We start from the raw sequence: 114,411 nt of genomic DNA, 5'->3' as shown, positions 1-114,411 counted from the left end.
CGCCGGTGGCCGTCGGCATGGCGTTCAACCAGTCCAAGAAGCCGTACGACAACGTGCACGTGCGCCGCGGCCTGGCCTACCTCATCGACCGCCAGCAGGTCACCAAGGTAGCCTCGCCCGACGGCGGCACCCCGGCCGTGACGACCTCCGGCATCCACCAGAAGCCCGCGCAGGAGTGGATCGGCGACGAGCTGAACAAGCTCGAGCCGTACAACCACGACGTCGCCAAGGCCGAGGCGGAGTTCAAGGAGGCCGGTCTGCAGAAGAAGGACGGCAAGTGGACGCTGGCCGACGGCACCCCGTGGAAGGTCAGGATGACCGCGCCGTCCGGCTTCTCCGACTGGATCTCCGCCCAGGAGAACATCAAGAGCCAGCTCGTCGAGAACGGCGTGGACGCCGAGGTCGTCACCGTCGCCGACTACCCCGTCTACCTGGAGGAGCTGGCGGCCGGCAAGTACGACGTCGGCTTCTGGCTGATGGCGCTCGGCCCCGCGCCGTACGACATCTTCCAGCGCCTCTACGGCGCCTCCAACGGGTGGACCAACGTCGCGGGCAAGGTCAAGCACAGCGCCCCCGGCAAGGGCGGCAACTGGATGGGCGGCCCTGAGGAGATCGAGGTCGAGGGCGTCGGGAAGGTCAACCCCGGCGAGCTCACCGCGAAGCTGAACTCCGCCACCGCGGAGGAGGCCAAGCCGATCATGGTGGAACTCGCCAAGACGGCCAACCAGGACCTACCGGTCATCCAGCTCTGGGACTACGTCAACACGCAGTTCGTCAACACCTCTCGCTTCACCGGGTGGCCCGAGCAGGACAGCGACCTGCTCCGCCTGCCGGCCGGTGTCTGGATCCAGCTCGGTCTGATCAAGGCCAAGCAGTAGAAGAGAACTTATGACGGTCATCGCACGGCGACTCGCGGGCCACCTGGCCCGCGGGGTCGTCATGATCCTCGTGGTCGCCACGATCAGTTTCTTCATCGTCAGGAGCATCCCGGGCGATCCCGTGGCGGCGAACGTGCAGAAACTGGTCGAGCAGGGCATGTCTCCCGAGGCAGCCGAGCAGGCCACCCGCGTCCTCTACGGCTTCCAGCCGAAGGGCTCGCTCTGGGAGCAGTACACCGGCTACCTCGGCGGGCTGTTCACCTTCGACCTCGGCCAGTCGGTCACGCACGCCGGCGCCCCGGTGACGGACGTGCTGGCCGAGGCGGCCAAGTGGACCGTTCTACCGGTGCTGGCGGGCACGCTGCTGAGCTTCCTCGTCGGCGTCATCATGGGCGTCTACGCGGCCATCAAGCGGTCCGGCAAGCTCGGCGACGTGCTGGCGATCTCCGGGTCGCTGCTGCACGGCGTGCCGCAGTACGTGCTGGGCCTGCTGCTCAGCGCGATCTTCGCCACGCTGATCCCGATCCTGCCGGCCGACGGCCCGGTGGACATCCTGTACGAGCCCGGGTTCAACGCCGGCTACATCGGCTCCCTCATCGAGCACGCGATCCTGCCGGTGGCGACGTACGCGCTGGCCGCCTACGGCGGATGGATCCTGGCGATGAAGTCGAGCGTCGTGACCGTCCTCGGTGACGACTTCATCCTGGCCGCCGAGCTGCGCGGCATGAAGCGCTCGATCATCTTCCGGTACATCGCGCGCAACGCGATCCTGCCGCTGTTCACGATCCTCGCGCTCTCGCTCGGCCTGCTGCTGGGCGGCGCGGTGTTCATCGAGCGCATCTTCAACTACCCGGGTCTCGGGCTGCTGCTCATCGAGAGCATCACCATGCGCGACTACGCGCTGATGGGCGGCGCGTTCCTGCTGATCACGGTGTCGATCATCGTGGCGAACATCCTCGCGGACCTGTTCTACAGCGTCATCGACCCGCGGGTCCGCAGCGGGGAGGAGGTGTCGGCATGAGTGTCCTGCTGGAGAGCTCGTCCACCAGCGCGGCGATGCGCCGCAACTTCTGGTCGGGCGTGTGGCGGGTGATGCGGCGCAAGCCGAGCCGCCTGGTGGGCGTGGTGCTCATGGCGGGGTTCGTGTTCATGGGCGCGTTCGGCCCGATGTTCTACCCCGACCCGCTGCCCCGTGACCCGAACCAGATCACCAGGCCGCCGAGCTGGGAGCACTGGCTGGGCACCGACGACCAGGGCCGCGACGTGATCGCGCTGGTCGTCACCGGCTCCCGCTACGTGCTGCTGGCCGCACTGGTGACGGCCGTCATCACGGTCGTGCTGGGCACCGCGATCGGCCTGTTCTCCGGCTTCAAGCGGGGCCGCTGGGACACCGTGCTGATGCGGCTGACCGACATGAAGCTGACCATCCCCGGCCTGCCGCTGCTGCTGGTGCTGTCCACCGTGTGGAAGTTCAGCAGCGCGGTGCAGATGGGCCTGGTGCTGGGGCTGCTGAGCTGGGGCGGCGTGGCCAGGGCCGTGCGGTCGCAGACGCTGTCGCTGCGCGAGCGCGGCTTCATCGAGGCGGCGCGCGGGCTGGGCCTGTCCACCACGCACATCGTGGGCAAGGAGCTGCTGCCGAGCATGGCGCCGTACATCGCGATGAACATGCTGATCGCGATCACCGGCGGCGTGTACTCGCAGGTGGGCCTGTTCTTCCTGGGCGTGCTGCCGTACGAGTCGAACAACTGGGGCCAGATGCTCAACACGGCCGTGTTCCGCTCGGGTGCGCTGACCGTGCCGAGCGCGCTCGGCTTCCTGCTGGGCCCGCTGCTGGCGATCCTGCTGCTGACGCTGGCCATCGTGCTCGTGGTCGACGCCATGGACGAGATCTTCAACCCCCGGCTGCGCGAGGAGTAGAGGGTGAGCAACAAGGCGCCAGGAGTGCGCATCGGCGGCCTGACGGTCGTCTACAAGACCCCCGCGGGCGAGCTGCCCGCCGTCAGGGACGTCAGCCTGACCCTGGAGCCGGGTTCGATCACCGGCATCGTCGGCGAGTCCGGCTCGGGCAAGTCCACGCTCGCGCTGTCGCTGCTCAACGCCGTGCAGCCGCCCGGCAGGATCGCGGCGGGCACCGTCGAGATCGACGGGCTGGGCGATGTGGCCGCGCTGTCGGGCGAGCAGCTGCGCAAGGCGCGCGGCAAGCACATCGGCTACGTCTTCCAGGCGGCCCAGAACTCTCTCAACCCGCTCAAGACGGTCGGCAAGCAGCTGCTCGACCTGGGCCGCTCGCACGGCGTGGACGACCTGCGCGGGCTGGTGCGCGAGGCCAAGGAGCTGCTGGCCAGGATGGGCCTGGACGGCGCCCGCGTGCTCGACTCGCACCAGCACGAGCTGTCCGGCGGCATGCGCCAGCGGGTCGGCATCATGCTGGCGCTGGTGCTCAACGCCCACCTGGTGGTCCTGGACGAGCCGACGACCGCGCTCGACATGATCACCCAGGCGAACATCCTGAAGATCGTCCGCGAGGTGCACGCCGAGCGCGGCCTGACCACGCTGGTCATCACGCACGACATCGGCGTGGTCGCCGAGGTGGCCGACCGGCTCGCCGTCATGTACGGCGGCCGCATCGTCGAGCAGGGCCCCACCACGGAGGTGCTGGGCGCGCCCCGCCACCCGTACACGCGCGGCCTGATCAAGGCGATCCCGCGGCTCGTCGGCGACATCTCCGAGGCCCAGGCGCTGCCCGGCCGGCCGCCCACGCTGGCGACCGTGCCCCAGCAGGGCTGCGTCTTCAGGGAGCGCTGCGCGCTGCGCATGGACGTGTGCGAGACCGAGGACCCGCAGGCCGTCGCGGACGGCTCGCGCACCGTGGCCTGCCACGCCGTGACCGTGAAGGAGCACGCATGATCACCGGAACCGGCGTCGTCAAGACGTTCAAGCAGCGGGGCAAGGTGCTCGGCGCCCGCGAGGTGCAGGCGCTGCGGGGCGTGGACTTCGCGATCCCCAAGGGCGGCGCGGCCTCGTTCATCGGCGAGTCCGGGTGCGGCAAGACCACGCTGGGGCGGATCATCGCCGGGCTGGAGTCGTACGACGCGGGCGAGATCGAGATCGACGGCGTGCCGATGTCGAGCCTGAAGCCCAAGCAGCGCCAGCCGCACTTCCGCAAGATCCAGATGATCCATCAGGACCCGTACTCGGCCCTGAACCCGACCAGGACCATCCACCAGACGCTGCATGCGCCGCTCAGCCTGCGGGCCAAGCAGACCGGCAGGTCGCGGGCGTGGATCGAGGAGCGGGCGGCCGAGGTGCTGTCGCTGGTCGGCCTCGACCCCGGCACGGTGCTGGCGCGTTACCCGCACCAGCTCTCCGGCGGCATGCGCCAGCGCGTGGTCATCGCCCGCGCGCTGACCGTGGACCCGGAGATGCTGGTCGCCGACGAGGCCGTCTCGATGATCGACGTCTCGCTGCGGCTGGGCATCCTGGCGCTGCTGAAGGACCTGCGCGAGCGGCTCGGCGTGAGCGTGCTGTTCATCACGCACGACGTGGCCACCGCCCGCTACATCGGCGACGACGGCGAGCTGTACGTCATCTACCGGGGCCAGGTCGTCGAGCGCGGCGCGGTGGACACGGTCATCGCCGACCCCGTGCACCCGTACACGCAGTCGCTGCTGTCGGCCATCCCGGTGCTGCACGGGCTCGAGCAGCCGGGCGAGCAGCCCGTGGTGCCGCTGGAGTCGCTGGACGAGAGCCGGCCCGACGAGGGCTGCCTGTTCGCCCGGCGCTGCCCGTTCCGCACCGACCGCTGCATGTCCGAGCGGCCGGTGCTGGGGCGCACCGAGGGCGTCCCGCAGGAGCACGCCTGCTTCTACCCCGAGCGCCGCAGCGTGATCGCGCGCCCGATGAGCGAGGTGTGATGGCGCACTCGGTGCGGGAATTCGACCCGGGCGAGGCCGCGCGGGTGGCGCAGGCCGCGCTGACGCTCGACGCCGGCGAGGCCGCCGCCCTGGTGGGCAGCCTGTCGCGGCCCCCTGCGGAGCGGCGCTGGACGGCGCTGGCCGTGGACGGCGGCGTGGTGATGGCCTCGGTCAACACCGTGGACCCCGCGGTCGGGCACGTCGATCTGCTGGCCGTGCACCCCTCGGCGCAGGGCGCGGGGCGCGGGCGCGCGCTGGTGCGCGCGGCCGAGGAGTGGCTGCGCGGGCAGGGGGCCCGCGAGGCCCGCTTCGCCGGGAACCCGCCGTGCTACGCCTGGCCGGGCATCGACGTGCGCTACACCGCCGCCGCGTGCCTGGCCGAGAGCCTCGGCTACGAGCGCTACCAGGTGGCCTGGAACATGACCGCCGACCTGCGCCACGCCGACCTGGGCGTCGAGGACGACCTCGCGCGGCTCAAGCGCGCGGGCGTCTCGGTGCACGGGCTCGGCGGTCCCGGTGACGCGCCGGCCGGCCGGGAGCGGGTGGCGGCCTTCGTCGAGGAGCAGTGGAACGATCGATGGGCCTGGGAGGCGGTCAACGCGGCCGGGCTGCACTACGCCGAGCGCGATGGCCGGGTGCTCGGCTTCGCCGCGTGGGGTGCGCGGCCGGCCTGGTTCGGCCCCATGGGCACCGCGCCCGACGCCCGGGGCCTCGGCCTCGGGCGGGTGCTGCTGCGCAGGTGCCTGGCGGAGCAGCGGGCCGCCGGGCAGGACCACGCCCAGATCGGCTGGGTGGGGCCGTTGCGGTTCTACTCGCGCGCCGTGGGCGCGCGAGCCGAACGCGTCTTCTGGCTCTACCGGCGCGATCTGGCGTGATGAGCCGGTCAGTACAGAAGTCCTCCCTCGGGGCGGGCCGGCGGCGGGCACAGCGCCCGCGGGTCCTCCCCGGCCTCCAGGCACTTCTTGAGGGAGTCGGACCCCCACAGGTGGTCCAGGAACAGCTCGGGCCCCGCCCACTTCAGCTCGTCCGGGTAGAGGGTGCGGGCCACGTGCAGCATCGACAGGCCGGTCAGCACGGGGCGGAAGGCGGCGGGGTCGTGCACGTGGAGCTGAACCCCCCGTACGGGGACGCCGGCGTGCTTGTGGAACGTCGGCGTGAACCACGCCTCCCTGAACCGCACCCCCGGCAGGCCCAGCTCGTTGAGCGCCGGCGCGAAGCGCGCGTCGGCGTAGGGCGCGCCGATCAGCTCGAACGGCCGGGTGGTGCCGCGCCCCTCGGAGAAGTTCGTGCCCTCGAAGAGCCCGGTGCCCGGGTAGACCAGCGCGGTGTCGGGGGTCGGCATGTTGACCGAGGGCATGACCCAGGGCAGGCCGGTGTCGGCGTAGCTCATCTCCCGCCGCCAGCCCTCCATCGTGACGACGGTCAGGTCCAGGTCGAAGCCGAACATCCCGGCCAGCTCCCCCGCCGTCCTGCCGTGCCGCAGCGGCAGCGGGAAGCGGCCGACGAAGCTCGCGAACGCCGGGTCGAGCAGCGGTCCCTCCTCCACGGCGCCGCCGAGCGGGTTCGGGCGGTCGAGCACCACGAAGCGCAGGCCGAGCCGGGCGGCGGAGGCCATGAGGTCGTACATGGTCCACACGTAGGTGTAGAAGCGGGCGCCCACGTCGGCGATGTCGAAGACGAGCGTGTCCACCCCGGAGGCGGCCACCACCTCGTCCAGGGGCGCGCCGGAGCGCTTGTGCGTGTCGTAGACCGGCAGGCCGGTCCGCTCGTCCACGCCGTCGGCCTCGCTGCCGGCGGCCTGCGCGGTGCCGCGCATGCCGTGCTCGGGACCGAAGAGCGCGGTGAGCTTGAGCCCTGCGGCCAGCAGGGCGTCGGGGGTGGGGGTCAGATCGGGCAGGACGCCGGTCGGGTTGGTGATCAGGCCGAGGCGCGTACCGCCCGCCAGGGCGGGATCCGCGGCCAGCCGTTCGGCTCCTGTTCTCACGTGTGGCATGAACCCATTGTCTGAAAGATATTTACAAGAGAGAAGTAGAGGGTGGAAATTAGCGACATGATTGATCCGCTATCAGAGGCGTCCACCGAGCAGAGCGACCCCCGTTACGCCCAGATCGACCGGCTGCCGACCCTGCAGATCGCCCGGCTGATGAACCAGGCGGACGCCGCCGTGCCCGCCGCGGTGGCGCTGGCGCTGCCGGCGATCTCGGAGGCGATCGACGCCATCGCCGCGAGGATGAACGAGGGTGGCCGGCTGCTCTACGTGGGCGCGGGCACGTCGGGGCGGCTGGCCGTGCTCGACGCCAGCGAGTGCCCGCCGACGTTCGGCACCGACCCGTCGATGGTGCAGGGCATCATCGCGGGCGGGCCGGAGGCGCTGACCCGTTCCGTTGAAGGTGCCGAGGACGACGCCGAGGCCGGCGCCGCCGCGCTGAAGGACCTGGAGGTGGGACCGCTCGACTCGGTGGTGGGCGTGTCCGCCAGCGGGCGGGCTCCCTTCGTGCTGGGCGCGCTGGCGGAGGCGCGAGATCGCGGCGCGCTGACCGTGGCGCTGTCGTGCAACGACGACGCCCCGCTGTCGGCGGCCGCCGAGCACGCCATCGAAGTGGTGGTGGGCCCCGAGGTGGTGACCGGTTCGACCCGGCTGAAGGCGGGCACGGCCCAGAAGCTCGTGCTCAACATGATCTCCACGATCACGATGGTCAAGCTGGGCCGGACGTACGGGAACAAGATGATCGAGATGTCGGCGATGAACAGCAAGCTCGCCGGGCGGGCGCTGCGCATCGTCAGCGACATCACCGGGGCCGACCACGCGACGGCGGAGGCGGCCCTGGACGCGGCCGGCGGCCAGGCGAAGATCGCGGTGCTGATGATCCGGCACGGGCTCGACGCCGAGGCGGCCAGGGAGCTGCTGCGCTCGCACGGCGAGCGGCTCAGCGACGCGCTCAGCGGCTGAACCGGGCGGTCCGGCCGGGGTGCCGCGCGAACACCGGACGCGCGGGAGGGCTTGCGCACGGCGGGCCGCGTGGTTTACGGCGTGTGGTGGACGTCTTGGTGCCGGATGAAGAGGAGGAGTACGGGGATGTCGGACCGGCTGGAGGAGATCCTGGCGGCCGCGGTGCCCGAGGTGTGCCCCGCCGCGGTGGCGCTGATCGCCGTGGACGGCTCCGTGGCGGCCGCGGCGGCGGCCGGCGAGCTGGTCAGGTACGCCGGCGCGGACGGCACGCTCGCCGCGGACCGCCCGCGGGCACGGCGCGACTCGATCTTCGACCTTGCCTCCGTCAGCAAGCTGTTCACCACCGTCGTGCTGCTCTCGCTGGCCGAGGAGGGCAGACTGGACCTCGACGAGCCGGTGACCGGGCGCCTGCCCGCCGCCGACCCGCGCATCACGCCGCGCCACCTGCTCACCCACACGGCGGGCCTGCCCGCGAGCCGGCGCATCGACAGGGAGCTGCCGGAGGCCGGTCCCGCCGAGCGCCTGGCCGCCATGGTCGCCACGCCGCCCGCCCACCCGGTGGGCGGCCCCTATCTCTACAGCGACGTCGGCATGGTGATGGCGGGCCATCTGGCGGAGCTGGCCGGAGGGGCGCCGCTGGAGGTGCTCGTACGCGAGCGCGTCACCGGCCCGCTGAAGCTGTCCTGCACCGGTTACCGGCCGGGCCCCGAGCTGCTCGATCGGGTGGCCGCGACCGAGTGGAAGGCCGAGCGCCCCGGGCCGGGGTGCGTGCGGGGCGAGGTGCACGACGAGACCGCGTACGCGCTGGGCGGCGTGGCCGGGCACGCGGGCCTGTTCGCCCCCGCCGACGACCTGCTGGCCTTCGGCGAGGCGCTGCGGCTCGGCGGCGGGCCCGTGCTGAGCGCGGCGACCGTGGCCGAGATGACCCGGGACCAGGGCGTCGAAGACGCGCCGTTCCGCCACGGGCTGGGCGTGCGCATCGGCGATCCCGGCATCGTCGGCCCGCTGAAGGACGCCTACGGCCACTCGGGCTTCACCGGCACGTCGCTGGTGGTCGATCCGGACCGCCGTCTCACCGTGGTGCTGCTGACGAACTTCGTGCACCCGGTACGCGGGCGTGAAGGCATCCGCACCCTGCGTCACAAAGTGGCGGAAGAAGCGTTAAGGCTGGCTGACCTCGTTTCTTGACGGGAAGTAATTACCAGACCACAAACCGCTTATTGCCCGGTGCCAAACTGTGTGTGATGGTACAAGTGAGACGGCCGAGGACAAATTGGCCTCTCACAGGTTCCTTTCACCAGAAGGGCCTCGGGCAGCATGGGTCAACCTCCCTCGTCCCTCCAAAACCGATTTCTCCAGCGATTCTCTGGAATGGGCCGTTTCGGCCTGGTGTGGTGTGGCCAGGTCGTCACCCTCATCGGTAATTCCGTTCTCCGTTTCTCCCTGGTGATCCAGGCGTGGACGGTCGATCACCAGGCCACGCAGGTGGTGGCGCTTTCGCTGTGCGCGCTGCTGCCGCAGATGCTGCTCAGCCCGACCGCCGGGGCCCTCGTGGACCGCTGCCGCAAGCGCACCGCGCTGCAACTCGCCGACCTCGGCGGCCTCGTCGCGGTCGGCGCCATGGCGGCCGTGTACTTCCTCGGTGACCTGCACCTCTGGCAGGTCTACGTGACCGTCGCGCTGCTCGGGGCGTGCGCCGCCTTCCAGTTCCCCGCGCTGTCGTCGGCCGTGCCGATGCTGGTCGGCAAGGAGCAGCTCCAGCGCGCCAACGGGCTGCTCGCCACCGCCAAGAGCGTCGCCGACGTCGGCGGCCCCGCCCTGGCGGGGCTGCTCGTGGTGACCGGCGGGCTCGGCGCCGTGCTCGTGATCGACCTGATCAGCTTCGCGGTCGCGCTGGCCACCATCCGCCTGGTCCGCCTGGACGGCGACCGGGCGGGCGAGAGCGGGGCCCGCAAGCGGCTCGGCGCCGACTCGCTGGAGGGGCTGCGCTACCTGTTCGCCCAGCCCAGCCTGCGCGGCCTGATCCTCGTGTTCTTCACCGTCAACCTGGTCATGGTGTTCGGCTTCGCCGTCGTGCAGCCGATGATCCTGGCCAGGACCGGCAGCGACGTGTCCGTCCTCGCCAGCGTGAACGCGGGGATCGGCGCCGGCGGCATCGCCGGCGGCCTGCTGCTGGCCGCCTGGGGCGGGCCGAAGAACCGGGTGCGCGGCATGATGCTCGGCGTCGTCGGCATGTGCCTGAGCGCGCAGATCGTCATGTCCGTCGTCCAGGGCGTCGTCGCGTGGACGGCGGCCATCCTCGTGGGCGCGATGATCATGCCCATCGTGAACGGCTCCATGCAGTCGATCATCCAGACCAAGGTGCCGGAGGAACGGCAGGGACGGGTGTTCGGGGCCGTCATGTTCGTCTCGCAGATCTCCTCTCCGGTCGCGATGGCCTTCTCAGGGCCGCTCGCCGACCACGTCTTCGAACCCCAGGCGGCGGCCGGCACCGGCGTGCCCGGCCTGCTCGCGCCGCTCATCGGCACCGGCCCTGGCAGCGGCATGGCGGCCATGCTGCTCATCGCCGGGCTGCTGGGCGCCGCCGCCGCCCTGTGGGGGCTGGCCCAGCGTGCCGTACGCCACATCGACGTGCTCACGCCCGACCTCGAGAAGCAACCCGCGGGAGGCTGACATGACCACCAACCCCTTCGAGGACGAGAACGGCTCCTACCTGGTGCTGGTCAACGACGAGAACCAGCACTCGCTGTGGCCGGCGGACATCGACGTGCCCGCGGGCTGGCGCACGACCTTCGGCCCCGCCGCGCGCGCCGCGTGCCTGGAGCACATCGCGACACACTGGACGGACATGCGCCCGGCGAGCCTCATCCGGGCCTGACCATGAGCGTGCCCGAACCATTGGTGCATGAGGCGTTCGCGGCGCAGGTGGCGCGTACCCCCGAGCGGGTCGCGCTGGTCTGCGGGGCGGAGCGGCTCACCTACGCCGAGCTGGACGCGCGGGCCACGGCGCGCGCGGCCGGGCTGGGCGTCCCCGCAGGGAGCCTGGTCGGCGTGCGCATGGAGCGCGGCGTCGAGCTGGTGGTCGCGCTGCTCGCGGTGCTGAAGGCCGGAGCCGGGTACGTGGTGCTGGATCCGGCGTTCCCCGAGGAGCGGCTGCGCGTCATGGCGGACGACGCCGGCGTGTCGGCGGTGCTCTCCCCGGAAGGGCTGGAGCGCCGGTCCGATCCCGCCCGGCACGACGGGATCGCGTGCGTGATGTTCACCTCCGGCTCCACCGGCCGTCCCAAGGGCGTGGCCGCGCCGCACCGGGCGATCACGGCCACGGTCACCGGCCAGGAGTACGCGCCGTTCGACGCCGTGTGGCTGCAGTGCTCGCCGACGTCGTGGGACGCGTTCGTGCTGGAGCTGTGGGGCCCGCTGCTGTCGGGCGGCACCTGCGTGCTCTATCCGGGCGCGCGTCCCGACCCGCTCGTGCTCGGCCGCCTGATCGCCGAGCACGGCGTGAGCAGCATGTACCTGTCGAGCAGCCTGTTCAACGTGATCGTGGACGAGTGCCCGGACGCGCTGGCCGGGCTGCGCCACCTGATCGTCGGCGGCGAAGCGCTCTCCCCCGCGCACGTCGGCCGGGCCCTCGCCCTGCATCCGGGGCTGCGCCTGCGCAACGGCTACGGCCCGGTCGAAGGCATGATCTTCCTGACCACGCATCCCGTGACCGCCGTGGACGGCCCCGTGCCGATCGGCACGCCGCTGCGCGGCAAGCACGTGCGGGTGCTGGACGCGCGGCTGCGGCCGGTCCCCGACGGTCAGGTGGGCGAGCTGTACGCGGCGGGCGACGGTCTGGCGACCGGCTACCTCGGCCGTCCCGGCGCGACCGCCGAGCGTTTCGTGGCCGACCCGTACGGCCCGCCGGGCGGCCGCATGTACCGCACCGGCGACCTGGTGCGGCGGCGCCCTGACGGCGTGCTCGAATACGTGGGCCGGGCCGACGACCAGGTGAAGGTGCGCGGGTTCCGCATCGAGCCGGCCGAGGTGGAGTCGGTGCTGTCCGGCCACCCGTCGGTCGGGCGGGCCTGCGTGGTGGCCAGGGAGGACGTGCCGGGTGACCGCCGGCTGGTCGCGTACGTGGTGCCGCGCGACCGGTCGGGCTGCCCCGTCGATCCCGGCGTGCTGCGCGCTCACGTCGCGGCGGTGCTGCCGGAGTTCATGGTGCCTGCGGCGTTCGTGACGCTGGAGGCGCTCCCGCTGAGCGCCACCGGCAAGCTCGACCGCGCCGCCCTGCCCGCGCCCGTCTACGGCGAGCCCTCTGAGGCGTCCGCCGGACCTCGCGACGAGCCGCGTGACGAGATCGAGAAGACGCTGTGCGAGCTGTTCGCCGAGGTGCTGAAGGTGCCCGGGGTCGGCGTGCACGACGACTTCTTCGACCTGGGCGGCGACTCCCTGATGGTGGCGCGGCTGCTCAGCAGGATCCACGCCGTGCTGGGCGTGGAGGTCGGCGTCAGGACGCTGTTCGAGACGCCCACGGTCGCGGCCGTCGCCCGCCACGTCGGCGAACGTCCCGGGCCCGGCGGCGGTGTGCCTGCCGCTTCCTCCCCGCGGCCTGAGGCTCAGCACTCCAGGGCGGCCGGGGATACGTCTCCCTTGTCGGCGGCGCAGCGCAGGCTGTGGTTCCTCGACCAGGTGGACGCGGGCGTCGCCTACAACATGCCGATGCTCGTCCGCCTGCGCGGCCCCGTGGACGCCGGCGCGCTGGGCGGGGCGCTGGCGGACGTGGTGGCCAGGCATGAGCCGCTGCGCACGGTCTTCACCGTCCACGACGGCGAGCCCGCCCAGCGGGTGCTGCCCGTGGCCGAGGCGCGGCCCGGGTTCGAGGTCGTCGAGGTGACCGAGGACGAGCTGGACGCGCGCGTGGCCGAGGCGGCGCGGCACCGCTTCGACCTGGAAGCCGAACTGCCGATCCACGCGGTGCTGTTCGTCACGGGGCCGGAGTCGTCGGCGCTGCTGCTGGTCATGCACCACATCGCGACCGACGGCTGGTCGCTGCCGCCGCTCATGCGGGATCTGTCGCGCGCCTACCGGGCGCGGCTCGACGGCATGCCCGTGACCTGGCCGCCGCTGCCGATCACGTACGCCGAGTACGCCGTCCTGCACCGCGACCGCGTGGCCGCCATCGCAGGCGATGAGCTGGCGTACTGGAGAAAGGCGCTGAAAGGGCTGCCGGAACGGCTCACGCTACCCCGCATCGGCACGTCCGCCGCTTCCGTTACGGGCTCCTCCGGCATTTCCGTTGCGGACTCGCGAGGTGTTTCCCCTACGGACTCGCCCGGCGTTTCCAGCGCGGGTTCCCCCGGGGTTTCCGTTGCAGGTTCCGCCGGTGTTTCCTCCGACGGCTCACCCGCTGTTTCCGCCGGCGCTTTTCCCGGCGTTTCCGCCAACGGATCCCCCGCCGATTCCGCGGCCACCGGCGCCGGAATTCCCGGGGCCGGTTCCCCGTCCCTTTCCGGCACCGATTCACCCGCCGCTTCCTCCGCTTTCGGCGGGGCGGCGCAGACCGTCGTCCGGCATATCGACGCCGGCCTGCACGCGCGGCTCGCCGAGCTGGGCCGGCGGCAGGGCGCCACGCTGTTCATGGTGCTGCAGGCCGGGCTGGCCGAGGTGCTGCGGCGGGCGGGCGCGGGCGAGGACCTGCCGATCGGTGCGCCGGTGGCCGGGCGGTCGACCGGGCCCGTGGACGACCTCGTGGGGTTCTTCGTCAACCTGCTCGTGCTCCGTACCGACGTGTCGGGGGATCCGACGGCCGAGGAGCTGATCGCCCGGGTGCGGGAGACCGACCTGGAGGCGTTCTCGCACCAGGAGGTGCCGTTCGAGCGGGTCGTGCAGGAGTTGAACCCGGCCCGGCGGCCAGGACTGCCGCCGCTCGTGGACGTCGTGCTCGCGCTGCAGAACAACGCGCGGGCCGAGCTGGCGCTGCCCGGCGTGGAGGCGCGGGTCGAGGTCGTCAGGACGGGCGCGGCCAGGTTCGAGCTGCTGGTGGACGTCACCGACACCTACACGGAGGACGGCGCGCCCGACGGGATCGCGGTGACGGTCGAGTACCGCGCCGACGCCTTCGAGCGGGCCGTGATGGAGTGGCTGGCCGAGGCGTTCGTCCTGGTGCTCGACGGCATGTGCGCCGCCCCTGACGCTCCCGTCTCGGGGATCGGCGTGCCGCCGCCGCCCGTCCGCCCGGCGCGTCCGGCCGGTGGGGAGCCCGCGGTACCGCGACCCGGGCTGGCTGGCGGGGAGCCCGCGGTACCGCGACCCGGGCGGGACGGCGGGGAGCCCGCGGTACCGCGACCCGGGCGGGACGGCGGGAAGCGCGCGGCACCGCCGCCCGGGCGGGACGCCTCCGAGATCGAGCGGGTGGTGGCCGCTGTCTGGGCCGAGGTGCTGGGGGTCGCGCGGGTCGGGCCCGACGACGGGTTCTTCGCGCTCGGCGGCAACTCGCTGAGTGCCGTACGCGTCGCCGCCCGCCTGTCCGCCCAGGGCCTGCCCGCCACGGCCGCCCACCTGTTCGAGGCCCCCACCGTCGCCGCCCTGGCCGCCCTGCTGGCGCGGACACCGGCCAGGGCGGAACCCGCCATCACCCGACTGCCCAGGACCCCGCGTACCCGCACCAACTGAGGCAGCCCGTGTCGCGGGCGCCCGTGAGGAGCACGTCCATGGACCTCAGCGTGATGTTCTTCGGCGCCGACCCGGCCGACGCCGGCGGCACCGGCGGACACGCCGCCAAGTACGACGACATCCTGGCCATCGCCCGGGCCGCCGACCGGCTCGGCTTCACCGCACTGTGGACGCCTGAGCGGCACTTCCAGCAGGTCGGGCAGGTGTTCCCGAACCCGGCCCTGCTCAGCGCCGCGCTCGCCACCGTCACAGAACGCATCCACCTGCGCGCCGGCAGCCTGGTGCTGCCGCTGCACCACCCGCTGCGGGTGGCCGAGGACTGGGCGGTCGTGGACAACCTGTCGCGCGGCCGGGTCGGCCTGTCGGTGGCGACGGGCTGGCATTCGCGGGACTTCGTGCTGGCTCCTGAGGCGTACGAGGACCGCAGGGAGCGCGCCTTCCGCGACCTGGAGCTGCTGCGGCGGGTGTGGGCGGGCGAACCCGCCGAGTTCACCGACGGGACCGGCGGACGGGTTCAGGTGACGCCGCAGCCCAGGCCGTACTCGGCGAGCCTGCCGCTGTGGACCACCACATCGGGCAGCCCGAGCACGTGGGAGGCGGCCGGACGGATGCGTACGAACATCCTCGGCGCGACCATCGGCCAGACCCGCGAGGAGCTGGCCGGGAAGATCGCCTCCTATCGCGACGCCTACGACGCGGCGCCCGGCCGGCCGGGCGCCCCGCCCAGAGGCACGGTGACGCTCATGGCGCACACCTACGTGGCCGCATCGGACGAGGAGGCGCGGGAGCGCGCGGCCGGGCCGCTGAAGGCGTACCTGCGGTCGTACGTGGCCCAGACGGCCGCGAACAAGGGCGGCCCGGACGGCGGGGCGGCCGCGCTGAGCGAGGCGCAGCTCACGGCGCTCACCGACTTCGCCTTCCGCCGCTACCTGGCCTGGGGCGGCCTCATCGGCTCGCCGGAGACGTGCCGCAAGAGCCTGGCGGACCTCGCCGAGCTGGGTTGCGACGAGGTGGCCTGCTTCGTCGACTTCGGGCTCGGCCGCGACGAGGTGCTCGCCGGCCTGGAACGCCTCGCCGACCTGCGGGAGGGACTGTGACTGAGACCGTACCTGGGGCCGTACCTGGGGCCGTACCTGGGGCCGTACCTGGGACCGTGCCCGGGATCGGGACCCGGACGGGGGCAGGACCCGCCGTCAAGCGGACGGCGGGCAAGAGCGCAAGTGAGCGGTTCGCCGCGCTCAGCGGGGAGCGCCGCGTCGAGCTGCTGCGGCGGCTGGTGGCGGCGGGCAAGCTGGAGGCGATCCCCGAGGTGGTGCCGCCGCGCGACCCCGCGCAGCCGGTGCGGCTCAGCCCGGCGCAGGAGGACCTGTGGGTGTTCGAGTCGCTGTATCCGGACACGGCCGCGCTCAACCTGTGCTGCTCGTACCACTTCGACAGCCCCGTGGACCCGGCTGAGCTGGAGGCGGCGCTGACGATCGTGCTGCGCCACCACGACACGCTGCGCATGCGGATCACCGGGGACGTGGACGACCTGCGGGTGACGTTCGCGCCGCCGGAGCCGTTCCGTCTTGAGCGCATCGACCTGCGCGGCACGGGCGTCACGCTGCGCGAGGCGCTGCACGCCTTCAGCCGCCGCACGTTCGACCTGAACGGCGGCCCGCTGATCAGGGGCGGCTTCATCACCGTCGACGACACGCGGGCGACGCTGGTGCTCGCGCTGCACCACATCGCGACCGACTGGTGGTCGTTCGACGTGCTGCACAACGAGCTGTGCGACGCCTACCGCGCCGTGCGCGAGGGCGGCGCGCCCCGGCTGGGCCGCCCGTCCGTCCAGTACGCCGACTTCGCGGGCTGGCAGCGAGAGCTGGAGGCGGCCGGGGTGTTCGACGCCCAGCTCGCCTGGTGGCGCGACTACCTCGCGGGCCCGCCGAAACCCCTCGCGGTCGGCTCCGCCGCGCCGGGCCGGCCCTTCGGCGTCGAGCAGATCGCGTTCGGCATCGACGCGCGCATCGAGGCCGCCGTACGCCGCCTGGCCAGGGAGCGCGGCGCCACCGTCTACGGGGTGCTGATGACGGCCTTCGCGGTGTTCGCGCACCGGCTGACCGGCGAGTCCGACCTGATCACCGGAACCCCCGTCGCCAACAGGTCGGCCAGGGGCCTGGAGCGGGTCATCGGGTATGTCATGAACTCGCTGCCCGTCCGCTGGCGGATCGGGCGGGACACGACGTTCGCGGAGCTGCTGGCCCGGTTCACCGCCGAGTTCCCGCAGATCATGGCGAACGGCGACGTGCCCGTGGGCCGCATCGTGCAGGCCGTGGACCCGGAGCGGGTGGCCGGGCGCTCGCCGCTGTACTCGTGGGTGTTCATGCACCTGACGAAGCAGGAGAGCGTGGCCAGGCTGCGCGAGATCACCGACCCCGAGCGGGTGCACACCGGCGGCGAGCACGACCTGGTCGGGATCGTGCGCGACGGTGACGACGGGTTCGAGGCGAGCCTGGAGGTCCGTACCGACGTCTACGACCCCGAGGTCGTGCGGGCCTGGGCCGGTTCCTTCACGGTGCTGCTGGAGTCGCTGGTGTCCGCGCCGGACGAGCCCGTGTCGCGGGCCGCGCTGCTGCGCGAGCCGCCCGCGTGCGCGGGCGAGGCGCCGCCGCCCGGGGCGAACCTGCCGGAGCTGGTGGCGCGGCAGGCCCTGCGCGCGCCCGAGGCGGTGGCGGTCGAGTCCGGCGGCGAGCGGCTGACGTACCGGGAGCTGCTGTCGCGGGTCGACGGGCTGGCCGGGGCGCTGCTCGCGCGCGGCGTGGGGCCCGAGCGGGTGGTGGCGCTCGCGCTGGAACGCTCGGTCGACCGCGTGGTGGCGATGCTGGCGGTGCAGCGGGCGGGCGGCGCGTACCTGCCGCTCGATCCCGGCCATCCGGCGGAGCGGCTGTCGTCCATGATGGCGGACGCGGGGGCCTCGCTGCTGATCGCGGAGCCGGGGGTGCTGCCCGAGCTGGACGCGGAGCGGGTCTCGCCGCGCGACACCGCGCAGGTCACGAAATTTCCGGCTATTTCGCTGGATAGTGCGGCGTACGTCATTTACACCTCCGGCTCCACCGGGCGGCCCAAGGGGGTCGTCGTCACCCACGCCGGCCTGGCCGCGCTCGCCCACTCCCTGGTCACCCGCTTCGAGCTGGGGCCCGGCGACCGGATCCCGCAGCTCGGCCCGGCCACGTTCGACATCTCGGTGGCCGAGCTGTGCATGGCGTTCGGCTCCGGCGGCACGCTCGTCGTCCCGCCCGGCGGTCCCCTCGTGGGCGGCGAGCTGGCGCGGGTGCTGCGGGACGGGCGGGTGACGTTCGCGCTGGTGCCGCCCTCGGTGCTCGCCACCGTGCCGCCTGGTGACTGCCCCGGCCTGCGCGGGCTGGCCTCCGGGGCGGACGTGTGCCCGCCCGAGCTGGTGGCGGCGTGGACGGCGGCGGGTGTGCGCTTCTGGAACGCGTACGGGCCGACCGAGACCACCGTCGCCGCCACCGTCAGCGACCCTCTCCCCGGACGGCACGCTGCCTCCCATCGGGCGGCCGCTCGCCGGGACCCGCACGTACGTGCTGGACGCCCGCCTGCGTCCGGTGCCCGTCGGGGTGCCCGGCGAGCTGTACGTCGCCGGTGCCGGGGTCGCGCGCGGCTACCTCGGACGCCCCGGCCTGACCGCCGAGCGCTTCGTCGCCGACCCGTACGGCGCGCCCGGCACGCGCATGTACCGCACCGGCGACCTCGTCCAGCGCCGCCCGGACGGCCAGCTCCACTTCCTCGGCCGCAGCGACGACCAGCTCAAGGTCCGCGGGCTGCGCATCGAACCCGCCGAGATCGAAGCCGCGCTCTGCCGCCACCCCGGCGTCGCCCAGGCGGCGGTCGCCCTCCACGGCTCCCGCCTCATCGCCTACCTCGTCCCCACCGGAAGGGACGCGAGCACGGCCGGCACGCCCCCGGCGCAGCGACCGGCGGCGACCGGCCAGGCCCCGAACGAGCCGGTGCCGGGCGCTAGGCCGGTGCCGGGCGCTGGGCCGGTGCCGGGGGCCGGGCCGGTGCCGGGGGCCGGGGCCGGCCCGGGCCGGGCGGGGCTGGACACCGGGGAGGTGCTGGCGCACGCGATGGCGGTGCTGCCCGCGCACATGGTGCCGAGCGAGTTCGTCGTGCTGGACGCGCTGCCCGTGACGCCGCAGGGCAAGCTGGACCGGACCGCGCTGCCCGCACCTGGCCCGGCCTTGGAGGCGTCGCGTGAGCCGGCGACCGAGCGGGAGTCGGTCCTGTGCGGGCTGTTCGCCGAGCTGCTCGACGTGCCCGAGGTGGGCGCGGACAACGACTTCTTCCGGCTGGGCGGCGACAGCGTGACCGCGATCCAGCTCGTGAGCCGGGCCCGCGCCCAGGGGCTCGCGCTGACGCCGCGCGAGGTGTTCGCCGCGAGGACCCCGGCGGCGCTGGCCGCCCTGGCGCGGACGGTGGGCGGGCCGGTCGCGGACTCCCCGGCCGGCAGGTTCCCGATCACGCCGATCATGCACTGGTGGCGCGAGCACGGCGGGCCGCTGGAGTCGTTCACGCAGTCGCTGATCGTGCCCGTGCCGGACGGCTGCGACGCCGACCGCATCAGGACGGCGCTGCGCACGCTGGCGGCCCGGCACGCGGCCCTGCGCATGCGCCTCCTCCGCCGCCCGGACTCCGCCTGGGAGCTGGAGATCCCGGACGAGCCCCAGGACATCCCGTTCATCCACCCGGCCGTCAGCGGGCGGCAAGCGGCGACGCGGCCGGATCCGGAGCGGGGGGTGATGCTGACGGCCGCATGGGTGGCGCCGGATCGGCTGCTGCTCACGGCGCATCACCTGGCCGTGGACGCGGTGTCCTGGCGGGTCATCGGCTCCGAACTGGACGCGCTGCTCCGCGACCCGGACGCGCGGCCCGCCGCCCCCGGCACGTCGTTCGCCCGCTGGGCGCGGCTGCTCGCGGCGGAGGCCCGCAACCCGGAACGGGTGGCGGCCGAGCTGCCGCTGTGGAAGGACATCGCCGCGAACGCCGCTCCCCTCCTGCCGGCCGGGCGGGGCCGGGGGAAGCGGGCGACGTTCACCTCCGTCCTCCCGCCCGGCCTCACCGAGCAGGCCGTCACGCACCTGCCCGCCGCCTTCCGCTGCGGCCCGGACGAGGTGCTGCTGACCGCGCTGGCCATCGCGGTGACCAGGTGGCGCGGCGGCACCGACGTGCTGGTGGAGGTGGAGGGCCACGGCCGGGAGCCGTTCACCGACGACGTGGACATCTCGAACACCGTGGGCTGGTTCACCGCCCAGTACCCGATCGCCCTGGACGCCTCCGGCACGCCGGCGGACGCGCTCCAGCGGACCAAGGAGCGCCTGCGCGCCGTGCCGGGTAACGGACTCGGGTACGGCCTGCTCCGCTACCTCAACCCCGCCACCGCAGCGGAACTGGCCGCGCTCCCCGCCCCCGACCTGCGCTTCAACTACCTGGGCAGGTTCGACGGCGAGCTGCTCGGCATGCAGGACGCGCCCATGGCGTACGCGGTGGAGCTGGACGCCCTGACCCGCGCCGGCGAGCTGGCGGCGAGCTGGTCGTACGCGGCGGAGGCCCTCACCGAGGAGCAGGTCGCGGACCTCGCGGGCCACTTCGAGTCGGCGCTGACCGAGCTGGCGGGGCGGGCGGAGGCGGCGGGCCCGGCGGCCGGTGACTTCCCGCTGGTCGAGCTGACCCAGACCCAGCTCGACGAGCTCACGGCCGACCTGGACGGCGAGTGGTGAGCGCCCGTCTGGCGGACGTGCTGCCGCTCTCCCCCGCCCAGGAGGGCCTGCTCTTCCACGCCCTGTACGGCGGCCACGACCCGTACGTGGTGCAGGCCAGGTTCGCGCTGGACGAGCCCGCCGACCCGGCCCGCCTGCGGGCGGCGCTGGAGTCGCTGCTCGGCCGCCACCCGAACCTGCGGGCCTGCTTCCGCCACAAGGGCCTGGACCGCCCGGTCCAGCTCATCCCGCACCGGGTCCGCCTGCCGTGGACGGAGGTGGACCCGCCGTCGGAGGCCGAGCTGGACCGCATGCTGGAGGCGGACCGGCTGCGCCCGTTCGAGGTGACGAGGCCGCCGCTGGTGCGCGCCATGCTGGTGGGCCGGCGCGAGCTGGTGCTGACCCTGCACCACCTCCTGGTGGACGGCTGGTCGATGCCGATCCTGGCCCGCGAGCTGGCCACCCTGTACGCGGGCGGCACCCTGCCGGAGCCCGCACCCGCGTACCGGGACTATCTGGCCTGGCTGCGCGAGCAGGACGGTGAGCGGGCGCTGCGGGCCTGGCGCGAGGCACTGGCCGGTCTGCCGGGGCCGACGCTGCTCAGGCCCGGCGTGGGAGCGGACGCCGCCCGGCAGGAGGCGCTGGAACTGGAGCTGTCCCCCGAGCTGAGCGCGGACGTGCGGCGGCGGGCCCGCGAGGCGGGAGTGACGGTGAACACGCTGGTGCAGGCCGCCTGGGCGCTGGTGCTCGCGCGGATGACCGGGAGCGACGACGTGGTGTTCGGCGCGGTGGTGTCGGGCCGCCCGCCGGAGGTGCCGGGCGTGGAGTCGATGGTGGGGCTGTTCGTCAACACCGTCCCGGTACGCGTCGGAACCGCCGCGCCCGGCCTGCTGCGCCGCCTCCAGGACGAGCAGGCCGCGCTCACCCCGTTCCACCACGTACGGCTGGCGGACGTGCAGCGCGGCACCGGCGAGCTGTTCGACACCCTGCTGGCCTTCGAGAACTATCCGCGCTCCGGCCTCGGCACCCCCGGCCTGCGGCTGACCGGTGTCCACGACGCCACCCACTACCCGCTGACGGTGACGGTGGTGGCGGGCGAGCGGCTGTGGCTGCGGCTCGGCTACCGGGCGGGCGTGGTGTCCCGCGCGGAGGCGGAGGCCGTGGCCGCCCGGCTGGTCACCGCGCTCGAACGCGCCGGCGTGGACGGTGCCGACGTGCTGCCGGAGGCGGAAAGGCACCGGCTGCTGACCGCCTGGAACGACACGGCGCGCGAGCCCGCGGGCGGGTCGGTGCCCGAGCGGTTCGCGGCGCAGGCCAAGCATGCCCCGGACGCGGTCGCGGTCGAGTTCGGCGAGCGTACGCTGACCTACGCCGAGCTGGACGAGCGCTCCTCCCGCCTGGCCGCCTGGCTCGCCGCCCGCATGCGGCCGCGCACGCGACCCGGCGGGGCGCCGGAGACGCCGGTGGCGCTGCTCATGGAGCGCTCGATCGACCTGGTGATCGCCCAGCTCGCGGTGCTGAAGGCCGGCGGTTGTTACGTGCCGCTCGACCCGGCGCAGCCGGCCGCCCGGCTGGAGCGGCTGCTCGCGGACAGCGGCGCCGAGATCGTGCTGACCTCCGCCGGCTGCGACACCGGCAGCAGCGAGTTCGTGCCCGTGCCGGTGCGTCCGCATGCCGCCGCGTACGTCATGTACACCTCGGGCTCGACCGGCGAGCCCAAGGGCGTGGTCGTCACCCACCAGAACATCCTTGAGCTGGCCGCCGACCGCCGCTTCGCCGGGCACCGGCGGGTGCTGCTGCACAGCCCGCACACCTTCGACGCGGCCACGTACGAGCTGTGGATCCCCCTGCTCAACGGCGGCACCGTCGTCATCGCGCCGCCGGGCCCGCTGCACGCGAGCACGATCGAGCGGAGCCGCCTTGACGCGGTGTGGCTGACGGCCGAGCTGTTCCGCACCCTCGCCGACCTCGCGCCCGGCGCGCTGGCCAGGGCGGGCGAGGTGTGGGCGGGCGGTGACGTGCTGCCCGCCGACGCGGCGCGGCGGCTGGCGCGGCGCGGCGTCCGGGTCGTCAACGGGTACGGCCCCACCGAGACCACGACGTTCGCCACCAGCCACCGCGTGCCCCAGGAGCCGGCGGCGGGGCCGATCCCGATCGGGCGGCCGCTGGACAACACCCGCGTGTACGTCCTCGACGCCCGGCTGCGGCCCGCCCCCGTGGGCGTGATCGGCGAGCTGTACATCGCGGGGACCAGCCTGGCCCGCGGCTATCTCGGCCGTCCGGGGATGACGGCGGAACGGTTCGTCGCCGACCCGTTCGGCCCGCCGGGCGGGCGGATGTACCGGACCGGCGACCTGGCGCGGTGGACGCCGGCCGGCGAGCTGGAGTTCGCGGGCCGGGCGGACGGGCAGGTCAAGATCCGCGGCCACCGGGTCGAGCCCGGCGAGGTGGAGGCGGTGCTGGAGGGCTGCCCCGACGTGGAGCGCGCCGTCGTCACCGCGCCGGAGTCGCCGTCCGGGCGGCGGCTGGTCGCGTACCTGCTGCTGACCGGGAACGGGCGGCTCGACCGGGTGCGCGGGCACGCCGGCGCCCACCTGCCCCGCCACCTCCTGCCCTCCCGGTACGAGGTGCTCGGGCACCTGCCGCTCACCCCGCACGGCAAGGTCGACCGCGCCGCCCTCCCCTCCGCCGCCCTCCCGAACTCCGGGATCCCCGGCTCCGGCTTGCCGGGCGACGGCCCGCCCGGGAGCCGGGCCACCGGCGGCCGGGCCGCCGCGCGTCCCGCCGCGCACGCGGCCGAGCCCTCGGGGACCCCTCCGGCCACACCGCGCGAGAAGGAGCTGTGCGGCCTGTTCGCCGAGGTGCTGAACATCCCCGAGGCGCACGCCGGCACCGACTTCTTCGCCGCGGGCGGCGACTCGCTGCTCGCCATGCGCCTGATGGCCGCGATCGAGCACGCGCTGGGCCTGCGCACCTCGATCGCCGCGCTGTTCGAGTCGCCCACCCCGGCCGGGCTGGCCGCCCGCCTCGACAGGGCCGCGCCCGAGCTGGACCTGTCGCCGCTGCTGACGCTCAGGGCCGAGGGCGACCTGCCGCCGCTGTTCTGCGTGCATCCGGGACGGGGCATCGGCTGGTCCTACACGGCGCTGCTCCCCCACCTCGCGTCCGGCCGCCCGGTGTACGCGTTGCAGTCGCCGGTGCTCCAGGACCCCTCGTACCGGCCGCCCGGCACGATGCGCGAGCTGGCCGGCGACTACCTGGCGCGGATCAGGCGGGTCCGGCCCGAGGGTCCGTACCTGCTGCTCGGGCACTCCTTCGGCGGGCTGCTCGCGTACGAGATGGCCGCCCGCCTGCGCGCGGACGGGCAGGAGGCCGGGCTGGTGGCCTCGCTGGACGCGGTCCCCTGGCCGCCGGGCACGCAGGCGGACCCCGGCGACGCCGAGCAGGAGGCGCTGACGATCCTGCTGCGCACCCGCACGCTGCGCCCCTACGCCGAGCCCGGCCGCCTGGAGCGGGCCCGCGTGTTCGCGTCGGTCAGGGAGAGCGAGGGGCCGCTGTCCGGGCTGGACGACGAGCGCCTGTCGGCCGTGGCGGACGCCGTGGCGGGGCATCTGCGGCTGGCGGTGACGTACCGGCCCGCGCCGTACGACGGGACGGTGCTGCTCTTCTCGGCCACCGCCCAGCCCGGCGGCCTGCCCTCGCCCGCCAAGGCCGCCCGGTGGGCGCCGGCGAAGGTGCGGGTGCACGACCTGGACTGCGGGCACAGCGACCTGCTCAGGCCGGGCCCGGCCGCCGAGATCGCCGAAGTCCTCGAACCGATCCTGAGGGAGTTCTGATGACGCCGGTCGAGTACGAGTTCCCCGTGTCCCCCGCACAGGCCAGGATGCTGGTGCTTGACCAGCTCAACCCGGGCACCGCCCAGTACAACGTGCCGGTCGCGTTCGCGGTGCGGGGGCGCTTCGACGTGGCGGCCTTCGGCGCGGCCCTGGACGCGGTGGTGGACAGGCATGAGGCGCTGCGCACGGTGTTCCGCCCGCACGGCGGCGAGTACGTGCAGGTCGTGGCGGAGCGGGCGCGGGCCTGCCTGCGCATCGAGCGTGACGTGCCGGCGGGCGAGGCGCGGGCGCGGATGGCGGCGGACGCGGCCGAGCCGTTCGACGTCACGCGGGGCCCGCTGCTGCGCTGCACCGTCTACGCGCTCGGCGACGGCACCCATCTCGTCCTGCTGGTGGCGCATCATGTGGTCTGCGACGGCTGGTCGCTCCGCCTGCTGCTGCGCGACCTGGCCGCCGCCTACTCCGCCCGCCTGAAAGGCGAGACGATCACCTTCAGGAACGGCGAGCAGCCGGTGCAGTACCCGGACTACGCCGCCTGGCAGCGCGACCGGCTGGCCGGGCACGCCCTGGACGAGGCGGTCGCGTACTGGGCGGGCGCGCTCAAGGACGTCCCGCAGACGCTGGCCCTGCCCACCGACCGTCCCCGGCCGGCGGTGCAGTCGGCGGCGGGCGGCGTCGTACGCCTGGACCTGCCCGAGGGCGTACGCGATCGGCTGGCGGAGGTGGCGGCGGGGCGGAACGCGACGCCGTTCGCGGCCGTGTTCGCCGCCTTCGCCGCGTTCCTCACCCGCGTCACCGGCCAGCGCGACTTCGTGGTCGGCGTGCCGGTCTCGGGTCGCGACCACCCCGACGTGCAGGACCTGGTGGGCCTGCTGGCCAACACGCTCGCGATGCGGGCCGACGTGACGGGCGAGCCGTCGTACCTCGACCTGATCGAGCGCGTACGCGACCGCCTGCGCGAGTCGCGGCCGCACCAGGAGGCGCCCTTCGAGGCGGTGGTGGAGGCGGTGTCGCCGGGCCGCGAGCTGAGCCACGACCCCCTCGTCCAGGTCATGCTCGCCTACGACGACGACCCCGGCATGACGCTCGACCTGCCGGGCGCGCAGGTCGAGCGGCTGGAGCTGCTGCTCGACGACGCCAAGTTCGACCTGCTGCTGAACGTCCAGCGCGAGGACGAAGGGCTGGCCGCCCACCTCGTCTACCGTGCGGACCTGTTCGACGCGGCGACCATCCGGCACTGGGCGCGGGCGTTCGAGACGCTGCTCGGCGGGCTGCTGAGCCGCCCCGAGCTGCCGGTCACCGCGCACGAGCTGCTCGCCGACGGCGAACGCCGCCGCGTGCTGCGCGACTGGAACCGCACCGCCGTGCCCGTCCCCCGGCGCCTGGTGCCGGACCTGGTGGCCGAGCAGGCGGCGGCGCGGCCCGGCGCGACGGCGCTGGTGCACGGCTCGGCCCGGCTGACCTACCGGGAGCTGCTGGCGGCCGCCGACCGGCTGGCGGCCCGGCTGCGCGCGGCCGGCGTCGGCCCCGGTGTGCCGGTGGGCCTCTGCCTGCCCAGGGGCGCGGAGATGGCCGTTGCGGCGCTCGCGGTGCTGCGCGCCGGTGGCGCGTACGTGCCGCTCGATCCGGCGCATCCGCCGGCCCGGCTGCGGTTCATGGTCGCCGACGCCGGGGTCCGGCTGCTGATCACGGCGGCCCCCGCCGACCTGGGCGCGCCGGTGACGATCTACGGCGACGACGGCCCGATCCCGCCCGTCGGCCCGGTACGCGACACGCATCCCACCCTCGACGACCTCGCGTACATCCTCTACACCTCCGGCTCCACCGGCAGGCCGAAGGGCGTCGCCGTCGAGCACCGCGCGCTGCTGAACCTGGCCACCGCCGTCCGCCCCCAGTTCCCCGTGACCGCCGGCGACCGGGTGCTGCAGTACGTGTCGTTCGGCTTCGACGTGGCCGTCTCCGACCTGTTCTTCACCTTCGTGGCAGGGGCCGAGCTGCATGTGGCGGGCGAGGACGAGCGGCTCGGCGACGAGCTGTACGCCCGGCTGCGCGACTCCCGCATCACGTACGCCTTCCTGCCGCCGTCGGCCGCCATGTCGCTGCCGTGCCCGCAGGACGCGCTGCCCGACCTGCGCACGCTCGCCATCGGCGGCGAGGCGGTCCCGCCCGAGCTGGTGGAGCGCTGGGCCACGCCGTGGCGGCGGGTGGTGGACGCGTACGGGCCGAGCGAGACCACCGTGTACGCGACCACCGCCGACCTCGAACCCGGGCGGCCCGTGGTGATCGGCAGGCCGGTCGCGAACGCGCGGGCGTACGTGCTGGACGAGCGGCTGCGCCCGGTGCCCGTCGGCGTGACCGGCGAGATCTACATCGCGGGCGACGGTGTGGCGCGCGGCTACGCCAACCGGCCAGGGCTGACGGCCGAGCGGTTCGTCGCGGACCCGTTCGGGCCGCCGGGCGCGCGCATGTACCGGACCGGCGACCTCGGCCGCTACGACGCGGACGGCGTGCTGTCCTACCTGGGCCGGGTGGACACCCAGGTCAAGCTGCGCGGCTTCCGCGTCGAGCTGGGCGAGATCGAGACCGTGCTGGCCGCGCACCCGCGCGTGTCGGTCGCGGCGGCGACGGTACGCGGCGACCGGCTGGCCGTCTATGCGGTCCCCGCTGACGGGGAGGGACCGCCGACGGTGCCGGACGTACGGGAGTGGCTGGCCGAGCGGCTGCCCGGCTACATGGTGCCCGACACGGTCGTCTTCCTGGACGAGCTGCCGCTGGGCACGTCCGGCAAGATCGACAGGTCCCGGCTGCCCGACCCGCCGCTCACCCGCCCCGACCTGCACAGACCGTACGTGTCCCCGCAGACGGACACGCAGCGGATGCTGGCCGAGGTGTGGGCGCAGGCGCTCGGCCTGACCAGGGTCGGCCTGCACGACAACTTCTTCGACCTGGGCGGCAACTCGATCAGGCTGCTCGCCGTGCTCGCCGCGCTGCGCGAGCGCGGCAGGGACGGCGGGCTCACGCTGGTCGACCTGTTCCGCCACCCCACGGTCGCCGCGCTGGCCGCCCGGCTCGACGGCGGCGCCCCCGATCGGCGAACCGCGGGAAACGGCGAGGCCAGGCGGCGCGGGCAGCGGCGGCGCGAGCTGCTCGCCGCCCGCAGGAACGCACAGAGAGGTGAAAGGCATTGAGCGACGTACCGGCGGTGGCCATCGTGGGCATGAGCGGGCGCTTCCCTGGTGCCGGGAACGTGGCCGAGTTCTGGCGCAACCTGCGCGAGGGCGTCTGCTCGATCACCGACTTCAGCGAGGACGAGCTGCTCGCCGCCGGGGTGGACCCGGCCGAGCTGCGCGGCCCCGGCTACGTGGCGGCCAAGGGGTTCCTGGCCGACGCCGACAGGTTCGAGCATCCGCTGTTCGGGTTCAACGCCACGGAGGCGGCGGCGCTCGACCCGCAGCACCGCCAGCTCCTGGAGACGGCCTGGTCGGCGCTGGAGGACGCCGGGTACGACCCGCGCCGCCCGCCCGCCAGGACCGGCGTGTACGTGGGCGGCGGGCCGTCGGAGCACTCCGTCGCGGCCCAGGTGGACGGGACTCTGCGGTCCCGGCTGGGGCCGATGCACGTGCGGGTGTTCACCGACCGGGAGTTCCTCGCCGGGTGGCTGTCGTACCGGCTGGGGCTGACCGGGCCGAGCCTGACCGTGCAGACGGGCTGCTCGACGTCGCTCGCGACCGTGCACGTCGCCGTGCAGGCGCTGCTCGGCGGCGAGTGCGACCTGGCGCTCGCGGGCGGCGTGTCCATCGAGTCGCCGTACCCGCGCGGCTATGTGTACGAGCCCGGCGGCATCTCCTCGCCCGACGGCCGCTGCCGGCCGTTCGACGAGAAGGCCGCGGGCACGGTCGGCGGCGACGGCGTCGGCCTGGTGGTGCTGCGGCGGCTGGAGGACGCGCTGGCCGACGGCGACCCGATCTACGCGGTCATCCGGGGCACGGCGGCGACCAACGACGGCCCCGGCCGGGTCGGCTTCACCGCGCCGGGCGTGGACGGGCAGGTCGCGGCCATCGTGGAGGCGTGGGCGACGGCCGGGCTCGACCCGTCGGACGCCCAGTTCCTCGAAGCGCACGGAACCGGCACCGACCTCGGCGACCGCATCGAGATCGCCGCCGCGGCCGCCGCCTTCGAGGACGGGCCCGGCAGGCCGGGCCGCTGCGCGATCGGCTCGGTCAAGTCGAACGTCGGCCACCTGAACGCGGCCGCCGGCATCGCCGGGCTCATCAAGGTGGCGCTGATGCTGCGGCACCGCACGATGGTGCCCACCGTGAACGTCACCCGCGCCCACCCCGACCTCTCCCTGGACGCCACCCCGTTCCGCCTGCTCACCGCCACCGAGGAGTGGCCGGCCCCGGCCTCCGGGCCCCGGCTCGCCGGGGTGTCGTCGCTGGGCATCGGCGGCACCAACGTCCACGTGGTCCTGGAGGAGGCCCCGGCCGCCGCAGGGACGCGTACGGAGACGGCGCCCCGTGTCGTGCTGCCGCTGTCGGCGCGGACCGAGGAGCAGCTGGCCACGGCCGCGCGGCGGCTGGCGGCGGCGTTGCGCGAGCCGGACGCGCCCGCGCTGGCCGACGTCGCGTACACGCTGGCGCACGGCCGCGCCGCCCTGGACGCGCGGGCGTACGTGATCGCGACCGGCCACGAGCAGGCCGCCGCCGCCCTGGAGGCGCGGCGGTGGGACCGGGGCGATCCCCTGGGCGATGCGTGGCTGGCGGGCGAGGAGGTCGCCTGGCCGGCGGGCTGGCGGGTGCACCTGCCCACGTACCCGTTCGCCGGGGACCGGCACGGCGCGCTCACCCTGCGCCCCCGCCCGCAGCCGGAGCAGGACACGCGAGCGCCTCAGGAGGACGTGACGGCGGCGGTGACCGAGCTGTTCATGACCACGCTCGCCCTGTCCGGCCCCGGCGACCTGTCCCGTACGTACTTCGCCGTGGGCGGCGACTCGCTGACCGCCGTCTTCCTGGCGAGCGAGCTGCGCGACAGGTTCGGATTGGAGGTTCCGATCGAGCTGTTCCTGACCGAGCTGCCGCTCAGCGAGATCATCGGCAGGGCCGTCAACGGCGAGGAGGACGACCTGCTCGGCGACCTCCTCGACGAGTTCGAGCGATGAGCGGGGGCCGCCCGCAGCCGGATCCGGGCACCTACGACGACCTGGACCTGCTCGATCCGCGCCTGCACGCCGACTACGACCTGACCGCCTACTGGCGGCACCTGCGCGCCCACGACCCGGTGCGCAGGCACGCCGGGTTCTGGAGCGTCACCAGGCACGCCGACGTGCTGGCCGCGGTCCGGGACACCGAGACGTTCACCTCGCTCAAGGGCAACATGCTGCGCACGCTGCTACGCGGCCACGACCCGGGCGCGGGCCGGATGATCGTGGTCACCGACGGGCCCCGGCACGCGGTCCTGCGCCGCCTGCTGACCCCCGGCTTCGGCCCGCGTACGCTCGGCCCCATCACCCGCTCGATCGAGGCGGCCACCCGCGACCTGCTGGGCGGGCTGGTGCGGCGGGGCGGCGGCGACTTCGTCGAAGAGGTGGCCGCGCAGGTGCCGCTGCGCGCGATCTGCGAGCTGCTCGGCGTGCCGGAACGCGACCGGCAGCGGGTGCTGGAGCTGACCGGCCGCGCGATGCTGGGCGAGAGCGGCACCGGGACGCCGGGCGCCGAGGCGAGGATCGCCCAGAGCGAGATCCTGCTCTACTACACCCGCCTGGCCGCCGAGCGCAGGGACGCGCCCGGCGACGACGTCATCAGCCTGCTCGTCTCCGCCGACCTGACGGAGGAGGAGGTGCTGCTCAACTGCTACAACCTGATCATCGGCGGCGACGAGACGGCCCGGCTGGCGCTGGCGGGCGGCGTGCTGGCGCTGGCCGAGCACGACAAGGAGTGGGCCCGCCTGCGCGCCGACCCCGAGCTGGTCGAGCCCGCCGCCGAGGAGATCCTGCGCTGGACCACGCCGGCCGCGCACGTCGGCAGGACGGCCGTGCGCGACACGGAGCTGGGCGGCCGGGCGATCGCGGCGGGCGACGTGGTGGCGCTGTGGACGGTGTCGGCCAACCGCGACGAGGCCGTCTTCGACGACCCCGACACCTTCGACATCGGCAGGAAGCCGAACCGGCACCTCACCTTCGGCCACGGCCCGCACTTCTGCCTGGGCGCCCAGCTCGCCCGCGCCGAGCTGCGGGCGCTGCTGTCGGAGCTGCGCGCCACCGTGTCGTCGATCGAGGTGACGGGCCCGGTGACGTGGCTGCCGTCGAACTTCATCCGCGGCGTCGCGTCCCTGCCGGTCGCCTTGACATAGCCTGCGAATATGAGCGTCCAGCTGAACCACACGATCGTGCCGGCCAGGGACCGGGACGCCACGGCGGACTTCCTCGTGGACGTGCTCGGCCTGGAGCCGGCGCCGGTCTACGGTCCCTTCCGCGTCGTGACGCTGAGCAACGGGGTCTCGCTCGACGTCGCGCAGGCCGGCGAGGTGCCGGCACTGCACTACGCGTTCCTGGTGAGCGAGGAGGAGTTCGATGAGATCTGGGGCCGGATCAGGGAGCGCGGCCTGACGTACTGGGCCGATCCGTACCACCGGCAGCCGGGGCGGATCAACCGCAACGACGGCGGGCGCGGGCTCTACTGGTCCGACCCCAACGGCCACAACCTGGAGATCATCACCGTGCCGTACGGCGGCTAGGGCGCGAGCGCCTCCAGCGCCTCCTCGGCCCTGCGCATCGCCTCCTTGGCGTCGGCCGAGGCGATGTCCTGGTCGAAGTTGAGGTCGTGGAAGACGTCGGTGACGCCGGCCTCGGCCAGCTCGGCCACGTCGCGGCGGATCTTGTCGTACGTGCCCGACAGCGGCCGCTCCTCGCCGGCCTGCCGCACCCGCGTCACGCCGCGCACCACGAACCTGAACGCCTCCGGGTCGCGCCCTGCCGCCGCCAGCTCCTCCTTGATCATCCGGATCCTGCCGCCGATGGCCGTCAGGTCCTCCCTGCTGGAGCTGACCCAGCCGTCGGCCAGCCGGGCGGCCCTGCGCAGCGCGACGTCGGCCGTCCCGCCGAGCAGGACGCGCGGCGGCCCCGGCTCCGGCTTGGGGTCGATGTGGGCGGGCGGCACCCGGTAGAACTCGCCGCTGTGGGCGACCACGTCGTCGGTCCACGCCCGGCGCAGCAGCTCGACGAACTCCTCGCCCCTGCGCCCGCGCCGCGCCATGTCCACGCCGCTGGCCTCGAACTCCTCCGGCAGCCAGCCCAGGCCGATGCCCGCCGTGACCCGCCCGCCCGACAGCGTCTGCAGGGTGGCGAGCTGTTTGGCCAGCAGGACCGGCGGCACGTACGCGTTGATCACGGCGACGCCGAGCCCGATGCGGCTCGTCACGCCCGACACGTGCGCCAGCGTGATCAGCGGATCGTGGACGGCGCGGTAGGTGGGCCCCATGCTGCTGCCCACCGGATAGAGCAGCCGCTGGAACGTCCACAGCTCCGCGTAGCCGAGCTCCTCTGCCCTGACGGCGACCCGGCGCACATGCTCCGGCGTGGCCCACGGCCCCGACACGGGTACGGCGAAACCAACTCTCATACGCCTAGTCTGACCGACCTGATCTCCCCTGGACAGCCGCCTGTCCGGAGCCCGGCGCCGCCCCCGCGAGCGCGACCGGGCCCTGCGGCACCGGCCCCGGCGAGCACCTCTACCAGGCGGGCCGGTGTACGTCTCCGCGCGCGACCAGTGCATCGACGTCTTGGGGGGTCGCCCGCCTGGACGTCCGTCAAGTGCGGCAACCTGCACTGCGGCTGACCCGATGATCGTCCGCGGCGGCGGCGCATAGTCTGGAGGCGTGGGCTTGGAGGAGGAGCTGGCGGGCATCGCCGCCGCGTACGGCGGGACGGGCACGCCCGTGTGGCATCCGACGCGCACCGACGTGAGGGTCTTACGGCTGGGCGAGGTCGTGGTGAAGGCCCACTCGGCGCGCGACGACCCGGAGGCGCTGCGACCGAGGCTGCGCGCGGCGGCGAGCGCCGCGCTGAGCGGCGTGATGCTGGCCCCGCTGGAGCCCGAGGTGCTGTCGGCGGCGGGCCGCGCGGTGACGGTGTGGCCGGCCGGGCGGCCGATCTCGCAGGACGACGACCCGGGCGCGGCGCCTTGGGAGGAGGGCGCGCGGCTGCTGGCCAGGCTGCACGCCGTGCCGCTGACGCTGCTTCCTGAGCTGCCGCCCGCGGGCGGCCCGGCCAGGGCGGCGCGCGCGGTCGATCGCATGCCGGGCGACGGGCCGGTGGAGCAGCTCATCCGGCGGGCGTTCAAGGAGCTGCCCGACCCGCCGCCCGCGCCGGGGCTGCTGACGCACGGCGACTGGCACCTCGGCCAGCTCGTCCACCGCGAGCGCTGGCTGCTCATCGACGTCGACGACCTCGGTGTGGGCGACCCCGCGTGGGACCTCGCGAGACCGGCCGCCTGGTACGCCGCCGGCCTGCTCGAACCGGCCGTGTGGGAGCGGTTCCTGGGCGCCTACCTCGCCTCGGGAGGGCCCGCGCTCGGCCCAGGCGACGACCCGTGGCGGTGGCTGGACGTTCCGGCCAGGGCGCTCACCATCCAGCTCGCCGCCGCGGCCGTGGTGAACGCCGACCGCGAAGGCCGGGAACTGGACGAGGTCGAGCATTCGTTAGTCGAGGCGTGCAACAGAATCGTCAGGGCGTGACGGGGTTGCGCGCGGTAGGTTTCACTTCGAGACCTCGGAAGCCAAGGAGAACGACTTAGATGCAGTGCCCCAAGTGCCGCGGAAACATGCGGACTTATGAGCGCAACGGCGTCCACATCGAGCAGTGTGACAACTGCCGGGGTATCTTTCTCGACTACGGCGAGCTCGAGACGCTGACCAGGTTGGAGGCTCAGTACCACGCGGCGCCCCCGCCTCCGCCCGCCCCCGGCCCGGCCTGGGGTGCTCCCCACCACGGCCACTACGGTCACCACCGCCAGCGCAGCTGGGTGGGCATGCTGTTCTCCACCTGATCTGATCGTCGTCGAGGCCGCGCTCCTGCCGGGAAGCGCGGCCTTCCCCGTCTCACGAGGTCCGGATCAGCCCGGGAAGTCGTCGGGGTCCACCTGCGTGGTGCGGGCGTTGCCGCCGCTGATGGCGTGCAGCGTGAGCCGCCAGTCGTGCCAGAGGATCTGCGTCGCCGTGTACGTCGTCTTGAACTTCACGGTCTTCTCGAACCGTTCGAAGCTGCAGTCCCGGGTGAAGGCGCCGGTCTTGCCGTCCCAGTCGGTGCCGTGCGTGAAGTAGATCTTGTAGTTGCCGTCGCGCACGCCCTTGACCTTGAACGTCGCCTTCTTGCGCACGTACACGCTGAACACCTTGCTGCCGCCCCTGAGCGCGGTCACCACGGCGTCGAGGTCTCCGCCGTTGTCGATCTCCAGCGTGCTGCGGCCGTCGAGGGTGCCGCCCTTGCGGACGAACGCGCCGTTGCGCAGCCGCCGCGTGCGGCGCTCCCCGGCCTTGACGTTGACGACGTCGGCCGGGTAGTCGCCGGCGGTCTGCAGGGCGCGGCCCGCCTTGTCGAGCGCGGCCAGCTTGTCACGGAGGTCGGCGAGCACGGCCGAGGAGGTGCACAGGTCACGGGCGCCGACCTTGCCGGCCGTGGAGCCGAGCCCGGTGGCGACGTCGCGCAGGCCGGCGACGTACGCCTCGTGCTGGGCCCGCACGTCCTCGGGCGGCGTGATGGCGGCAAGCGCCTCGGCGGCGCCGCTCAGCGTCTCCTCGGCCTTGTCCACCCGCTGGCCGAGCGCCTTGAGCCCGCGCGCCTTGGCCAGCCCGGTGATCGCGTCGGTCATCGCCTTGCGCCGGCTCTGCAGCTCTTCCTTGTACGCCTCGGGCGTCAGCGCCGCCTTCGACTCGCCGCCATCGGAGGCGGTGCCGTCGCCGCCCGCGACGCCGGACACCTTCGAGTCTCCCCCGGTCGGTGACTCCCCGGCCGAGGAACACGCGCCGAGGGCGGTGACGGTAGCGAGGGCGAGAACGCAGGAAATCAACCGGGGTGTAGCCACCTGCCACACTATCTCCGGATTGATCCCTAACCGTCAATTACGATGCCGACAGTCCCTCCTCACGGTCCTGCCGCAGCCAGCGGGTGATGCCGAGCGTCTCCAGGAACGGCATGTCGTGGCTGGCCACGATCAGCGCGCCCCGGTACGCCGACAGCGCCTCGGCGAGCTGCCTGACGCTGGCCAGGTCGAGGTTGTTGGTCGGCTCGTCGAGCAGCAGGAGCTGGGGCGGCGGCTCGGCCGACAGCAACGCGGCCAGCGTCGCGCGGAAGCGCTCGCCGCCCGACAGCGTGCCCGCCTGCCGCTCGGCGCGCTCCCCGCGGAACAGGAAGCGGGCCAGGCGGGCCCGTACCTCGTTGATCGAGGCCGACGGTGCCACGGCGCGGACGTTGTCCACCACGCTCAGCCGGTCGTCCAGCAGGTCGAGCCGCTGCGGCAGGTAGCGGACGGGCACGTTCGCGCCGTGGGCGACGATGCGCTTGAGCAGCGTGGTCTTGCCGGAGCCGTTGGGTCCGAGCAGCGCGATCCGCTCGGGCCCGCGCACGACCAGCCTCTCCAGCACGATCCTCCGCACCCCATCGGCCCCGTCCCCCGGCCCACCGACCCGGTCCCTCGGCCCGTCGGCCTCGCCCCTCGGCCCGTCGACCTCGCCCCTCGGCCCGTCGGCCTCGTCCGCCGGCCCATCGACCCCGTCCACCTGCCCGTCCGCGCCGTCCTGGCGCCCGCTCACGCCGTCCCGCTGTCCGTCCGCGCCGTCCGGCTGAACCGGCGGCCCGACCGGATCTGCGAGCGGACCAGAGGGCGGGGCGGGCGGGTCTAGGAGCCTGGCGGGCGGCGGGTCGAGCGGGAGGTCCAGGACGACGCGGCCCGTGGGCACCTCGGTGCCGGGCAGCTCGATGCGGATCTCCGCGTCGTCGCGCACCGCCTGTTCGGCCTCGCGCAGCCGCTCGCGCGCCTCCGCCAGCCGCTCCTCGTGCAGGGCGCGCTGTTTGCCCGCCGTCACCTGGGCCTTGCGCTTGAGCGCGCCCGCGGCCATCTTGCTCACCTTCTTGTTCTCGAACGCCTTCCTCCCGGCTCTGGCGCTCCGCTCGATCCTGGTCCGCGCCTCGATCAGCTCGCGCTGCCGGCGGCGGACCTCGCCCTCGGCCGTGCGCACGCCGCGCTCGGCGGCCTCCTGTTCGGCGGCGGCCTGCTCCTCGTACGCGCTGAGGTTCCCCCCGTACAGGCGGACGGCGCCGTCGCGCAGCTCGGCGATCTGGTCGACCAGCTCGAGCAGCGCCCGGTCGTGGCTGACGACGAGCAGCACGCCCTGCCAGGCGGTGACGGCGGCGTAGAGCCGCTGCCTGGCGTCCAGGTCGAGGTTGTTGGTCGGCTCGTCGAGCAGCAGCACGTCCGGGCGCTTGAGCAGCTGCGCGGCGAGCGCGACCATGACGGCCTCGCCGCCGGACAGCGTGCCCACGGTGCGGTCGAGCCCGACGTGGCCGAGCCCGAGGCGGTCCAGCTCGGCGCGGGCGCGCTCCTCGACGTCCCAGTCGTCGCCGATGACGGCGAAGTGCTCCTCGGCCACATCGCCGCGTTCGATGGCGTGCAGCGCCTCCCGCTTGCGGGTGATCTCCAGCAGGTCGGACACGGTACGGCCGGCGCGCAGCGGCACGGTCTGCGGCAGGTAGCCGAGCACCCCGGAGACGGTGACGGACCCCGAGCGCGGCGCCAGCTCTCCGGCGATGATCCGCAGCAGCGTGGACTTGCCCGACCCGTTGACCCCGATCAGCCCGGTACGCCCGGCGGGGAAGGCGGCGTCGAGCTTGTCGAGCACAGACGTGCCGTCCGGCCAGGAAAAGGACACGTGATCTACAACAATCGAAAAGGCCATAAAAGCGGCTCCCATCACAAAAGTCGGAAATATCGCGACTTTGCGGGAATCACCGCATGCGCACGCGTCAGCGTGGAGGCTCGCAGGAAGAGCCCGCGGCCTGCGAAACGAACGACGAGGATCCGCCGGAGGTCCAGGTGACGCGCGCACGCCCAGGCGCGGCCCGCGGCAGGGCGCCCACAACGGGGTGCCCGAGTACGGGTGCTCACGGCAGGGCGGCACGGCGCGGTGCCCGCGACCTCAGATCCTCAAATCTGCTGCCCTCACAGATCGGCGACAGGACGTGGGGAGCTTACGCGAAGCCTCCGGGCCAGGCAAGACGCTCCGCCGTGGGGAGAGCACCGGCGGCGGCGTCATTGATCACCCATCGACGGAAAGGCCGCACTCACCTTAAAGTCGGGGCCAACCACCCCCCAGGAGGTCAGGCATGTCCAGCATTCCCTCCCTGCTCCGCGACCGGATCGCGGCCACCCCCGACGCCGAGGCGTACCGTGTGCCCTCGGACGACGGGTGGATCTCGCTGTCATGGCGCGAGGTGGGCGACCGGGTACGCGGGCTGGCCTTGGGCCTGGCGAAGCTCGGCTCCGGCCCCGGCGCCCGCGTGTCGATACTCTGCTCGACCCGTCTCGAGTGGATCCTGTGCGACCTGGCCGTGCTGGCCACCGGCGCGGCGACGACCACGATCTACCCGTCCAACACCGCGGCGGAGTCCGCGTTCATCATCAGCGACTCGGGCAGCACGATCGTCATCGCCGAGAACGACGACCAGGTCGCCAAGCTCGAGTCGGTGCGCAAGGAGCTGCCCGGCGTCAGCCATGTGATCGTCATCGACGGCACGCCCAGCGACGACGGCTGGGTGATCCCGCTCGACTCGGTCCCCGCGGACGAGGGCGACTACGACGCCATGGTGGACGCCATCGCCCAGGACGACCTGGCCACGCTCATCTACACCTCGGGCACCACCGGCCGCCCCAAGGGCGTGGAGCTGACCCACGACAACTGGCTCTACACCGCCGATGCGGTCCGCGAGATCAACCTGATCTCCCCGTCCGACCTGCACTTCCTCTGGCTGCCGCTGTCGCACTCGTTCGGCAAGCTGCTGGAGGTGGTGATGATCGGCCAGGGCGTGCCGACCGCCATCGACGGCCGCCTGGACAAGATCGCCGAGAACCTCGGCGTGCTGCGGCCCACGTTCATGGCCGCCGCACCGCGCATCTTCGAGAAGATCCACAACACGGTCGTGGCGAACATGCGCAACGAGGGCGGGCTCAAGCTGCGCATCTTCGAGTGGGCGCGCAAGACCGGCATCAGGGTCGTACGGGCCCGCCAGCGCGGCGTGCCGGTGCCGATCACCACCCGCATCGAGTACGCGCTCGCCGACCGGCTGGTCTTCGCCAAGCTGCGCGAGCGGTTCGGCGGCAGGATCCGCTACTTCATCTCGGGCGCGGCCCCGCTGTCACAGGACATCGCCGAGTTCTTCGACGCCGCCGGGCTGACCATCCTCGAGGGCTACGGCCTGACGGAGTCGTCGGCGGGCACGTTCCTCAACCGGCCGGAGTCGGTCAAGTTCGGCACGGTCGGCCTGCCGTTCCCCGGCACCGAGGTGCGCATCGCCGACGACGACGGCGAGATCCTCATCAAGGGGCGCGGCATCATGCGCGGCTATCACAACCTGCCCGAGGACACCGCCGAGGCGCTGGAGGACGGCTGGCTGCACACGGGCGACATCGGCGAGCTGGACGACGTGGGCCGGCTGCGCATCACCGACCGCAAGAAGGAGCTGATCAAGACCTCGGGCGGCAAGTACGTCGCCCCGACCTACCTGGAAGGCAAGATCAAGGCGGCCTGCCCGTACGTGTCGCACGTGTTCGTGCACGGCGACCGCCGCAACTACGTCACCTGCCTGGTCACCCTCGACATGGAGGTGGTCAGGCCGTGGGCGCAGGCCCAGTCGCTGCCGCTCGACCCCGAGGAGCTGCGCGAGCACCCGCGCATGCGGGCCGAGGTGGAGAAGGCGATCCAGCAGGTGAACGCGGGCGAGGCGAGCTACGCCACGGTCAAGAAGTTCGCCATCCTGGGCAGCGACTTCACGGTGGAGACGGGCGAGCTGACCGCCAGCCTCAAGATCAAGCGGAAGGCCGTCGAGGAGCGTTACGGCAGCGTCCTCGACGGCTTCTACGACGCTTGAGGGTTTGAGGACCTTGGGACGGTCCGCTCACGGCTGCCGGGCGCGGCTCACAGCACCCGCTTGGCGCCCGGCAGCGAGCGCACCAGGTAGGCCAGCCCCCAGCACAGCGGGAGCGCGAGCACCAGCATGATCGCGAACTTGACGATCGCGATCGCCTCCAGCGGGCGGAGCGCGTAGCCGAGCCCGACGAGCACCAGCGGGTGGACGATGTAGACGGTGAAGGCGTGCTGGGCGAGGAAGCGCCCGCGCGGCCCCTGCGTGTTGAAGCGCTCCCTGAACAGCACGGTCAGCCCGATGATCATGCTGATCGCGAAGGCCGTCTCCCACAGCGCGGTCAGCGCGGTCGAGACCATCCCGGTCGTCATGAGCGAGGCGGGCAGCACGGTCGCGGTCGACACGGCGGCCGCGATCAGCCCGATCCGGCCGGCGCGCGCGGGCAGCGAGGTGTACCAGCCGCGCCGCCAGGCCACGCATCCGGCCGCGAACATGGCGGCGTACTGCGGCAGGAAGTGGGGCGACGGCAGGCCGAGCACGGGCACGTACGAGCCGGCCGGCACCCAGATCCGCCACACGGCGGTCACCGCCGCGAGCCCCAGCGCGAACAGCACGATCTGCCGCGCCCGCAGCGGAAGGTCCCGCCGCTCGGGCAGCGGCCTGCGGGCCCGCCAGGCGGCGTAGAGCAGCGCGAAGACGATCAGCACCTCGGCGAACCACATGGGGCCCGGGTCCCAGGAGAGCAGGTAGAACTGCCAGTACGGCAGGCCGTCGAGGTCGGCGTACACGCCGGCGGTCACGATCGGGCGCAGCAGCAGGAGGAAGACGAGCAGCGGGATGCCGAGCCTGATCAGCCGGTCGCGGACGAACCCGCGCCCGCCCTTGCGCGCGTGCGAGCCCGGGGTGAAATAGCCGGAGATGAGGAAGAAGAACCCCATGAAGAACGCCTGGTTGACGACCACCAGCAGGTCCAGCAGGCCGCCGGTGGAGTCACGGGCGGGCTCCAGGTAGTACCAGACGGGGATGGTGCCGTAGGTGACCGCGACGTGGTGGGCGACCACCAGCACGGTCAGCACGATGCGCAGGTTGTCGATGGCGTAGAGCCTGAGCGTCCTTGTGGTGTCGGGGGTGGTGGTGGCGGTCGTCATGCGCGGCAGGCCCTTTCGAAGAGGTCGGCGAGCTCATTGGCGTGGGCGTCGAGGTCGTGTTCGGGGTGGGCGGCCCAGTAGGCGAACATGTTGTCGATGGCGGCCGACTGGGTGACGGCCATGACGCGGACGTCGAAGTCGCGGAACTCGCCGCTCTCCTGCCCCATCCGGTAGAAGTGCTCGAGCGTCTGGTAGATCTGCTCGCTGGTGTGCACGCCGTAGCGGGGTTTGCCGTCGGCGTCCCTGAAGTTGTGGAAGATCTCCCCGAGCGCCGCGAGCTGCGCACGGTGGCCGCGCATGTGCTCGGCCACGGCGAGGACGTACGCCCGGAGCAGCTCGGTCGCCGTGGTGAGCCCTTCCATCCTGGCCATGACGTGCTCGGCGATGCCGCCGTAGGTCCGCTCGACCACTTCCTCCATCAGTTCGTCCTTGCCGGCGAAGTGGTAGGAGATCACCCCCTTGCTGATGCCGGCGTGCTTGGCGATCCGGGCGAGCGACGCCTGGCCGTACCCCGCCTCGGCGATGACCTCGATGGCCGCGGCCACGATCTGCGCCCGCCTGGCCTCCTCGATGAACGAGCGCGACTTCTGGCCGCTCGTCCCATTTTCTGACCGCATGGCCAAAATTTAACACACTCGGCCAGAGGCTCGAATGAGCAGGGCCCGGGCATGCGAACGGGCCCGCCGTGGCGGGCCCGTCTTTTCGATGAGGCCGGCGCAGGACTCCAGGCGGCCCCAGTGGCAGGCCCGTGTCCTCGATGCGGGGCGGCTCAGGACTCCAGGCGGCTCAGGTAGACCGTCCTGGCCTGTTCCAGCAGGGACATGTGGTCGCCGAACTGGTACGGGCTCACCAGCCTCCCGTGCTGGCGGATCAGCTCCTCCAGCAGGTCAAGCCACTCCAGGCACCACAGCACGTCCTCGCGCCGCGCCACCGGCCTGCCCTCCACGTTCACGTAGACGGGGCTGGTCAGCGCGTACCCGGTGGCGGTCAGCGTGCGCGGGTGCGGCTCGCAGAGCGCCTCGGCCACCACGTACGTGGGCGCGTCCAGCGTCAGCTCCGCCGTCACCGTCAGCACGTCGTCACCGCCGTCGCGGCCGTCGGGTGCCAGCCGCTCGGCCCCGGCGCGCACGCCCTCGGCGGTGCGGATGCGGACCGCCACCACCTCGGGCCCGACGGCGGCGGCCGTGACCGTGACCCGGTCGCCCTCCGTGGCGTGGATGACGTGGCCGGGGCCGTGGCCGTTGACGTCCAGCTCAAGCCACGGGCCGGTGGTGGCGAACGTGCGGCCCGCGCGCACGGCGGCGGCGAACGAGCGCGCGGTCAGCTCGCCCTCGACCTGCGCGTAGACGCGCGCCCAGCCGGGCGGGTTCGAGTGGGTGTCGGAACGCGTGAAGGAGATCATCGCGTCCGTGCCCGCGGTGACCGCCAGCCGGTTGCCCGCGCCGATCAGCCGCCGGTAGACGGCCGCCGTGGCCGGGATGGAGGCGTGGGTGAGCACGTCGAGGCTGTCCACGAGCCCGAGCGCGGCGTCGGCGACCAGCTCGCGGGCGGTGCAGTCGCGCGGCACCGGCGAGACCACGCCGGACGGCGAGTCCCCGTCGCCGATCGCGCCGTGGAAGGGGTGGCTGTAGCCGACGAGCGCCCCGAGTCCGCGCAGCTCGCGCAGCCCGTCGGCGTTCGGCGGCCAGTCGGCGTCGTCCTCGAACCCCGTGTGATAGCGGCCGGGGGCCGAGCGCGGCGCGAAGGCGTAGATGTGGCCGAGCAGGTCGTTGCGGTACTCGACGCCCATCCTGGCCACGTGGGTGGCGTCCGACCATGGCAGGTCGCGGCCGGTCCAGTGTTCGAGCGCCTCCCTGTCGTACACGCGGCGGCCCGACACGTTGCCCGCCAGCAGGTTGAGCACGTGCAGGTCCTCACCGAGCTGCGCGGCGGCCGCGTCGGCGGGCACGGCCACCAGGTCGCCCGCCCAGTTGAGGTGGACGTGCAGGTCGCCGCCGTACCAGCCGCGGGCGGCGGCGTCGTACAGGCGGTCCGGGATCAGCTCGACGAGCTGCTCGGCGCCGGGGACCGGGGTGAGCGCCAGCTCGCGCTCGCCGTACTCCATGCCCCTGGCCACCCGCACGGTCAGCGGCAGGCAGGGGACCTCCACCACGAGGTCGTCGCCGTGGAAGTACGGGCGGCCGTGGTAGTCGTAGCGGTGCGGCACGCCGGACGGGAACCAGCCGCTGCCGTCCTCGGCCACCACGCTCCACCGGCACGGCAGCCCCGCCGACAGGCGCAGCCTGGCCGCGCGCACGGGACGCAGCAGGCTGTCCAGGCGTACGCGCTCGCCGCCCACCACGATCACGCTGTCCTGGTCCGCCTCGACCAGCCAGGCGCCGCGCGGCGCGAGCACCCGCCGGGTGTCGTCCACGCTGACCGTGCAGGGCTCGTCGCGCCTGGAGTCGAACAGCAGCGAGATCCGCTCTACCCCGCGTCCCGGCAGCGGCGCCCGCTCCCCCTGCCAGGGTGCGGCGGAGCCTCCCCGCCCGGCCGCCTCGGCAGGTTTCCCGCCCGCCTCCACCTCCGCAAGCCGCCCGCCCGCCTCCGCACGCCTCCCCGCCGTGTCCTCTGCGGTGACCAGCACTGTGCGCGGCGCGCCCTCCAGCGAGACCGCGCCTGGCCCGATGCGGACGGCGACGAGGTGTCCCGGCAGCTCCCCGTCGAGGGTGTCGCGCAGGACGCGGTCGTAGTCGGGCTCGGCGAGCCGGGCGGCGAGCCGGTCACATGGCTCGCCCGGATGTTCGTCCGCCACGGCCTGGTGGACCAGGCTCCAGAAGCGGTCGAAAAGCGCAGGCGGCAGAACCTTCCGCCGGGCGAAGAACTTCACGTAATGGATCTCCGGTTCTCCCCAGGTGATGCCGTGGCGGTCGAGGAGGCGGCCGTACTCCTCGAGCTCGTCGGTCACCCTTCCGGGCAGCATCGAATCCGCACCCATGTGCGCCCCTCCCCCACGTCGGTTGCGCGCCATCGTGGCACGGATCACACGGCGGTTTCGCCGGGCCGGAGCGGGGCGGAGGGGGAATCCTCATCCCCGGGAGAGGTATCTCAACCTGAGGGGTTCCGATGCTGCTCCGCCTGCCGGATCAGGATCGGGTGAATGCGGACAGAATGCGCTCCGCGGCCAGCGCGGGGGTCACCTCCCCCGCCAGCACCGCGCGCTCGACCTCCGCGCTGATCTCCGCCACCCGGGGGTGCGTGCGCAACTCGGCGAGCAGCCGGTCGCGCACCAGCGCCCAGGTCCAGTCCACCTGCTGGCGGCGGCGCTTGGCGGCCAGGTCGAGGCCGTCCTGGTGGGCGAGCACCTTCTCCCAGACCTCGTCCAGCCCCTCGCCGGTCAGCGCGCTGCAGGTCAGCACGGGCGGCGGGGCCGAGTCCGTACGCAGCATGCGCAGCGCGCCCGCCAGCTCGCGCGCCGCCTTCTTGGCGGGCAGCGCGTACTCGCCGTCGGCCTTGTTGACCGCGATGACGTCGGCCAGCTCCAGCACGCCCTTCTTGATGCCCTGGAGCTGGTCGCCGGTGCGGGCCAGGGTGAGCAGCAGGAACGTGTCCACCATGTCGGCCACCGTGGTCTCCGACTGCCCGACGCCGACGGTCTCCACCACGACGACGTCGAAGCCGGCCGCCTCCACCACGACCATGGCCTCCCTGGTGGCCTTGGCCACGCCGCCGAGGGTGCCGGAGGTGGGCGAGGGCCGGATGAAGGCGCCGGGGTCGGCGGCCAGGCGGGCCATGCGGGTCTTGTCGCCGAGGATGCTGCCGCCCGTCCTGGTGGACGACGGGTCCACGGCCAGCACGGCGACCTTGTGCCCCTCGCCGGTCAGCTTCGTGCCGAGCGCGTCGATGAACGTGGACTTCCCCACACCCGGCACGCCGGACACGCCCACCCTGCGGGCCTGCCCGGTGAGCGGGGTCAGCTCGACGAGCAGCCGCTGCGCGAGCGCGTTGTGATCGGCCCTGGTCGACTCGACCAGCGTGATCGCGCGGGCGATCCACGTACGGGAACCGGCCCGCACGCCCCGGACGTAGTCCTCCAGCGAGTGCACCCCACCACCCCTTTCTTCGCAGTTGATGAGCCTAACTTCTGACAAATGTTGACTTTTGCCAGTAGGGTGCTGGAGTTCGTTTCACAGCCGTCACAGGAGTCACTCCCCTCATGCCCAACGTCGAACCCCTCCGCGAGGGCGACCCGGCAGCGGTGGGGCCCTACCGGCTGGTCGGACGCCTCGGCGCGGGCGGCCACGGTGTCGTCTACCTCGGCCAGGCACGCAACGGAACCCCGGTCGCCGTCAAGCTGCTGCGCGAGGGCCTGGCCGTGGACGACCGCCTGGCCGCGGCCGTCGCCGCCGCGCGCAAGGTCGAGCCGTTCTGCCTCGCGCGGGTGCTCGACGCCTCGACCAGCGGCAGGCCGTACATCGTCTCCGAGTACGTGGACGGGCCCTCGTTGCAGCAGGCGGGCCGGCGCGGCGGCGCGGAGCTGCAGCGGCTCGCCGTGGCCACCGCGACCGCGCTCGACGCCATTCACCAGGCCGGCGTCGTGCACGGCGACCTCACGCCGTCCAACGTGCTGCTCGGCCCCGACGGCGCGAAGCTCGTGGACTTCGGCATCGCCGCGGTGCTCGGCTCGGGCATGAAGGCCACCAGCAACATCGCGGGGACGCCCGCGTACATGGCGCCCGAGCAGCTCGCCGGGCGGCCGGTGGGCGCGGCGGCCGACGTGTTCTCGTGGGCCTCGGTCATCGTGTTCGCGGCCACCGGCGTGCCGCCGTTCGGCGACGACGCGCTGCCCGCCGTGATCAACCGCATCCTGCACGACGAGCCGGAGCTCGGTGAGCTGGAGCGGCCGCTGCGCGACGTCGTCACCGCCTGCCTGGCCAAGGACCCGGGCGCGCGGCCGTCCATGCGTGACGTGCTGCTCAAGCTGACCTCGCCCTCCCGGCGCACCCTGGCACCGCACGCCGCCCCGGACGCCTACGACACACCCGACCGGCAGAACGTGCCGCCGTTGCCGCGCCGCCGTCCCGCCGAGGCCACCACCCGCGACTTCGGCTCCGCCGCCGCCCAGGACGCCCCTTCTGACCGGCCGGGCGCGGCCCAGGCCGCAGAGGCCCACGCTGCGGGCGGGCACCCGCGTGACGCCCACGGCGCGGCCCGTTCGGACGACGCCCAGGCTCATGGGGGCGAGCGCTCCCGCGAGGAGCGGCGCGGGCCCGAGCAGGGCGGGCACGACGTGAGCGCCCAGAACGGCCAGACGGCCGCGTCGTTGCAGGCGCTGTTCGACCTGTCGTCGCCGGTGGAGCCGCCCTCCGGCGCCCGGGACCGGCGAGGGAGCGCCGTGCCGCTGGGCGCGCCGGTCGCCTTCGACGCGCCGCCGGCAGGTACGCGATCGCCCCGCGACCACGCCGGCTCCGGTGGCGGGGCGGGTGCCCACGGCTTCGAGCCGGCGTCTGCGCGCCCCGGCTTCGGGGACAGGACGGGCGGGTCGGGCCCGGCCGCTGGAGGCTCCGGCTCGACCGGGTTCGGCGCTCCGGCGGGCGGCCCGGGTTCGTCGGCGGGCGGCTCCGGCTCTGCGTCCGCCGGGTTCGGCGCTCCGGCGGGCGGGTTCGCAGGCGCGCCCGGCGCGACGGGCAGCCTGATCGCCGCGGTCGGCCAGGGCACCACGGGCGGCACGGCGGCGAGCGGCCAGGAGAGCGGTCAGGGAACCGGGGACGGCGGGGACGGCCAGGAGCGGCCCGCGGCCCGTCCGTCGCGGCGGCGCCGGGTCAAGACGCTGGCCATCGCGGGCGTCTCCGGCGTGTCCGTATGCGTGCTGGGCGCCGCGATCATCTGGCTCACCCCGACCGAACCCACCCCGAAGACGGGGAATGTGCCCGCCACCAGCAACGTCCCCACCACACCTGCGGCCACCCGGCCCGCCACCGCGCCGGCCGAGCCGCCGTCGTCCGAGGAGCAGCCGGCCGAGGAGTCGTCGGATGCGGGCGCCCAGCGGTCCACCGCCGGCCCGGATGTCACCGCGTCCACGCTCCCGGCCGACGACCGCAAGACGCAGACCGCGTCGAACGCGACGAACCGGCTGCGCCTCGTCTACGTGCGCGCGGGCGGCACCAGGACCGGCGACTGCTGGTCGGGCGGCCAGGTGACGCTGCAGGCCCTGGTGCGGCGCAGCGGCGCGGCGACGACGTTCAGCTACACCTGGCTGGTCGACGGCACCGCGATCGGCCGCTCCTCGGCGGTGATCTCGGCGAACGGCGAGCGCTACCTCGCCGCGCCCCGCACCCTGCGCAGCACCGGCGGCGTGCACCGCGTGACGCTGCGCATCACCGCGCCGGTGGCCGTCGAGCGCACGGTCTCGGTCCCGATGTGCGAGCAGGGCACCTACTGACGCCCGCCGCCTGAGCCGCCAGGACCGGCGGCGCTTCGGGGGCCGCGCCCGGCTAGTGGCGCTTGCTGAGCTGCTCCAGGAGGTCCAAGGCGGCGTCGGCGATGACGGTGCCGGGCGGGAAGATGGCGGCGGCGCCTGCGGCGCGCAGCGCGTCCTCGTCGCCGGGCGGGATGACGCCGCCGACGACGATCATGATGTCGGAGGCGTCGAGCGCGGCGAGCGCGTCGCGCAGCGCGGGCACCAGCGTGAGGTGCCCGCCGGCCAGCGTCGAGACGCCGACGATGTGCACGTCGGCCTCGACCGCCTGCCTGGCGACCTCCTCAGGGGTCTGGAACAGCGGGCCGACGTCGACGTCGAAGCCGAGGTCGGCGAAGGCGGTGGCGATCACCTTCTGGCCGCGGTCGTGGCCGTCCTGCCCCATCTTGGCGACCAGGATGCGCGGCCTGCGCCCCTCGGTCTCGGCGAAGGCGTCGCAGGCGCGGCGGGCCCGCTCGATGCCGGCGGCCTGGCCTGACTCGTCGCGGTACACGCCAGTGATCGTACGCACCGGCTCGGCGTGCCGCCCGAACACCTTCTCCAGGGCCTCGGAGATCTCGCCCACGGTGGCCTTGGCGCGGGCGGCGTCCACGGACAGCTTGAGCAGGTTGTGCTCCAGGCCGGGCGCGGGGTGCGAGGCGGCCTTGGTGAGCGCGTCGAGAGCGCGCCGCACGGCGTCGGGGTCGCGTTCGGCCTTGAGCCGGGCGAGTTTTTCGAGCTGGCTCGCGCGTACGGCGCTGTTGTCGACCTTGAGCACCTCGATGTCGCGGTCCTCGTCGGCCCGGTACTTGTTGACGCCGATCACCGGCTGCCTGCCGGAGTCGATGCGGGCCTGCGTACGGGCGGCGGCCTCCTCGATGCGCAGCTTGGGCAGCCCCGCCTCGATGGCCTTGGCCATGCCGCCGGCCTCCTCGACCTCCTGGATGTGCTGCCAGGCGCGGGCGGCGAGGTCGTGGGTGAGGCGTTCGACGTAGTAGGAGCCGCCCCACGGGTCGATGACGTGCGTGGTGCCGGACTCCTGCTGCAGGAGGAGCTGGGTGTTGCGGGCGATGCGGGCGGAGAAGTCGCTGGGCAGGGCGAGCGCCTCGTCGAGGGCGTTGGTGTGCAGCGACTGGGTGTGGCCCTGGGTGGCGGCCATGGCCTCGACGCAGGTGCGGGCGACGTTGTTGAAGACGTCCTGGGCGGTCAGCGACCAGCCGGAGGTCTGGCTGTGCGTACGCAAACTGAGCGACTTGGGGTTCTTCGCCCCGAACTGCGAGACGAGTTTGGCCCACAGCAGCCGGGCGGCGCGCAGCTTGGCGACCTCCATGAAGAAGTTCATGCCGATGCACCAGAAGAACGACAGCCGGGGCGCGAACCGGTCGATGTCGAGCCCGGCGGCGGTGCCCGCGCGCAGGTATTCGACGCCGTCGGCGAGCGTGTAGGCCAGCTCCAGGTCCAGCGTGGCGCCGGCTTCCTGGATGTGATAGCCGGAAATACTGATGGAATTGAATTTCGGCATCTTTTCGCTCGTGTAAGCGAAAATATCCGAAATAATGCGCATCGACGGCGCCGGTGGATAGATGTAGGTGTTGCGGACCATGAACTCCTTGAGGATGTCGTTCTGAATGGTCCCCGCGAGCTGCTCGGGCGCGACGCCCTGCTCCTCCGCCGCCACGATGTAGAGGGCCAGGACGGGCAGCACCGCGCCGTTCATGGTCATGGACACCGACATGCGGTCGAGCGGGATGCCCTCGAAGAGCTGCCGCATGTCGTAGATCGAGTCGATCGCGACCCCCGCCATGCCCACGTCGCCCGCGACGCGCGGGTGGTCGGAGTCGTAGCCGCGGTGCGTGGCCAGGTCGAACGCCACCGACAGGCCCTTCTGCCCGGCCGCCAGGTTGCGCCGGTAGAAGGCGTTGGAGTCCTCGGCGGTGGAGAAGCCGGCGTACTGGCGGATGGTCCACGGCTGGTTGACGTACATGGTGGGGTACGGCCCGCGCAGGTACGGCGGCGCGCCCGGGTAGGTGCGCAGGAAGTCGAGCCCGTCCAGATCGGCGGCGGTGTAGAGCGGCTTGACCGCGATGCCCTCGGGCGTCTCCCACACCTCGCCGTCCGGCTCGGGGGCCCCTGCGGGCTCGGGCAGGGGGCCGAGCGGGATGCCGGAGAAGTCCGGGATCATCGGGTCACCTCCAGGTCGTCGAACGTCTCGCGGAGCACGGCCGGCACGTCGCAACCGGCGTAGAGGTTCGCGTCCACCCCCTCGTAACGTCCCTTCCCCGCCAGCCACACCTTCTTCGCCCCGGCCCTGCGCAGCGCGGCCGCGACGGAGACGGCGTGCTGCTCGTAGAGCCGGTCGGTGGAGCACAGGCAGGCGACGGAGGTGCCGCTGGCGGCGAACGCGGCGGCGATCTCCTCGGGGTCGGTGCCGGGCCCCGCGGTCTCGACGGCGAGGCCGCCCGCCTGGAACAGGTTGGCGGCGAACGTGGCCCGCGCGCTGTGGGCGGCCAGGGGGCCGATCGTGGCCAGGAACACCGTGGGCCGCTCGGGCTGGGCGTCGGCGAGGTCGCGCAGCCGCTCGTACGGCTCGGCGTACCGGATCCTCGGCAGCCCGGACCCGGACTCGCGCGGCACGGGCGCGCTGTCGCGGCGTAGCGGCTTCTCGGCCGGGTCGGGGAACTCGCTCACCCCGGTGATGGGAAAGCGGCGGTGCGCGATGTCGTCGTCGCGGCGCGCGCGGGTGGCGGCGATGCGCTCGGCGATCAGCGTCCCCGCCTCCAGGATGCCGCCGGCCGCCTCGATCTCCTGGAAGAAGGACCACGCGGCGGAGGCGAGGTCGGCGGTGCGGCGTTCGACGTACCAGGAGCCGCCGGCCGGGTCGATGACGCGCCCGAGCCCCGACTCCTCGAGCAGCAGCGACTGGATGTTGCGGGCGAGCCGCCTGGAGAAGTCGTCGGGCAGCCCGAGACAGGCGTCGAACGGCTGCACGGTGATCGCCGCGGCCCCGCCGACCCCGGCGCCGAAGCAGGCCAGGGTGGTGCGCAGCAGGTTCACCCACGGGTCGCGGACGGTCATCATGGCCGAGCCGGTGACGGCGTGCTGCAGCTGGCCGCCCGCGCCGGGCGCGCCGCAGACCTCGGCGACCCTGGCCCACAGGCGGCGCGCGGCCCGCAGCTTGGCGATGGTGGCGAACTGGTCGGCGGTGGCGGCGTACCGGAACTCGATCTGCCCGAGCGCCTGTTCGGCGCTGAGCCCGGCAGCGGTGAGCGCGCGCAGCTCGGCGACGCCCGCCGCGATCGAGCAGGCCAGCTCCTCGGCGTCGCTGCCGCCCGCGTCGTGGCACGGCGTGGCGTCCACGGTCACGGCCCGCAGCCCCGGATGCCGCTCCAGGCAGCGCTGCGCCAGCTCGGCACCGCCGGTGCCGCGCGCCGCCGAGGCGCCCAGGTTGCCGGACGGCTCGACGCCGCGCTCGGCGGCCAGCGCGAGCAGGGCCTCGGCGGCCTCGGGGGTCTGCTCCCCCGCTTCCAGGACGATGGGCGCGAGGTCCAGGTAGACGTCCTTGAGCACGGTGCCGAGCGCGCTCACCGGGATGGCGCCGTCGCCGACGACCAGCCAGAGCGAGGTGACGCCGTTCTCCAGGTCGGCGAGCACGGCATCGGGGTCGGGCACGGCGTGCCGCTGCCGCACGTCCCAGCCGCCGCGCACGCGCGAGCCCCGCACGTAGGGGGCGGCTCCGGGGCGGCCGGGGTCGCCGGGCAGGTCGTTCGCGTCGTAGAGCGGCGCGATCGTCAGCCCGTCGTACGTCGTCCTGGACAGCGCCTGCTCCGGGGAGTCCGTCTCGATCCCCGACTTGCGCAGCACCTGCGCGGCCAGCGCCCGCCAGTCGTCCCGTGAGGTGGGAGCGAACCCCGCTGCCAGTTCCATGGTTCGGATAGTAGGCGGAACCCCCCGAACCCAGTAACCCCGGGTCTAACCCTCCCAGGTCAGGCGCCAGGTGATCGGTCCCACGATGCCGTCGGCGGTCACGCCCTGCTGCCGCTGGAAGCGGCGGCACACGTCGCGCGACTGCGGTCCGTACGCGCCGTCGACGTCCAGCTCCCAGCCGCGCCGCCGCATCTGCGACTGCCAGGTGAGCACGTCCTCGCCGTGCATCACGGGCGGGTAGCCGAGCAGCCGTCCGGGGAACGGCGGAGCCGCAGGAGGGCCGCCGCCCTCGTCGCCGCCGGCCGGGCGGGGCGCGCCGCGCCGCACCCAGGCGTAGAGGGGCTCGCCGGGGCAGTCGGTGGCGTAGCCGTCGCGGTGGCCCTTGATCTCCTTGCCGGCGCTGCCGTTCCGCCGGACGAACTCGATGGCGTCGACGATGGCGTGCAGCACGCCGTCGGGCGGGCGGACCAGGCCGGCGTTGCCGACCAGGCCGAGCACGGCGTAGTGGCCGGCGTTCAGCCCCGGGCCGTTGGCGGCGGGCAGGTGGTGCAGGCCCCGGCCCTCGAACACCTTGCGGTGCGGGCAGGCGACGTAGCTGTAGCCGATGTCGATCCAGCCGTTGCCGTCCATGTGGTAGGCCTGGATGGAACGTACCAACGCCACGCAACGGGCATGGTCGGACACGATGGCCTCGTCGACCCTGCCGCCCGTGTAGTGGACCTTGACTCCTTTGGTGGAGTCGAGCTGTGTGTAGTCGCCGCGCGGGGCGCGGGCGTTCCATTCGCGCCTTAACACCAGGTCGATGGCCACCGTGAGCTCCGAGATTCGCTGTCTTGGCAACTGAGCGTAACCCGGAGGGCGCGGACCGGTCAGGGGATCGGCGATATTCCTTTACGGTCTGATGACCCGCTGCTCGGTCACGATCGCGGTGATGAGGTCGTGGGGCGTCACGTCGAAGGCCGGGTTGAGCGCCTGCGTGCCCTCGGGGGCGATGCGCACGCCGCGGATGGAGACGATCTCCTCGGCCCCGCGGTCCTCGATCTCGATCTTGTCGCCCGACGGGGTGTCGGGGTCGATCGTGGACTCGGGCGCGACCACGATGAACGGCACGCCGGCCCGCTCCGCGCCGAGCGCCAGCGCGTACGAGCCGATCTTGTTGGCGGTGTCGCCGTTGGCGGCGATGCGGTCGGCGCCGATGAGCACCGCGTCGACGTCGGCCTGCGCCAGCAGGTAGGGGCCCGCGGAGTCGGCGATGAGCCGGTGGGGCGCGCCCATCCTGGCCAGCTCCCAGGTGGTGAGCCGGGCGCCCTGCAGCAGCGGCCGGGTCTCCAGCACCAGCACCTCGGCCAGCCGCCCGCGCTCGTGCAGCGTCTGCACGACGCTGAGCGCGGTGCCGCGCTCGACGGCGGCGAGCCCGCCGGTGTTGCACACGGTCATGACGCGCAGGCGGTCGCCTTCGAGCAGGTCGGCGCCGCGCTCGCCCATGGCCCTGCTGGCGGCCAGGTCGTCGTCGCGTACGCGCAGGGCGGCGGCCAGCACGGCCTCACGGCCCTCGCTCAGGTGGGCGGCCGCCTGGTCGACGCCCCAGGCGAGGTTGACCGCGGTGGGCCGGGCGGCGCGCAGCGCGGCGATCTGGTCGGGGTCGCCGTCGGCCAGCACGACGCCGAGCGCCCCCGCCACGCCGAGCGCGGGCGCGCCGCGCACCGCCAGCCGCTGAATGGCGTCGATCAGCTCGGCGACGGTGTGGATGCGCAGCGTGACGCACTTGTCGGGCAGCAGGGTCTGGTCGATGATCTCGACGGCGCCGTCCACCCAGTCGATGGTCCTCACGGCAGAAACGCTAACCCAATCTCTCGTTGCGGCAATCAGCGTTCGGACAGCACGATGACGGAGTCGCGCTCGCCCAGCACGATCGGCTTCCTCTTGTCGGGGTTGAGGACGATGCCGTAGTGCGGCGGATCGTTCCTGGCGCTGTTGTCGCGGTAGCCGATGGCGGTCTCGCCCCTGCGCCGCGCGGCCTCCACGACGGTGGAGAACGACACCTCCACGCCCGTCTTCACGTAGTCGGTGGCCGGGCGCGGGTAGATCTCCGAGCCGCGCGAGTCGAAGAGGTAGGAGAACACCTCGGCCAGGTGCCGGTTCTCGGCGAGCTGGGCGAGCAGCAGGCCGATGACCGTGTTGCTGATCACGATGTCGTCGGCCTCGGTGACCTCGGCCAGGGCGCGGTTGTTCTCGTCGTGCATCTCGCTGACGATCGAGTAGTGCTCGCCGAGCGTCTTTTGCATGTCGCGCAGCTGCAGCAGCGTCATGAGCGTGCGGGTGTCGGCGTGGTGCGGGTCGAAGCGGTCGTCGGAGAGCACGATGACGTGCTGGAACAGGCCGACGCCGAGCGCCTCCAGCGCGAACCTGTCGGTGGTGTCGCAGTCCTTGACGTTGACGGTGAGGTTGCGCAGGCCCGTGAGCTCCATGGCGGCCTTGGGGTGGTCGGTCGCGACCTCCAGCACCGAGCCGGGGGCGACGTAGCCGTCGAGGTAGCGGATGATCTGCTCGGCGCGGCCGTTCCAGTTGAGCAGCAGCGTGCGCTCGGGCTCGGTGGGCGCCTTCTCCGACGCGATGATCGCCGCCTCCTCGATGTGCGGCTCGTCGGCGGCCAGCCGGACGTGGGAGTCGTCGTTGGCGATGACGATCACCTGGTCGTCGGCGTTGATGACGGTGTCGAACGGCGGGTTGAGCACGACGCCGGTCGGGCGGCGCAGGCCGATCACGGAGGCGGTCTCGTACGCGTGCAGCGCCTCTCCGTACGTGACGCCGATGAGCTTCTTCGGGGTGCGCAGGTAGATCTCGCCGCCGTCGAAGTTCAGCAGGTCCATGCAGACCACGGACATGCCGGACTGGCGGGACGACTGCACGATCAGGCGGGAGGCGGTGTCGTCGGAGTCGACCAGGTGCACGTCGTCACCACCGGCCAGGCGGGCGGCGGCCATGTTGCGGCTGGAGGTGAGCGCGGCCACCACGGGCGGGCGGATGCCCTCGCGCTTGGCCAGCGCGAGCAGGATCTTGATGACGTGGGCGTCGGGGTCGTCGCGCTCGGGCGAGAGCACGACAACGGAGCGGGCGGTGGCGAGGTTCATCAGCTCCAGGTCGCGCGGCTCGGTCGGGCGTCCCGTACGGCAGACGACGCGGGTGTGGCCGAGGTCGCCGAGCCGCTCGCGGATCTCCTCCTCCATCTCCAATTTGTCACGTTCCGCGAGAATCGAGATGACGGAGTGCTTCTGGCTGGCCTGGGCCTTGGCCAGCTCGGAGATGATCGTGAAGACCTGGTCGGACCAGCCGAGGATCACCGTGTGCCCCGATTCCACGATCCGCGAGCGCCCTCTGCGCAGCCGGTCCACCTTCTGCTTCAACCCGTTGGACAGCAGACCGACGAGCATGCTGACGATGAACAACCCGCCGAGCGACATCGCGAACATGACCGCCACGTACGCGAACGAGCCCTCGTCGCTGGCCACCTTGCCCGGGCTGAGCGCGTGCATGAGGGCGATCCACGCCACCTCGCCGGCGTGCTGCACACCTTCGGGCTCGTTGGGGGCCAGCCACAGCGTCAACCCGGTCACGACCACGATGAGCGCGAGCGACACGATCGCCAGCCACCCGATGAGCGAGGCCGTGCCCTTCGACATGGTGTTGTCGAACCAGTACCTCGCCCGCTCGCGGAACGTGACTTTCGACACTTCCCCCATACCTCCGCTTAAGCACTGATTTACCCGACGTCACAAGGTACCGGGCGATGTTGGTCTACGCATGGCGAAGCGCTCCGAATCCCCTACGCCATAGGGGCTGGCGCGCCCGGCCCCCTCCTCATCACCCGGCCGGGTACGCTCAGAGGGATATACGTGTCCCCAGCCGAAAACTCGTCGACATACGGCCCCGAGACGGAGATCATCAACGGTATGTCTGTGATCAAGGAGGTGCCGTTCCCCAGCCCGGACTCCTCTGAGCTCCCGATGAACATCTGGATCGACGACGCCGACTCCGCCATCGACGTGATCGACGCGCTGGCGCTGTCGCCGTTCGCGACAGGCGTGCAGCCGTGGTCGCGCCTGGCCAACCTGGAGCGCGTACGCCCTGACGCCCCGCTCGCCCCCGCCGGCGGCCGGGTGCTGCGCACCGCCCGGGTCGAGGACGGCCCGGAGTCGAAGCTCATCTGCGGAGACGGCTGGACGCTGCGGGTCGTGCGCCACCGCAACCGGACGGCGACGGTCAGCGTGACCGCGGTCAACGAGGACCTCGCCCAGAGCGTGCTCGCGGAGAGCATCGAGGGGGCGGAAGAGCCCGTACCAGAAGCCGATCACGTGGAGATGGGCTTCTGGTGGCGCGGCATGCACGGCGGCACCCGGTCCGAGAAGCCGATCACGGCGCAGCCCTGGTCGGAGATCAGCGGCAACTACTCGGCCAAGATCCGCCCCGCGCTCGACCGGCTCATGTCGATCACGCCTGAGGACGTCAACGGCCGCCTCATCCTGCTGCACGGCGAGCCCGGCACCGGCAAGACCACGCTGCTGCGCACCCTCGCCAAGCAGTGGCGCGATTGGTGCCAGGTCGACTGCGTGCTCGACCCCGAGCGGCTGTTCAACGAGCCCGGCTACCTCATGGAGGTCGCCGTCGGCTACGACACCGACGAGGAGTCCCAGCGCTGGCGGCTGCTCGTACTCGAAGACTGCGACGAGCTCATCAGCTCCGGCGCCAAGGCGCAGGCGGGCCAGGGGCTCTCCCGGCTGCTCAACCTCACCGACGGGCTGCTCGGGCAGGGCCGCGACGTGCTCGTCGCGATCACCACGAACGAGGACCTCGCCCGCCTCCACCCCGCCGTCGTCCGCCCCGGCCGCTGCCTGGCGCAGCTGGAGGTGGGGCCGCTGAGCAAGGAGGAGGCGATCGCGTGGCTCGGCACGTCCGAGGGCGTCGGCCCGTCGGGCGCCACCCTGGCCCAGCTGTATGCGCTGCGCGCGGGCCGCGAGATCACCCCGACGCCCGGCGACGAGTCGACCGGCCTCTACTTGTAACGGCCGGTTTCGGGGGCGCAAGGCGTGCGCCCCCGAACCGCCGGCATCAGGTGAGATAGGTGTGCAGGCGGCGGGCCTCACGCACGAACGTGTTCGACGCCTTGCGCCCGGCGATCTCCGCCACGCACGGCACCGCACCGCGCGCCCCCGCCCACCTTGCAGCCCGCAGCGCGAAGACGAGCCCTTGGGTGTGCCGGGTGTGCGGCCGCTCCCCCGGCCCCGGCAGGAACCCCGGCAGGAACGCGGTCATGATCCGCCACACCTCCCGTTGCGCGCCGAGCGCCGCCGCCGCTTCCAGGGTCTCGAACGCCGGGCCCGGCTTGAGCTCCGTACGGCGGAGCAGCAGCGCGAGCCGCCGTCCCACCCGTTCGGCGTCCAGCTCCCCGCGCGCGGCCAGCTCGACGACCGGGCGGGCCCGCTCCTTCGCCGCCGCCCGCGACCGGTCCGCCGCGAGGTAGGCCACGACGAGCGCGAGCGCGTCCCCGGGCGGCCCACCCGCCGCCGCCAGGGCCGGCGCCTGCGCCGCCTCCACTCGTGCCCGCCGCCACCGCTCCATGAGATGCGGAACGAAGTACGCCGCCACGGCCTCGCGATCCGACGGCATCAGGTACGGCCACCACCCCAGGTAACCGCCGTGATCGCGTAACCCGTGCGCCGCCGAGCCGCCCAGCAGCCCGTCCACCAGCGCCAGCCCGGTCGGCGCGGCCAGCCGCAGGCGCGCGCCCAGCTCATGCACCCGTCCGGCCCTCGCCGCACAACACTGCCACCTGTCGTGCGGTGCCGCCTCACCGGCAGACCCGCCGACGCCCCGGCCCCGGCCGGCGCCTTCACCGCCCGGACCGCCGTGGCGAGCAGCGCCCGTGCCGGTCCCGGGAGCACCGGCCACGCCGGAACCGGATGCGCCGTACGAACCGGACTCCGCCAGGCCGGAACCAGACACGCCAGACACGCCAGACTCCGCCAGGCCAGGACCGGACACGCCGTACGGACCGGCCTCCGCCAGATCGGGACCGGACGCGCCGGACGCGCCGGACTTCGCCAGGGCGGGCTCTGTCAGGGCGGCGCCGGACAGGTCCACGCCGGGGCCGCCGAGGATGGGGCACCACCAGAGGAGTTCGGCGACCGGCTCCGGCCGCCCACCGGTCATCCAGCGGGCAGCGGCCCGGCCGGCCTCGGACGTGAGCCCGGCCGCGCGCACCACCACCTCCTGCGGGATCACGCGTGGCAGCCGTAGCAGCGCCTGCTGCAGGTCGGCGGGCAGGGCCTCGGCCCCGGCCCGCTCGTAGCCCGCCAGCCGCTCGACCAGGACCGCGGGGTCGAGCCCTCCGGCGTCGTCGGTGGGCTCGGCGAGCAGGTAAGGCGGGGGCGTTCCGGCCGCGAGCGCATCGTGCACCTCGGCCCAGCGCCGCAGCAGGAACAGGTGCGGCCCCGGCACATCCCCGGCTTGCGGCAGCCGCTGCAAGGCAGCCGAGGACACGCCGCCCACCTCACGCGCGCCCGCCGCGACGCCAAACCCGCTCTCTCCGAAGCCGACGTCCCCCCCACCCGCACGGATGGCGGCGACGGCCCCCTGGCCGCCAGGTGCGACGCCGACCTCGCGGGCGGCGGGAGGGACGCCCGCCGCCCGCGCGCCGGGCATGATGCCTGCCCCACGAGCGGCGAGGGTGGTGCCGGAGCCGTCTCCACCGCGCCCTGCGTCGCCCGCGACACCCCCGCCGACCCGGCTCTTCCGGCCGGATAAGCGAGTGGCGGCACCTCTGCGCGGCCTGGTGGTGCGGGGCAGGGTGAGGATGAGGCGAGTGATCGCCTGAGCCCACTGGTCGATGTCCAGCCAGGGGCCGGACGGCGGGTTCGGGGGCGGGCGGCGAGTGGTGAGCCGGGCGGCGAGACCGATCGGGTCGTGACCGTACAGACGGACGACTCCGGCGAGCCACCGTTCCGCATCCTGCCACCCGGCACCCGGCCAGGGATCCAGCTCGTACGCCGCCCGCACCGGCGAAGGGAACGCTCCAACAGGAAGCGGTTCGGGCAGCGGCACGGGGCGGAAGCCGTCGGGATGCCGGGCCCCCTCCCCCGTCTTCCCGCCGAAGACGGCCGCCAGCGTCTCCCGCAGCTCCTGCGGCAGTGCCTGCGCCGCCTCCCTGATCGCCCGCGCTCCGTCGGCGGTGAACCGCTTGGCGTGCTTGACCGCCACCCGCACGGCCCGCCCCTGCACGTCAGCGGATTCCGAACCGAACGCGCGCCCGAGCGCCGACGCCAGCTCGTCGAGCCCGGCGGCCGGATCGGCGGCGGCGACCTCGTCGAGCCAGGTGACGCCGGCCGTCTGGAGCTTGCGTTCCCGCCTGGACAGCAACGCCCGCAGCGCCCCGGTCACCTCGCCGGGCTCCAGGTCCCCGAGCCGCCGTACGTGCCTGAGCACCGTCTCGGCGACCGCCCCTGGCGCGGCGGACAGCAGCTCCAGGTAGGCGCTGCGGCGCCCGCTCACCTCGTCGTAGGTGGGTTGGAGCAGCTCGTGCAGGCGTACGAAGAAGCGCAGGTCGGCGGGCTGCCCGCCGCGCAGGAAACGCCGCAGGCACCCGTCGAGCAGCAGGTCGCGCTCGATCCGCCCGTCGGCGGCGAGCTCGTGCAGCGCGGCCAGCCAGGAGCGGGGCTTGGGCGGGTCTGAGCGTTCGTCCCGCAGCAGCGCCCCGACGCCATCGGCGTCGAACAGCCTCGGCACGAGGTGGTCGAGCAGCGGGTCGGCGCGCAGCGCGGCGGCGTCGGGCGTGCACGCGGCCCAGGTGAGGACGAGCGGGTCGTGTACGGGCGGCACCACGCCGGTGTGGCGTAGCAGGGCGAGCACCATGCGGACACCCTGCCCGGGTCCGCCGCGCCGTCGCGGCCCAGGGACCAGCTTGAGCGCGGCCCGGGTGGCGAACTCGGCCCGCCACTCCGCCGTACGCCCGGCCATGGCGTCGGCGAGCAGCCCGAACAGGGCGGCGTCGCCGGGATCGTCGTCACTCCGGACGCGCCCACCACGCGGGCCCGCGCCGCCCGATCGTCCCCGCCGCCGCCCGTGCTCCGAGTGACGGCCTTTGCAGGTGGCGTGATGCGGTGCCTGGGGCCCGGCGTGGCGAGCCGCGTGCGGGCCATGCTCCACCAGAGCCTGCGGACCTGGCCGATCAGCGGCGACCTGCAGGCCGTCCTCTGAAGGCTCCGGCACGCCGGGCTCGTACGGCGCGCCGGAAGCGTCCTGCGCAGGAGCCCGCAGCGCGGACCGCTCGGCGGCATCAATGCCGCGGTCCAGGGGAGCCTGCGAGTCAGGCCCGTAAGGCGCACGGGAGGCGTCCCGCCGGCCGGAGCGCTCGGAGGCGCGCAAGCCGTGCTCCGCAGCAACCCGCGGGCCGGGCCGCTCAGAGGCGCGCAAGCCGTGCTCCGCAGCAACCCGCGGGCCGGGCCCCTCGGAGGCCGGCACCGCGTCCTCTGCGAGAGCCGCAGGGCCGGGGTGCCCGTGCGTGTGCGGGCCGGGCGACAACGTGCGGGGGTCGAGGCGGAGCAGGAGGTCGGCGGCCACATCGGCGTCGCCGGAGCCGATGGCCGCCGCCACCGCCGCCCACGACGCGGCGACCGGCTCCTCCTCGGCGCTCACGGCGCCACCTCCCGCGCCGCCGGTAAGCCGGGTGACGGCCCCTCGCCGGAGAGCGTGGGGGCGGGCCTGCCGGCGTCCGCAGGGCGGTGCCAGGGGATGGGGCCCGCGGGGCGACGCCCGGGGCGCGTGTGCCGTTGAGATACAGGAGTCATGAGCCGAACCCTAAGGTGGCGGACCGACAATCCCCCGGTACGTAAACCATCCGATGTGCGACATGCCGCGCAAAACCACAATGTGGCTGGTGCTCACCGTCGATCCGGCCCGCGTCGCCTTCACCCGCTTCGCCATACCGACGACCCCGGAAAACGCCGCATCGACGACCCCGGGGAGCCCCGCGCCGACGACCCCCGGAAGCCCTGCGGCGACGCTCCTCGGAAGCCCCGTGCCGACGGCTCCGGAAGGCACCGTACCGACGGTCCAGGAAAGCGCGGAGTGGACGAGCGAGGAGCACCCGATCGGCTTCGCCGCCACCCAGATCATCCCGTCGTGGACGGCCCGCACCCCGCCCGGCTCATGGATCGAGATCGCGTTACGCGCCAGGCCCGCCGCGGAGCCGGGCAGGTGGACCAAGTGGTACGTCATGGGCCGCTGGTCCGAGCACGGCGACCCGCGCACGTCCGTGCCCGGCCAGGGCGACGAGGACGGCGACGTCGCGGTGGACACGTTCGTGGCCAGGCGGCCGGTGACGGCCTACCAGGTACGGGTGACCTGGCACGGCGGCGGCGCCGAGGTGACCGGGCTGGGCGTGATGGCCTCGGCCCTGCCACCCCGCCCGCCGTCCACGAGCGTTTTCGGCCCCGGCGGCGCGGTGGAGCTGGACGTGCCCCGCCACTCGCAGTACGCGCACGCCGGTCACCACCCGCGCTACGACGGCGGCGGCGCCAACTGGTGCAGCCCGGCCTCGGTGGCGATGGTGCTGGCGTACTGGGGCCGCGGCCCGTCGCCGGACGAGCTGGCCTGGGTGGGCGACGGCGACCCCGCACCGGCGGTGGACCACGCGGCGGCGGGCACGTACGACGCGAGCTACCAGGGCACCGGCAACTGGCCGTTCAACGTGGCCTACGCCGGCCGCTACGGTCTGAAAGGCTTCGTGACCCGGCTGCGGTCGGCGGCGGAGCTCGAGCCGTTCATCAGGGCCGGCATCCCGGTGATCACCTCGCAGTCGTTCAAGGCGCACGAGCTGCCCGGCTCCTGCTACAGCACCGACGGCCACATCCTGGTCGTCACCGGCTTCACGGCCGGCGGCGACGTCGTGGTCAACGATCCCGCCGCTCCCACGGACGACGAGGTCAGGCGGGTCTACCCGCGGGCCGCGTTCGAGCACGTGTGGCTCCGACGTTCGGGAAGCGGCGGCATCGTGTACGTGCTACACCCTCCAGACGTTCCTCTTCCTCCGAGTACCAACGGCAATTGGTGAGTTATGAGCATTAGCCCGATCGACGTGGCCAGGACCGACGGCGGCCCCCAATGGGTGGAGGCGGTGGCCACCGCCGCCGGGGTCGAGGTCTGGTGGGACGAGCCCCGCCCGCACGAGGGCGGACGGCGCTGCGTGGTCCGCCGCCTGCCGGACGGCACCCGTACGGACGCGCTCCCCGAGGGCTGGAACGCGCGCAACCGGCTCGTCGAGTACGGCGGCCGCTCCTGGCGTCCGCTGCCCGGCGGCGGCCTGGTCTTCACGAACTGGTCCGACCAGCGCCTCTACCGCCTGGACGACGGCGGGACGCCGGTGCCGCTCACGCCCGAGGGCCCGTCGCGCTACGGCGACCTGTACCTGCCGCCGGGCCGCGCCGAGGTGTGGGCGGTCAGGGAGACGAACGACGTGCGCGACCTGGTGGCGGTGCCGCTGGACGGCGGCGGCGTACGGGTCATCGTCAAAGCGCAGCACTTCCTGATGAACCCGCGCATCTCCCCCGACGGCCGCAAGGTCGCCTGGATCGGCTGGGACCACCCGAACATGCCCTGGGACGGCACGGAGCTGTGCGTCGCGCCGCTGAACGACGACGGCACGGCGGGGCCGTACGAGGTGGTGGCGGGCGGCCCGAGCGAGTCGGTCACGCAGGCGGAGTGGCGCGACGCCGGCAGCCTGTACGCGGTCACCGATCCGACCGGCTGGTGGAACGTGCACCTCGTGCCGCTCGGCGGCGGCCCCGCCCGCAACCTGACCCCCATGGAGTCGGAGTTCGGCGTGGCGATGTGGAAGCCGGGCCTCGCCACGTTCGCGGTGGCCGAGGACGGCCGCCTGGTGGTCGTGCACGGCACCGCCGACCACCGCCGCCTGGGCGTGCTCGACCCGGAGACCGGCGAGCTGCGCGAGGTCGGCGGTGACGCCACCCACTGGTCGGCGACCGTCTCGGTGGCGGGCGGCAAGGCGGCGGCGGTGAAGGGGACGCCGTACACGCCGCTGGAGGTCACGCTGGTCGGGCTGGACGACGGCGCGCACGAGGTCGTCTCGCCGCCCAAGCCGCTGCCGGACCGCGCGCTGCTGCCTACCCCGGAGACGGTGACGATCGAGGGCGTGCACGCACACCTGTACCCGCCGTCCGGCGCGCAGGGACCCGGCCCGTACGTGATCTTCGTGCACGGCGGCCCCACCGGCTCCATGCCGCTGCTGCTCGACCTGGAGATCGCCTACTTCACCAGCAGGGGCATCGGCGTCGCGGTGGTCAACTACGGCGGCTCGACCGGCTACGGCCGCGCCTACCGGGAGCGGCTGCGCCACCAGTGGGGCGTGGTGGACGTGCAGGACTGCGCCAAGGTGGCGCGCGGGCTGGTCGAGCGCGGCGTGGCCGACGCGAGCAGGATCGCCATCAGGGGCGGCAGCGCGGGCGGCTGGACCACGGTGGCGGCGCTGGTGCACAGCGACGTGTTCGCGGGCGGGGTCGCGCACTACGCGATCACCGACCCGGAGAGCTGGGCCGCCGAGACCCACGACTTCGAGTCGCGCTATCTGGACGGCCTGGTGGGCCCGCTGCCCGAGACGCGGCAGCGCTACACCGAACGCTCCCCGCTCCTGAACGCCTTCCGCGCGTCGGGCCCGTGCCTCATGCTGCACGGCCTGGAGGACGCGATCGTGGACGTGAGCCAGGCCCAGCGGTTCACCGCCGAACTGGACAAACACGGTAAAGAGTGGGCTTTGCTCACCTTCCCCGGCGAGCAGCACGGCTGGCGCAGGGAAGAGACCATCGTCGCGGTGCTGGAGGCCGAGCTGGCCTTCTACGGGCTGATCTTCGACATGGAGACCCCCGACGTGCCGCCTCTGACACTGAAGGGGAGAGCGTGAAGAGCGTCGCCGAGATCTGCTCGGACCTGATCAGGTTCGACACCACCAATCCCGGCTCCGGAGAGCGACCGGCCGCCGAGTACGTCGCCACGCTGCTGGCCGACGCCGGGATGGAGCCGGTGGTCTTCGAGTCGGCGCCCAAGCGGACCACGGTCGTGACCAGGATCGACGGCGACTCGCCCGACGCGCTGCTGATCCACGGCCATCTCGACGTGGTGCCCGCCGACCCGTCCGAGTGGGCCATGCACCCGTTCTCGGGCGAGATCGTGGACGACTGCGTGTACGGCAGGGGCGCGGTCGACATGAAGGGCTCGTGCGCCATGACGCTGGCGACCGTGCTCGGCATGGCGGAGCGCGGCGAGCGGCCCAAGCGCGACCTGGTGCTGGCGTTCCTCGCCGACGAGGAGGCGACCGGCGACTACGGCTCGCGCCACGCGGTGGGCGAGCACCGGGAGCTGTTCGACGGGGTGAGCGAAGCCATCAGCGAGTCGGGCGGGTTCAGCGTCACCTCGGGCGAGCACCGGGTCTACCCGATCGCGGTGGGCGAGCGGGGCACCGCCTGGATGAAGCTGACCGCGCACGGCGTCGCCGGTCACGGCTCCCGCCCGCCGGCCGACAACCCGGTCGCGACGCTGGCGCACGCCCTGTCGCGGGTGGCGTCGTACGAGTGGCCGGTACGCCTGACGCCCCCGGTCGCGGCGCTCATCAAGGACCTCGGCGAGATCACCGGGCAGCCGGTGGACCTCGACCGCCTGGACGCCGAGGCGGCCCGGCTCGGCGCGCTCGGCCACCTGTTCAAGGGCCAGATCCGCAACTCGGCGAACCCCACCATGCTGGACGCCGGCTACAAGGTGAACGTCGTGCCCTCCACGGCCGAGGCGCACGTGGACGGGCGCTACCTGCCGGGGCTGCAGGAGGAGTTCCTCGACGTGATCGACGACCTGCTCGGCCCGAAGGTGACCCGCGAGTTCGTCAACCTGGAGGACGCGCCAGGCGCGCCCTACCCGTCGGCGTTCTTCGACGAGCTGGCCGGGGCGCTGATGGCCGAGGACCCGAAGGCGCGGCCGGTGCCGTACGTGATGGCGGGCGGCACCGACGCCAAGTCGTTCGCCAGGATCGGCATCAAGGGCTACGGCTTCGCGCCGCTCATGCTCCGTCCCGACCTCGACTACTTCGGCATGTTCCACGGCAAGGACGAGCGGGTGCCGGTGGAGGGCCTGGAGTTCGGCACCCGCGTGCTGACCCGCCTGCTCACGGCCGCCTGACCGCCCGCCAGTCAGGCGAACTTGGTCTTCGGCCGGTCCTGCAGCACGCCGTCCACGTAGACGTCGAGCTTCTCGTCGTAGAACGCGATCAGCCCGGCGATCTTCTCGCTCTCGGGCAGCGGCGTGCGGTAGGACCAGGCCAGGTCCTTCTTGCCGTTGACCGACCAGTACTCGGCCGTGCCCTTGTACGGGCAGTGCGTGACGGTGCCGGTGGGCTCCAGCAGGTCGAGCCGTACGTCGGTCTTGGGCAGGTAGTAGCGGGTGGGCAGCCCGGTCTCGAACAGCAGCCGCGGGCTGTGCGAGTCGGCCACGGTGACGCCGTCCACCTCGATGCGGACGTGCCGTGAGCTGCTGAGGATGTCCACCCGCGTGTACGGGTCGCGCGGGTGGAAGAAGACCTCCTCGTCCTCCTCGAACCAGGCGTCCATGGCGTCCCACTCGAACCGCACGTGGCCCCTGATCTCCTCAAGGGGTGAGTCGGGGTAGACGAGGGCGGCGTCCGCGGCCTCCGACGTGCCGGAGACGACGTTGTAGACCACCGCGTCGCCGCGGCTCGGGGAGTGCTTGGTCGCGCCGGTCGGCTTGAGCGCGGACTCCTCGACGTCGGCCGGCGGGAAGTAGTAGGTGGGGTAGTAGGGCACCTCCCACACCAGGAGGGCGGAGGTGGTGTCGGCCACCACCCGGCCGCCGAGGTAGGTCCTGACACGCTTGGCCGTACGCTCGACGCGCACCCGGCCGCGGCTCTTGGCATCCATACCGGCGGCAACCCGGCCGCCCGCACGCCTATTCCGCCGCCGGTCAGCTGAGACCGAAGGCGGCCAGCGTCCCCCACGTGATGAGCGCGCCGACCGCCGCCCCCGCGGTGACCTGGGACCAGGTGTGGTGCGAGAGCCGTACCCGCGCCCAGCACACCAGCGCCACCACGGCCGCCCCGCCGAGCACGGCCGGCCAGGCGGGCAGCACGTGCGCGAGCACCACGACCGTGCCCGCGGAGACGGCGGCGTGAAAGGAGATCTTCCAGCGCAGCGTGATCGGGACGGTCACGCCCAGCGCGATCAGCATCGCCGTCACCGTGGCCACGAGCAGCGTCGGCGCGCCCATGAGGATCAGCAGCACCAGCGCGACCAGCACGGCCGCCACGGCCGCGAGCAGCGGCTTGGTGCGGCGCGTGCGGTCCACGATGTGATGCGAGTCGAGCCACCCTCTGCGCACTCCCACCGCGATCACCGCCGCCGGCACCCCGCCGCAGAGCGCCGACGCCACCAGCCCCCAGGCGGCGCCGCTCCACCCCTGCGCGAGCAGCCCGACGGCGGGCGGCATGACGATCACCAGCACTTGAGGTGCCAGGATGTTCGTCACCCGCTTCGCCACCAGCTCGGCCGTCATGTCACGAAACAGTACGCGATCATGCCCCGCATCCGGCCAACCGACCCGGCAAAACCCCAGGTAAGCCCTCGTATACCCACCTTCTCCACCCGTTCTGTGCCCTGACCCGTCACCCAGGCGCCCCGACCGCAGCACCCGCGAAGCGGTGAGGCGCGGCAAGGCGCCGTGGCAGCGGCGTGGCAACGGGGCGTGGTCAGGAGGGTGGGCCGGGGGTCAGGGCGGTGAGGTGGGTGCGGAGGACGGCGAGGAGGGTGTCGGGCTCCAGCCGATCCGGGTAGAAGGCGGCTTCCAGGGCCAGGCCGTCGAGGAGGGCGCAGAGGCGGCGGGCCTCCAGGGCGACGTCGGCGCCCGGGCGCAGCCTCCCCGAGCGGCGCGCGCCTTCCAGCACGCGGGTGGTGAGCGCGAGCAGCCCGTCGTACAGCTCGTCGGCGTACGCGCGCAGCTCCGGCCGGGTGCGGGCGGCGGCCGCGAAGGACAGCCAGACGACGACCTCGGTCCTGCGCTCGTCGTCCAGCGGCAGCAGCTCGGCGAGCATGCCGGCGACGATCTCGCGCTGCTCGCCGGGCGACAGCGGGGCGGACGGGTCGAGGAGGCGCTCGGCGTGGGCGGTCAGCCGGGTCATCAGCCGCGCGGCCATCTCCCGCATCGCGAACACCATCAGCTCGGTGTGCCCGGCGAAGTAATGGCGTACGGAGCCGATGGCCAGCCCGGCCTCGGCGGCGACGTTGCGCAGCGACGCCTGCTCGATGCCGTCGCGGCAGATCACGCGGAACACCGCCTCGGCGACCGCGCGCCGCCGCTCCTCCGGATCCACGATCTTCGGCACGGGCTCTTTTATAGCACGGTCATGCTAGATTCTTTTTGGCATGGTCGTGCTATAAACGGAGGCGTACATGAGCGATGCACTGTCCCCCCTGCTCGTGGTGGCGATGGTCGTCGTGGTGGTGATCCGGCGGTTCAAAGGTGAGCCGCTGCGGGCCCGCGACCTGTTCACACCGCCCGTCGTGCTCATCGGCATCGGCGCGTACACGCTGGTCAAGGACGTGCACCCGGCGGGGGCGGACCTCGCCTGGGTGCTGGCGGGCACGGTGGCGGGAGTGCTGCTGGGCGCCGTGCGGGGGCTCACTCCGCGCCTGTACGTCCGCGACGGCCACATCTGGCAGCGCTACACCGGCTGGACCCTGCTCGCGTGGGCCGTCTCTGCCGGGATCAACGCGGGCATCGGCGCCCTGGCGACGGCGGCGGGCACCCCCGACCAGGTCCGCCCGATGGCCCTCTCCATCGGCGTCAGCCTGCTCGGCGAGGCCGCGGCCCTCGGCCTGCGCGCCCGTACGCTGGGCGCACCCTTCGCGCCCGGCGGGGACGACTCTCTGCTCGACCGCCTGGCCGGTCGCCGCTGAGGCCAGCCCGCCGGCCGCGAAGGCTCAGCCCTTGGAAGCGGCGTTGACGATGCGGGTGGTGGAGCGGCCGGGGATGGCGTCCATCTCCCAGCACTCGGCCCCCAGGATGGCCGCGGCGGCGGCCCTGGCCCCCGCGTGCGGGTCGCCGGCGGTGTGGGCGAGCGCGCCGGGACGCATGGGGGCGAGCAGGTCGATGTAGTCCTCGGGCCCGTGCGCCTCGGGCGGCCCGGCCACGATGAAGACGCCCGTCACGAACCGGAGCGCGGCCAGCACCTCGGCCCGCTCCGCCGCCGGGTTGACCGGCCGGGTCGGCCCCTTCCAGGCGCGTACGCGCGGATCGTCCTCGACGCCGACGACGAGGGGAAGCCCCCGGGCGGCCACCGCGCCGAGGTAGCGCACGTGGCCCACATGCAGGATGTCGAAGACTCCGGTGACGACCGCCGCGCCAGGCCGGTCGTACGGTTGCACCCAGACGGCCTCCAGGCTGCTCACGCGACCTCCTGCTCCCCCATGGGCCTAGACGACTCGTCGATCGCAGCGTACTCGGTCGGCGCAGCAGGCCGTGCAGGCGACCTCGGAAAGGCGATTCCTACCTTTTCGCGATAGTCCCCGGGCCCCCGTTCGCGCGTCTCATTACGTCACCGATATGGGGGAGGTCGCCGTGGCACCGCCGGACACGCAGCAGGTGATCGAGGACTACCGGCCCGGCCCGAACGATCACGTGGTCCGGTTGCCGGGGAAACCGTCGCAGGTGTCGAGGGCCAGGGCGCTGGTGGCGTCGGCGCTCGGCCGTGATCATCCGCTCTACGACGACGTGGTGCTGCTGACGAGCGAACTGGCCACGAACGCGGTGCTGCACAGCAGATCGGGTGCGGGGGGCTCGTTCACGGTGAGCCTGGCCAGCTCGCGCGGCGCGGTACGGGTGTTCGTGACGGACTCGGGATCGGACCGGCCGCCGTGCGTGTGCCGTACGGGGGCGCAGGACACCAGCGGCCGGGGGCTGCCGCTGATCGAGGCGCTGAGCCACCGCTGGGGCTTCACCCGCCAGCAGGGCTCGACGACGGTCTGGTTCGAGCTGGTCGGCGAGCGGCTGCCCGCCGGCCTGGCCGTCTGACGCGGCGGGGGCGTCAGAGGTCGAGGCGGCACAGGCCCTCGGCGAGCGCCTTGGTGGTCAGGCGGGTACGGCTGTCGCAGCCGAGTTTGGCGAAGATGTGCTCCAGGTGCGTGGTCACCGTGCGCACGCTGAGCACGAGCGCCGCCGCGATCTGCGGGTTGGAGTCGCCGGCCGCGACCCTGGTGAGCACGTCGATCTCGCGGCCGGTCAGGTCGTACGGCAGCGTGCACGGCCGCTCGGCCACCACCGCGCCCTGCAGCGAGCCCTGGAACCCGACCCCGGCCCTGACCAGCCGCACCTCGTGCCAGCCGCCGTCACCGCCGAGCCACAGGCCGTGCCTGCTCAGCTCGCGCGAGTCGATGAAGGACCGCGCGTACGCGGCCATCGCCGGGTCGTCCCACAGCACCGGCGAGACCTCGTGGCCGGGCACCTCGCGCCGCGTGCCGAGCCGGTCGAAGGCGACCGCCCGGAACCCGGGCGGCAGCCCCACCGGATCGATCACGCACCGGTTGAGGTCGGTGATGTGCGCGAGCAGCGGGCTGACGGCCGACACCAGCGCGCCGGTGCGCGGCGGGAACGCCTTCCTGGCGGCTAAGTGGAGCAGGCCCGTGAAGCGGCCCTCATCGAGGAAGAGCGGCGCGGTCAGCCCGGCCCGCCAGCCGTAGGGCGCGAGGTGGCGGCGGAAGTAACGCTCGGTGTCCGGCTCGGGCATCTCGACGGGCTCGCGGGTGGCGAGCGCCCTGCGGTAGGCGTCGAGCCCGGCGTACTCCTCGGCCGCGTCGTGGTCGATGCGCGGGTGGCCCTCGGAGATCACGCTGTGGTGGCGGCCGGTGGCGGGGTCGTAGGCGACGAACTCGTACGCGTCGAGCGGGACGACGCGGCGCAGCGCCGCCATCGCGCCCTGGGCGCCCCCACCGCCCGCGACCTGGTAGCCGACCTCGGCGAACGCCTGAAGATGGCGCACGTCAACGGTGATCTGGGCCACGCCTGCCTTTATATCATTTACGGTTTTCCGACCCTCCCTTTACCGAATGCCTACCTGGGGCGGCGGCTGAGCATCGGTGGGGGCGGGGCCCGGAGCGGAAGGCGGGCGCCAGCAGGGAGGCGGGCAGGACCCGCAGCGGAAGGCGCGGCGGCGCCTTCCCCGCCTGGCTGGCCCCGGTGCAGGCGGTGGTGCTGCCGCTGTCGGATGCCGAGCTGCCGGCCGCGGAGAGCGTGCTGCGGCGCTGCCTTGCGTCGGGGCTGCGGGCCGAGCTGGTCCCGGCCGTTTCGGCTGACGCTTGGTGATCAATCGGGTAACAGAGGCTTCCCCGATCGTGTGAACGGCTCGTAAAGTCCGCTCCAACGGCCGAGGTCCGAGGAGGACGGCTTGACCGAGCTGAGCGATCGTGAGGCCGAGCTGGTGTCCGCCCACGAGCAGGAGCGCCCCGCGCGCGAGCTGGGCGGTCCGCTCAAGGCCGGCGTGTGGGTCGTGGGCGGGGTGCTGTCGGCGTACTCGCTGCTGGTGGTGTTCCAGCCGGTGGAGGCGATCCAGCACCGGATGACGTTCCTGGCGGTCGCGCTGCCGCTGGTCTTTCTCTGCTACCGCTCAGGGCTGGACCTGCGGGTGCGCCGCCTGCTGCGGCGCCCCGCCCCGAAACCCTCGGAGCGCCCCAGCCCCGTGCCCTCGGAAAGCCCTGAGTCCTCAGAGCACCCTGACCCCTCGGAGCGCCCCGAGCCCTCAGAGCAGGGGAAGCGCGCCGAGCGGCCGAGCGTGGCCGACTGGCTGCTCGCCGCCGCGTCGCTGGCCGTGCTGGTCTACCCGCTGCTCGACATGGACGCCTTCCGCGAGCGCGGCTCGGGCGCGGCACTGACGGACCTCGACGTGGCGGCCGGCGTGGTGCTGACGGTGCTGCTGCTGGAGGCGGTGCGCCGCACGGTCGGCCTGACGTTCGCCGTCATCTGCGTGGTCTTCCTGCTGTACGCCTACTACGGCGCGTACCTGCCGATCGACTGGACGATCGGGCACCCGGGCTTCGACATCTCGCAGATCGTCGCGCAGCTCTACACCGGCACCGAGGGCTTCTTCGGCGTCCCGATGCAGGTGGCGGCCAGCTACATCATCCTGTTCACGATCTACGGCGCGGTGCTCGACTACTCGGGCGCCAGCAAGTTCTTCATCGACCTGAGCTTCGCCGCCTTCCGCAGGTCGCGGTCGGCGCCCGGCCGTACGGTGACCACGGCGGGCTTCCTGCTCGGCACCGTGTCGGGCTCGGGCGTGGCGACCACGGTGAGCCTGGGCAGCGTGGCCTGGCCGGTGCTGCGGCGGGCCGGCTACCCGAGGGAGCAGGCGGGCGGCATCCTGGCGGCGGGCGGCATCGGCGCGATCCTGTCGCCGCCCACGCTGGGCGCGGCGGCGTTCATCATCGCCGAGTACCTCGGCGTGAGCTACCTGCAGGTCCTGCTGTACGCGACGGTGCCGACGCTGCTGTACTACCTCGGCATCTTCCTGGCCATCGAGATCGACTCGCGCCGCTTCGGCACCCGCGCGGTCGAGGTGGACGCGCCGCGCGCGGGGAAGCTGCTGCTGCGCTTCGGCTACCACTTCAGCTCGCTGCTCCTCATCGTGGTGCTGATGGCGCTGGACCGGTCGGCGTTCCAGGCGGTGACGATCGCCACGGCGGTCGCGTTCGGCCTGTCGTTCCTCGATCCGCGGCACCGGATGGGGCCGCGGCGCATCGGGCGGGCGCTGGCCAAGGGCGCGCTCGAGGTGCTGCCGGTGACCGCGGTCTGCGCGGCGGCCGGGATCATCGTCGGCGCGATCACGCTGACCGGGCTGGGCCAGAACCTCGCCGACATCATCGTGGACATCGGCGCGGGCAACCTGATCGCGACCACGGTCATGGCGGCCGTCGCGGTGCTGCTGCTGGGTCTAGCGGTGCCGGTGACGGCGAGCTTCATCATCGCCGCGGTGATCATCGGGCCGGCGCTGTTCGACCTCGGCGTGACGCGGCCCGAGGCGTACATGTTCGTCTTCTACTACGCGGTGCTGTCGGAGGTGAGCCCGCCCACGGCGCTGTCGGCGGTCGCGGCGGCGGCCATCACGGGCGGCAACACGTACCGGACGATGCTGATGACCTGGCGGTACACGCTGCCCGCGTTCCTCGTGCCGTTCGCCTTCGTGCTCACGCCCAACGGGCAGGCGCTGCTCGGGCAGGGCCCGTTCGGGACCGTGCTGCTGATGACCGCCGTGTCGGCGGTCGCGGTGGCCGCGCTCGCGGTGGCCACCGGCGGCGCGGCGGCCTGGCCCGAGCGGGTGCTCGCGGCGGTCGCGGCGGTGCTGCTGCTGTTCCTCGACCCCGTCCCCATCGTCGCCGGCCTGGGCGTGCTCGCCGTGGCCGCCGTCGTGCACCTCGTCAGAAGAAGGAGAAGGGACCCAAGGTGAAGCGGATACTCACGATCGTCGCCGCCGCAGTCCTGACCGTGGCCGGCTGCGGCGGCGGTGGCGCGGGCGGCGGCTCGGGCAACCGGATCTCGATCGCCACGGGCGGCACGACGGGCGTCTACTACGTCTACGGCGGCGGCCTGGCCAAGCAGCTGTCGGCCGGCATCGCCAACACGCAGGCCACCGCCTCGGTCACCTCGGCGTCGGTGGAGAACATCAAGCTGCTGGCCTCGGGCAAGGCGCAGATCGGCTTCTCGCAGGCCGACACGGCGGCCGACGCGGTCAACGGCAAGGACAGCTTCACCGCCAAGCAGCCGATCAAGGCGCTGGCCCGCATCTACGACAACTACCTGCACCTGGTGGTCTCCCCCGGCGTGAACGCGGCCACGGTGGCCGACCTGAAGGGCAAGCGCGTCTCGCTCGGTCCCGCCAACTCCGGCACCCAGGTGGTGGCGCGGCGTGTGCTGGAGGCGGCCGGGCTCGACCCCGACAACGACATCAGCAAGCAGCAGCTGTCCATCAACGAGTCGGTGCAGGCCGCCAAGGACGGCACGATCGACGCGTTCTTCTGGGTCGGCGGCCTGCCCACGGCCGGCATCACCGACCTCGCGGTGAGCAAGCCGGACATGAAGATCATGGACACCTCCGACGTGCTGGAGAAGATGCGCGCCACCTACGGCGAGCAGTACGTCGGCCTCGACATCGACCTGTCCACGTACAAGCTGCAGGGCGGCACGATCAAGACCGTCGGCATCGCGAACATGCTGCTGGTGCCCGACTCGATGAACGAGCAGCTCGCCTACGACATCACCAAGACGCTGTTCGAGAAGAAGGCCGAGCTGGAGAAGGTGCACCCGGAGGCGAAGAAGCTGGACCCGGCGCTCGCGCAGCAGGTGGCCCCGGTCGAGCTGCATCCGGGCGCGGCCCGCTACTTCCGGGAGAAGGGCTGATCAGGCTGGTTCTCGCGCTGGCGGCGGTGGCGGCGCTCGGCACCGCCGCCGGCCCGGGCGGCTGACCGTGAACGGCCTGCCGGTCGTCGCGGGCCGCTTCGCGATCACGTACGTGCATTCGATGTACCGGGCGCCGTCCGCCGAGGTGTTCACCGTGTTGGGCGGCCGGTTCACGATGCGGGCGGTGCTCTCGCTGAGCGGCGGCGTGCTCGACTACTACGCGCTGGACGGTGAGCGGGCCAGGCTGCCGGGCGGCGGGTGGGTGCTGCGCCTGGCCGAGCCGGTGACGTACCGTGAGCTGCCGCTGCTGACCACCTCGCTCGGGCGCAGGACGCTGCTGTCGGGCGGGCGCTGCCTGCCGCTCTACCCCCGCGACGGCGCGGCCGAGGTGCGGGTGGCGCTGCGGCTCACCCACGACGTGCGGGGCGGGCCCTGCGATCAGAGCCAGTCGTTCTTCTTGAACACCACGTACAGCGCGACCGAGGTGAGCGCCATCAGCACCATGGACAGCCAGAACCCCCACAGCTCGCCGATGCCCGGGTAGGGCACGTTCTGCCCGTAGAAGCCGGTGATCGCGGTGGGCACGGCGATGATCGCCGCCCAGCTCGTGATCTTCTTCATGATCACGTTGAGCCGGAAGCCCTGCTGCGACAGGCGGGTGTCGCGGACGTTGGCGAGCATGTCGCGGACCTCGTCCACCCACTCGCCGACGCGCAGCACGTGGTCGCGGACGTCCTCGTAGTAGGGGGCCATCACCGGGTCGCTCATCAGCGCCTCGTCCCGCCTGAGCAGGGTGCCGATGACCTCGCGCATCGGCAGGGAGACCCGGCGCAGCTTGGTGACGTTCTTGCGCAGCACGTACAGGGTGCGCTGGAGGCTCTCGTCGTCGGTGAGCTCGCCCGCGAACAGCGACTCCTCCAGCGTCTCGGCCTGCGCGTCGAGGTCCTGCGCCACGTCGAACTGGGTGTCCACGACGTAGTCGAGCAGGCCGTGCAGCAGGAACATCACGCCGTGCCCCGCCAGGTGGGCGGCGGCGTCCCAGCGCTTGACCACCTCGCCGATGTCGAAGTGCGCGCTCTCGCGCACGGTGACCAGCGCGTTGGCGGTGACGAAGACGTCCACCTCGACGGCGTGCACACGTTCGCCGTCGAAGTGCACCCCGTAGGCCGCGACGAACAGGTGGTTATCGTAGATGTCCAGCTTCGGGCGCTGGTGGCCGGCCAGCACGTCCTCGACGGCCAGCTCGTGCAGCCCCAGCTCGTCGCCCAGCTTGTCCAGCTCGTCCCGCGTCGGCGAGCACAGGTCGAACCAGACCGTGGCCTCGGGGTCGTCCAGATGGCCGGGAACCTCCGCGATGGGGAAGCACTCCTTCTCCAGGCGGCCACCGCGGTACAGACGCGTGTGCATCAGCCCATCCTGGCCAGGAGTGCCGCGAAACGTCGAGCATTACGCACGGCCGCTCCTCCCGGGTCGTTGTTGAAGTAGACGTAGGCGTCGGGCCAGGCGGCCTCGCCGACGCGGGCGGCCCACGTCCGCAGCGCGCGCTCCCCGTACGCGTAAGCGGATCTGCCCTCATGCAGGCGTACGTAACCCCACGGCGCGGTACGCCAGTACGGCGCCTGCGGCCGTCCCAGCCGGTCGGCCCAGCACAGGGCGGCCGCCCGCGCCTCCAGCACCGCCCGCGTCTCCTCGCTCCACCACGACGGGTGCCGCGGCTCCACGGCCACCCGCACGCCCTGCGGGAAGCAGGCCAGGCAGTGGTCGAGCAGGGCGGGATCGGCCTTCAGCGACGGCGGGAGCTGCAGCAGGACCGGCCCCAGCTTCTCCTTCAGCCCGGCCGCGGCGGCCATGAGCCGCGCCACCGGTTCTCCGGGCTCGCCGAGCCGCCTGATGTGGGTGAGGAACCGGCTGGCCTTGACCGCCATCACGAACCCGGGCGGCGTGCGCTCGCGCCAGGAGGCGAACACCTGCCTGCTCGGCAGCCGGTAGAAGGCGTTGTTGCTCTCCACGGTGGGGAACTCGCGCGCGTACGTCTCCAGCCACAGCCGCTGCGGCACCCCCTCCGGATAGAGCACCCCGCGCCAGTCCTTGTACTGCCAGCCCGAGGTGCCGACCAGCCACGTCATGCCGTTGCGTCTACCCCGGCCCGCCGGGTGCAGTACTGTCCTACTTCGTCAGGCCGAGGAGGACCTTTCACGCGATGGGCGCCAACCACGCGCACGGCACCGCCGTCTCCCGTTCCCGCGCCTCGCGGCGTACCGTGGTGGCCGCGCTGGCCGTCCTGGTGCCGCTGGCGATCATCACGCTGGCCGCGCTCGTCTGGCTCTGGCCGGAGGGCACGACCGCGGGGCCCGCGCCGGAGTCCGGCGTCGAGCGGCTCACCGGCACGGTCACCAGCGTCACGCTGAAGCGCTGCCCCGCCGCTCCCGAGGGCGCGCCCAAGCCCGACCCCGCCACCTGCGGCAAGGCCGTCGTCAAGCTGACCGAGGGCCGCGACAGCGGCAGGGACGTCGAGCTGCGGCTGCCGGGCGGGCCGGGGGCGCAGCGCTTCGCGCCCGGCGACGACGTGATCCTGCTGCGCGACGCCGACGGCGCCTACCAGCTCTCCGATCACGACAGGTCGATGCCGCTGTGGCTGTTCGGCATCGCGTTCGCGCTGGCGGTGATCGCGTTCGGGCGCTGGCGCGGGGTGACGGCGCTGGCCGGGCTCGCGGTGACGTTCGTGCTGCTGCTGACGTTCGTCATCCCCGGCATCCTGGAGGGCCGGCCGCCGATGCTGGTGGCCATCGTCGGGTCGGCGGCGATCATGCTGACCGTGCTCTACCTCACGCACGGCTTCTCGCCGTCCACGTCGGTCGCCGTGCTCGGCACGCTGGCCAGCCTGACGCTGACCGGGCTGCTGTCGTACGCGGCGCTCGGCCTGGCGAGCCTGAACGGCGTCACCGACGACAGCGCGCTCACCCTGGGCATGAGCCTGTCCATCGACACGCAGGGCCTGCTGCTGGCCGGGATCATCATCGGCTCGCTGGGCGTGCTCGACGACGTCACGGTCACCCAGGCCGTGACGGTGGCCGAGCTGGCCCGCGCCAACCCGTCCTACGGTTTCGCCCGCCTCTACCGCGCGGCCGGGCGCATCGGGCGCGCGCACATCGCGTCGGTGATCAACACCATCATCCTGGCGTACGCGGGTGCGTCGCTGCCGCTGCTGCTGCTGTTCAGCATCGGCGCGCAGCCCCTGGGCCAGGTGCTGACGACGCCGGTGATCGCGCAGGAGATCGTGCGCGGCGTGGTCGGCACGCTCGGGCTCATCGCGGCCGTGCCCATCACGACGGCCCTGGCCGCCCTGGCCGCCGTCCGCGACCGCGACCGCGACCATCCCGGCCACGATCCGCACGACGAGGGCGGCTTCTGGGAGGACGAGGAGCGGGACGCCCCGCGCCGGGACCGCGGGGATCGGGGTCCGGCCGGCCGGGAGCCCGGCGACTTCTTCACGCCCCGCGAGGCCGGGCCGCCGCACCGTACGGCGCCGCAGCGGGCGGCGCGGCACCGGCGGCGGGCGGGCGCCTGACGGGGGCTCAGTCGGGCTGCAGGCTGCCGTCGACCCGCAGCTTGCGCCGGGCGCGCTCGTAGAACGTGGTGCCCAGGCGGACCACCTTGGCCGCGCCCGGCCAGGCGGTCACGGTGACGCTGTCGCCGGGGAACAGGTGCCCCATCACCCTGCCGTCCACCTCGACGGCCAGCCGCCCGCTGCTGGGCAGCACGGTGAGCGTCACCTCCTCGTCGGCGGGCAGCACCAGGGCCCGGTTGAACGCCGAGTGCGCGGCCGCCGCCACGACCAGCACCGCCTCCACGCGGGGCGAGACGATGGGCCCGCCGGCGGAGAAGCTGTAGGCGGTGGAGCCGGTGGTGGTGGCCACGATGACGGCGTCGGAGGAGTAGCGGACGAACGGGCTGCCTGCCGGGGTGACGGCGACGCCGGCCAGCCCGTCACCGGGGGTGCGGACGAGCGCGATGTCGTTGAACGCCGTCACCTTGGTGCCGTTGAGCTCGCTGCGGATGGCCATGCGCGGCTCGATCGTGTACTCGTGCCGGTCGATGGCCGACAGCGTCTCCGGCAGCTCGTCGACGCCGATCTCGGCGAGGAAGCCCAGCTTGCCGAGGTTGACCCCCAGGATGGGCGTCGGCCGCCCGGCGAGCAGCCGCATCGTGCGCAGCATCGTGCCGTCGCCGCCCAGCCCGACGACCAGGTCGGCCCGCTCGACCAGGGCGCCGGCGTCGACGGGGACGGCGGTGCAGTCGATGCGGCCCACCTCCTCGGGCAGGCCGAGCACGGTGGCGCCCTTGTCGGCCGCCCACCTCAGGATGGTGTCGATCGCCTTCTTCGAGTCGCGCTGGGGGTGCAGCACCAGCCCGACCGTCCCGACCATGCCCATGCCGCCAACCTTACGTGGGCCGTCACGGTGCGGGCGCGGCGGGACCGGGATCTTGCCCGCGCGAGGGTCCGGTAGCGTCGTGCCCATGCGGCTTCATGTGGGATGCGCGATGTGGGCGCACGCGCGGTGGCAGGGGCGTTTCGTGCCCGCCCACCTGCCTCAGGCCGAGCGTCTGAGGGCGTACGCGGGGTGGTGCGACGCGGTCGAGGGCAACACCACGTTCTACGCCACCCCGGCCCGCGCCACGGTGGAGTCGTGGGCGGCGCAGACCCCGCCCGGCTTCCGGTTCGTCGTCAAGCTGCCGAAGGCCGTCACCCACGACCACCGGCTGATGGGCGGCGAAGCCGAACTGCGCGCGTTCTTCGACGCCATGGAGCCGCTGGGGCCGCGCGTGCACGCGTTCTGGGTGCAGGTGCCCGGCTCGTTCGGCCCGAACGACGCAGGCGCGCTCGCGGCCTTCCTGCGCCGGATGCCGCAGGGCCACCGCTACGCCGTGGAGGTGCGCCATCCGGCGTTCTTCACCGACGAGCGGGCGGCCCGCCTGCTGGAGCGGGTGCTGGACGGCGCGGGTGCCGAGTGGGTGCCGTTCGACACCACGGTGATGTTCGCCGCGCCGCCCACCAGCGACGCCGAGCGTGAGGCGTGGGAGCGCAAGCCGCGCCTGCCGCGCCGCGCACGGGCGCTCACCGGCCATCCGATCGTGCGCTACCTGGGCCGTGACGACGAGGAGCGCACGGTGGCGGGCTGGCGGCCGTGGGTGGACACGGTCGCCCGGTGGCTGCGCGAGGGCCGCTCGCCGACCGTGTTCGTGCACACCCCCGACAACGCCGACGCGCCGGCGCTGGCCCGCCGCTTCCACGACGAGGTGCGCGCCCTGGTGCCGGAGCTCGCCCCGCTGCCCGACCCCGAGCCGCACCAGCCGCTCACGCTGTTCTGACGCCGTCTTCGGGAGGCCCGGCGCGGCCCGGCCGTCAGCGGACCAGGCAGGGGCGCTTCGGGTCGAACGTCCACCCCTTGATCAGGTACTGCATGGCGATCGAGTCGTCGCGCGCGCCCAGCCCGTGGCGGAGGTAGCGCTCGTGCGCCTCGGCCAGCGCGTCCCTGTCCAGCTCGACGCCGAGCCCCGGCTTGTCGGGCACCCGCACCGCGCCGTCCTCGATCGTCAGCGGCGAGGTGGTGAGCGCCTGGCCGTCCTGCCAGATCCAGTGCGTGTCCAGCGCGGTGATCTCGCCCGGCGCGGCCGCTCCGACGTGGGTGAACATGGCCAGCGAAATGTCGAAGTGGTTGTTGGAGTGCGAGCCCCAGGTCAGCCCGAAGTCGTGGCAGAGCTGCGCGACGCGCACCGAGCCGGCCATCGTCCAGAAGTGCGGGTCGGCCAGCGGGATATCCACCGCGTCCGCGCGTACGGCGTGGGCCAGCTCCCGCCAGTCCGTGGCGATCATGTTGGTCGCGGTCGGCAGCCCGGTCGCCCGCCGGAACTCCGCCATCGTCTCCCGCCCTGAGAAGCGGCCCTCGGCCCCGCAGGGGTCCTCGGCGTAGGCGAGCACGCCGCCGAGGCCCCGGCACAGGCGTACGGCGTCGGCCAGCAGCCAGCCGCCGTTGGGGTCGAGCGTGACGCGGGCGTCGGGGAAGCGGCGGGCCAGCGCCTTGACCGCCTCGACCTCCTCCTCGCCGGGCAGCACGCCGCCCTTGAGCTTGAAGTCGGTGAAGCCGTAGCGCTCCTGGGCGGCCTCGGCCAGCGCCACCACCGCGTCGGGGGTGAGCGCCTCGCGGCGGCGCAGCCGCGACCAGCGGTCCTCGCCCTCGTCGTCCACCAGGTACGGCAGGTCCGTCTTACCGGGGTCGCCGACGTAGAACAGGTAGCCGAGCATCGGCACCCGGTCGCGCTGCCGGCCCTCGCCGAGCAGGTCGGCGACGGGCAGGCCGAGGTACTGGCCGTGCAGATCGAGCAGGCAGGACTCCAGGCCGGTGACGGCGTGCACGGTGGTGCGCAGGTCGAAGGTCTGCTGGCCGCGCCCGCCCGCGTCGCGGGCGGCGTAGCGGTCGGCGACCTCGCGCAGCAGGGCGCGGTAGCGGGCCACCGGCCGCCCGGTCAGCAGCGCGGCGGCCTCCTCGATGGTCTGCCTGATGGCCTCGCCGCCGGGCACCTCGCCCAGCCCGGTACGCCCGTCGGAGTCGGTGACGATGACGACGTTGCGGGTGAAGAACGGCCCGTGGGCGCCGCTCAGGTTGAGGAGCATGCTGTCGTACCCGGCGACCGGGACGACCTCGACGCTCTCGATGGTGGGCGACATCTCGGGAGGTTCCCCCTAGCGGATCTTGTCGATGAGCGCGGTCAGCTCGGCGAGCTCGCTCTCGGTGAGATTCTGCAGCGGCGGGCGCACCGGCCCTGCGGGACGGCCGACGGCGGCCAGCCCGGCCTTGATGATAGAGACCGCGTATCCCTTCATGCGATCGCGGATGTCGAGGTAGGGCAGGATGAACTCGCGGATGCGCCGGTAGACGGCCTCGCGGTCCTGGGCCAGCACGTCGGCGTAGAAGTCGAGCGCGTACTGCGGCACGAAGTTGAAGATGGCCGAGGAGTAGGTGCTCATGCCGAGCTGCAGCAGCGGCAGCGCGAAGGTCTCGGCGGTGGGCAGTCCTCCGATGTAGGCCAGGCGGTCGCCGACGGCGGCGTAGATGCGGGTGAGGTTCTCGATGTTGCCCACGCCGTCCTTGAAGCCGATGAGCGTCTCGTTGCGGTCGACGAGGGTGGCGACGGAGCGGTCGTTGAGCACGGCGTTGGCGCGGCTGTAGACGATCACGCCGAGGCTCGTGGCGGAGCAGACGGCGGAGATGTGCTCGATGAGGCCCTGCTGCCCGGCCTCGGTGAGGTACGGCGGCATGAGCAGGATGCCGTCGGCGCCCGCCGCCTCGGCGGCCTTGGCCTGGGCGACGGCGTTGGCGGTGCCGCCGGTGGCGGGGGCCATCACGGGGAGGCGGCCGTTCACCTCGTCGACGGCGGCGCGCACGACCCGGTCGATCTCCTCACCGGTCAGCGAGAAGCCCTCACCCGTGCCGCCGGCGGCGAACAGGCCGGCCACCGGGTAGCCGCTCAGCCAGGACAGGTGCTCGCGGTAGCTCTTCTCGTCGAACTGCAGGTCCTCGGTGAAGTGGGTCACGGGGAACGACAGCAGTCCGCTCTTGAGCTGACTGGCCAACTCCTGCGGGGAGTAACTGGGCATGACGAGGCTCCTCGCTTGACATGCGGCCGTGGGGTTTCCCCGCACCGGCTGAAAGGTCCGACGTCCGCCAGGCTAAGAAGGAGGAGCGATTCCTGTCCAAGTGCGATTCTCTATCCAGCGATGCCGTACGAGCATCACTGGTCGTGCGGCTCCCCGATGGCGGGCAGCAGTTCGAGCACCCGGCCGAGCGCGGGGTTGGTCGAGTTGCGGTCCCAGATGACGTGCAGCTCGACGGGTTCGCCGGTGGCGCCGGCCGGGTCGAGGGGGTCGCCGCCGCCGCGTACCAGGTCGCAGAAGGCGACGCCGTCCACGCCGAGCGAGCGCGCGCTGGCGGGGGCGAGGGCCACCCCGCGCCCGGCCGCGACCAGCAGCACGGCGGTGAGGATCTGGTGCACCTGCTGCTCGATGCGGGGGTGCGCGTTGGTGAGGAAGCGGACGGTCAGCTCGTGGAAGTAGCGCGACTGCACGGGGTTGTAGCTGATCACCGGCAGGCCGTCGAAGTCGTCGGGGGCGAGCGGCCGGCCGAGCGTGGCGAGGCGGTGCCCGGCGGGGACGACGGCGCACAGCGGCTCGCGGAAGACGATGCGGGAGTCGAGGGTGGCGATGTCGAACGGCGGGCGGGCGAGTCCCAGGTCCAGCTCGCCGCGCAGCAGGCCGTCCACCTGCCCGGCGGTCACCCGTTCGTGCAGGATGACGTCGATGTCGGGGAGCTGCTCGGCCAGGCGGCGCAGCAGCGTGCCGAGCATGCTGATGGCGGAGACGGCGGTGAAGCCGAGCCGTACGATGCCGGCCGCGCCGCTCGCGATCCTGCGCGCCCGGTCCCCGGCGGTGTCGACCAGGGAGAGCATGCGCCGGGCGTCCTCAAGGAAGCCGCGGCCCGCGTCGGTGAGCACGACGCGGCGGTTGTCGCGTTCCAGCAGCGTCACGCCGATCGCCCGTTCCAGCTTCTGGATGTGGCGGCTGAGCGGCGGCTGGGTCATGCGCAGCCGGTCGGCGGCGCGGCCGAAGTGAAGTTCTTCGGCGACCGCGACGAATGCCCGAATCTGATCGAGGGTTAGCATGATGCCGCAAGAGTATCACTTGATACCGAAATGACGTTGGACAGGCATCAAGGCAGGTCCTTAGTCTCCGGAGAACCACAAAGCGGAAACCTTGCCGTAACCTGACGCAACTCCATCTCCGCGCACGAAAGATCCACGGGCGGTCCTCGCCCGCATGAAGGAGAAGTCCATGCCGACATCTCGGACAGCCCCCCGCCGCATCCTCATGGGTGTCGTCGGCGTCGTCACCGCGATGACGCTGACCGCGTGCGGTGGCGTCAAGACGACCTCCTCCGGTGGCGGCGACGGGGACTATCCGTCGGGCAACATCGAGTTCAGCGTCGGCGCGTCCGCCGGCGGTTCATCCGACCTCATCAGCCGCGCGCTCGCCCAGGGCATCGCCAAGGAGCTCGGCGTCTCCGCGCCCGTGATCAACAAGCCGGGCGCCAACGGCGCGCTGGCGGCCAAGGAGCTGCAGGCCGCCAAGCCCGACGGATACAAGGTCGCCGTGCAGAACGCCTCGCTGTTCACGATCACCCCGCTCACGGTGTCGCCGTCCGAGGCCGTCAAGATCGAGGATTTCGACGTCATCACCGGTGTCTCGCGCGACGACTACGTGATGGCCACCAACCCCAAGTCCGGCTTCAGGTCGATCGACGACATGAAGAAGGCCGGCAAGACCATCCGGTACGGCACCACCGGCGTCGGCACCGGCGCCCAGCTCGCCTCCGCGCTGACCTTCAAGACCGCCGGCATCGACGCGACGGCCGTGCCGTTCGACGGCGGCGCGCCCAACCTGACGGCCCTGCTCGGCAACCAGGTGGACGTCTCCACCATGCAGATCGGCGAGGCCATCGAGAACATCAAGGCCGGCAAGCTCATCCCGCTCGCCGTCTTCTCCAAGGAGCGCATCCCCTACCTGCCCGACGTCAAGACCGCCATCGAGCAGGGCTTCGACGTCCAGGTGACGCAGTACCGCTTCCTCACCGCGCCCAAGGGCACGCCGGAGAACGTCAAGGCCAAGCTGCTGGAGGCGGCCAAGAAGACGTTCGCCACGGAGGAGTACAAGAAGTTCAACGAGCAGAACTCGCTCACGCCGATGGAGGTCTCCCCGCAGGAGGTCATCGACTCGCTGCAGAAGGACGCCTCGACGTACAAGGCGAAGCTCGACGAGTTCGGCATCAGCCTGGCCGGTTGATCCCCTTCCTGCGAAGGAGTTTGCATGTCCGTGTCCGACCCGGCCTCCGACCCGGTCCGGCCACCGGCCTCGGCCTCTGAGGCGGACGAGGCCGCCCTGCTGCAGGCCGAGGCCGACCGGCTCGCGGCCGAGATGGAGGAGGCCAGGCCGCCGCACGCGGGGCCGGCCGCCCAGGTCGGGGCCGCGCTGGTGGCGCTGGCCGTCGGCGTGCTCGGCGCGATCGGCTCCTACGGGCTCGGCCTGGGGCAGTTGACCCAGCCCGGGCCCGGGCTGTGGCCGTTCGCCATCAGCGTCGTGATCGCCGTGCTCTCGGTGGTGCTCCTCGTCACCGGCCGCGGCCTGCAGGACTCCGAGCGGTTCTCCCGCGCGAGCCTGCAGACCCTGATCGGCCTGGTGACGCTGGTGGCGCTCGCCGCGCTGCTGCCGCTGATCGGGTTCGAGATCCCCGCGCTGCTGCTGATGTTCGTCTGGCTGCGCTGGCTGGGCAAGGAGTCGTGGCGTTCCTCCATCGTGATCAGCATCTGCGCCGTGGCCGCGTTCTACGTGCTCTTCGTGCTGCTGCTGCAGATCCCGCTCCCCCGCCTCATCTGAGGAAGTCCGAGAAAACCCCATGGACATCTCCCCGATCCTCGACGGCTTCGGCGTCGTGCTGGAGCCGGCCAACCTGCTCTACTGCCTGATCGGCGTCATCATCGGCATGCTCATCGGCGTGCTGCCCGGCCTCGGCCCCGGCGCGACGATCGCCATCCTGCTGCCGATCACGTACGGCATCGGGCCGGTCTCGGCGATCATCATGCTGGCGGGCATCTTCTACGGCGCCCAGTACGGCGGCACGATCACCTCGGTCCTGCTGCGCCTGCCCGGTGAGGCGTCGTCGGTGGTGACCGTCTTCGACGGCTTCGCCCTGGCCAAGCAGGGCAGGGCGGGCACGGCGCTCGGCATCGCGGCCATCGGCTCGTTCGTCGGCGGCACGATCTCGATCATCGGCCTGACGCTGGTCGCGCCGATCGTGGCCGGCTTCGCGCTCGACTTCGGCCCGCCCGAGTACGCCGCGCTCGGCATCCTCGGCGTGCTGCTGATCTCCTCGATCGGCAACGGCAACAAGCTCAAGGCCATCATCGCCGCCTGCGTCGGCCTGCTGATCGCGACCGTGGGCCGCGACACCTTCACCGGCGCGGAGCGCTTCACCTTCGGCAGCCTCAACCTGGCCGAGGGCATCGACTTCATCCCCATCGCCATGGGTCTGTTCGGCCTCAGCGAGATCCTCTACAACCTGGAGGAGCGGCACAACAAGGTGCACTCCCCCGCCAAGGTCGGCAACGTGTGGCCGTCGCGCCGCGACCTGGGCCAGGCCAAGGGCGCGATCGGGCGGGGCTCGCTGGTCGGGTTCGTGCTGGGCGTGCTGCCCGGCGGCGGCGCGGTGCTGTCGTCGCTGGCGGCGTACGCGCTGGAGAAGCGGCGCGCCAAGCAGCCCGAGCGGTTCGGCCGCGGCGCGGTGGAGGGCGTGGCCGCGCCGGAGACCGCCAACAACGCCGCCGCCACCTCGTCGTTCATCCCGCTGCTGACGCTGGGCATCCCGGCCAACGCCACGATGGCGCTGATCTTCGGCGCGCTCCTCATCCAGGGCATCCAGCCGGGCCCGCAGCTCGTCACCGAGCACCCCGACGTGTTCTGGGGCGTCATCAACTCGATGTACATCGGCAACATCCTGCTGCTGATCATGAGCATCCCCATGGTGGGGGTGTTCGTCAGGATCCTGCGGGTGCGGCAGGCCGTCCTCGCCCCGATCACGGTGCTGATCACGCTGCTCGGCGCCTACACCGTGCGCAACCAGGTGTACGACATCTTCCTCGTGATCGCGTTCGGCGTGCTGGGCTACCTGATGAAGAAGTTCGGCTTCGAGCCGGGACCGCTGGTGCTGGCGTTCGTGCTCGGCACGATGATCGAGAGCTCGGCGCGGCAGGGCCTGCTCATCTTCGGCGGCGACCCCGCGGGCTTCCTCACCCGCCCGATCTCTGGCACAGTGCTCGCCATCGTGGTGATCGTCGCGGCCTGGCCGCTGATCCGCAAGGCGATACGCCGCAAGCCCGCGCCCAGCGCCGCCGACCCTGTTGAGGAGAGGATTTCATGACCGTTTCCGCCGGCCGGGTCAGCCGGGTCGTCGTCACGCCCGTCGCCTTCCGCGACCCTCCCCTGCTGAACGTGGTGGGCGTGCACCAGCCGTACGTGCTGCGCGCGATCGTCCAGGTGCACACCGACGAGGGGCTGGTCGGGCTCGGCGAGACGTACGCCGACCAGGCCCATCTCGGCCGCCTGGAGGCGGTGGCTGCGGCCCTGCCCGGCGCGGACGTCTTCGACCTGCACGGCCTGCGGCGCATCGTCGCCGAGGCCCTGGGTGAGTCGACCGGCGGCGCCGGTGCCAGCTTCGGCGGCATGCTGGAGGTCTCCAGCGCCGTGGACACCGTGGTGTCGCCGTTCGAAGTGGCGCTGCTCGACCTGCAGGGCAAGGCGATGGGGCGGCCGCTGAGCGACCTGCTGGGCGGCGCCGTACGCGAGCGGGTGCCGTACTCGGCGTACCTGTTCTACAAGTGGGCCGGGCACCCGGGTCAGGAGGACGACGACTGGGGCGAGGGCCGCACGCCCGAGCAGCTGGTCGCGCAGGCGCGCCGGATGGTCGACGAGTACGGCTTCACCGCCATCAAGCTCAAGGGCGGCGTGTACGAGCCCCGCCACGAGGCCGAGACCGTCGAGGCGCTGGCGGACGCGTTCCCCGGGCACAAGCTGCGCATCGACCCCAACGGCGCCTGGACGGTCGGCACCTCCGTCGAGATGGCCAGGCTGTCCGGGGTGCTCGAGTACCTGGAGGACCCGACGCCCGGCATCGAGGGCATGGCCGAGGTCTCCAAGCACACGGAGCTGCCGCTGGCCACGAACATGTGCGTGATCGCCTTCGAGCACATCAAGCCCGCCGTGGCCGCCGACGCGGTGCAGGTCGTGCTCTCCGATCACCACCTGTGGGGCGGGCTGCGCCGCTCGGCGCTGCTCGGCGGGATCTGCGAGACGTTCGGCATGGGGCTGTCCATGCACTCCAACTCGCACCTGGGGATCAGCCTGGCCGCCATGACGCACCTGGCCGCCTCCACCCCCAACCTCACCTACGCCTGCGACACCCACTACCCGTGGAAGACCGAGGAGGTCGTCAAGCCGGGCGTGCTGGAGTTCCGCGACGGCGGCGTGGCCGTGCCGCGCGGGCCCGGCCTGGGGGTCGAGCTGGACGAGGACGCGCTCGCCGCGCTGCACGAGCAGTACCTGAAGTGCGGTCAGCGCGGGCGCGAGGACACCGCGTACATGCAGTCGATCGTGCCCGATTTCACCCCGAACACCGCCCGCTGGTAGCCGGTCCTACGGCGCCTGGAGGCGAGCGCGGCTGTTGGACAGGTGCAGCCGCATCGCCGCCCGCGCCGCCGCCGGATCACGGTCGGCGACGGCGCGGTAGATGTTCTCGTGCTCCAGCGTCACCCGCGTGAGGTGGGTGGCGTCGGAGACCGTGTAGACGTGTTCGAGGCGGGTGCGCGGCAGCATGATCATCATGGGGCCGAGCGAGGCCAGCAGGTCGGAGTAGAACCTGTTGCCGGACGCCAGCGCCACCTTCATGTGGAAGGCGAAGTCGGCCTCGACGGCGTGGCCCGGCTGCTCGCCCGAGCGCCCGAGGTCGATCAGGGCCCGCTCGATGGCCTTGAGCTGCAGGTCCGTACGGCGCTCGGCGGCGAGGCCCGCGGCCTCCGTCTCGATGCCGATGCGGAAGTCGATCATGTCGAGGACGTCGCGGTGGGTGCGCACCTGCGCCGCCTCCACCGAGAAGGCCGTGGGCGGCGGCAGCGCCAGCACGAACGAGCCCCGGCCCTGGAAGGTCTCCACCAGCCCGGCCGCCTGCAGCCGGGAGATCGCCTCGCGGACCACGGTCCTGCTGACGCCGAACTCCTCGATCAGCGACGACTCGGTGGGCAGTTTCTCGCCCGGCTGGATCTCGCCGACCAGGATGCGGGCCCTGAGCCGCTCGACCACCTCATGAGCAAGGCCCCGGCCGCCCCTGCGGCCCTTGGGACGGTGGGCGGCGTTCCGTGGCGGCACCGCGTCCTCAAGGTCCTCGGGGTCCTTGGGGCTGCGCGGCGCGGCGTCCTCGGGGTTGCCCTTAGGGTTGCGCGGCACGGCGGACAATCTACCGGCCGGGGCCGTGGAACTCGACGTCGTCGATCAGCCAGTCGCGCGCCCGCCCGGCGAGGCTGAGCCCCAGCCCGGGACGGTCGGGCACGTGCATGCGCCCGTCCTCGATGCGCAGCCGCTCCTCGAACAGCGGCGCGAGCCATTCGATGTGCTCCACCCACGGCTCGCGCGGGTAGGCGGCGGCCAGGTGGACGTGGATCTCCATGACGAAGTGCGGCGCGACCTGGGCGTGCGCGTGGTCGGCGAGTGCGGCGACCTTGAGGTAGGGGGTGATGCCGCCGACGCGGGGCACGTCGGGCTGGACGACGTCGACGGCCCCGATGAGCCGGACGAGGTCGGGGACGCCGGTCAGCATCTCGCCGGTGGCGATCGGCGTGTCCAGAGCCTCCGCCAGCCGGGCGTGGCCTTCGGCGTCGTACGCGTCCAGCGGCTCCTCGATCCACACCAGGTTCATCTCCTCGACCGCCCGCCCGAAGCGCAGCGCCGAGATCCGGTCCCACTGCTGGTTGGCGTCCACCATCAGCGGCACCTCGTCCCCCACGTGCTCCCTGACCGCCGCCAGCCGCCGCAGGTCCTCCCGCATGTCCGGCTGACCCACCTTGATCTTGATCCCGCCGATCCCCCCGGCCAGGGAGCGCGAGGCGCGCTCCTTGACCTCGTCCAGGGGCGCCTGGAGGTAGCCGCCCGAGGTGTTGTACGTCCTCACCGAGTCGCGGTAGGCCCCCAGCAGCTTGGCCAAGGGCAGACCGGCCCGCTTGGCCTTCAGATCCCACAGAGCCACATCGACGGCCGCCAGCGCCTGCGTGGCCACACCCGAGCGGCCCACCGACGCACCCGCCCACAACAACGACTCGTACACCTTGCCGATGTCCGACGGATCCTGCCCGAGCAGGTGCTCCCCCACCTCCTTGGCATGCGCGTACTGCGCGGGCGTGCCGGCGCGGGTGGTGTAGGAGAAGCCGAGCCCGCGCAGCCCGTCGCGGGTGCCGATCTCGCAGGTCAGCACGTCGATCCTGGACAGGGGCCGCTGGCGTCCCGTGGCCACCTTGGCGTCGCTCACGGGGGTCGCGAGCGGCACCGCGTACCTGCCGAGCCGTACGGACGCGATCGCGTCGCCCACGGCCGTCGTCACGCCTTGCCGAACTCGACGCGGTCGGTCGTCCAGGCGCGGCACTGCTCGCTCAGCGTGAACCCGAGCCCCGGACGGTCCGGCACGATCATGCGGCCGTCGCGCGTCTCCAGCCGCTCGTTGAACAGCGGGTTGAGCCACTCGAAGTGCTCGACCCACGGCTCGCGCGGGTAGGCGGCGGCCAGGTGGAGGTGGATCTCCATGGCGAAGTGCGGCGCGAGCTGCAGCCCCGCGTGATCGGCGAGGGCGGCGATGCGCAGGAAGGAGCTGATGCCGCCCACGCGCGGGGCGTCGGGCTGGATGATGTCGGCGGCGCGGGCCTCGATGAGCCGTACGTGCTCGGCCACGCTGGAGAGCATCTCGCCGGTGGCGATCGGCGTGTCCAGAGCCTCCGCCAGCCGGGCGTGGCCTTCGGCGTCGTACGCGTCCAGCGGCTCCTCGATCCACACCAGGTTCATCTCCTCGACCGCCCGCCCGAAGCGCAGCGCCGAGATCCGGTCCCACTGCTGGTTGGCGTCCACCATCAGCGGCACCTCATCGCCCACGTGCTCCCGGACCGCCGCCAGCCGCCGCAGGTCCTCCCGCATGTCCGGCTGACCCACCTTGATCTTGATCCCGCCGATGCCGTCCGCCAGGGACTGCGAAGCGCGCTGCTTCACCTCCTCGATCGGCGCGTGCAGGAACCCGCCCGAGGTGTTGTACGTCCTCACCGAGTCGCGGTAGGCCCCCAGCAGCTTGGCCAAGGGCAGACCGGCCCGCTTGGCCTTCAGATCCCACAGAGCCACATCGACGGCCGCCAGCGCCTGCGTGGCCACACCCGAGCGGCCCACCGACGCACCCGCCCACAACAACGACTCGTACACCTTGCCGATGTCCGACGGATCCTGCCCGAGCAGGTGCTCCCCCACCTCCTTGGCATGCGCGTACTGCGCGGGGCCGCCCGCCCGCTTGGAGTAGCTGAACCCGACGCCGGAGTGGCCGTCCTCGGTCGCGATCTCGGCGAACAGGAACACCACCTCCGTCATCGGCTTCTGCCGCCCGGTGAGCACCTTGGCGTCACTGACGGGCACGTCGAGGGGAAGCGTGACGGAGGAGAGCGTGACGTGGCGGATGCGGTCGGCCATGACAGAACCTCGCGGGGTCAGGGTGGGCGTGGTACGCAAGTCATCGTACAAATCCGCTATTCATACGACAACTGCCCCGTTCTCCCCCACCGCTGCCGCGACGCGCGACGAGATGGTCAGACGGCGCGCCGTAGCGGGCCCAGGGCGGCGTCGGCCTGCGGCAGCCCCAAGCCCGCCAGGCCGGAGAGCAGGCCCAGGTGGGTGAGGGCCGGGCCCAGCACGACGGTGCCGTTGATTGCCGCGGCGATGTCCGCTCTCCGGCGCGGGACCGAGCGCGCAGTACGAGGTCAGCGTCATCGGAGACCGGCGGGCGGCATGGGGCGGGCTAACCCGTCCGTGCCTGGCGATGGCTTTCGGCACCGACATCATCACCCCGCCCGCAGCCGGCCGCGAAGTGCACGAGTCGCTTTCGCAGATGGTCGGCCCGCCGCTCCGGGCAGGCCGCCGGGTTCACGGGCAGGCCGGATATCGCAGAAGATCGGTCACCAGATCGACTGCGCCGTCATGCCGTCACCGAAATGCGACTCACGGACCTCACATGAGCGCGCATGGAGACTCACCGGCCGCGTGGACGATTCATCGGGCGTATCCAGGCCGCCGTGCCGCGACGACAACCTGCCCGTTCCAGGGGCGTCCGCTGGCGGCGCCATCCTCCGAAGGGAGGATGGGTTCGGCCGTCCTGGAGGATGTCGCCTTCAACGCGCGCGAGGTGAAACTAGCGGAATGGCGGCAGTACAGGTACGCGGGCTCCGCAAGAGATACGGCGGCACTGTCGCCGTGGACGGCGTGTCCTTCGAGATCGCCGAGGGCGAGACCTTCGGCATCGCAGGCCGCAACGGAGCCGGCAAGACGACGACCGTGGAGTGCCTGACGGGGCTGCGCAGGCCGGACGGCGGCTCGGTGAAGGTGCTCGGCCTCGACCCGGTGCGCCGGCGCCGCAAGCTGGCCCAGCGGATCGGCGTGCAACTGCAGGAGGGGGCGCTGCCCGACCGGATCAAGGCCGGTGAGGCGCTGCGGCTGTTCGCCGCGTTCTATCCGCAGCCGGCCGACTGGCGCCAGGTGATGGCGCGGTGGAGCCTGGAACCGCTGGCGGGCAAGGCGTTCTGCGATCTGTCCGGCGGCCAGAAGCAACGGCTGCAGCTCGCGCTCGCCTTGGCGGGCGACCCCGAGCTGGTGGTGCTCGACGAGCCGACCACCGGCCGGCGCCAGGCCGCGCTGATATCCCCCACGCCTGTGCCAGGGAGGCATCCGATGCGCCGAAGAATCGCAACGACGAAGGCCACGGAGCCGCAAAAGGGATGGTCACCGGTATTCGATCACCGAGGCGGGGACGAACGATTCACGGAGCTGCGAAACCGCCGACCCGTTTTTCTTCCGCGTCGGCCGTACGATGGCCGTATGAGCCGAAAAGGCGTCGCACTGCTGGTGATCGCCGCCGCCTTCGTCGTGGCCGGAGCGGTCGTGATCCTGGGGAACACGGCTCCCGAGGAGACCTCCAGAGGTGTGGAGAACACCCGATCTCCAGAAGAGGTCTCGTCTTATTGGACCAGGGAGCGCATGGACGAGGCCACCGGAGGGTGAGAGAAACCGAGGGGCGAGAGAACAGCGCGTGCGAGGAGCCGCGCGAACGGAGACCCCTCGCACGCGACGGCGGGCTAGTTCGCGCTCACGTCGTTGTAGACGTTGATGGCGGCGTCACCGTGGTTGGGCGACTTGTAGACGATGTCGGTCGGGTTCCCGTTGTTGTCGACCGTACGGTGGCTGTTGGCCCCGACGATGTAGCCCCATCCCCGGTCGAGCTGTAGCTCCTGGAGCCAAGGACCACCGCTGGAGCCGTGGAACATGTCGCAATCCATGTCCATGCGGTCGTCCAAGAGGCCCGCCCGGCTGACGTCGCCGAAGCAGTACCACAGATCGTCACCGGTGAAGTCGGTGCGCTGGTAGCCGTCCTGGGGGTAGCCGAAGGCGTGGATGTCGGTGAAGTCCTGGCCGTATCCGAACCGGTAGCCCTGCGAGCCGACCCAGTCCTGCAGGTTTCCGTGCTGCGACTGCGGGTCGAAGGCGATGGCCGCGACGTCGTAGCTCCAGTCGCCGTCCTCCCACCAGCCGTTGGCGGTGGCGGCGTAGCGCCAGGTCCACCGGCCGTGCGGTTCGAGCCCGTTGTCGGCGTCGGGGACGAAGATGAAGTCGCTGAACCAGTTGGCGTCACCGCCGCCGCCTGCGTGGATGCAGTGCCCGGCGGTCCAGACGGTGTTCCTGTTGGCGGCCGTGATCACGCTGCCGCTGCAGTAGCCCGGCGAGCCGTCGTTGCGACGGTAGTAGATCTTGCCGATGGTGATGGCGGGCATGCTCCCCTGGCCGTACCAGCGCTCGGCCCGCGCCCCGGCGTTGACGTCGGCCGACGGGCCGATGGGCCGGTCGAGTCTCCTGGCCGGCAGCGAGCCCTCGGCCTTCTGTCCCGGCAGGACGTTCTTGGGCGGCTCACCCTTCTGGATGAGCGGCGGGGACGAAGGGATCGGTTCCGGCGTGGCCGCGCGGATCCGCTCCTCGGTCCAGTAGCTGAGGATCCGCTCACTGCCGGCCTTGTTCACCACCCCCTTCGACAATGTGTCGGGCGATGGTGCTGCGGTGCCGGTGGCGGAGGTCTGGCCGGAGGCGGTCGCGCTCATCCCCGAGACCGCCAGCAACGCCGTTAATACTCCAGCCGCACTTCGAGATCTCGATCTGGTCGAGGCTGAGACGTGAGACGGCCACCGCAGTGATCATGTGGGTGTGTGGAATCCAGATGATCGGCGGTGGCCGTGGCAGCCACGGTAGCCGAAATCGACCCGCGTGTATGGGCCGATGCGTTCGATGACCTGTTCGCGCAGGTAGTGGCACCGTTCTTCGGCCGGCGTGAGCCGCGGATCAGAGCGCGTGGTTACCTGCTGGGCCTGCTGAGTTCGCTGGAACGCAAGAACGGCTGGTCCCTGGCCGAGTTCGCCGGAGACGCGACACCCGACGGGATGCAACGACTGCTCAACCACGCCCGCTGGGACGTCGATGCGGTCCGGGATGCACTGCGGGCCCAGGTCGCCGAGCGGCTCGGGTGCCTGGACGGGGTGCTGGTGGTCGACGACACCGGGTTCGAGAAGAAGGGCCGCCGCTCGGCCGGGGTGCAGCGCCAGTACACCGGCACGGCCGGAAAGATCACCAACTGTCAGGTCGGAGTGTTCGCCTCCTACCTGCACCCCGGCCGGCAACGGGTGCTGATCGACCGGGAACTGTATCTGCCCGCTTCCTGGTTCACCGCACCCGAGCGGCGCACCGACGCCGGCATCCCGGAGCAGGTGGAGTTCGCGACCAAACCGGAGCTGGCCTGGAGGATGATCGAGCGGGCCGCCGACGATCCGCTGCTCACCTTCGCCTGGCTCACCGCGGATGAGGGCTACGGCGACAACCCCGTGTTGCGTGAGCGGTGCCGCAGCCGGGGTTTGAGCTACGTGTTCGCTGTCTCCTGTGACCACCCGATCGTGCTGGCCGGCCGGAAGATGCGTGCCGATGAGGTCTTCGCCGCGCTGGAGGAGCAGGCGTGGCAGCGTTACTCCTGCGGCCAGGGTGCCAAGGGCCACCGCTACTACGACTGGGCGTGGATCCCGCTCGGCCCGGCCGAGTGGCTGCTGGCCCGCCGCTCCATCACTGATTCCGGCGAGCTGGCGTTCTACACCTGCTGGGCCACCGGCCCGGTCGCGCTGCCGGAGCTGGTGCGAGTGGCGGGATCGCGGTGGAGCGTGGAGGAATGCTTCCAGGCCACCAAGAACGAGGTCGGCCTGGACCATTACCAGGTCCGCAAGCACCTGGCCTGGTATCGGCACGTCACGTTGGCCATGGTCGCTCACGCTCACCTGGCTTTCCTCGCCGCCGGCCCACCCGGCGCAACGGGCGCTCAGCAGGGCGAGGCTTTCTCGGGCCTGGCCACACAGGGGGCCCTGCCGACAGGGACGATCACAGCTTGAGGGTGCGAACGGTGACGATTCCGGCGAGCTGATCCCGCTTACCGTCAACGAGATCCGGCGTCTGCATGCTCATCTTGCCCAGCCCCGGCACCCTGCCAGTCATCGAATCCGCTGGTCACAGTGGCGACGTCGGCATCAAGCCCGCGCCCGCCGCTGCCATTACCAGCGACAGCGACGAATCATCGATCACTAAATGCGGCTGGAGTATTAAGACGACGATTGCGGCGCGCCTTGAGCGTGCGCTCATGACTCTTCCCTTCCATAGGTGATCGGCGAAACCACCTCATCATGTGCGCAACTTTCCTTCACGTAAAGGGGCCGGTCAGAAACTTCTCGCGAGCCGCGGAATGACGGGATGATATTCGGATCGCGACGATTTCCGGAACGTTTCCGAATTTCGCGCACGGCACAGCCAAGCCCTGACACCGACGCTTATCGCGCGAGATCACCGCCGTCCGCAATTCCTCATTCTCGGACGGCGCGAAAAACGAAACTCAGCTGAGCTGATTGTTCAGCACCCCTGGTGTCACCGGCGTGGGGAGCCTCGGATGCATACGGCGCCGTCGGCACCTCGGACAACGGGATGAGGATGAGGATGAGGCCCGGTCAGCAAGATCCCCTCCGGTCGGCGAACGCAAGTCCCCACAGAGACCGTCGGCAGGCGCAAGTCCCCACAGAGAACCCCACAGAGAACAGAGCCGCGAGCGGGCGCGGGGATACAGGCGTTGCGGCGGGGGACGCGGCGCCGGGCTCACCTTGCCGTCGCCGGTGAGGTTCGTTCGCAGGTCCACCTGGTGCCCGGCACCGGTGGCCGGTTGCTCTGCGGCCCACGCGGCCCTGGGACGCCGCGTTCACCGGCCTGCCGGGGGCGCGGTGGCCATGAAGCAGTTCTTCGCGTCACGAGCCGGGCAGAGCAGTGGCTCCTCGTTCGGCTCCCCACAACGCGGAAGGGGTGCCAGAGAGATTCTGGCACCCCTTCTTCCACCAGTCGGGACGACAGGATTTGAACCTGCGACCCCTTGACCCCCAGTCAAGTGCGCTACCAAGCTGCGCTACGTCCCGGTGGTTGTGTCGGCCGCCCCCTGCGGGGTGGGACGTCATAACCTTAGCGCACATCGGAGGTGCACGCGTACACGGAAAGCGGGAGCGGAGGCGGCCAGTGGGGCGTAGGCCGAGCATCGATCGCGAAGAGTTGGCCAGACTCGTCGCTGAAGGGCGGACGGTGCAGGAGCTGGCGGCTCACTTCGGGGTGAGCGAATCGGGGGTGCTGCAGGCCAAGCGCGCCGCCGGATTGGCCAAGCCGATGCTCGACCACAGCGCCGCACTGCCGTGGAAGCTGGCCAGGAAGCACTCCCAGTCGGGGCCGGCCACGAACCTGCGCAACCTGTCGGCGGCGGCCCAGGGCAAGCCGCCCGCCTCCGAACGGCTGAACACCGCGCTGCGGTGGGCTCAGCGGCTCGTGGACGCGGGCCTGGACGTGGCCTACGACCCCGAGGAGGGCTTCAGCGAGGTCCCCGCCTCCCCGGAGGGCTCACACGTCGCGAAGATGCTCGAGGCGGCCAGGAAGGCACTCGAAGCTCGCTGAAGCGTGGGTTTCGGCATACCCGCTCAGGGCAGTCGCTGGTCCTCAACAGAGAGACCGGAGGCGAAAACATGACCACCTGGATATGGGTGGCCGTCGTCGTGGTCGCGGTGGTGGCGCTCGCCGCAGTGGGATATTTCGTGCTGCAGCGGCAGACGCGTCGTTCCCACCTCCGCGAACGCTTCGGCCCCGAGTACGAACGCACGGTCGCCGAGCACGACGATCGCCGCGAGGCCGAGCAGGAGCTGCTGGAACGCGAGCAGCGGCACGCCGAGCTGGACATCAGGCCGCTGCCGGAGGAGTCGCGCGACACGTACGCGAGCCGCTGGACCGAGGTGCAGGAGCGCTTCGTCGACGCGCCCGGCTACGCGGTGACGGAGGCGGACCAGCTCGTGACGGCCGTGATGGCCGAGCGCGGTTACCCCACCGAGGACTTCGAGCAGCGCCTGTCCGACCTGTCGGTTGGGCACGCGGAGACCCTCGACCACTACAGAACGGCTCACGAGATCAGCGGGCGCGCGGCCAGGAAGGACGCCTCCACGGAGGACCTCCGGCAGGCCATGGTGCACTACCGCGCGCTGTTCGAAGAGCTGCTCCACGAGACCACCCGAGGACGGTGAGCACGACATGAGCGGCAACGACGAGCTGAAGGCCCCCCACAGCGACCCGCACAGGGACGGCAGGGACGGCAGGGACGGCACGGACGAGTTCAGGGAGAGGGTCCAGGACGGCCCCGGAGACGGCCTCAGAGACGGTCTGAGGGACGGCGAAGACGCGACCGCCCGGACCGGTAACGAGCCGGCGCACGACCACGCGACCAGCCGTGACGGCGACGAACTGGCGCGGTCCGAGGCGCGGACCGACCGCATTCCCCCGCAGGCCATGGGCGATCACGACGACGATCCGCCCGGCGGCCCCTGCGCGGAGCAGGCCCCGGCGCACGCGGCCCCCGATGACATCGTCCTGTTCGACCAGGACCCCACCCAGGTGCAGGCGCGCTGGCGCGACCTGCAGGCGTCGTTCGTGGACGACCCCGGCGAGGCGGTGCGGCGCGCGGACGGGCTGGTCGGCGAGGTGGTGGAGTCGCTCACCAGCAGCCTGACGAGCCGTACGGCGGCGCTGCGCGGCCGCTGGAAGGACGCGGGTGGGGCGGAGACCGAGCAGCTTCGTCTGGCGCTGCGCGACTACCGCAACGTGCTGGAGCGCCTGCTGGCGCTCTCCGGCTCCCCGAGCCCCCAGCAGGGCGCCGGGCAGGCCGCCGAGGCCCGGCACAGCGTTCTGGGAACGAGGTGACGTGCCATGCTCGCGATCGTGGCGGCCGTCATCTTCGGCCTCGGTTTCCTGCTGGATCTGGTAGGGGCGTCGATCCCCGGCGGGTTCTCCGGCATGACGTTCGTCCTGCTGGGGCTGACGCTGCTGGCGCTGCATCAGGCGGGGGTCGGCACGGCCGGCGTCCGTTCGGGCTCCGGCGGCTGGCGCAGCAGGGCCCGCCGGTAGGACAAGGCACAGGGCCCGCCGGCAGGGCGGAGAACCCACCGGCGGGACGAGCGGAGGGGCCCGGATCTCCGGGTCCCTCCGACGTCAGATCCGGGCCTCCCCGACGTAATATCCGGGCCTCTGCGACATAAGCCGACATACGACGACATAAGCGAGGTAAGGGAACGGGACGTCAGGCTTTGCCGGGGAAACGCATGGTGACCGTGCTGCCCCCGCCGCCGACGTGCAGGGTCAGGTCGGAGGAGAGCAGGCGGGCCACCCACAGCCCCATGCCGCCCACGGAGCCGGGCATCGGGCCGGGCTTCCACGAGCCGTCGTCGTGGATCTCGACGACGACGTCCCCGTCGTGCGTCCACGTGCGCATGGACGCGTGGTCGTGCCCGTGGGTGACGGCGTTGGTGGCGACCTCGTTGACGGCGATGACGAAGTCGCCGATGGCCTCCTCGGGCATGCCCGCGGCCCTGGCCTCCTCCTCGGCGTGCCGCCGGACCAGCGGCAGGTCCGGCAGCGTGAACCGCAGGCTTTTCACGGGCGCGCCGGGCGGCGGGCCCGTACGGCCCCGCTGAGGCTCCACGCCCTCGTTCACCCGGTGACCGCCCCCGTCAGGAGACCAGCTCGGCGCGCAGCTGGTCGAGGACCTTGCGCAGGATGCGGGACACGTGCATCTGCGAGATGCCGAACTCGGCCGCGATCTCGGCCTGCGTCATGTTGCCGAAGAAGCGCAGCAGCAGGATGTGCTTCTCGCGGGACGGCAGCGCGTCGATGAGCGGCTTGACGGCCTCCCTGTCGACCATGGTGCTCAGCGTGTCGTCGTCCTCCGGTATGACGTCGCCGAGCGAGGCGGCGTCGTCGTCGGTGCCGAGCGGCGCGTCGAGCGAGAGCGTGCTGTACGCGGCCGAGGCGTCGAGCGTCAGCAGGACGTCCTCCTCCGTGATGTTCATCTTGGCGGCGAGCTCCGCCACGGTCGGGGACCTGCCGAGGTCCTGGCTGAGGTCGGCGACGAGCCGGTTGAGCTCCGAGCGTCGCTCCTGGTAGAGGCGCGGCACCCGGATGGCCCAGGTGCGGTCACGGAAGTGCCGCTTGACCTCGCCGGTCATCGTCACGACCGCGTAGCCCCTGAACGCGTGGCCGAGGGTCGGGTCGAAGCCGTTGACGGCTTTCATCAGGCCAACATACGCGGCTTGAAGGAGATCCTCCAAAGGCTCGCCGCGGTAGCGGTAGCGTCGGGCGATCTCCATGGCGAGCGGCCTGTGCATCTCGACGATGCGCTCGCGCAGGCGTTCCCTGTGGCTGTCGGGCGTCTCTTCCTTGACCATTTCGGCAAGGAGTTCTTCCGCGGTCATATCCTCGAGGACGTATTCCTGCAGAGCCATCGCTGCTCCTCATATGGATCGCAGGCGGCCCCCGCAAGGGAAAAAGCCCATGCAGAGGCACGCCTCGTCTGGTCGCGAGACCGAAGCCCTCTGCTGGACTTCCGGAACCAGTGTCCCCCGTGCGGCCGGAAGTATTCCTCGATCGCCTGGTGACAGTAGGGTTGCTCCGTGACATTGCCGGAGAACGGCGGGGAGCCCGTGGCGTCCCTCAGCCTGACGTCGTCGACCGTGGACGGGATCACCGTGGTGCGGGTCGACGGCGTGCTCGACGCCACGACGCGCGCCCAGTTCGCCGACTATCTCACCATGGCCGCTTCCGACCTGATCCTCGATCTGGCCGGGGTGACGTTCATGGACTCGCGCGCGCTCGGGCTGATCGTGCATCGCTGGCAGGCCAGCCTCTCGGCCGATGCCAAGTTCGCCCTCATCGGCGTGGAATACACCAAGTCGAAGGTGATGTGGATCACCGGTCTCGCCCAAAGGCTGCCGATCTACGAGACGCTCGAGGACGCGCTGGCCGCCATCAACAAGTAGCCGCGCCGGCGCGTTCCCGACGCGCAGACGGGCGAAGCGGACGGCGCGTTCCCGACGCACGGACGGGCGAAGCGGACGGATCCGGCGGGCCGCAGGGGGGCGGAGGCGGTCGAAAGCGGGCGGGCCGCAGGCGGGCGATGAGGGCGGGAGCGACGTTCAGGCGCGCTCTCACGCCTTGCGGCGGCGCCACCCGCGTCAGCTGCGCTTCGACGACTTGCGCTGGTGCTCCTCCACCAGGAGCCTGGCCAGGTCGGCCACCTTCACCTGGTGGTGCTGGGAGATGCGGCGCAGCTCCTCGAACGCGGCCTCGGCGCTGCACCCGCTGGTCTGCATGATGATGCCCTTGGCCTGGTCGATCAGCGAGCGGCCGGCCAGGGCCTCCTGGAGCTGGGCGGCGTCGGTGCGCACCTCCTCGAACTCCCACATGTTCGCCATGGCCACGCCGACCTGCTCGGCCAGCATGTCGGCGAGCGAGCTCGCGCCCTGCGGCGAGAACGCGCCGGGGCGTACGGAGTAGAGGCCGACGATGAGCAGGGCGGGCGGCACCTCGATGGGTACCACGAGCACCGAGCGGACGCCCGAGCGGGTGGCCAGCGCGTCGTAGCGGGGCCAGCGGGTCTCGGTGAGCACGTCGGTCACGGTGGCGCGGCCGCCGCTCTGCCTGGCCTCGATGGACGGGCCCTCGCCGAGCTCGCGTTCGCCTTCGACGAGCAGGATCAGCTCGCTATGTGAGCCGGAGACCAGCACCCGGTGGTCGCGCCAGTGCTCGGCCGAGGCGCCCGAGCAGCCGGGCACGCCCGCCGTCAGCGCCGCGGTGAGCCCGCGCAGCACGCTCTCCGTCGAGGTGTCCTCACCGAGGCGGCCGAGCGCGGCGAGGTCTCGCGCGAGTCCGGGGGTGATCATCGCGGTCGATTCCATAGCAACAAGCATCTACCCCTTATGGCTAGCGTTATCCCGGGTGGCGTAGCGTTCAGACATGACCATGCCGGACCTCGAACACGCGCTTGACGCGCTGGCCGGGCGCGTCGCCTCGCTGCGCGAAGCGAGGGCCGCCTACCCCAGCGACCTGGCGCCCACACTCGACGCCGCGCTGGCCGAGCTCGACACCGCCACCGAGCTGCTCGCCGAGGCCCGCGAGGAGCTGCGCAAGGCGCCGAGGCGGCCGGGCGGCAAGAAGGACGGCGGGCAGCGGGAGCTGAAGCTGCTGCGCCAGGTGTTCCGCTCCTTTCCCGTGCCGGTCATCGTGCTGGACGGCGGCGGCGTGGTCAGGCGGATCAACCCCGAGACCTCGCGCATGCTGGGCAGCCCCGACGGCTATCTCGTGGGCCGCTCGTTCCCGCTGCTGGTGGACGTGTCGCGGCGGGCGGCGTTCCGGTCGCATCTGACGGCGGTGCTGCAGACGGGGCAGCCGTCGGCGTTCGAGACGCGGCTGGCGCACCAAGGGCGTACGCACACCGTGCAGCTCGCGCTGACCAGGCTGACGATGCCCGGCGAGCCGCAGCAGATGGTGGCGGCGGTGGCGCTGCCGACGGAGGTGCAGCTGCCGGAGCCGGGCGCGCGGCGGCCCGAGCAGGCCGACGGCGCGCTGCTGCTGGCCGCGGCCAAGCGCCAGGACCTGCTGAGCAGGATGGCCAGGCTGCTGCTGGAAGAGGACGCGCTGATGCGTCCCGGCGCGCTGCAGCGGGCCACGCGGCTGCTCGCGGCCGAGTGGGCCGACTGGGTGATCGCGGACCTGCTGCGCGACGGCCTGCCGCACCGCGCGGCCGTCATGGCGCCCAAGAACCATCCGCTGGGCGACCTGGTCAGGCAGGTGGAGTCGGCCGACCCGGCGGGCAGCTCGATCGTGATGCAGGTGCTCGACCACCGCACCGGCGTGGTGCGGGAGATGGTGGACCACGAGACGCTGCTCGGGTTCTGCGCGGAGGGTCCGCTGCTGACCGCCATGGGCGCGGGCTCGCTGCTGTCGGTGCCGATCGGGCACGGCGACGGCGTGCTGACGCTCGTACGCGCGCATGACCGGCCTCCCTTCGGGCTCGCCGACCTGGGCGTCATGCAGGAGGTGGGGCTGCAGCTCGGGCTGGCGCTGCGCGCCCAGGTGAGCTTCCAGAGCCGCTCGCGGGCCGCGGACGCGCTGTCGGCGAGCGTCGCGCCGCGCAACCTGCCCGACGTGCCCGGCTACGAGGCGGCGGCCGTCTACAACCCGGGCTCGTCGGTGGGCGCGGAGTTCTACGACGTGTTCCCGGTCGCGGGCGGCGGCTGGGGTTTCGCGCTGGGCGGCGCGGCGGGCAAGGGCGAGGAGGCGGCCTCGGTCAGCGCGATGGTCAGGGGCGGCCTGCGGGTGCTGAGCGTCTGGGAGTCCGACCCTGAGCCGGTCATGCGCAAGGTGAACGAGGCCCTGGTGGCGCAGGGCACCGGCATGTTCGTGATGGCGGTCGCGGGCTTCGTCAAGGGCCGGCGGATCAGGCTGTCGTCGGCCGGCCACCATCCGGCGGCCATCCTGCAGCCGGACGGCGCGGTGCGCTTCGCGGCGGGCGGCGGGGTGCCGCTGGGCATCTCCGCCGAGGCCGAGACCGAGGTCCAGACGCTCACGGTGGCGGCGGGCGAGACGCTGGTGCTCTATTCGGAGGGCCTGGTCTCCTCGCGCAACGAACGCGGCGAGCCGTACGGCGAGGAGCGGCTGGCCGACGTGCTGGGCCGGTGCGCGGGCCAGGCGCCGTCTGCCGTGGTCAAGACGGTCGAGGATGACCGGCACGCGTTCTCCGGCGGCCAGGTTTGGGATGAGATTGTGGTGTTCGCACTCCGCGGTGTCTGATTCGCGGTGGTTTGCGATCTGGACAAACCTGGGTATGGTCGGAGAAGTAGAACGACGTGCCTAAGACGCAGGCACACCTTTGAAGCTGCTCTTTCACGCTGAGGTGTGCCATGAATATCGCAATCGTCGCTTCCACGAACGGCAACCAGCGCCACCGCATTCTCTCCGTGGCACGAGAACTGGGGCGCGAGCACCACGTCACCATCTACTCCCGCCGTGACAGCGCCGACGGCAAGCCCAAGACGCGGGTGGCCCCGGGTGTCACGCTGGAGAACATCGACGTTGGGCCCGCAAAGGAGCTGGCCGCCGACGAGGTGGCGCCGTACCTGAACGAGGTGGGCCTGCATCTCGGCAAGCGCTGGTCGCAGGATCGCCCCGACGTGATCCACGCCTTTTCGTGGACAGGCGGGCTGGTCGCGGTGGCGGGCGCCGAGGGTCTCGGGGTGCCGGTGACGCAGACGTTCCACCGGGTCGACGCCGGACACAAGGACTTGGAGCGGGCGCTCGGACGCCGGGCCAACGCGGTCATCGCGGGCTCGGGCGACGAGGAGTCCGCGCTCATCCGGCTGGGCGTCCCGCGCGGGAACATCTCCGTGGTGCCGTACGGCGTCGACACCGAGCGCTTCCAGCGCCGGGGCGCGGTGGCCACGCGCGGCAGCCGCAAGCGCCTGCTGCACGTCGGCCCGCTGTCGATCGACCGGGGCGCGCACACGATCGTGCGGGCTCTTCCCGGGCTCGGCGACGACGTTGAGCTCGTCATCGCCGGCGGGCCCGAGCCGGACGAGCTGGAGCAGGACCGCGACGCCCGCCGCCTGCGGGCGCTCGCCGAGCAGCTCGGCGTCGCCGACCGGGTGACGCTGCTCGGCCAGGTGAAGCGGGCCGCCGTACCGAAGCTGATGCGCAGCGCGGACGCCGTGGTGTCGGTGCCGCGCGAGGCCGTGACGGGCATCGTGGCGCTGGAGGCCATGGCCTGCGGCGTGCCGGTGATCGCCTCGGCCGTGGGCGCGCACCTCGACTCCATCATCGACGGCGTCACCGGGCTGCTGGTGCCGCCGGACCGGCCGGCCCGCACCGCGCACCTGGCCCGCGAGCTGCTCTACGACCCCACGCTGCGCACCGCACTCGGCTACGCCGGCGCCGACCGGGCACGCTCGCGCTACTCCTGGGAGCGGGTGAGCCAGGAGCTGGTCCGGGTCTACGAGTCCTGCGCCTGACCCTGCTGCCCCACGCCCTCCCCCGCATCTACCCCGGCAGGTGGCTCCGGCCACCTGCCGTCTCCCTGCCAGGAGCTCAGAGGAGACGGGCGGCCTTGAGCGCCAGGTGCACGGCCAGGCGGTCGTCGCCGTCCGACAGGTCGCGGTGGGTGAGCCGCTCGGCCTTGGCCAGCCGGTAATAGAGCGTCTGGCGGTGCACGCCGAGCTGCGCGGCGGTCTGCTGGACGTGGCCGCCCCGATCCAGATAGACCTCCACCGTGTGGGCCAGCTCCGCGTCCAGCGCCGCCGCCTCGGCCGCCAGCTCGCGCAGGTCGGCCTGGCTGAGCCGGGCGAGCAGGCGGTGCACGCCCAGGTCCTCCCAGCGGGCGATCGGGGCGTGGCGCGGGAAGTGCTCGGCGACGCGCAGCGCCTGGCGGGCCTCGCGCCAGCTCAGCCACGCCTCTCCCGGGTCGTCGCGGGGCGCGCCGACGCCGGCCGCGGTGCCGTAGGCGCCCTGGACCGTACGCGCCACCTCCTCCGCCAGGTGTGAGGGGGCGAGCAGCGCCACAGGAGAGCCGGTACGCGCCAGCACGCCGCGCGGCAGCGTCCACAGGGCGGCCACGCGCTCCGGCGACTCGCGTACCGCGATGGCCGTCACCGGCCCCGTCACCTCCAGCGAGACCGACGCGCGCTCCTCGGGGTCGGCCGACAGCAGGGCGCGCAGCCCGTACCCGAGGTCCTGGCGGCTGCGCGCCTCCTGGGCGAGCGCGGCGGCGGCCCTGGCCACCAGCGGCGCGGCCGACGCGAGCCGCTCGTCGGTCAGCTCGCCCGAGTCGAGCAGCCACAGGTAGCCGTAGGTGACGTCGGCGTGTCGCAACGGCCAGCAGACCCTGGCGAGGACCTTCAGCTCGGCGTCGGCGGGGATCCTGACCGGGCCGCTCGCGCGGGCGATGCCGTAGCGCTCGAAGTACTCGCGCACCTCTCCGGTGGCGCGCCGGCGCAGGATCGACTCCTGGCGTACCGTGTCGATGTCGCCGTGCTGCGCGCCGTAGGCCAGCAGCCGGAACGAGCGGTCCTCCAGCGTCGCGGACGCGCCCAGCCGGGCGGCGATCTCGTCCACGATCTCTTGCAGATCTGCCGAGTTGTGCATTTGTACGACAGCCTCCCACACCGGGCGTTACGCGCGTCGATGGCCCCCTCTGAGCTGGCTTTTTAGACTCGAAGCATGCTGGGTCAACTGCTGCTCGCCGCTTCACGGAGCGGGCTCGTACGCCGTTCCGTGTCAAGCTTCCCGCTCACGAAGAGAGTCGTGGAGCGGTTCGTCGCGGGTGAGAGCGTTCAGCAGGCCCGTGACGCCATCGAGCGGCTGCGCGACGCGGGGCTCGCCGTGACGATCGACCACCTGGGCGAGGAGACGCTCGACGCGCGGGCCGCCGAGGCGACCACCGACGCGTACATCACGCTGCTGCAGACCATCAAGCCGCTCGACCTGGGCGGGCGGGGTGAGGTGTCGGTCAAGCTGTCGGCCGTCGGCCAGCGGCTCGACGAGTCGATGGCGCTTGAGCACGCCCGCGAGATCTGCGCCGCCGCCGCGGCCAACGGCTCCACCGTGACGCTCGACATGGAGGACCACACCACGGTCGACTCCACGCTGACGATCCTGCGCAAGCTGCGCGAGGACTACCCCGGCACCGGGGTGGCGATCCAGGCGTACCTGTTCAGGAGCGAGCAGGACTGCCGGGACCTCGCGGCCGAGGGCTCCCGCGTACGCCTGGTCAAGGGCGCCTACCGCGAGCCCGCCTCCGTCGCGCACCAGGGCAGGACCGCCGTCGACAAGGCGTACGTGCGATGCCTGCGGATCCTCATGGCGGGGAAGGGGTACCCCATGGTGGCGACGCACGACGATCGCATGATCGCGATCACGGAGCTGCTCGCCGACCGGTTCGGGCGGACGATCGGCGACCACGAGTTCCAGATGCTCTACGGAATCAGGACCGACCTGCAGGAGTCCCTGGCGGGGGCAGGCCACACGGTCCGCGTCTACGTTCCTTACGGCGACGACTGGTACGGGTACTTCATGCGCCGCCTGGCCGAGCGCCCCGCCAACGTCGCCTTCTTCCTTCGTGCCCTTGGGGGTAAGTAAATGGATGCCATCAGCAACGTCCCCGTGCCCGCGAACGAGCGTGTGTACGGCTACGCGCCCGGCAGCCCCGAGCGGGCCGCGCTGGAGGACCGCATCAAGGAGCTGGCCGGTTCGACGGCCGAGCTCACCATGACCATCGGCGGCGAGCAGCGTCTGGGCGGCGGCGCCCCCATCGACGTGGTGCAGCCGCACAACCATGCCTCCGTCCTGGGCCGTACCAACGACGCTACGGCCCGGGACGTGCAGGACGCCATCGACGCCGCGCTCGCGGCGGCGCCGTCCTGGCGCGCGATGTCGTTCGACGACCGGGCGGCGATCTTCCTGCGGGCCGCCGACCTGCTGGCCGGGCCGTGGCGGGCGACGCTGAACGCGGCGACCATCCTCGGGCAGTCGAAGTCGGTGCAGCAGGCGGAGATCGACTCGGCCTGCGAGCTGATCGACTTCCTGCGCTTCAACGTCTCGTACGCGCGCAAGCTCTACGCCGACCAGCCGATCTCCTCGCCCGGCGTGTGGAACCGGATGGAGTACCGCCCGCTCGAAGGGTTCGTGCTGGCGATCACGCCGTTCAACTTCACCGCCATCGCCGGCAACCTGCCGACCTCCGCGGCGCTGATGGGCAACGTCGTCGTCTGGAAGCCGTCGCCCACCCAGCAGTTCGCCGCGCACTTCACGATGCGGCTGCTGGAGGCCGCCGGGCTGCCTCCCGGCGTGATCAACTTGGTCACCGGCAACGGGCAGGCCGTCTCCGAGGTGGCGCTCACCCACCCGGCGCTGGCCGGCATCCACTTCACCGGCTCCACCGCGACGTTCCAGCACCTGTGGCGCACCGTCGGCGAGAACATCTCCGGCTATCGCGGCTATCCGCGCCTCGTCGGCGAGACGGGCGGCAAGGACTTCGTGCTCGCCCACCCCTCCGCCGACCCGGCCGTGCTCTCGACCGTGCTGATCAGGGGCGCCTTCGAGTACCAGGGCCAGAAGTGCTCGGCCGCCTCCCGCGCGTACGTGCCGCGCTCGGTCTGGAACCGCATGCGTGACGACTTCGTCGCCACCGCCGAGTCGCTGACCGTCGGCGACGTGGCCGGGGACCTGTCGACGTTCATGGGCGCGGTCATCGACGCGCGCGCCTTCGCCAAGCACAAGACCGCCATCGACCGGGCGCGGGCGGCGGCGAACATCGACGTGCTCACCGGCTCGTACGACGACTCCGTCGGCTACTTCGTCAAGCCGACCATCCTGGAGTGCGCCGACCCCACCGACGAGATCTTCGTCAAGGAGTACTTCGGGCCGATCCTCGGCGTGCACGTCTACGACGACGGCGACTACGACAAGGTGCTCGACCAGATGGAGGGCATCGCGCCGTACGCGCTGACCGGCTCGATCGTCGCCGACGACCGGTACGCCATCGCCGACGCCTCCCGGCGGCTGCGCTTCGCGGCCGGCAACTTCTACATCAACGACAAGCCGACCGGCGCCGTGGTGGGCCAGCAGCCGTTCGGCGGCGGCCGGGCCTCCGGCACCAACGACAAGGCGGGCTCGATCCACAACCTGACGCGGTGGGTGAGCGCCCGCGCGATCAAGGAGACGTTCGTGCCTCCCACCGACCACCGTTACCCGCACATGGGCTGAACCGCCCATCACAGCCGAGAGCCTCCCGGTCCTGCCCCGGGAGGCTCTCGGCGTTCCCGGTATGGCTTCAGGGGGTCCGGGCCTGGCTCTCGGGGTCCCGGCGTGGCTCTCGGGGTCCCGGCATGGCTCTCGGCGTTCTGCCGATGGCATGAAGTGCAATGATCGTGTCATTGACGCCTTCGCCGGGCCGCGCCCAGCATGGGAGGCATGCAGCGACGAGTCCTCATCGTCGTCTTCCCCGGTTTCCAGCTGCTCGACATGGCCGGGCCGGCCGACGTCTTCGCCACCGCCACGCACATCCGGCCCGAGGCGGGCTATGCCGTCGAGGTGGGGTCGGCGGCGGGCGGCGAGGTCACGGCGGGCAACGGCGTGACCGTCACCACCCGGCCGCTCGCCGGGATCGGCGAACCGGTGGACACCCTGATGGTGGCGGGCGGGCCCTCCGTACCCGACCGGCTGGGCGACGCCGAGCTGATCGGGCAGATCGCCCGGCTCTCCGCGGGCGCGCGGCGTACGGCGTCGGTGTGCAACGGCGCGTTCCTGCTCGCCGAGGCCGGCCTGCTCGAACGGCGGCGCGCCACCACGCACTGGCTCGTCGCCGACGACCTGCGCAGCCGCTACTCCGGCGTGGACGTGGACGCCGACCCCCTCTACATCGAGGACGGCCACGTGTGGACGTCGGCAGGCGTGCTGTCCGGCGTGGACCTCGCGCTCGCCCTCGTCGCCAAGGACCACGGCCACGACCTCGCCAGGAAGGTCGCCCGCGGGCTCGTGGTCTATCTGCACAGGCCCGGAGGGCAGAGCCAGTTCAGCACCGCCATGCGGGCGCTGACGCCGCGCAGCGAGCCGCTCAGGGAGCTGCAGGGCTACATCGACGCGAACCCGGCCGCCGACCTCAGCGTGCCCGCGCTCGCCGCGCGGGCCGGCATGAGCCAGCGCCACTTCTCCCGCGTCTTCACCGCACAGACCGGCATGTCACCCGGCCGGTACGTCGAGCGCAGCCGCGCCGACACCGCCAGGCGGCTCCTGGAGGTCACCTCGCTGCCGCTCGACGCCGTGGCCAGGGAGTCCGGGCTCGGCTCTGCTGAGACCCTCTACCGCGTCTTCAGGCGGCACTGGCGGATCTCCCCCGGCGACCACCGGCGCCGGTTCCAGTCCAAGGAGAGGTAATCCTCATGCACGTCGCCATCCCGCTCTACCGCCGCTTCACCGCCCTCGACGTGGCCGGGCCGTACACGGTGCTGAACATGGCGCCCGGGTTCTCCGTCACGCTCGTCGCCGCCGAGCGCGGTCTCGTCTCCGACGACTGGGGCACGTTCCGGCTCGAGGCCACCGCCTCGTACGACGAGGTGCCCGCGCCGGACGTCATCATGGTGCCCGGCGGCACCGGCACCCTCGACGCGCTCTCCGACGAGGCGCTGGTCGGCTGGATCCGCCAGGCGCATCGGCACACCCGGTGGACCACCTCCGTCTGCACCGGCTCCCTCCTGCTCGGCGCGGCCGGCATACTCAAGGGCCTCCCGGCCACCGGCCACTGGGCGCTCCTCGACATGCTCAAGCAGTACGGCGCCGAGCCGGTGAGCTCGCGGGTGGTGACGACCGGCAAGATCGTCACGGCGGCGGGGGTGTCGGCGGGCATCGACATGGCGCTCACGCTCCTCGCCGAGGCCGCCGACGAGGCCACCGCCCAGGCCGTGCAACTGGCCATCGAGTACGACCCCGAGCCGCCCTTCACCTCCGGCTCCCTGCGGGGCGCCCCGGAAGGCATCCCCGACCGCGCGCTCCACCTCCTGACCGACGTCCCCGCCTAGAAGCCCACCGCCGTCCCGGTCTTCGACCGGCGACCGGCCCAGCAGGCAACGCCCCCGAACCCGGAGAGCGGCACGACCGCCCCACGCCTCACTCCGGGCGGTGGGTGGTGTCTCCGCAGGCCGCGCCAAGCGCTGAGCCTCACCTCCTCACCGCCCCGCTGTCACGACCGGCCGCGGACCACTGCTCAGACGGCGGCGCGCCGAGGGCTGTCGTGACCGTGGCGGGCGCGCGGGCGCGCGATCATTCGCTGGCGTACGGGCACGCGTTCCCGATCATTCGCTGGCGTACGAGCACGCGTTCCCGATCATTCGCAGGCGTACGGGCGCGCGCTCCCCATCATCTCTTCCCGATCATTCTTCGCGCGCGACGCCCAGGGGCAGGACGTCGAAGTGGACGACCACGTGCTCGACCCCCGCCTCGCCCGCCGGCCCGTCCGTCGCGGCGGTCTCGACCGGCTCCCCAGAGACGGCCGCCCCTCCGGAACCGGCCGGGCCCGCGGAGGCGGCGACCCCGGCGCGGGCGTCCGACAGGGCACGGTAGCGTTCCAGCACCTCGTACACCTCGTCCTGCATCCGTGCCGTCTCCTCGGCGGTCAGCCGAAGTGAGCGGCGGCCGAAGCCGCTGACCTCCACCCACTCCTGCGGCGCCTTGCCGAGCATCCGCCGCCAGCGGGCCAGCTCGGCGCCACGCTGACGGACCAGATCGTCGAGCAGGTAGTCGACGGCCTTGGCGGTCTCGGGGTCGTCGTCGGGCCGGTCGCCGTAGGAGTAGCCACCCGGCGGGATGCGCCAGTACTTCTCCTTGCCGCGCCCCATCCCGGGCACCACCTCGATCATGCCGTGCCTGGCCAGCTCGCGCAGGTGGTAGCTGGTGGTGCCGGTGTTCTGGTCGAGCAGGCCGGCGAGGCGGGTGGCGGTGGACGGCCCGTGCTCGTCGAGCAGCTCGTAGATGCGCAGCCGCAGCGGGTGGGCGAACGACTTGAGGGCGTTCGCGTCGAGTGTCCTGGCCGGGTAGCTCTTGCTCCCCATCTTGTGCAAACCGCTCTTTGCAAAGAAGACTGTGCACACTTTTCCTTACACAGACTATCGGAGGAGACGACGGCGGGCCTGGGGCGTCCGTTCGCCTTCCTGTTGTCATCGACGGCGCTGTCCAACCTGGCCGACGGCCTGCTGAAGGTGGGGGGCCAACCTCGTGCGCGCCGCGCTCCTGGCCCTGGTCACCGCGTTCGCCTTCACAGGGACACTCGATTACCCGCTGCTGCTCGCGGCGGTACTGCTGGCCGGGGTGAGCGAGGTGTTCGCCGGCCTCTCCGCGCGGTCCATCCTGCCGATGACCGTCTCAGGCCGCGACCTGACCAGGGCCAACGGCCGCGTCTCGACCGCCATGATGATCGGCAACGAATTCGTCGGCGCGCCGCTCGGGGGCCTGCTCGTCGCCCTCGTGCCCGCCGTCCTGTTCGGCGCCCCGGCCCTGCTGTACGCCGCCGCCGACCTGCTCCTGCTGGGCATGCACAGCACGTTCGCGCCTGCCGCGCCCGTCCGCGTACGGCCGATGCGGGCCGACATCAAGAGGCGCTGGCGTTCCTGTGGTCGCACCGGGTGCTGCGCTGCCTGGCGCTCACGGCCGGGACGGTCAACTTCGCCAACGCCGCCTACTTCGGCGTCTTCGTGCTCTGGGCGGTCGGCGAGGAGTCGGCGATCGGGCTGGAGCCCGCCCAGTACGGCCTGATGACCACGGCGCTGGCGGCAGGCGCCATACCGGGGTCGCTGCTGTCGGAGTGGGCGACGCGGCTGTTCGGAGAGCTGCGTACGCTCCTGGGCGGCTGGCTGGCCAGCAGCCTGCTGCTCCTGGTGCCCCTGCTCGTGCCGTCCCCGTGGACCCTCCACCCCACCGCCGTGCTCTGGGGCGTGGTCGGCGCGGCGGTCAACGTCCTGGTGATCTCGACCCGGCAGCGGCTCATCCCGGTGGAGCTGCTCGGCAGGGTCAACTCGGCGTACCGGCTCATCGGCATGGGCGCGATGCCGCTCGGAGCGGCTCTCGGAGGCGTCGTGGCCGAATTCACCGGGGTTCCTGCCGTCCTCACAGGCGCGACTGGAGTATGTTTGGTGGCTGTCGGGCTGCTGTGGCGCGCTTTGTCGGGTCGAAAATTCCACGCCTCTGACCAGCACCGCCACACTTTCCGGCATATCCGGATCACGTTAGGCACCCAAGAGCCTGTACGGAAGTGACATGATTATCCCCGAGCATGAGGGGATGGTATGCGGCAGATCGGCGGACGGTACCTCCTGAACGAGGAGGCCGGTCGTGGGGGTATGGGAGTTGTCTGGCGGGCGTTCGATCAGCTCCTTCACCGTACGGTGGCGCTCAAGGAGCTGACCCTTACCGGCGAGGTCGAGATGGTACGCCGGAGGGTGCTTCGTGAGGCCAGGATGGCCGCCGGGCTGAGCCACCCCAATATCGTGACGGTGCACGACCTGATCGAGGAGGGCGGCAAGCTCTGGATCGTGATGGAGTACCTCGACGGGCTCTCACTGCACCAGTTGCTCTCCCAGGTGGGCACGCTGCCCGCGCAGTCGGTGGCGGCGATCGGCCAGCACCTGCTGGCGGCGCTGCGTACCGCCCACGAGGCGGGTGTGCTCCATCGCGACGTCAAGCCCGCCAACGTCATGCTGACGGGCGACCGGGTGGTGCTCACCGACTTCGGCATAGCGACGGCCGAAGGCGACATCCGCATGACCACGTCGCGGCGGCTGCGCGGCACCCCGGCGTTCATGGCGCCTGAGCGGTTGCACGGCGGGCCGGCCAGCAAGGAAGCGGACATGTGGTCGTTCGGCGCCACCCTGTACAGCGCCATCGAGGGCCAGCCGCCCTACCCTGGCCAGGACGCGGCGACCGTGCTCGGCATGGCGCGCAGCGGCCCCTACCCGCCGCCGCGCCGCGCCGGGATCATGCGCCCGCTCATCGAGGGCCTGCTGCACCACGACCCGGTGCGCAGGTTCACCCTGGAGCAGACGGCGGGCCTGCTGGCCGGCATGCGCGCCAGCGCCTACCAGGCGGCCATCTGACGACACCCGTCCGGTGACGCCTCGGCCGTCGAGCGCCGGCCGAGGCGAGGTCCGGAAGGTGTGCGCGTCCCAGCGTTCAGCCGCTCCTCGCGAGCGCAGCCGCCCGGCGCCCATCGCGCGCCGTGGGCGCGTCAGCGGCCTCAACGCCGTGGCAGGGGCCTCAACGCCGTGGCAGGCGCGTCAGCGGCCTCAACGCCGTGGCAGGGGCCTCAACGCCGTGGCAGGCGCGTCAGCGGCCTCAACGTCGTGGCAGGCGCGTCAGCCTTCCTTCTTGGCGCGGGCCTCCGCCTCGGCGGCGTCCATGGCCTCGGCCTCTTCGGGGGTGGGGGCGGTGCCGCCGAGGTGGGCCGGCTGCCACCAGACGCCCGGCGGGATCTCCGGGTACGTGCGCTGCGCCCGGTCCACCAGCTCGGTGAGCCGCCCGCGCAGGTCGGCGACGTGATCGGCCACGTTCTCGCCGCGCTTGGGATACATCGGCTCGCCCACCAGGATGGTCATCGGGATGTGCCGCTGCAGCAGCTTGCGCGGTCGGCCCTTGGTCCACAGGCGCTGACTGCCCCACAGCGCGACGGGGATCACGGGGGTGCCGGTGGCCTGGGCCATGCGGACGGCGCCGTTCTTGATCTCCTTCACGGTGAACGAGCGGCTGATCGTGGCCTCGGCGAACACGCCGACGACCTCGCCGGCCTTGAGCATGCGCAGGGCGGTGGCGTACGAGCCGGCCCCGCGCCCCGGTCGACCGGAATGTGGTGCATGCCGCGCATCAGCGGCCCGGAGACGGGGTGCTTGAACACGTCCTCCTTGGCCATGAACCGCACCAGCCGCTTCGACGGCAACGCGGCGAACCCGGCGAAGATGAAGTCGAGGTAGCTGATGTGGTTGCTGACCAGCACCGCTCCCCCCGACCGCGGCACGTGCTCGGTCCCCTCCATGTGGAAGCGGATGTCGAGCACGCGAAAGAGGGTCCGCGCGGCGGCGATCACCGGCGGGTACACGATCTCAGCCATGAGCAGACCGTAACCTACTCGGGCGGCTCCGGCGGACGTGGGAGCCCGGCCACCGCGTCCGTCCCGGCCCCGGCCACCGCGTCCGTCCCGGCCCCGGCCACCGCGTCCGTCGCGGCCCCGGCCTGAGCGTCCGCGCCGGCCGGCTTGAGCATGACATCCAGCCCGCCCGCGCCATGACGCTTGCGCGGTCGTGAAAAAGGGCAGATGTTCTGACCATGAAGAAGCTCATCAACACGGCTGATTCCGTCGTTGAGGACGCATTGAACGGCATGGCCGCGGCTCACCCGTCGCTGCGGGTCCGCGACAACGTGGTCTATCGAGCGGCGGGGCCGAGGCCGGGCAAGGTAGGCCTGGTGTCGGGCGGGGGTTCGGGGCACGAGCCGCTGCACGCGGGGTTCGTCGGTTACGGCATGCTCGACGCCGCCTGCTGCGGCGAGATCTTCACCTCGCCGGTGCCCGACCCGATCATCGAGGCGACCACGAGCGTGGACGGCGGCGCCGGGGTGCTGCACATCGTCAAGAACTACACCGGCGACGTGCTCAACTTCGAGATGGCGGCCGAGCTGGTCGAGGGCGTCGAGGTGGCGAGCGTGCTGGTGGACGACGACGTCGCCGTACAGGACTCGCTCTACACGGCGGGCCGGCGCGGCACGGGCGCGACGCTGTTCGTGGAGAAGATCGCCGGTGCGGCGGCGGAGGAGGGCCTGCCGCTGGAGGACGTCGCCGCGGTGGCGGCCGACGTCAACCGGCGCAGCCGGTCGTTCGGCATCGCGCTGACCTCCTGTACGCCGCCCTCCGCCGGCAAGCCCATCTTCGACCTGCCGGAGAACCAGGTGGAGCTGGGCATCGGCATCCACGGCGAGCCTGGCCGCACCCGGGTGCCGATCGCACCGGCGCGCGAGCTGGCGGGCGTGGCGATGGACGCGATCCACGGCGACATGCCGCTGCGCGGCGACCTGCTGGTCATGGTCAACGGCATGGGCGGCACCCCGCTGTCGGAGCTGTACGTGGTGTTCGGCGAGGTGGCGGCGTACGTCAAGGGCAGGGGGGCGAGGGTGGCGCGCTCGCTGGTGGGCAACTACGTGACGAGCCTCGACATGCAGGGCTTCTCGGTCACCGTCTGCCCGCTGGACGACGAGCTGACCCGCTTGTGGGACGCGCCGGTCGAGACGCCGGGACTGCGCTGGGGGCGATGATGGACACCGATCTGTTCGTGGCCTGGTTCGAGGAGAGCTCCAGGCTGATCCGCCGCGAACGCGACCGCCTGACCAGGCTGGACGCGGCGATCGGCGACGCCGACCACGGCACCAACCTCGACCGCGGCTTCTCCGAGGTGTGCAAGGCGCTGGCCGACGATCCCCCGGGCTCGGCGTCGGAGGTGCTGACGACGGCGGGGACGATCCTGATCCGCCGGGTGGGCGGCGCGGCGGGGCCGCTGTACGGGTCGTTGTTCCGGCAGATGGGCAGGGCGCTGCGGGAGTCGCCGGTGACGCTCGCGGGCTTCGCGGCGGCGTTCGAGGACGGCGTGGTGGCGATCGAGCGGCTGGGCAAGGCCACGCCGGGCGACAAGACGATGGTGGACGCGCTCACCCCCGCCTCCCGTGCGCTGGCGCTGGCCGTACGCGACGGCGTCGGCGTGCACGAGGCGCTGGTCAAGGCGGCGGACGCGGCTCTGGAAGGGGCCAAGGCCACGATCCCGATGCAGGCGAAGAAGGGCAGGGCGAGCTACTTGGGGCAGCGCAGCATCGGCCACGAGGACCCGGGAGCGGCCTCGGCGGCGCTGCTGCTCGAAGCGCTGGCGAGCGTGGCGGGATGAGGGCCGCGGGTGCGCGCTCGTGGCCGGGCTTGAGAAAGGCGGTGCGATCGTTGGGCGGCGAGGCGCTGTGACGGTGGGCGTGGTGCTGGTCTCACACAGTGCCGGGCTGGCGGCCGAGGCCGTGCGGCTGGTCCGGGGCATCGCGGGCGATGACGTGCCGGTGGCGGCCGCGGGCGGGACGGCCGACGGCGGGCTGGGCAGCAGCGTGGAGGTGATCGAGAAGGCGGTGCGCAGCGTCGACGACGGGGACGGGGTGGTGCTCATCCCCGACATCGGCAGCTCGGTGCTGAACGCCCGGCTGCTGGCCGATGAGGGCAAGGCGGTGGTGGTCGACGTGCCGTTCCTTGAAGGCGCGATCGCGGCGGCGGTGACGGCGGGCGCGGGAGAGACGCTGGCCGAGGTCGTGGCGGCCGCCGAGGAGGCCCGCACCCACCGCAAGTTCTGACGCGGGCGCCCCTCGGCGGGCAGAGCCCGTCAGTGGCCCTTGAACGCCCGTCAGTGGCCCTTGAACGCCTCCTCCAGCCACCAGGAGCCGCGTTCCCTGGTCACCTTGCCGTGTACCAGCAGCGGACGGTCCCTGGGCCCGGAGAGCCAGGCGGAGACGCCCGCCAGGTCCTCGCGGCGGGTGACGGTGACGGCGTCCATGCCGTGGCCGCGCGCGATGGCGGCGAGGCCGGCGGGTGGGAACGTGACCGTGCCGAGCGGGTGGTCGTGCGGGCCGAAGTGGTGCACCTCGGCTCCGTACGCCTCGTCGTCGTACACGACGATCACCATCGGCAGCCCCAGCCGGACCACGGTCTCCAGCTCGGCGAGCCCCATGAGGAAGCCGCCGTCGCCGAGCGCGGCCACGGGGAGCCGGTCGGGCCGGGCGAGCGCGGCGCCGATCGCGGTCGCAAGGCCCAGACCGACCGACTGGAACGCCTGGGTGAAGCAGAAGCCGTTCTCGTCCGGCACGTCCAGGAACATCGACGGATATCCCATGAAGTTGCCGGAGTCGATGGAGACGACGCGCTCGGCGGGCAGCAGGTCGTCCAGGCCGATGGTGAGCGTCCTGGGGTCGATCCTGCCGCCCGCGCCGTCGTCGTCGTACGGCACCGCCCGCCACCGTCCCTCGGCCCTGATGCGCCCGGCCAGCTCGGGCGTGCGGTAGCCGGTGCGCTGCGGCACCGCGTCCGCCAGCGCCGCGGCGACCTCGGCCACGTCGCCGACGACGCCGATGCCGGCGGGCACGTGGGTCTTGAGCGCGGCGGGTTCGAGGTCCACCTTGGCCACCCTGGCGCCGGGCGAGACGAGCGAGCCGTGCCGGGTGGTCCACATGTTGAGCGCGCAGCCCCAGCCCACGATGAGGTCGGCGTCCCGGATCAGCTCCGCGGCCAGCGGGGTGGCGAAACCGCCGGAGACGTCGAGGTCCCACGGGCTGCCGCGGAACAGGCCCTTGGCCACGGCCGAGGTGGCGAGCAGCGCCCCGGTGCGTTCGGCCAGCGCCTCCAGCTCGCGGCGGGCGTGCCGGGCGCCGCGGCCGGCGATGAACACCGGCCGCCCGGCCGTCTCCAGCGCGGCGGCCAGCTCGCCGATCTCGGGCTCCACGCGGGGCGCGGCCGGCTCGGCGGGCACGTCGAGTCCGCCGGAGTGAGGCGCGGCCTGGACGTCGAGCGGCAGGTTGAGCAGCACCGTACGCCGCTCCCCCACCGCCAGCCGGTACGCCCGCGCCGCCTGCGCGACCGCATCGCCCGCGTCGGTGACGCGCATCGCCACCGCGCCCACCGCCGTGGCGAGCCCGGCCTGGTCGATGTGGAAGTTGGACTGCGGCTCGGTGGCCTCGCCGGCCAGCACGACCAGCGGCGTGCGGCTCTTGGCCGCCTCGGTGATGCCGGTCAGCGCGTTGGTCAGCCCGGGACCCTGGTGCACCGAGACGATGCCGGGCCGGCCGCTCATCCTGGCATGGGCGTCGGCCATGGTGGCGGCCCCGCCCTCGTGACGGGCGGCGACGAAGCGCACGCCGGCGGCCACGAGGGCGTTGGTGACGTGGAAGTTGCCGCTGCCGACCACCCCGAACGCGGTCTCGGCTCCGCAGGCGGCCAGGGCCCGGCCGACGGCCTCGGCGACGATCAACGTTCCACCAGGGCGAGCACGCGGACGGGGCTGCCGGAGCCGCCCACGATGGGCAGCGGCGGCGCGACCACGACGGCGCCGGTGACGGGCAGGCGGTCGATGTTGCGGAGCTGGGTGAGCCCGTACTTGCCCGCGCCCAGGAGGAAGGAGTGGCACGGGAACGGCGGGTCGAAGGAGTGCGCGGCGCCCGCGTCGGTGCCGACGGTCTCCACGCCGATCCCCAGGATGGGCGTCTCGGACGCCAGCCACTCGGCGCACTCGGCGGAGATGCCGGGCGTGTGCGGGCCGTTGTCGTCGGCGTTGATGAACGCGGCCTGGTCGCCGGAGCGGGC

General features: G+C 72.6%; 94 protein-coding genes, 1 tRNA gene and 2 pseudogenes (2 of these 97 running past the window's edge). 58 read left to right on the top strand and 39 right to left on the bottom strand.

Annotation, left to right across the window (positions count from 1 at the left end; genetic code table 11):
- The 6 genes in view from ACFMQL_RS29000 to ACFMQL_RS28975 are tightly spaced (at most 11 nt apart) and all read left to right on the top strand, a layout consistent with a single transcriptional unit that may run on beyond the window.
- Positions 1-878, top strand: the 3' end of a protein-coding gene (locus ACFMQL_RS29000; RefSeq protein WP_364054196.1) for an ABC transporter substrate-binding protein. Its footprint begins 943 nt before the window's first position; only the last 878 of its 1,821 coding nucleotides appear in the window; its start codon lies beyond the left edge, outside the window; its stop codon occupies positions 876-878.
- 10 nt (positions 879-888) lie between these two features.
- Entirely contained in the window at positions 889-1,899 is a 1,011-nt protein-coding gene (locus ACFMQL_RS28995; protein WP_364054199.1) for an ABC transporter permease, read from the top strand.
- Positions 1,896-2,795, top strand: a complete 900-nt coding sequence (locus ACFMQL_RS28990) for an ABC transporter permease (RefSeq protein ID WP_364054202.1) — start codon at positions 1,896-1,898, stop codon at positions 2,793-2,795. Before ACFMQL_RS28995 ends, ACFMQL_RS28990 begins: the two co-directional genes overlap by 4 nt.
- Before the next feature lie 3 nt (positions 2,796-2,798).
- Complete coding sequence (locus ACFMQL_RS28985; RefSeq protein WP_364054205.1) at positions 2,799-3,785, top strand: ABC transporter ATP-binding protein; 987 nt, start codon at positions 2,799-2,801, stop codon at positions 3,783-3,785.
- The gene (locus ACFMQL_RS28980) at positions 3,782-4,792 is read left to right on the top strand and encodes an ABC transporter ATP-binding protein (protein WP_378787951.1); all 1,011 of its coding nucleotides are present in this window, start codon (positions 3,782-3,784) and stop codon (positions 4,790-4,792) included. The genes ACFMQL_RS28985 and ACFMQL_RS28980 overlap by 4 nt, the downstream gene beginning before the upstream one ends.
- Positions 4,793-4,803: 11 nt before the next feature.
- On the top strand, positions 4,804-5,667 hold the full coding sequence (locus ACFMQL_RS28975) for a GNAT family N-acetyltransferase (RefSeq protein WP_364054211.1): 864 nt from the start codon (positions 4,804-4,806) through the stop codon (positions 5,665-5,667).
- Positions 5,668-5,675: 8 nt separating this feature from the next.
- On the opposite strand, the gene ACFMQL_RS28970 is transcribed toward ACFMQL_RS28975, so the two are convergent.
- Positions 5,676-6,785: a DUF1343 domain-containing protein gene (locus tag ACFMQL_RS28970; RefSeq protein ID WP_364054214.1), complete on the bottom strand. Its 1,110-nt coding sequence runs from the start codon at positions 6,783-6,785 to the stop codon at positions 5,676-5,678.
- A 57-nt stretch (positions 6,786-6,842) separates the two neighbouring features.
- Between ACFMQL_RS28970 and murQ the strand changes: the two genes are divergently transcribed.
- The 13 genes and pseudogenes from murQ (at position 6,843) to ACFMQL_RS28905 (ending at position 30,729) form a co-directional block, all read left to right on the top strand.
- Positions 6,843-7,742 (top strand): N-acetylmuramic acid 6-phosphate etherase, encoded by a 900-nt coding sequence (gene murQ, locus ACFMQL_RS28965; RefSeq protein ID WP_364054217.1) that lies wholly within the window; start codon positions 6,843-6,845, stop codon positions 7,740-7,742.
- 126 nt (positions 7,743-7,868) lie between these two features.
- A complete protein-coding gene (locus tag ACFMQL_RS28960; protein WP_364054220.1) occupies positions 7,869-8,930 on the top strand; it encodes a serine hydrolase domain-containing protein in 1,062 nt (353 codons plus the stop codon).
- Positions 8,931-9,113: 183 nt separating this feature from the next.
- Positions 9,114-10,415, top strand: a complete 1,302-nt coding sequence (locus tag ACFMQL_RS28955; RefSeq protein ID WP_364054223.1) for an MFS transporter — start codon at positions 9,114-9,116, stop codon at positions 10,413-10,415.
- Position 10,416: 1 nt separating this feature from the next.
- Positions 10,417-10,620: an MbtH family protein gene (locus ACFMQL_RS28950; RefSeq protein ID WP_364054226.1), complete on the top strand. Its 204-nt coding sequence runs from the start codon at positions 10,417-10,419 to the stop codon at positions 10,618-10,620.
- A gap of 8 nt (positions 10,621-10,628) precedes the next feature.
- Positions 10,629-14,402 carry an AMP-binding protein gene (locus tag ACFMQL_RS28945; RefSeq protein ID WP_378787947.1) on the top strand — a complete coding sequence of 1,258 codons (3,774 nt, stop codon included), beginning with the start codon at positions 10,629-10,631 and terminating at the stop codon, positions 14,400-14,402.
- 38 nt (positions 14,403-14,440) lie between these two features.
- On the top strand, positions 14,441-15,499 hold the full coding sequence (locus ACFMQL_RS28940; RefSeq protein WP_378787945.1) for a MupA/Atu3671 family FMN-dependent luciferase-like monooxygenase: 1,059 nt from the start codon (positions 14,441-14,443) through the stop codon (positions 15,497-15,499).
- Positions 15,496-18,013: pseudogene (locus ACFMQL_RS28935) on the top strand (condensation domain-containing protein); the annotation flags it as partial. The gene ACFMQL_RS28940 and the pseudogene ACFMQL_RS28935, both read left to right, overlap by 4 nt.
- A gap of 123 nt (positions 18,014-18,136) precedes the next feature.
- Entirely contained in the window at positions 18,137-20,182 is a 2,046-nt protein-coding gene (locus ACFMQL_RS28930; RefSeq protein WP_378790220.1) for a condensation domain-containing protein, read from the top strand.
- The gene (locus tag ACFMQL_RS28925; protein WP_378787943.1) at positions 20,179-23,997 is read left to right on the top strand and encodes an amino acid adenylation domain-containing protein; all 3,819 of its coding nucleotides are present in this window, start codon (positions 20,179-20,181) and stop codon (positions 23,995-23,997) included. Before ACFMQL_RS28930 ends, ACFMQL_RS28925 begins: the two co-directional genes overlap by 4 nt.
- Positions 23,997-27,185: an amino acid adenylation domain-containing protein gene (locus tag ACFMQL_RS28920; RefSeq protein WP_378787941.1), complete on the top strand. Its 3,189-nt coding sequence runs from the start codon at positions 23,997-23,999 to the stop codon at positions 27,183-27,185. The genes ACFMQL_RS28925 and ACFMQL_RS28920 overlap by 1 nt, the downstream gene beginning before the upstream one ends.
- Positions 27,182-29,155, top strand: a complete 1,974-nt coding sequence (locus ACFMQL_RS28915) for a beta-ketoacyl synthase N-terminal-like domain-containing protein (RefSeq protein ID WP_378787939.1) — start codon at positions 27,182-27,184, stop codon at positions 29,153-29,155. Before ACFMQL_RS28920 ends, ACFMQL_RS28915 begins: the two co-directional genes overlap by 4 nt.
- A complete protein-coding gene (locus tag ACFMQL_RS28910) occupies positions 29,152-30,345 on the top strand; it encodes a cytochrome P450 (RefSeq protein ID WP_378787937.1) in 1,194 nt (397 codons plus the stop codon). The genes ACFMQL_RS28915 and ACFMQL_RS28910 overlap by 4 nt, the downstream gene beginning before the upstream one ends.
- A gap of 9 nt (positions 30,346-30,354) precedes the next feature.
- Positions 30,355-30,729, top strand: a complete 375-nt coding sequence (locus ACFMQL_RS28905; protein WP_364054250.1) for a VOC family protein — start codon at positions 30,355-30,357, stop codon at positions 30,727-30,729.
- Here the strand turns inward: ACFMQL_RS28905 and ACFMQL_RS28900 are convergent.
- Positions 30,726-31,613, bottom strand: coding sequence for a TIGR03619 family F420-dependent LLM class oxidoreductase (locus ACFMQL_RS28900; protein ID WP_378787935.1), 888 nt, complete (start codon positions 31,611-31,613; stop codon positions 30,726-30,728). The genes ACFMQL_RS28905 and ACFMQL_RS28900 overlap by 4 nt on opposite strands.
- Before the next feature lie 256 nt (positions 31,614-31,869).
- Here ACFMQL_RS28900 and ACFMQL_RS28895 point away from each other — a divergent pair, with 256 nt between their 5' ends.
- Both ACFMQL_RS28895 and ACFMQL_RS28890 read left to right on the top strand, forming a co-directional pair.
- Positions 31,870-32,727: a phosphotransferase gene (locus ACFMQL_RS28895; protein WP_364054256.1), complete on the top strand. Its 858-nt coding sequence runs from the start codon at positions 31,870-31,872 to the stop codon at positions 32,725-32,727.
- Between the two features lie 59 nt (positions 32,728-32,786).
- On the top strand, positions 32,787-33,038 hold the full coding sequence (locus ACFMQL_RS28890) for a zf-TFIIB domain-containing protein (RefSeq protein ID WP_364054259.1): 252 nt from the start codon (positions 32,787-32,789) through the stop codon (positions 33,036-33,038).
- A gap of 66 nt (positions 33,039-33,104) precedes the next feature.
- Here ACFMQL_RS28890 and ACFMQL_RS28885 read toward each other — a convergent pair whose 3' ends face one another.
- Positions 33,105-33,968, bottom strand: coding sequence for a hypothetical protein (locus ACFMQL_RS28885; RefSeq protein WP_364054262.1), 864 nt, complete (start codon positions 33,966-33,968; stop codon positions 33,105-33,107).
- A 142-nt stretch (positions 33,969-34,110) separates the two neighbouring features.
- The gene (locus ACFMQL_RS28880) at positions 34,111-35,943 is read right to left on the bottom strand and encodes an ATP-binding cassette domain-containing protein (RefSeq protein ID WP_364054265.1); all 1,833 of its coding nucleotides are present in this window, start codon (positions 35,941-35,943) and stop codon (positions 34,111-34,113) included.
- A 427-nt stretch (positions 35,944-36,370) separates the two neighbouring features.
- On the opposite strand from ACFMQL_RS28880, the gene ACFMQL_RS28875 reads away from it, so the two are divergent.
- Positions 36,371-38,131, top strand: a complete 1,761-nt coding sequence (locus ACFMQL_RS28875) for an AMP-dependent synthetase/ligase (protein ID WP_378787931.1) — start codon at positions 36,371-36,373, stop codon at positions 38,129-38,131.
- A 47-nt stretch (positions 38,132-38,178) separates the two neighbouring features.
- Here ACFMQL_RS28875 and ACFMQL_RS28870 read toward each other — a convergent pair whose 3' ends face one another.
- The 4 genes from ACFMQL_RS28870 to meaB all read right to left on the bottom strand — a co-directional run bounded on the left by ACFMQL_RS28870 (position 38,179) and on the right by meaB (position 43,358).
- Positions 38,179-39,273, bottom strand: a complete 1,095-nt coding sequence (locus ACFMQL_RS28870; RefSeq protein ID WP_364054271.1) for an acyltransferase family protein — start codon at positions 39,271-39,273, stop codon at positions 38,179-38,181.
- The gene (locus ACFMQL_RS28865) at positions 39,270-39,890 is read right to left on the bottom strand and encodes a TetR/AcrR family transcriptional regulator (protein ID WP_364054274.1); all 621 of its coding nucleotides are present in this window, start codon (positions 39,888-39,890) and stop codon (positions 39,270-39,272) included. Before ACFMQL_RS28865 ends, ACFMQL_RS28870 begins: the two co-directional genes overlap by 4 nt.
- A gap of 152 nt (positions 39,891-40,042) precedes the next feature.
- Positions 40,043-42,250 carry a CehA/McbA family metallohydrolase gene (locus ACFMQL_RS28860; RefSeq protein WP_378787929.1) on the bottom strand — a complete coding sequence of 736 codons (2,208 nt, stop codon included), beginning with the start codon at positions 42,248-42,250 and terminating at the stop codon, positions 40,043-40,045.
- A gap of 148 nt (positions 42,251-42,398) precedes the next feature.
- Complete coding sequence (gene meaB, locus ACFMQL_RS28855) at positions 42,399-43,358, bottom strand: methylmalonyl Co-A mutase-associated GTPase MeaB (RefSeq protein ID WP_364054280.1); 960 nt, start codon at positions 43,356-43,358, stop codon at positions 42,399-42,401.
- A 110-nt stretch (positions 43,359-43,468) separates the two neighbouring features.
- Here meaB and ACFMQL_RS28850 point away from each other — a divergent pair, with 110 nt between their 5' ends.
- Positions 43,469-45,694 (top strand): serine/threonine-protein kinase, encoded by a 2,226-nt coding sequence (locus tag ACFMQL_RS28850; protein WP_378787927.1) that lies wholly within the window; start codon positions 43,469-43,471, stop codon positions 45,692-45,694.
- Between the two features lie 52 nt (positions 45,695-45,746).
- Here ACFMQL_RS28850 and scpA read toward each other — a convergent pair whose 3' ends face one another.
- From scpA to ACFMQL_RS28825, 5 genes are all read right to left on the bottom strand, one after another.
- A complete protein-coding gene (gene scpA / locus ACFMQL_RS28845) occupies positions 45,747-47,891 on the bottom strand; it encodes a methylmalonyl-CoA mutase (protein ID WP_364054286.1) in 2,145 nt (714 codons plus the stop codon).
- Entirely contained in the window at positions 47,888-49,633 is a 1,746-nt protein-coding gene (locus ACFMQL_RS28840; RefSeq protein ID WP_378787925.1) for a methylmalonyl-CoA mutase family protein, read from the bottom strand. The genes scpA and ACFMQL_RS28840 overlap by 4 nt, the downstream gene beginning before the upstream one ends.
- A 45-nt stretch (positions 49,634-49,678) precedes the next feature.
- On the bottom strand, positions 49,679-50,443 hold the full coding sequence (locus ACFMQL_RS28835) for an N-acetylmuramoyl-L-alanine amidase (protein WP_364054292.1): 765 nt from the start codon (positions 50,441-50,443) through the stop codon (positions 49,679-49,681).
- Positions 50,444-50,524: 81 nt separating this feature from the next.
- Positions 50,525-51,463, bottom strand: a complete 939-nt coding sequence (gene mtnA / locus ACFMQL_RS28830) for an S-methyl-5-thioribose-1-phosphate isomerase (protein WP_364054295.1) — start codon at positions 51,461-51,463, stop codon at positions 50,525-50,527.
- Between the two features lie 35 nt (positions 51,464-51,498).
- Complete coding sequence (locus tag ACFMQL_RS28825; protein WP_364054298.1) at positions 51,499-53,373, bottom strand: TrkA C-terminal domain-containing protein; 1,875 nt, start codon at positions 53,371-53,373, stop codon at positions 51,499-51,501.
- A gap of 210 nt (positions 53,374-53,583) precedes the next feature.
- Between ACFMQL_RS28825 and ACFMQL_RS28820 the strand changes: the two genes are divergently transcribed.
- The gene (locus tag ACFMQL_RS28820; protein WP_364054301.1) at positions 53,584-54,693 is read left to right on the top strand and encodes a DUF5925 domain-containing protein; all 1,110 of its coding nucleotides are present in this window, start codon (positions 53,584-53,586) and stop codon (positions 54,691-54,693) included.
- Positions 54,694-54,739: 46 nt separating this feature from the next.
- Here ACFMQL_RS28820 and ACFMQL_RS28815 read toward each other — a convergent pair whose 3' ends face one another.
- Entirely contained in the window at positions 54,740-58,321 is a 3,582-nt protein-coding gene (locus ACFMQL_RS28815; protein WP_378787923.1) for a DUF6493 family protein, read from the bottom strand.
- A 214-nt stretch (positions 58,322-58,535) separates the two neighbouring features.
- Between ACFMQL_RS28815 and ACFMQL_RS28810 the strand changes: the two genes are divergently transcribed.
- Genes ACFMQL_RS28810 through ACFMQL_RS28800 form a run of 3 tightly spaced genes read left to right on the top strand, consistent with a single transcriptional unit; the run spans position 58,536 to position 62,866 of the window.
- Entirely contained in the window at positions 58,536-59,738 is a 1,203-nt protein-coding gene (locus ACFMQL_RS28810) for a C39 family peptidase (protein ID WP_364054307.1), read from the top strand.
- Between the two features lie 3 nt (positions 59,739-59,741).
- A complete protein-coding gene (locus ACFMQL_RS28805; protein ID WP_378787920.1) occupies positions 59,742-61,601 on the top strand; it encodes a prolyl oligopeptidase family serine peptidase in 1,860 nt (619 codons plus the stop codon).
- Positions 61,598-62,866 carry a M20/M25/M40 family metallo-hydrolase gene (locus ACFMQL_RS28800; RefSeq protein WP_364054313.1) on the top strand — a complete coding sequence of 423 codons (1,269 nt, stop codon included), beginning with the start codon at positions 61,598-61,600 and terminating at the stop codon, positions 62,864-62,866. Before ACFMQL_RS28805 ends, ACFMQL_RS28800 begins: the two co-directional genes overlap by 4 nt.
- An 11-nt stretch (positions 62,867-62,877) precedes the next feature.
- On the opposite strand, the gene ACFMQL_RS28795 is transcribed toward ACFMQL_RS28800, so the two are convergent.
- The 3 genes from ACFMQL_RS28795 to ACFMQL_RS28785 all read right to left on the bottom strand — a co-directional run bounded on the left by ACFMQL_RS28795 (position 62,878) and on the right by ACFMQL_RS28785 (position 65,078).
- On the bottom strand, positions 62,878-63,621 hold the full coding sequence (locus ACFMQL_RS28795) for a DUF427 domain-containing protein (RefSeq protein WP_364054316.1): 744 nt from the start codon (positions 63,619-63,621) through the stop codon (positions 62,878-62,880).
- Positions 63,622-63,664: 43 nt separating this feature from the next.
- Positions 63,665-64,252 carry a hypothetical protein gene (locus tag ACFMQL_RS28790; protein ID WP_364054319.1) on the bottom strand — a complete coding sequence of 196 codons (588 nt, stop codon included), beginning with the start codon at positions 64,250-64,252 and terminating at the stop codon, positions 63,665-63,667.
- A 193-nt stretch (positions 64,253-64,445) separates the two neighbouring features.
- Entirely contained in the window at positions 64,446-65,078 is a 633-nt protein-coding gene (locus tag ACFMQL_RS28785) for a TetR family transcriptional regulator C-terminal domain-containing protein (protein ID WP_364054322.1), read from the bottom strand.
- 67 nt (positions 65,079-65,145) lie between these two features.
- Here ACFMQL_RS28785 and ACFMQL_RS28780 point away from each other — a divergent pair, with 67 nt between their 5' ends.
- The gene (locus ACFMQL_RS28780) at positions 65,146-65,652 is read left to right on the top strand and encodes a hypothetical protein (RefSeq protein ID WP_364054325.1); all 507 of its coding nucleotides are present in this window, start codon (positions 65,146-65,148) and stop codon (positions 65,650-65,652) included.
- A 24-nt stretch (positions 65,653-65,676) separates the two neighbouring features.
- Here the strand turns inward: ACFMQL_RS28780 and ACFMQL_RS28775 are convergent, their stop codons facing one another.
- Positions 65,677-66,144 carry an adenylyltransferase/cytidyltransferase family protein gene (locus tag ACFMQL_RS28775; RefSeq protein ID WP_364054328.1) on the bottom strand — a complete coding sequence of 156 codons (468 nt, stop codon included), beginning with the start codon at positions 66,142-66,144 and terminating at the stop codon, positions 65,677-65,679.
- Between the two features lie 169 nt (positions 66,145-66,313).
- On the opposite strand from ACFMQL_RS28775, the gene ACFMQL_RS28770 reads away from it, so the two are divergent.
- A complete protein-coding gene (locus ACFMQL_RS28770) occupies positions 66,314-66,766 on the top strand; it encodes an ATP-binding protein (RefSeq protein WP_364054331.1) in 453 nt (150 codons plus the stop codon).
- 13 nt (positions 66,767-66,779) lie between these two features.
- Here ACFMQL_RS28770 and ACFMQL_RS28765 read toward each other — a convergent pair whose 3' ends face one another.
- The gene (locus ACFMQL_RS28765) at positions 66,780-67,751 is read right to left on the bottom strand and encodes a helix-turn-helix transcriptional regulator (protein WP_364054334.1); all 972 of its coding nucleotides are present in this window, start codon (positions 67,749-67,751) and stop codon (positions 66,780-66,782) included.
- Positions 67,752-68,135: 384 nt separating this feature from the next.
- On the opposite strand from ACFMQL_RS28765, the gene ACFMQL_RS28760 reads away from it, so the two are divergent.
- The 3 genes from ACFMQL_RS28760 (at position 68,136) to ACFMQL_RS28750 (ending at position 71,684) form a co-directional block, all read left to right on the top strand.
- On the top strand, positions 68,136-70,190 hold the full coding sequence (locus ACFMQL_RS28760; protein ID WP_378787917.1) for a TRAP transporter permease: 2,055 nt from the start codon (positions 68,136-68,138) through the stop codon (positions 70,188-70,190).
- Positions 70,187-71,140 (top strand): TAXI family TRAP transporter solute-binding subunit, encoded by a 954-nt coding sequence (locus ACFMQL_RS28755; RefSeq protein ID WP_378787915.1) that lies wholly within the window; start codon positions 70,187-70,189, stop codon positions 71,138-71,140. Before ACFMQL_RS28760 ends, ACFMQL_RS28755 begins: the two co-directional genes overlap by 4 nt.
- 67 nt (positions 71,141-71,207) lie before the next feature.
- Entirely contained in the window at positions 71,208-71,684 is a 477-nt protein-coding gene (locus ACFMQL_RS28750) for a hypothetical protein (RefSeq protein WP_378787913.1), read from the top strand.
- On the opposite strand, the gene ACFMQL_RS28745 is transcribed toward ACFMQL_RS28750, so the two are convergent.
- Together ACFMQL_RS28745 and ACFMQL_RS28740 are read right to left on the bottom strand one after the other, a co-directional pair.
- Positions 71,579-72,547 carry a magnesium transporter CorA family protein gene (locus tag ACFMQL_RS28745; protein ID WP_378787912.1) on the bottom strand — a complete coding sequence of 323 codons (969 nt, stop codon included), beginning with the start codon at positions 72,545-72,547 and terminating at the stop codon, positions 71,579-71,581. The genes ACFMQL_RS28750 and ACFMQL_RS28745 overlap by 106 nt on opposite strands.
- The gene (locus tag ACFMQL_RS28740; RefSeq protein ID WP_378787910.1) at positions 72,547-73,266 is read right to left on the bottom strand and encodes a DUF72 domain-containing protein; all 720 of its coding nucleotides are present in this window, start codon (positions 73,264-73,266) and stop codon (positions 72,547-72,549) included. The genes ACFMQL_RS28745 and ACFMQL_RS28740 overlap by 1 nt, the downstream gene beginning before the upstream one ends.
- 74 nt (positions 73,267-73,340) lie before the next feature.
- Here ACFMQL_RS28740 and ACFMQL_RS28735 point away from each other — a divergent pair, with 74 nt between their 5' ends.
- A complete protein-coding gene (locus ACFMQL_RS28735) occupies positions 73,341-74,708 on the top strand; it encodes a YibE/F family protein (RefSeq protein ID WP_364054355.1) in 1,368 nt (455 codons plus the stop codon).
- A 7-nt stretch (positions 74,709-74,715) separates the two neighbouring features.
- On the opposite strand, the gene ACFMQL_RS28730 is transcribed toward ACFMQL_RS28735, so the two are convergent.
- Entirely contained in the window at positions 74,716-75,573 is an 858-nt protein-coding gene (locus ACFMQL_RS28730; protein ID WP_364054358.1) for an NAD(+)/NADH kinase, read from the bottom strand.
- A gap of 85 nt (positions 75,574-75,658) precedes the next feature.
- Here ACFMQL_RS28730 and ACFMQL_RS28725 point away from each other — a divergent pair, with 85 nt between their 5' ends.
- Positions 75,659-76,510, top strand: coding sequence for a DUF72 domain-containing protein (locus tag ACFMQL_RS28725; protein ID WP_364054361.1), 852 nt, complete (start codon positions 75,659-75,661; stop codon positions 76,508-76,510).
- Between the two features lie 34 nt (positions 76,511-76,544).
- Here the strand turns inward: ACFMQL_RS28725 and ACFMQL_RS28720 are convergent, their stop codons facing one another.
- The 3 genes from ACFMQL_RS28720 to ACFMQL_RS28710 form a co-directional block, all read right to left on the bottom strand.
- Complete coding sequence (locus ACFMQL_RS28720) at positions 76,545-77,867, bottom strand: enolase C-terminal domain-like protein (protein ID WP_364054364.1); 1,323 nt, start codon at positions 77,865-77,867, stop codon at positions 76,545-76,547.
- A 15-nt stretch (positions 77,868-77,882) separates the two neighbouring features.
- A complete protein-coding gene (gene kdgD, locus ACFMQL_RS28715; protein ID WP_364054367.1) occupies positions 77,883-78,797 on the bottom strand; it encodes a 5-dehydro-4-deoxyglucarate dehydratase in 915 nt (304 codons plus the stop codon).
- A gap of 134 nt (positions 78,798-78,931) precedes the next feature.
- Positions 78,932-79,858 (bottom strand): LysR family transcriptional regulator, encoded by a 927-nt coding sequence (locus tag ACFMQL_RS28710; RefSeq protein ID WP_364054370.1) that lies wholly within the window; start codon positions 79,856-79,858, stop codon positions 78,932-78,934.
- Positions 79,859-80,027: 169 nt separating this feature from the next.
- On the opposite strand from ACFMQL_RS28710, the gene ACFMQL_RS28705 reads away from it, so the two are divergent.
- The 4 genes from ACFMQL_RS28705 to ACFMQL_RS28690 are packed head-to-tail and all read left to right on the top strand — an operon-like array spanning position 80,028 to position 84,431.
- Positions 80,028-81,035, top strand: a complete 1,008-nt coding sequence (locus ACFMQL_RS28705) for a tripartite tricarboxylate transporter substrate binding protein (protein ID WP_364054373.1) — start codon at positions 80,028-80,030, stop codon at positions 81,033-81,035.
- A gap of 24 nt (positions 81,036-81,059) precedes the next feature.
- Entirely contained in the window at positions 81,060-81,626 is a 567-nt protein-coding gene (locus ACFMQL_RS28700) for a tripartite tricarboxylate transporter TctB family protein (RefSeq protein ID WP_364054376.1), read from the top strand.
- A gap of 19 nt (positions 81,627-81,645) precedes the next feature.
- On the top strand, positions 81,646-83,166 hold the full coding sequence (locus tag ACFMQL_RS28695) for a tripartite tricarboxylate transporter permease (RefSeq protein ID WP_378787906.1): 1,521 nt from the start codon (positions 81,646-81,648) through the stop codon (positions 83,164-83,166).
- Positions 83,163-84,431 (top strand): glucarate dehydratase family protein, encoded by a 1,269-nt coding sequence (locus tag ACFMQL_RS28690; RefSeq protein ID WP_378787905.1) that lies wholly within the window; start codon positions 83,163-83,165, stop codon positions 84,429-84,431. Before ACFMQL_RS28695 ends, ACFMQL_RS28690 begins: the two co-directional genes overlap by 4 nt.
- 6 nt (positions 84,432-84,437) lie before the next feature.
- Here the strand turns inward: ACFMQL_RS28690 and ACFMQL_RS28685 are convergent, their stop codons facing one another.
- From ACFMQL_RS28685 to ACFMQL_RS28675, 3 genes are read right to left on the bottom strand one after another with little or no spacing between them, the layout of a single operon-like run.
- Positions 84,438-85,244 carry a FadR/GntR family transcriptional regulator gene (locus ACFMQL_RS28685; protein ID WP_378787903.1) on the bottom strand — a complete coding sequence of 269 codons (807 nt, stop codon included), beginning with the start codon at positions 85,242-85,244 and terminating at the stop codon, positions 84,438-84,440.
- A 10-nt stretch (positions 85,245-85,254) separates the two neighbouring features.
- Complete coding sequence (locus tag ACFMQL_RS28680) at positions 85,255-86,391, bottom strand: mandelate racemase/muconate lactonizing enzyme family protein (protein ID WP_378787901.1); 1,137 nt, start codon at positions 86,389-86,391, stop codon at positions 85,255-85,257.
- Entirely contained in the window at positions 86,388-87,512 is a 1,125-nt protein-coding gene (locus tag ACFMQL_RS28675; RefSeq protein ID WP_378787899.1) for a mandelate racemase/muconate lactonizing enzyme family protein, read from the bottom strand. The genes ACFMQL_RS28680 and ACFMQL_RS28675 overlap by 4 nt, the downstream gene beginning before the upstream one ends.
- A gap of 786 nt (positions 87,513-88,298) precedes the next feature.
- On the opposite strand from ACFMQL_RS28675, the gene ACFMQL_RS28670 reads away from it, so the two are divergent.
- On the top strand, positions 88,299-89,093 hold the full coding sequence (locus ACFMQL_RS28670; protein ID WP_378787897.1) for an ATP-binding cassette domain-containing protein: 795 nt from the start codon (positions 88,299-88,301) through the stop codon (positions 89,091-89,093).
- A 74-nt stretch (positions 89,094-89,167) separates the two neighbouring features.
- On the opposite strand, the gene ACFMQL_RS28665 is transcribed toward ACFMQL_RS28670, so the two are convergent.
- Complete coding sequence (locus ACFMQL_RS28665; protein ID WP_378787895.1) at positions 89,168-90,103, bottom strand: trypsin-like serine peptidase; 936 nt, start codon at positions 90,101-90,103, stop codon at positions 89,168-89,170.
- Here ACFMQL_RS28665 and ACFMQL_RS28660 point away from each other — a divergent pair.
- The gene (locus tag ACFMQL_RS28660; protein WP_378787893.1) at positions 90,096-90,257 is read left to right on the top strand and encodes a hypothetical protein; all 162 of its coding nucleotides are present in this window, start codon (positions 90,096-90,098) and stop codon (positions 90,255-90,257) included. The genes ACFMQL_RS28665 and ACFMQL_RS28660 overlap by 8 nt on opposite strands.
- A gap of 113 nt (positions 90,258-90,370) precedes the next feature.
- Positions 90,371-91,507, top strand: a complete 1,137-nt coding sequence (locus ACFMQL_RS28655; protein WP_364070935.1) for an IS701 family transposase — start codon at positions 90,371-90,373, stop codon at positions 91,505-91,507.
- A 988-nt stretch (positions 91,508-92,495) separates the two neighbouring features.
- Here ACFMQL_RS28655 and ACFMQL_RS28650 read toward each other — a convergent pair.
- Positions 92,496-92,569 (bottom strand) — tRNA-Pro (locus ACFMQL_RS28650).
- A 130-nt stretch (positions 92,570-92,699) separates the two neighbouring features.
- Between ACFMQL_RS28650 and ACFMQL_RS28645 the strand changes: the two genes are divergently transcribed.
- From ACFMQL_RS28645 to ACFMQL_RS28630, 4 genes are all read left to right on the top strand, one after another.
- Positions 92,700-93,092 (top strand): hypothetical protein, encoded by a 393-nt coding sequence (locus tag ACFMQL_RS28645; RefSeq protein WP_364054400.1) that lies wholly within the window; start codon positions 92,700-92,702, stop codon positions 93,090-93,092.
- A 68-nt stretch (positions 93,093-93,160) separates the two neighbouring features.
- The gene (locus tag ACFMQL_RS28640) at positions 93,161-93,709 is read left to right on the top strand and encodes a hypothetical protein (protein WP_378787891.1); all 549 of its coding nucleotides are present in this window, start codon (positions 93,161-93,163) and stop codon (positions 93,707-93,709) included.
- 7 nt (positions 93,710-93,716) lie between these two features.
- Complete coding sequence (locus ACFMQL_RS28635) at positions 93,717-94,382, top strand: hypothetical protein (RefSeq protein WP_378787889.1); 666 nt, start codon at positions 93,717-93,719, stop codon at positions 94,380-94,382.
- Positions 94,383-94,388: 6 nt separating this feature from the next.
- The gene (locus ACFMQL_RS28630) at positions 94,389-94,586 is read left to right on the top strand and encodes a hypothetical protein (RefSeq protein ID WP_364054409.1); all 198 of its coding nucleotides are present in this window, start codon (positions 94,389-94,391) and stop codon (positions 94,584-94,586) included.
- Between the two features lie 172 nt (positions 94,587-94,758).
- On the opposite strand, the gene ACFMQL_RS28625 is transcribed toward ACFMQL_RS28630, so the two are convergent.
- Both ACFMQL_RS28625 and ACFMQL_RS28620 read right to left on the bottom strand, forming a co-directional pair.
- Positions 94,759-95,160 (bottom strand): ATP-binding protein, encoded by a 402-nt coding sequence (locus tag ACFMQL_RS28625; protein WP_364054412.1) that lies wholly within the window; start codon positions 95,158-95,160, stop codon positions 94,759-94,761.
- Between the two features lie 28 nt (positions 95,161-95,188).
- The gene (locus tag ACFMQL_RS28620; protein WP_364054415.1) at positions 95,189-95,959 is read right to left on the bottom strand and encodes a SigB/SigF/SigG family RNA polymerase sigma factor; all 771 of its coding nucleotides are present in this window, start codon (positions 95,957-95,959) and stop codon (positions 95,189-95,191) included.
- A 168-nt stretch (positions 95,960-96,127) separates the two neighbouring features.
- On the opposite strand from ACFMQL_RS28620, the gene ACFMQL_RS28615 reads away from it, so the two are divergent.
- Positions 96,128-96,493, top strand: a complete 366-nt coding sequence (locus ACFMQL_RS28615; protein WP_364054418.1) for an STAS domain-containing protein — start codon at positions 96,128-96,130, stop codon at positions 96,491-96,493.
- Between the two features lie 195 nt (positions 96,494-96,688).
- Here ACFMQL_RS28615 and ACFMQL_RS28610 read toward each other — a convergent pair whose 3' ends face one another.
- Positions 96,689-97,411, bottom strand: a complete 723-nt coding sequence (locus ACFMQL_RS28610) for a GAF and ANTAR domain-containing protein (RefSeq protein ID WP_364054421.1) — start codon at positions 97,409-97,411, stop codon at positions 96,689-96,691.
- 58 nt (positions 97,412-97,469) lie between these two features.
- On the opposite strand from ACFMQL_RS28610, the gene ACFMQL_RS28605 reads away from it, so the two are divergent.
- The gene (locus ACFMQL_RS28605; protein ID WP_378787886.1) at positions 97,470-99,305 is read left to right on the top strand and encodes a SpoIIE family protein phosphatase; all 1,836 of its coding nucleotides are present in this window, start codon (positions 97,470-97,472) and stop codon (positions 99,303-99,305) included.
- Between the two features lie 110 nt (positions 99,306-99,415).
- Entirely contained in the window at positions 99,416-100,519 is a 1,104-nt protein-coding gene (locus ACFMQL_RS28600; protein WP_378787884.1) for a glycosyltransferase, read from the top strand.
- Between the two features lie 76 nt (positions 100,520-100,595).
- Here the strand turns inward: ACFMQL_RS28600 and ACFMQL_RS28595 are convergent, their stop codons facing one another.
- Positions 100,596-101,648 (bottom strand): helix-turn-helix domain-containing protein, encoded by a 1,053-nt coding sequence (locus ACFMQL_RS28595; protein WP_364054430.1) that lies wholly within the window; start codon positions 101,646-101,648, stop codon positions 100,596-100,598.
- 75 nt (positions 101,649-101,723) lie between these two features.
- On the opposite strand from ACFMQL_RS28595, the gene ACFMQL_RS28590 reads away from it, so the two are divergent.
- The 4 genes from ACFMQL_RS28590 to ACFMQL_RS28575 all read left to right on the top strand — a co-directional run bounded on the left by ACFMQL_RS28590 (position 101,724) and on the right by ACFMQL_RS28575 (position 106,078).
- Positions 101,724-102,641: a proline dehydrogenase family protein gene (locus ACFMQL_RS28590; protein WP_364054433.1), complete on the top strand. Its 918-nt coding sequence runs from the start codon at positions 101,724-101,726 to the stop codon at positions 102,639-102,641.
- Complete coding sequence (gene pruA, locus ACFMQL_RS28585) at positions 102,642-104,267, top strand: L-glutamate gamma-semialdehyde dehydrogenase (RefSeq protein ID WP_364054436.1); 1,626 nt, start codon at positions 102,642-102,644, stop codon at positions 104,265-104,267.
- A 207-nt stretch (positions 104,268-104,474) separates the two neighbouring features.
- Positions 104,475-105,437: a GlxA family transcriptional regulator gene (locus ACFMQL_RS28580; RefSeq protein ID WP_364054439.1), complete on the top strand. Its 963-nt coding sequence runs from the start codon at positions 104,475-104,477 to the stop codon at positions 105,435-105,437.
- 5 nt (positions 105,438-105,442) lie between these two features.
- On the top strand, positions 105,443-106,078 hold the full coding sequence (locus ACFMQL_RS28575) for a DJ-1/PfpI family protein (protein ID WP_364054442.1): 636 nt from the start codon (positions 105,443-105,445) through the stop codon (positions 106,076-106,078).
- A 351-nt stretch (positions 106,079-106,429) separates the two neighbouring features.
- On the opposite strand, the gene ACFMQL_RS28570 is transcribed toward ACFMQL_RS28575, so the two are convergent.
- Positions 106,430-107,107 carry an ArsR/SmtB family transcription factor gene (locus ACFMQL_RS28570; protein ID WP_378787882.1) on the bottom strand — a complete coding sequence of 226 codons (678 nt, stop codon included), beginning with the start codon at positions 107,105-107,107 and terminating at the stop codon, positions 106,430-106,432.
- Between the two features lie 163 nt (positions 107,108-107,270).
- Between ACFMQL_RS28570 and ACFMQL_RS28565 the strand changes: the two genes are divergently transcribed.
- Genes ACFMQL_RS28565 through ACFMQL_RS28555 form a run of 3 tightly spaced genes read left to right on the top strand, consistent with a single transcriptional unit; the run spans position 107,271 to position 109,144 of the window.
- Positions 107,271-107,807 (top strand): hypothetical protein, encoded by a 537-nt coding sequence (locus tag ACFMQL_RS28565; protein WP_378787880.1) that lies wholly within the window; start codon positions 107,271-107,273, stop codon positions 107,805-107,807.
- Positions 107,747-108,307: an MFS transporter gene (locus ACFMQL_RS28560; RefSeq protein ID WP_378790219.1), complete on the top strand. Its 561-nt coding sequence runs from the start codon at positions 107,747-107,749 to the stop codon at positions 108,305-108,307. Before ACFMQL_RS28565 ends, ACFMQL_RS28560 begins: the two co-directional genes overlap by 61 nt.
- 30 nt (positions 108,308-108,337) lie before the next feature.
- Positions 108,338-109,144: a serine/threonine-protein kinase gene (locus ACFMQL_RS28555; RefSeq protein ID WP_364054448.1), complete on the top strand. Its 807-nt coding sequence runs from the start codon at positions 108,338-108,340 to the stop codon at positions 109,142-109,144.
- 258 nt (positions 109,145-109,402) lie between these two features.
- On the opposite strand, the pseudogene ACFMQL_RS28550 reads toward ACFMQL_RS28555, so the two are convergent.
- Together ACFMQL_RS28550 and ACFMQL_RS28545 are read right to left on the bottom strand one after the other, a co-directional pair.
- A pseudogene (locus tag ACFMQL_RS28550) lies at positions 109,403-110,076 on the bottom strand (lysophospholipid acyltransferase family protein).
- Positions 110,077-110,165: 89 nt separating this feature from the next.
- Positions 110,166-110,303, bottom strand: coding sequence for a hypothetical protein (locus ACFMQL_RS28545; RefSeq protein ID WP_378787878.1), 138 nt, complete (start codon positions 110,301-110,303; stop codon positions 110,166-110,168).
- Between the two features lie 63 nt (positions 110,304-110,366).
- Between ACFMQL_RS28545 and dhaK the strand changes: the two genes are divergently transcribed.
- The 3 genes from dhaK to ACFMQL_RS28530 all read left to right on the top strand — a co-directional run bounded on the left by dhaK (position 110,367) and on the right by ACFMQL_RS28530 (position 112,412).
- Positions 110,367-111,347 carry a dihydroxyacetone kinase subunit DhaK gene (gene dhaK, locus ACFMQL_RS28540; protein WP_378787876.1) on the top strand — a complete coding sequence of 327 codons (981 nt, stop codon included), beginning with the start codon at positions 110,367-110,369 and terminating at the stop codon, positions 111,345-111,347.
- Entirely contained in the window at positions 111,344-111,967 is a 624-nt protein-coding gene (gene dhaL, locus ACFMQL_RS28535; protein WP_364054457.1) for a dihydroxyacetone kinase subunit DhaL, read from the top strand. Before dhaK ends, dhaL begins: the two co-directional genes overlap by 4 nt.
- Before the next feature lie 82 nt (positions 111,968-112,049).
- On the top strand, positions 112,050-112,412 hold the full coding sequence (locus tag ACFMQL_RS28530; RefSeq protein ID WP_364054460.1) for a phosphoenolpyruvate--protein phosphotransferase: 363 nt from the start codon (positions 112,050-112,052) through the stop codon (positions 112,410-112,412).
- A gap of 50 nt (positions 112,413-112,462) precedes the next feature.
- Here the strand turns inward: ACFMQL_RS28530 and ACFMQL_RS28525 are convergent, their stop codons facing one another.
- Positions 112,463-114,079, bottom strand: coding sequence for a thiamine pyrophosphate-binding protein (locus ACFMQL_RS28525; RefSeq protein ID WP_378787874.1), 1,617 nt, complete (start codon positions 114,077-114,079; stop codon positions 112,463-112,465).
- A protein-coding gene (locus tag ACFMQL_RS28520) for a cyclase family protein (RefSeq protein WP_364054466.1) crosses the window boundary here: on the bottom strand, positions 114,076-114,411 show its end. 438 nt of this gene lie beyond the right edge of the window; only the last 336 of its 774 coding nucleotides appear in the window; its start codon lies off the right edge, out of view; it ends in the stop codon at positions 114,076-114,078. Before ACFMQL_RS28520 ends, ACFMQL_RS28525 begins: the two co-directional genes overlap by 4 nt.

This window comes from Nonomuraea fastidiosa (assembly GCF_042751225.1).
Lineage (GTDB): Bacteria > Actinomycetota > Actinomycetes > Streptosporangiales > Streptosporangiaceae > Nonomuraea > Nonomuraea fastidiosa.
The sequence above is the reverse complement of the archived record's forward strand: the minus strand, read 5'-3'. Positions and strand labels throughout refer to the sequence as shown.

Bases quoted from the DNA above. Each gene is read 5' to 3' on its own strand.
- ACFMQL_RS28995 (WP_364054199.1), top strand. From the start codon at position 889: ATGACGGTCATCGCACGGCGACTCGCGGGCCACCTGGCCCGCGGGGTC.
- ACFMQL_RS28990 (WP_364054202.1), top strand. From the start codon at position 1,896: ATGAGTGTCCTGCTGGAGAGCTCGTCCACCAGCGCGGCGATGCGCCGC.
- ACFMQL_RS28980 (WP_378787951.1), top strand. From the start codon at position 3,782: ATGATCACCGGAACCGGCGTCGTCAAGACGTTCAAGCAGCGGGGCAAG.
- ACFMQL_RS28970 (WP_364054214.1), bottom strand. From the start codon at position 6,785: ATGCCACACGTGAGAACAGGAGCCGAACGGCTGGCCGCGGATCCCGCC.
- murQ (WP_364054217.1), top strand. From the start codon at position 6,843: ATGATTGATCCGCTATCAGAGGCGTCCACCGAGCAGAGCGACCCCCGT.
- ACFMQL_RS28960 (WP_364054220.1), top strand. From the start codon at position 7,869: ATGTCGGACCGGCTGGAGGAGATCCTGGCGGCCGCGGTGCCCGAGGTG.
- ACFMQL_RS28955 (WP_364054223.1), top strand. From the start codon at position 9,114: ATGGGCCGTTTCGGCCTGGTGTGGTGTGGCCAGGTCGTCACCCTCATC.
- ACFMQL_RS28950 (WP_364054226.1), top strand. From the start codon at position 10,417: ATGACCACCAACCCCTTCGAGGACGAGAACGGCTCCTACCTGGTGCTG.
- ACFMQL_RS28940 (WP_378787945.1), top strand. From the start codon at position 14,441: ATGGACCTCAGCGTGATGTTCTTCGGCGCCGACCCGGCCGACGCCGGC.
- ACFMQL_RS28930 (WP_378790220.1), top strand. From the start codon at position 18,137: ATGTACCGCACCGGCGACCTCGTCCAGCGCCGCCCGGACGGCCAGCTC.
- ACFMQL_RS28920 (WP_378787941.1), top strand. From the start codon at position 23,997: ATGACGCCGGTCGAGTACGAGTTCCCCGTGTCCCCCGCACAGGCCAGG.
- ACFMQL_RS28910 (WP_378787937.1), top strand. From the start codon at position 29,152: ATGAGCGGGGGCCGCCCGCAGCCGGATCCGGGCACCTACGACGACCTG.
- ACFMQL_RS28905 (WP_364054250.1), top strand. From the start codon at position 30,355: ATGAGCGTCCAGCTGAACCACACGATCGTGCCGGCCAGGGACCGGGAC.
- ACFMQL_RS28900 (WP_378787935.1), bottom strand. From the start codon at position 31,613: ATGAGAGTTGGTTTCGCCGTACCCGTGTCGGGGCCGTGGGCCACGCCG.
- ACFMQL_RS28890 (WP_364054259.1), top strand. From the start codon at position 32,787: ATGCAGTGCCCCAAGTGCCGCGGAAACATGCGGACTTATGAGCGCAAC.
- ACFMQL_RS28880 (WP_364054265.1), bottom strand. From the start codon at position 35,943: ATGGCCTTTTCGATTGTTGTAGATCACGTGTCCTTTTCCTGGCCGGAC.
- ACFMQL_RS28875 (WP_378787931.1), top strand. From the start codon at position 36,371: ATGTCCAGCATTCCCTCCCTGCTCCGCGACCGGATCGCGGCCACCCCC.
- ACFMQL_RS28870 (WP_364054271.1), bottom strand. From the start codon at position 39,273: ATGACGACCGCCACCACCACCCCCGACACCACAAGGACGCTCAGGCTC.
- ACFMQL_RS28865 (WP_364054274.1), bottom strand. From the start codon at position 39,890: ATGCGGTCAGAAAATGGGACGAGCGGCCAGAAGTCGCGCTCGTTCATC.
- ACFMQL_RS28860 (WP_378787929.1), bottom strand. From the start codon at position 42,250: ATGGGTGCGGATTCGATGCTGCCCGGAAGGGTGACCGACGAGCTCGAG.
- ACFMQL_RS28850 (WP_378787927.1), top strand. From the start codon at position 43,469: ATGCCCAACGTCGAACCCCTCCGCGAGGGCGACCCGGCAGCGGTGGGG.
- scpA (WP_364054286.1), bottom strand. From the start codon at position 47,891: ATGATCCCGGACTTCTCCGGCATCCCGCTCGGCCCCCTGCCCGAGCCC.
- ACFMQL_RS28840 (WP_378787925.1), bottom strand. From the start codon at position 49,633: ATGGAACTGGCAGCGGGGTTCGCTCCCACCTCACGGGACGACTGGCGG.
- ACFMQL_RS28825 (WP_364054298.1), bottom strand. From the start codon at position 53,373: ATGGGGGAAGTGTCGAAAGTCACGTTCCGCGAGCGGGCGAGGTACTGG.
- ACFMQL_RS28820 (WP_364054301.1), top strand. From the start codon at position 53,584: ATGTCTGTGATCAAGGAGGTGCCGTTCCCCAGCCCGGACTCCTCTGAG.
- ACFMQL_RS28810 (WP_364054307.1), top strand. From the start codon at position 58,536: ATGCCGCGCAAAACCACAATGTGGCTGGTGCTCACCGTCGATCCGGCC.
- ACFMQL_RS28805 (WP_378787920.1), top strand. From the start codon at position 59,742: ATGAGCATTAGCCCGATCGACGTGGCCAGGACCGACGGCGGCCCCCAA.
- ACFMQL_RS28795 (WP_364054316.1), bottom strand. From the start codon at position 63,621: ATGGATGCCAAGAGCCGCGGCCGGGTGCGCGTCGAGCGTACGGCCAAG.
- ACFMQL_RS28790 (WP_364054319.1), bottom strand. From the start codon at position 64,252: ATGACGGCCGAGCTGGTGGCGAAGCGGGTGACGAACATCCTGGCACCT.
- ACFMQL_RS28780 (WP_364054325.1), top strand. From the start codon at position 65,146: ATGAGCGATGCACTGTCCCCCCTGCTCGTGGTGGCGATGGTCGTCGTG.
- ACFMQL_RS28745 (WP_378787912.1), bottom strand. From the start codon at position 72,547: ATGCACACGCGTCTGTACCGCGGTGGCCGCCTGGAGAAGGAGTGCTTC.
- ACFMQL_RS28740 (WP_378787910.1), bottom strand. From the start codon at position 73,266: ATGACGTGGCTGGTCGGCACCTCGGGCTGGCAGTACAAGGACTGGCGC.
- ACFMQL_RS28735 (WP_364054355.1), top strand. From the start codon at position 73,341: ATGGGCGCCAACCACGCGCACGGCACCGCCGTCTCCCGTTCCCGCGCC.
- ACFMQL_RS28730 (WP_364054358.1), bottom strand. From the start codon at position 75,573: ATGGGCATGGTCGGGACGGTCGGGCTGGTGCTGCACCCCCAGCGCGAC.
- ACFMQL_RS28725 (WP_364054361.1), top strand. From the start codon at position 75,659: ATGCGGCTTCATGTGGGATGCGCGATGTGGGCGCACGCGCGGTGGCAG.
- ACFMQL_RS28720 (WP_364054364.1), bottom strand. From the start codon at position 77,867: ATGTCGCCCACCATCGAGAGCGTCGAGGTCGTCCCGGTCGCCGGGTAC.
- kdgD (WP_364054367.1), bottom strand. From the start codon at position 78,797: ATGCCCAGTTACTCCCCGCAGGAGTTGGCCAGTCAGCTCAAGAGCGGA.
- ACFMQL_RS28710 (WP_364054370.1), bottom strand. From the start codon at position 79,858: ATGCTAACCCTCGATCAGATTCGGGCATTCGTCGCGGTCGCCGAAGAA.
- ACFMQL_RS28705 (WP_364054373.1), top strand. From the start codon at position 80,028: ATGCCGACATCTCGGACAGCCCCCCGCCGCATCCTCATGGGTGTCGTC.
- ACFMQL_RS28700 (WP_364054376.1), top strand. From the start codon at position 81,060: ATGTCCGTGTCCGACCCGGCCTCCGACCCGGTCCGGCCACCGGCCTCG.
- ACFMQL_RS28695 (WP_378787906.1), top strand. From the start codon at position 81,646: ATGGACATCTCCCCGATCCTCGACGGCTTCGGCGTCGTGCTGGAGCCG.
- ACFMQL_RS28690 (WP_378787905.1), top strand. From the start codon at position 83,163: ATGACCGTTTCCGCCGGCCGGGTCAGCCGGGTCGTCGTCACGCCCGTC.
- ACFMQL_RS28675 (WP_378787899.1), bottom strand. From the start codon at position 87,512: ATGGCCGACCGCATCCGCCACGTCACGCTCTCCTCCGTCACGCTTCCC.
- ACFMQL_RS28640 (WP_378787891.1), top strand. From the start codon at position 93,161: ATGACCACCTGGATATGGGTGGCCGTCGTCGTGGTCGCGGTGGTGGCG.
- ACFMQL_RS28635 (WP_378787889.1), top strand. From the start codon at position 93,717: ATGAGCGGCAACGACGAGCTGAAGGCCCCCCACAGCGACCCGCACAGG.
- ACFMQL_RS28630 (WP_364054409.1), top strand. From the start codon at position 94,389: ATGCTCGCGATCGTGGCGGCCGTCATCTTCGGCCTCGGTTTCCTGCTG.
- ACFMQL_RS28620 (WP_364054415.1), bottom strand. From the start codon at position 95,959: ATGGCTCTGCAGGAATACGTCCTCGAGGATATGACCGCGGAAGAACTC.
- ACFMQL_RS28610 (WP_364054421.1), bottom strand. From the start codon at position 97,411: ATGGAATCGACCGCGATGATCACCCCCGGACTCGCGCGAGACCTCGCC.
- ACFMQL_RS28605 (WP_378787886.1), top strand. From the start codon at position 97,470: ATGACCATGCCGGACCTCGAACACGCGCTTGACGCGCTGGCCGGGCGC.
- ACFMQL_RS28600 (WP_378787884.1), top strand. From the start codon at position 99,416: ATGAATATCGCAATCGTCGCTTCCACGAACGGCAACCAGCGCCACCGC.
- ACFMQL_RS28595 (WP_364054430.1), bottom strand. From the start codon at position 101,648: ATGCACAACTCGGCAGATCTGCAAGAGATCGTGGACGAGATCGCCGCC.
- ACFMQL_RS28590 (WP_364054433.1), top strand. From the start codon at position 101,724: ATGCTGGGTCAACTGCTGCTCGCCGCTTCACGGAGCGGGCTCGTACGC.
- pruA (WP_364054436.1), top strand. From the start codon at position 102,642: ATGGATGCCATCAGCAACGTCCCCGTGCCCGCGAACGAGCGTGTGTAC.
- ACFMQL_RS28580 (WP_364054439.1), top strand. From the start codon at position 104,475: ATGCAGCGACGAGTCCTCATCGTCGTCTTCCCCGGTTTCCAGCTGCTC.
- ACFMQL_RS28575 (WP_364054442.1), top strand. From the start codon at position 105,443: ATGCACGTCGCCATCCCGCTCTACCGCCGCTTCACCGCCCTCGACGTG.
- ACFMQL_RS28570 (WP_378787882.1), bottom strand. From the start codon at position 107,107: ATGGGGAGCAAGAGCTACCCGGCCAGGACACTCGACGCGAACGCCCTC.
- ACFMQL_RS28555 (WP_364054448.1), top strand. From the start codon at position 108,338: ATGCGGCAGATCGGCGGACGGTACCTCCTGAACGAGGAGGCCGGTCGT.
- ACFMQL_RS28545 (WP_378787878.1), bottom strand. From the start codon at position 110,303: ATGCTCAAGCCGGCCGGCGCGGACGCTCAGGCCGGGGCCGCGACGGAC.
- dhaK (WP_378787876.1), top strand. From the start codon at position 110,367: ATGAAGAAGCTCATCAACACGGCTGATTCCGTCGTTGAGGACGCATTG.
- dhaL (WP_364054457.1), top strand. From the start codon at position 111,344: ATGATGGACACCGATCTGTTCGTGGCCTGGTTCGAGGAGAGCTCCAGG.